114 protein-coding genes and 2 pseudogenes (2 of these 116 running past the window's edge) are annotated in these 111,155 nt (G+C 70.3%); 75 read left to right on the forward strand and 41 right to left on the reverse strand.

The features are described from left to right. The 8 genes from M3Q35_RS12025 to M3Q35_RS12060 all read left to right on the forward strand — a co-directional run. Nucleotides 1–212, forward strand: the 3' end of a protein-coding gene (locus M3Q35_RS12025) for a CpaE/TadZ family protein (RefSeq protein ID WP_273941780.1). 814 nt of this gene lie to the left of the window's left edge; only the last 212 of its 1,026 coding nucleotides appear in the window; its start codon lies off the left edge, out of view; it ends in the stop codon at nt 210–212. Nucleotides 213–240: 28 nt separating this feature from the next. Next, complete coding sequence (locus M3Q35_RS12030; RefSeq protein WP_273941781.1) at nt 241–624, forward strand: competence type IV pilus major pilin ComGC; 384 nt, start codon at nt 241–243, stop codon at nt 622–624. Nucleotides 625–685: 61 nt separating this feature from the next. Continuing rightward, entirely contained in the window at nt 686–1,774 is a 1,089-nt protein-coding gene (locus M3Q35_RS12035; RefSeq protein WP_273941782.1) for a type IV pilus twitching motility protein PilT, read from the forward strand. A gap of 32 nt (nt 1,775–1,806) precedes the next feature. Continuing rightward, nucleotides 1,807–3,309 carry a GspE/PulE family protein gene (locus M3Q35_RS12040; protein WP_273941783.1) on the forward strand — a complete coding sequence of 501 codons (1,503 nt, stop codon included), beginning with the start codon at nt 1,807–1,809 and terminating at the stop codon, nt 3,307–3,309. Further along, nucleotides 3,309–4,514 (forward strand): type II secretion system F family protein, encoded by a 1,206-nt coding sequence (locus M3Q35_RS12045; RefSeq protein ID WP_273941784.1) that lies wholly within the window; start codon nt 3,309–3,311, stop codon nt 4,512–4,514. Before M3Q35_RS12040 ends, M3Q35_RS12045 begins: the two co-directional genes overlap by 1 nt. A gap of 1 nt (nt 4,515) precedes the next feature. Beyond that, nucleotides 4,516–4,950, forward strand: a complete 435-nt coding sequence (locus M3Q35_RS12050) for a prepilin-type N-terminal cleavage/methylation domain-containing protein (protein ID WP_273941785.1) — start codon at nt 4,516–4,518, stop codon at nt 4,948–4,950. Continuing rightward, nucleotides 4,941–5,567: a PulJ/GspJ family protein gene (locus tag M3Q35_RS12055; protein WP_273941786.1), complete on the forward strand. Its 627-nt coding sequence runs from the start codon at nt 4,941–4,943 to the stop codon at nt 5,565–5,567. The genes M3Q35_RS12050 and M3Q35_RS12055 overlap by 10 nt, the downstream gene beginning before the upstream one ends. Further along, nucleotides 5,564–7,588, forward strand: a complete 2,025-nt coding sequence (locus M3Q35_RS12060) for a hypothetical protein (RefSeq protein WP_273941787.1) — start codon at nt 5,564–5,566, stop codon at nt 7,586–7,588. The genes M3Q35_RS12055 and M3Q35_RS12060 overlap by 4 nt, the downstream gene beginning before the upstream one ends. Here M3Q35_RS12060 and M3Q35_RS12065 read toward each other — a convergent pair. Then, nucleotides 7,585–8,364: a prepilin peptidase gene (locus M3Q35_RS12065; protein ID WP_273941788.1), complete on the reverse strand. Its 780-nt coding sequence runs from the start codon at nt 8,362–8,364 to the stop codon at nt 7,585–7,587. The two genes, M3Q35_RS12060 and M3Q35_RS12065, sit on opposite strands and share 4 nt — an antisense overlap. A gap of 104 nt (nt 8,365–8,468) precedes the next feature. On the opposite strand from M3Q35_RS12065, the gene M3Q35_RS12070 reads away from it, so the two are divergent. The 5 genes from M3Q35_RS12070 (at nt 8,469) to M3Q35_RS12090 (ending at nt 12,736) form a co-directional block, all read left to right on the forward strand. Then, nucleotides 8,469–9,107: a response regulator transcription factor gene (locus tag M3Q35_RS12070; RefSeq protein ID WP_273941789.1), complete on the forward strand. Its 639-nt coding sequence runs from the start codon at nt 8,469–8,471 to the stop codon at nt 9,105–9,107. 354 nt (nt 9,108–9,461) lie between these two features. Beyond that, complete coding sequence (locus M3Q35_RS12075) at nt 9,462–9,947, forward strand: hypothetical protein (RefSeq protein ID WP_273941790.1); 486 nt, start codon at nt 9,462–9,464, stop codon at nt 9,945–9,947. Between the two features lie 4 nt (nt 9,948–9,951). Further along, nucleotides 9,952–10,497, forward strand: a complete 546-nt coding sequence (locus M3Q35_RS12080) for a hypothetical protein (RefSeq protein ID WP_273941791.1) — start codon at nt 9,952–9,954, stop codon at nt 10,495–10,497. After that, complete coding sequence (locus tag M3Q35_RS12085; protein WP_273941792.1) at nt 10,494–11,573, forward strand: MAB_1171c family putative transporter; 1,080 nt, start codon at nt 10,494–10,496, stop codon at nt 11,571–11,573. Before M3Q35_RS12080 ends, M3Q35_RS12085 begins: the two co-directional genes overlap by 4 nt. After that, the gene (locus M3Q35_RS12090; RefSeq protein ID WP_273941793.1) at nt 11,570–12,736 is read left to right on the forward strand and encodes an FAD-dependent monooxygenase; all 1,167 of its coding nucleotides are present in this window, start codon (nt 11,570–11,572) and stop codon (nt 12,734–12,736) included. Before M3Q35_RS12085 ends, M3Q35_RS12090 begins: the two co-directional genes overlap by 4 nt. Here M3Q35_RS12090 and M3Q35_RS12095 read toward each other — a convergent pair. After that, complete coding sequence (locus tag M3Q35_RS12095; protein ID WP_273941794.1) at nt 12,726–13,556, reverse strand: oxygenase MpaB family protein; 831 nt, start codon at nt 13,554–13,556, stop codon at nt 12,726–12,728. The two genes, M3Q35_RS12090 and M3Q35_RS12095, sit on opposite strands and share 11 nt — an antisense overlap. A gap of 282 nt (nt 13,557–13,838) precedes the next feature. Here M3Q35_RS12095 and M3Q35_RS12100 point away from each other — a divergent pair, with 282 nt between their 5' ends. Further along, nucleotides 13,839–15,011, forward strand: coding sequence for an LLM class flavin-dependent oxidoreductase (locus tag M3Q35_RS12100; RefSeq protein ID WP_273941795.1), 1,173 nt, complete (start codon nt 13,839–13,841; stop codon nt 15,009–15,011). A 37-nt stretch (nt 15,012–15,048) separates the two neighbouring features. Continuing rightward, on the forward strand, nt 15,049–15,864 hold the full coding sequence (locus M3Q35_RS12105; RefSeq protein ID WP_273941796.1) for an SAM-dependent methyltransferase: 816 nt from the start codon (nt 15,049–15,051) through the stop codon (nt 15,862–15,864). Nucleotides 15,865–15,953: 89 nt separating this feature from the next. On the opposite strand, the gene M3Q35_RS12110 is transcribed toward M3Q35_RS12105, so the two are convergent. Then, nucleotides 15,954–16,787 carry an alpha/beta fold hydrolase gene (locus M3Q35_RS12110; RefSeq protein ID WP_273941797.1) on the reverse strand — a complete coding sequence of 278 codons (834 nt, stop codon included), beginning with the start codon at nt 16,785–16,787 and terminating at the stop codon, nt 15,954–15,956. Nucleotides 16,788–16,910: 123 nt separating this feature from the next. Here M3Q35_RS12110 and M3Q35_RS12115 point away from each other — a divergent pair, with 123 nt between their 5' ends. The 3 genes from M3Q35_RS12115 (at nt 16,911) to M3Q35_RS12125 (ending at nt 20,148) form a co-directional block, all read left to right on the forward strand. Further along, entirely contained in the window at nt 16,911–18,056 is a 1,146-nt protein-coding gene (locus M3Q35_RS12115) for an AfsR/SARP family transcriptional regulator (protein WP_273941798.1), read from the forward strand. Between the two features lie 38 nt (nt 18,057–18,094). Further along, nucleotides 18,095–18,643, forward strand: coding sequence for a hypothetical protein (locus tag M3Q35_RS12120; RefSeq protein ID WP_273941800.1), 549 nt, complete (start codon nt 18,095–18,097; stop codon nt 18,641–18,643). An 83-nt stretch (nt 18,644–18,726) separates the two neighbouring features. Next, a complete protein-coding gene (locus M3Q35_RS12125) occupies nt 18,727–20,148 on the forward strand; it encodes a M28 family metallopeptidase (RefSeq protein ID WP_273941802.1) in 1,422 nt (473 codons plus the stop codon). Here M3Q35_RS12125 and M3Q35_RS12130 read toward each other — a convergent pair. Together M3Q35_RS12130 and M3Q35_RS12135 are read right to left on the reverse strand one after the other, a co-directional pair. After that, complete coding sequence (locus M3Q35_RS12130) at nt 20,140–22,887, reverse strand: helix-turn-helix transcriptional regulator (RefSeq protein WP_273941803.1); 2,748 nt, start codon at nt 22,885–22,887, stop codon at nt 20,140–20,142. The two genes, M3Q35_RS12125 and M3Q35_RS12130, sit on opposite strands and share 9 nt — an antisense overlap. Before the next feature lie 77 nt (nt 22,888–22,964). Next, the gene (locus tag M3Q35_RS12135; RefSeq protein WP_273941804.1) at nt 22,965–24,050 is read right to left on the reverse strand and encodes a quinone-dependent dihydroorotate dehydrogenase; all 1,086 of its coding nucleotides are present in this window, start codon (nt 24,048–24,050) and stop codon (nt 22,965–22,967) included. An 83-nt stretch (nt 24,051–24,133) separates the two neighbouring features. On the opposite strand from M3Q35_RS12135, the gene M3Q35_RS12140 reads away from it, so the two are divergent. The 5 genes from M3Q35_RS12140 (at nt 24,134) to M3Q35_RS12160 (ending at nt 29,814) form a co-directional block, all read left to right on the forward strand. Continuing rightward, on the forward strand, nt 24,134–25,165 hold the full coding sequence (locus M3Q35_RS12140) for an NAD(P)-dependent alcohol dehydrogenase (RefSeq protein WP_273941805.1): 1,032 nt from the start codon (nt 24,134–24,136) through the stop codon (nt 25,163–25,165). A 79-nt stretch (nt 25,166–25,244) separates the two neighbouring features. Continuing rightward, entirely contained in the window at nt 25,245–26,741 is a 1,497-nt protein-coding gene (locus M3Q35_RS12145; protein WP_273941806.1) for a sugar ABC transporter ATP-binding protein, read from the forward strand. Further along, nucleotides 26,738–27,688, forward strand: coding sequence for an ABC transporter permease (locus M3Q35_RS12150; protein WP_273941807.1), 951 nt, complete (start codon nt 26,738–26,740; stop codon nt 27,686–27,688). The genes M3Q35_RS12145 and M3Q35_RS12150 overlap by 4 nt, the downstream gene beginning before the upstream one ends. After that, a complete protein-coding gene (locus tag M3Q35_RS12155) occupies nt 27,685–28,623 on the forward strand; it encodes an ABC transporter permease (protein WP_273941808.1) in 939 nt (312 codons plus the stop codon). Before M3Q35_RS12150 ends, M3Q35_RS12155 begins: the two co-directional genes overlap by 4 nt. A 15-nt stretch (nt 28,624–28,638) precedes the next feature. Then, the gene (locus M3Q35_RS12160) at nt 28,639–29,814 is read left to right on the forward strand and encodes a substrate-binding domain-containing protein (protein WP_273941809.1); all 1,176 of its coding nucleotides are present in this window, start codon (nt 28,639–28,641) and stop codon (nt 29,812–29,814) included. 3 nt (nt 29,815–29,817) lie between these two features. Here the strand turns inward: M3Q35_RS12160 and M3Q35_RS12165 are convergent, their stop codons facing one another. Next, complete coding sequence (locus M3Q35_RS12165; RefSeq protein WP_273941810.1) at nt 29,818–30,165, reverse strand: hypothetical protein; 348 nt, start codon at nt 30,163–30,165, stop codon at nt 29,818–29,820. Between the two features lie 80 nt (nt 30,166–30,245). On the opposite strand from M3Q35_RS12165, the gene M3Q35_RS12170 reads away from it, so the two are divergent. Beyond that, nucleotides 30,246–30,905 carry a TetR/AcrR family transcriptional regulator gene (locus M3Q35_RS12170; protein WP_273941811.1) on the forward strand — a complete coding sequence of 220 codons (660 nt, stop codon included), beginning with the start codon at nt 30,246–30,248 and terminating at the stop codon, nt 30,903–30,905. Here M3Q35_RS12170 and M3Q35_RS12175 read toward each other — a convergent pair. After that, the gene (locus M3Q35_RS12175) at nt 30,865–31,194 is read right to left on the reverse strand and encodes a GNAT family N-acetyltransferase (protein ID WP_379794680.1); all 330 of its coding nucleotides are present in this window, start codon (nt 31,192–31,194) and stop codon (nt 30,865–30,867) included. The two genes, M3Q35_RS12170 and M3Q35_RS12175, sit on opposite strands and share 41 nt — an antisense overlap. Nucleotides 31,195–31,230: 36 nt before the next feature. On the opposite strand from M3Q35_RS12175, the gene M3Q35_RS12180 reads away from it, so the two are divergent. Continuing rightward, complete coding sequence (locus tag M3Q35_RS12180; protein WP_273941814.1) at nt 31,231–31,437, forward strand: hypothetical protein; 207 nt, start codon at nt 31,231–31,233, stop codon at nt 31,435–31,437. A 104-nt stretch (nt 31,438–31,541) separates the two neighbouring features. Here M3Q35_RS12180 and M3Q35_RS12185 read toward each other — a convergent pair whose 3' ends face one another. After that, a complete protein-coding gene (locus tag M3Q35_RS12185; RefSeq protein ID WP_273941816.1) occupies nt 31,542–32,468 on the reverse strand; it encodes an ATP-binding protein in 927 nt (308 codons plus the stop codon). Nucleotides 32,469–32,545: 77 nt separating this feature from the next. On the opposite strand from M3Q35_RS12185, the gene M3Q35_RS12190 reads away from it, so the two are divergent. Further along, nucleotides 32,546–32,929 (forward strand): SCO5389 family protein, encoded by a 384-nt coding sequence (locus M3Q35_RS12190; protein ID WP_273941817.1) that lies wholly within the window; start codon nt 32,546–32,548, stop codon nt 32,927–32,929. Here the strand turns inward: M3Q35_RS12190 and M3Q35_RS12195 are convergent. Next, on the reverse strand, nt 32,915–34,108 hold the full coding sequence (locus M3Q35_RS12195; protein WP_273941818.1) for an alpha/beta hydrolase family protein: 1,194 nt from the start codon (nt 34,106–34,108) through the stop codon (nt 32,915–32,917). The two genes, M3Q35_RS12190 and M3Q35_RS12195, sit on opposite strands and share 15 nt — an antisense overlap. A 101-nt stretch (nt 34,109–34,209) precedes the next feature. Here M3Q35_RS12195 and M3Q35_RS12200 point away from each other — a divergent pair, with 101 nt between their 5' ends. The 3 genes from M3Q35_RS12200 (at nt 34,210) to M3Q35_RS12210 (ending at nt 37,220) form a co-directional block, all read left to right on the forward strand. Further along, nucleotides 34,210–34,782 (forward strand): TetR/AcrR family transcriptional regulator, encoded by a 573-nt coding sequence (locus tag M3Q35_RS12200; protein ID WP_273941819.1) that lies wholly within the window; start codon nt 34,210–34,212, stop codon nt 34,780–34,782. A 17-nt stretch (nt 34,783–34,799) separates the two neighbouring features. Then, on the forward strand, nt 34,800–35,495 hold the full coding sequence (locus M3Q35_RS12205) for a hypothetical protein (protein WP_273941821.1): 696 nt from the start codon (nt 34,800–34,802) through the stop codon (nt 35,493–35,495). A 69-nt stretch (nt 35,496–35,564) separates the two neighbouring features. Beyond that, a complete protein-coding gene (locus M3Q35_RS12210; RefSeq protein ID WP_273941822.1) occupies nt 35,565–37,220 on the forward strand; it encodes a substrate-binding domain-containing protein in 1,656 nt (551 codons plus the stop codon). Here the strand turns inward: M3Q35_RS12210 and ligD are convergent. Genes ligD through M3Q35_RS12225 form a run of 3 tightly spaced genes read right to left on the reverse strand, consistent with a single transcriptional unit; the run spans nt 37,206 to nt 40,210 of the window. Continuing rightward, nucleotides 37,206–38,153, reverse strand: coding sequence for a non-homologous end-joining DNA ligase (ligD, locus tag M3Q35_RS12215; RefSeq protein WP_273941823.1), 948 nt, complete (start codon nt 38,151–38,153; stop codon nt 37,206–37,208). The genes M3Q35_RS12210 and ligD overlap by 15 nt on opposite strands. A 4-nt stretch (nt 38,154–38,157) precedes the next feature. After that, nucleotides 38,158–39,537, reverse strand: a complete 1,380-nt coding sequence (locus tag M3Q35_RS12220; RefSeq protein ID WP_273941824.1) for a sensor histidine kinase — start codon at nt 39,535–39,537, stop codon at nt 38,158–38,160. Continuing rightward, the gene (locus tag M3Q35_RS12225) at nt 39,530–40,210 is read right to left on the reverse strand and encodes a response regulator transcription factor (protein WP_273941825.1); all 681 of its coding nucleotides are present in this window, start codon (nt 40,208–40,210) and stop codon (nt 39,530–39,532) included. The genes M3Q35_RS12220 and M3Q35_RS12225 overlap by 8 nt, the downstream gene beginning before the upstream one ends. 99 nt (nt 40,211–40,309) lie before the next feature. On the opposite strand from M3Q35_RS12225, the gene M3Q35_RS12230 reads away from it, so the two are divergent. Beyond that, nucleotides 40,310–41,065, forward strand: a complete 756-nt coding sequence (locus tag M3Q35_RS12230; protein WP_273941826.1) for an ABC transporter ATP-binding protein — start codon at nt 40,310–40,312, stop codon at nt 41,063–41,065. Further along, nucleotides 41,065–43,530 carry an FtsX-like permease family protein gene (locus M3Q35_RS12235; protein WP_273944318.1) on the forward strand — a complete coding sequence of 822 codons (2,466 nt, stop codon included), beginning with the start codon at nt 41,065–41,067 and terminating at the stop codon, nt 43,528–43,530. The genes M3Q35_RS12230 and M3Q35_RS12235 overlap by 1 nt, the downstream gene beginning before the upstream one ends. Here M3Q35_RS12235 and M3Q35_RS12240 read toward each other — a convergent pair. Continuing rightward, on the reverse strand, nt 43,505–44,500 hold the full coding sequence (locus M3Q35_RS12240; protein ID WP_273941827.1) for an amidohydrolase family protein: 996 nt from the start codon (nt 44,498–44,500) through the stop codon (nt 43,505–43,507). The genes M3Q35_RS12235 and M3Q35_RS12240 overlap by 26 nt on opposite strands. Continuing rightward, on the reverse strand, nt 44,497–45,942 hold the full coding sequence (locus M3Q35_RS12245; protein ID WP_273941828.1) for an MFS transporter: 1,446 nt from the start codon (nt 45,940–45,942) through the stop codon (nt 44,497–44,499). The genes M3Q35_RS12240 and M3Q35_RS12245 overlap by 4 nt, the downstream gene beginning before the upstream one ends. Nucleotides 45,943–46,074: 132 nt before the next feature. Here M3Q35_RS12245 and M3Q35_RS12250 point away from each other — a divergent pair, with 132 nt between their 5' ends. The 4 genes from M3Q35_RS12250 to M3Q35_RS12265 all read left to right on the forward strand — a co-directional run bounded on the left by M3Q35_RS12250 (nt 46,075) and on the right by M3Q35_RS12265 (nt 50,083). After that, on the forward strand, nt 46,075–46,725 hold the full coding sequence (locus M3Q35_RS12250; protein ID WP_273941829.1) for a GntR family transcriptional regulator: 651 nt from the start codon (nt 46,075–46,077) through the stop codon (nt 46,723–46,725). 2 nt (nt 46,726–46,727) lie between these two features. Beyond that, a complete protein-coding gene (locus M3Q35_RS12255) occupies nt 46,728–47,426 on the forward strand; it encodes a 4-carboxy-4-hydroxy-2-oxoadipate aldolase/oxaloacetate decarboxylase (protein WP_273941830.1) in 699 nt (232 codons plus the stop codon). Then, nucleotides 47,426–49,567 carry a PrpF domain-containing protein gene (locus M3Q35_RS12260; protein WP_273941831.1) on the forward strand — a complete coding sequence of 714 codons (2,142 nt, stop codon included), beginning with the start codon at nt 47,426–47,428 and terminating at the stop codon, nt 49,565–49,567. The genes M3Q35_RS12255 and M3Q35_RS12260 overlap by 1 nt, the downstream gene beginning before the upstream one ends. Nucleotides 49,568–49,735: 168 nt before the next feature. Continuing rightward, nucleotides 49,736–50,083: a hypothetical protein gene (locus M3Q35_RS12265; protein WP_273941832.1), complete on the forward strand. Its 348-nt coding sequence runs from the start codon at nt 49,736–49,738 to the stop codon at nt 50,081–50,083. Here the strand turns inward: M3Q35_RS12265 and M3Q35_RS12270 are convergent. The 4 genes from M3Q35_RS12270 to M3Q35_RS12285 all read right to left on the reverse strand — a co-directional run bounded on the left by M3Q35_RS12270 (nt 50,080) and on the right by M3Q35_RS12285 (nt 55,345). After that, on the reverse strand, nt 50,080–51,027 hold the full coding sequence (locus M3Q35_RS12270) for a helix-turn-helix domain-containing protein (RefSeq protein ID WP_273941833.1): 948 nt from the start codon (nt 51,025–51,027) through the stop codon (nt 50,080–50,082). The genes M3Q35_RS12265 and M3Q35_RS12270 overlap by 4 nt on opposite strands. Before the next feature lie 45 nt (nt 51,028–51,072). Next, nucleotides 51,073–53,838 (reverse strand): AAA family ATPase, encoded by a 2,766-nt coding sequence (locus M3Q35_RS12275; protein ID WP_273941835.1) that lies wholly within the window; start codon nt 53,836–53,838, stop codon nt 51,073–51,075. Nucleotides 53,839–54,029: 191 nt separating this feature from the next. Then, a complete protein-coding gene (locus tag M3Q35_RS12280) occupies nt 54,030–54,488 on the reverse strand; it encodes an SRPBCC family protein (RefSeq protein WP_273944319.1) in 459 nt (152 codons plus the stop codon). 41 nt (nt 54,489–54,529) lie between these two features. Continuing rightward, a complete protein-coding gene (locus M3Q35_RS12285) occupies nt 54,530–55,345 on the reverse strand; it encodes an LLM class F420-dependent oxidoreductase (RefSeq protein ID WP_273941836.1) in 816 nt (271 codons plus the stop codon). A 199-nt stretch (nt 55,346–55,544) separates the two neighbouring features. Here M3Q35_RS12285 and M3Q35_RS12290 point away from each other — a divergent pair, with 199 nt between their 5' ends. Both M3Q35_RS12290 and M3Q35_RS12295 read left to right on the forward strand, forming a co-directional pair. Next, on the forward strand, nt 55,545–56,354 hold the full coding sequence (locus M3Q35_RS12290; protein ID WP_273941837.1) for a twin-arginine translocation signal domain-containing protein: 810 nt from the start codon (nt 55,545–55,547) through the stop codon (nt 56,352–56,354). 69 nt (nt 56,355–56,423) lie between these two features. Further along, nucleotides 56,424–57,365 (forward strand): methionyl-tRNA formyltransferase, encoded by a 942-nt coding sequence (locus tag M3Q35_RS12295; protein WP_273941838.1) that lies wholly within the window; start codon nt 56,424–56,426, stop codon nt 57,363–57,365. On the opposite strand, the gene M3Q35_RS12300 is transcribed toward M3Q35_RS12295, so the two are convergent. Then, nucleotides 57,355–58,641 (reverse strand): M14 family zinc carboxypeptidase, encoded by a 1,287-nt coding sequence (locus M3Q35_RS12300; protein WP_273941839.1) that lies wholly within the window; start codon nt 58,639–58,641, stop codon nt 57,355–57,357. The genes M3Q35_RS12295 and M3Q35_RS12300 overlap by 11 nt on opposite strands. 28 nt (nt 58,642–58,669) lie before the next feature. Beyond that, nucleotides 58,670–59,023 (reverse strand): YciI family protein, encoded by a 354-nt coding sequence (locus M3Q35_RS12305; protein ID WP_273941840.1) that lies wholly within the window; start codon nt 59,021–59,023, stop codon nt 58,670–58,672. A gap of 133 nt (nt 59,024–59,156) precedes the next feature. Here M3Q35_RS12305 and M3Q35_RS12310 point away from each other — a divergent pair, with 133 nt between their 5' ends. Next, complete coding sequence (locus M3Q35_RS12310; protein WP_273941841.1) at nt 59,157–59,570, forward strand: DUF6069 family protein; 414 nt, start codon at nt 59,157–59,159, stop codon at nt 59,568–59,570. Between the two features lie 153 nt (nt 59,571–59,723). Here the strand turns inward: M3Q35_RS12310 and M3Q35_RS12315 are convergent, their stop codons facing one another. Then, a complete protein-coding gene (locus tag M3Q35_RS12315; protein WP_273941842.1) occupies nt 59,724–60,605 on the reverse strand; it encodes an aminoglycoside phosphotransferase family protein in 882 nt (293 codons plus the stop codon). A gap of 48 nt (nt 60,606–60,653) precedes the next feature. Here M3Q35_RS12315 and M3Q35_RS12320 point away from each other — a divergent pair, with 48 nt between their 5' ends. After that, nucleotides 60,654–61,109 (forward strand): SRPBCC domain-containing protein, encoded by a 456-nt coding sequence (locus M3Q35_RS12320; protein ID WP_273941843.1) that lies wholly within the window; start codon nt 60,654–60,656, stop codon nt 61,107–61,109. Here M3Q35_RS12320 and M3Q35_RS12325 read toward each other — a convergent pair. Next, nucleotides 61,106–61,984 (reverse strand): LysR family transcriptional regulator, encoded by an 879-nt coding sequence (locus tag M3Q35_RS12325; protein WP_273941844.1) that lies wholly within the window; start codon nt 61,982–61,984, stop codon nt 61,106–61,108. The genes M3Q35_RS12320 and M3Q35_RS12325 overlap by 4 nt on opposite strands. Before the next feature lie 69 nt (nt 61,985–62,053). Between M3Q35_RS12325 and M3Q35_RS12330 the strand changes: the two genes are divergently transcribed. The 5 genes and pseudogenes from M3Q35_RS12330 to M3Q35_RS12345 all read left to right on the forward strand — a co-directional run bounded on the left by M3Q35_RS12330 (nt 62,054) and on the right by M3Q35_RS12345 (nt 66,498). Continuing rightward, nucleotides 62,054–63,328 (forward strand): acyclic terpene utilization AtuA family protein, encoded by a 1,275-nt coding sequence (locus M3Q35_RS12330; protein WP_273941845.1) that lies wholly within the window; start codon nt 62,054–62,056, stop codon nt 63,326–63,328. Nucleotide 63,329: 1 nt separating this feature from the next. Then, nucleotides 63,330–63,563 (forward strand): annotated as a pseudogene (locus M3Q35_RS48830) (AtuA-related protein); the annotation flags it as partial. Between the two features lie 470 nt (nt 63,564–64,033). Beyond that, entirely contained in the window at nt 64,034–65,086 is a 1,053-nt protein-coding gene (locus tag M3Q35_RS12335; protein WP_273941846.1) for a CocE/NonD family hydrolase, read from the forward strand. Between the two features lie 144 nt (nt 65,087–65,230). Continuing rightward, on the forward strand, nt 65,231–65,545 hold the full coding sequence (locus M3Q35_RS12340) for a hypothetical protein (protein ID WP_273941847.1): 315 nt from the start codon (nt 65,231–65,233) through the stop codon (nt 65,543–65,545). Between the two features lie 107 nt (nt 65,546–65,652). Continuing rightward, on the forward strand, nt 65,653–66,498 hold the full coding sequence (locus M3Q35_RS12345) for an NAD-dependent epimerase/dehydratase family protein (RefSeq protein ID WP_273941848.1): 846 nt from the start codon (nt 65,653–65,655) through the stop codon (nt 66,496–66,498). On the opposite strand, the gene M3Q35_RS12350 is transcribed toward M3Q35_RS12345, so the two are convergent. Continuing rightward, nucleotides 66,479–67,654, reverse strand: coding sequence for an FAD-dependent oxidoreductase (locus M3Q35_RS12350; protein WP_273941849.1), 1,176 nt, complete (start codon nt 67,652–67,654; stop codon nt 66,479–66,481). The two genes, M3Q35_RS12345 and M3Q35_RS12350, sit on opposite strands and share 20 nt — an antisense overlap. A gap of 47 nt (nt 67,655–67,701) precedes the next feature. Here M3Q35_RS12350 and M3Q35_RS12355 point away from each other — a divergent pair, with 47 nt between their 5' ends. Next, on the forward strand, nt 67,702–68,643 hold the full coding sequence (locus M3Q35_RS12355; RefSeq protein WP_273941850.1) for a GNAT family N-acetyltransferase: 942 nt from the start codon (nt 67,702–67,704) through the stop codon (nt 68,641–68,643). Here the strand turns inward: M3Q35_RS12355 and M3Q35_RS12360 are convergent. After that, the gene (locus M3Q35_RS12360) at nt 68,621–69,715 is read right to left on the reverse strand and encodes an FAD-dependent monooxygenase (RefSeq protein WP_337960631.1); all 1,095 of its coding nucleotides are present in this window, start codon (nt 69,713–69,715) and stop codon (nt 68,621–68,623) included. The genes M3Q35_RS12355 and M3Q35_RS12360 overlap by 23 nt on opposite strands. After that, complete coding sequence (locus M3Q35_RS12365) at nt 69,706–70,032, reverse strand: FAD-dependent monooxygenase (protein WP_273941851.1); 327 nt, start codon at nt 70,030–70,032, stop codon at nt 69,706–69,708. Before M3Q35_RS12365 ends, M3Q35_RS12360 begins: the two co-directional genes overlap by 10 nt. Before the next feature lie 63 nt (nt 70,033–70,095). Here M3Q35_RS12365 and M3Q35_RS12370 point away from each other — a divergent pair, with 63 nt between their 5' ends. After that, entirely contained in the window at nt 70,096–70,536 is a 441-nt protein-coding gene (locus M3Q35_RS12370) for a MarR family transcriptional regulator (protein ID WP_273941852.1), read from the forward strand. 31 nt (nt 70,537–70,567) lie between these two features. On the opposite strand, the gene argS is transcribed toward M3Q35_RS12370, so the two are convergent. Then, a complete protein-coding gene (gene argS, locus M3Q35_RS12375) occupies nt 70,568–72,307 on the reverse strand; it encodes an arginine--tRNA ligase (RefSeq protein ID WP_273941853.1) in 1,740 nt (579 codons plus the stop codon). 124 nt (nt 72,308–72,431) lie between these two features. Between argS and M3Q35_RS12380 the strand changes: the two genes are divergently transcribed. Beyond that, entirely contained in the window at nt 72,432–73,121 is a 690-nt protein-coding gene (locus M3Q35_RS12380) for an SDR family oxidoreductase (RefSeq protein WP_273941854.1), read from the forward strand. On the opposite strand, the gene M3Q35_RS12385 is transcribed toward M3Q35_RS12380, so the two are convergent. The 3 genes from M3Q35_RS12385 to M3Q35_RS12395 are packed head-to-tail and all read right to left on the reverse strand — an operon-like array spanning nt 73,110 to nt 75,590. Then, nucleotides 73,110–74,225, reverse strand: coding sequence for an FAD-dependent oxidoreductase (locus M3Q35_RS12385; protein WP_273941855.1), 1,116 nt, complete (start codon nt 74,223–74,225; stop codon nt 73,110–73,112). The two genes, M3Q35_RS12380 and M3Q35_RS12385, sit on opposite strands and share 12 nt — an antisense overlap. Before the next feature lie 13 nt (nt 74,226–74,238). Continuing rightward, complete coding sequence (locus tag M3Q35_RS12390) at nt 74,239–74,907, reverse strand: TetR/AcrR family transcriptional regulator (RefSeq protein ID WP_273941857.1); 669 nt, start codon at nt 74,905–74,907, stop codon at nt 74,239–74,241. Between the two features lie 41 nt (nt 74,908–74,948). Next, entirely contained in the window at nt 74,949–75,590 is a 642-nt protein-coding gene (locus tag M3Q35_RS12395; protein WP_273941858.1) for an alpha/beta fold hydrolase, read from the reverse strand. A gap of 193 nt (nt 75,591–75,783) precedes the next feature. Here M3Q35_RS12395 and msrA point away from each other — a divergent pair, with 193 nt between their 5' ends. From msrA to M3Q35_RS12445, 10 genes and pseudogenes are all read left to right on the forward strand, one after another. Next, the gene (gene msrA / locus M3Q35_RS12400; RefSeq protein ID WP_273941859.1) at nt 75,784–76,305 is read left to right on the forward strand and encodes a peptide-methionine (S)-S-oxide reductase MsrA; all 522 of its coding nucleotides are present in this window, start codon (nt 75,784–75,786) and stop codon (nt 76,303–76,305) included. A gap of 373 nt (nt 76,306–76,678) precedes the next feature. Continuing rightward, complete coding sequence (locus tag M3Q35_RS12405; RefSeq protein ID WP_273941860.1) at nt 76,679–77,425, forward strand: tRNA-dependent cyclodipeptide synthase; 747 nt, start codon at nt 76,679–76,681, stop codon at nt 77,423–77,425. Next, nucleotides 77,370–78,575, forward strand: a complete 1,206-nt coding sequence (locus M3Q35_RS12410) for a cytochrome P450 (protein ID WP_273941861.1) — start codon at nt 77,370–77,372, stop codon at nt 78,573–78,575. Before M3Q35_RS12405 ends, M3Q35_RS12410 begins: the two co-directional genes overlap by 56 nt. 8 nt (nt 78,576–78,583) lie before the next feature. Further along, on the forward strand, nt 78,584–79,315 hold the full coding sequence (locus tag M3Q35_RS12415) for a class I SAM-dependent methyltransferase (protein WP_273941862.1): 732 nt from the start codon (nt 78,584–78,586) through the stop codon (nt 79,313–79,315). 64 nt (nt 79,316–79,379) lie between these two features. After that, nucleotides 79,380–80,198 (forward strand): SAM-dependent methyltransferase, encoded by an 819-nt coding sequence (locus M3Q35_RS12420; RefSeq protein ID WP_273941863.1) that lies wholly within the window; start codon nt 79,380–79,382, stop codon nt 80,196–80,198. 20 nt (nt 80,199–80,218) lie between these two features. Next, the gene (locus M3Q35_RS12425; protein ID WP_273941864.1) at nt 80,219–81,037 is read left to right on the forward strand and encodes a helix-turn-helix transcriptional regulator; all 819 of its coding nucleotides are present in this window, start codon (nt 80,219–80,221) and stop codon (nt 81,035–81,037) included. A 115-nt stretch (nt 81,038–81,152) separates the two neighbouring features. Further along, on the forward strand, nt 81,153–83,150 hold the full coding sequence (locus M3Q35_RS12430; RefSeq protein WP_273941865.1) for an acetate--CoA ligase family protein: 1,998 nt from the start codon (nt 81,153–81,155) through the stop codon (nt 83,148–83,150). Beyond that, nucleotides 83,147–84,301, forward strand: coding sequence for an acyl-CoA dehydrogenase family protein (locus tag M3Q35_RS12435; protein WP_273941866.1), 1,155 nt, complete (start codon nt 83,147–83,149; stop codon nt 84,299–84,301). The genes M3Q35_RS12430 and M3Q35_RS12435 overlap by 4 nt, the downstream gene beginning before the upstream one ends. Nucleotides 84,302–84,353: 52 nt before the next feature. Beyond that, nucleotides 84,354–84,473, forward strand: a pseudogene (locus M3Q35_RS48835) (hypothetical protein); the annotation flags it as partial. A 131-nt stretch (nt 84,474–84,604) separates the two neighbouring features. Then, complete coding sequence (locus M3Q35_RS12445; protein ID WP_273944322.1) at nt 84,605–84,946, forward strand: TetR family transcriptional regulator C-terminal domain-containing protein; 342 nt, start codon at nt 84,605–84,607, stop codon at nt 84,944–84,946. On the opposite strand, the gene M3Q35_RS12450 is transcribed toward M3Q35_RS12445, so the two are convergent. After that, the gene (locus M3Q35_RS12450; RefSeq protein WP_273941868.1) at nt 84,936–85,664 is read right to left on the reverse strand and encodes an AraC family transcriptional regulator; all 729 of its coding nucleotides are present in this window, start codon (nt 85,662–85,664) and stop codon (nt 84,936–84,938) included. The two genes, M3Q35_RS12445 and M3Q35_RS12450, sit on opposite strands and share 11 nt — an antisense overlap. A 61-nt stretch (nt 85,665–85,725) precedes the next feature. Here M3Q35_RS12450 and M3Q35_RS12455 point away from each other — a divergent pair, with 61 nt between their 5' ends. Then, on the forward strand, nt 85,726–86,289 hold the full coding sequence (locus tag M3Q35_RS12455) for a TIGR03086 family metal-binding protein (protein ID WP_273941870.1): 564 nt from the start codon (nt 85,726–85,728) through the stop codon (nt 86,287–86,289). On the opposite strand, the gene M3Q35_RS12460 is transcribed toward M3Q35_RS12455, so the two are convergent. After that, a complete protein-coding gene (locus tag M3Q35_RS12460; RefSeq protein ID WP_273941871.1) occupies nt 86,261–86,836 on the reverse strand; it encodes a TetR family transcriptional regulator in 576 nt (191 codons plus the stop codon). The two genes, M3Q35_RS12455 and M3Q35_RS12460, sit on opposite strands and share 29 nt — an antisense overlap. 78 nt (nt 86,837–86,914) lie before the next feature. On the opposite strand from M3Q35_RS12460, the gene M3Q35_RS12465 reads away from it, so the two are divergent. From M3Q35_RS12465 to M3Q35_RS12480, 4 genes are all read left to right on the forward strand, one after another. Next, on the forward strand, nt 86,915–87,823 hold the full coding sequence (locus tag M3Q35_RS12465) for an alpha/beta hydrolase (protein WP_273941872.1): 909 nt from the start codon (nt 86,915–86,917) through the stop codon (nt 87,821–87,823). Nucleotides 87,824–87,910: 87 nt separating this feature from the next. After that, on the forward strand, nt 87,911–88,924 hold the full coding sequence (locus M3Q35_RS12470) for a lysylphosphatidylglycerol synthase transmembrane domain-containing protein (RefSeq protein WP_273941873.1): 1,014 nt from the start codon (nt 87,911–87,913) through the stop codon (nt 88,922–88,924). 68 nt (nt 88,925–88,992) lie between these two features. Continuing rightward, complete coding sequence (locus M3Q35_RS12475) at nt 88,993–89,229, forward strand: hypothetical protein (protein WP_273941874.1); 237 nt, start codon at nt 88,993–88,995, stop codon at nt 89,227–89,229. Between the two features lie 79 nt (nt 89,230–89,308). Further along, nucleotides 89,309–90,088: an alpha/beta fold hydrolase gene (locus M3Q35_RS12480; protein WP_273941875.1), complete on the forward strand. Its 780-nt coding sequence runs from the start codon at nt 89,309–89,311 to the stop codon at nt 90,086–90,088. Here M3Q35_RS12480 and M3Q35_RS12485 read toward each other — a convergent pair. Beyond that, the gene (locus tag M3Q35_RS12485; RefSeq protein WP_273941876.1) at nt 90,085–91,110 is read right to left on the reverse strand and encodes a cation diffusion facilitator family transporter; all 1,026 of its coding nucleotides are present in this window, start codon (nt 91,108–91,110) and stop codon (nt 90,085–90,087) included. The genes M3Q35_RS12480 and M3Q35_RS12485 overlap by 4 nt on opposite strands. A gap of 37 nt (nt 91,111–91,147) precedes the next feature. Here M3Q35_RS12485 and M3Q35_RS12490 point away from each other — a divergent pair, with 37 nt between their 5' ends. Next, a complete protein-coding gene (locus M3Q35_RS12490; RefSeq protein WP_273941877.1) occupies nt 91,148–91,528 on the forward strand; it encodes an ArsR/SmtB family transcription factor in 381 nt (126 codons plus the stop codon). On the opposite strand, the gene M3Q35_RS12495 is transcribed toward M3Q35_RS12490, so the two are convergent. Beyond that, entirely contained in the window at nt 91,503–93,404 is a 1,902-nt protein-coding gene (locus M3Q35_RS12495; RefSeq protein ID WP_273941878.1) for a potassium transporter Kup, read from the reverse strand. The genes M3Q35_RS12490 and M3Q35_RS12495 overlap by 26 nt on opposite strands. Before the next feature lie 135 nt (nt 93,405–93,539). On the opposite strand from M3Q35_RS12495, the gene M3Q35_RS12500 reads away from it, so the two are divergent. Continuing rightward, nucleotides 93,540–93,923, forward strand: coding sequence for a nuclear transport factor 2 family protein (locus M3Q35_RS12500; protein ID WP_273941879.1), 384 nt, complete (start codon nt 93,540–93,542; stop codon nt 93,921–93,923). Nucleotides 93,924–93,961: 38 nt separating this feature from the next. Beyond that, nucleotides 93,962–94,540 carry a class I SAM-dependent methyltransferase gene (locus tag M3Q35_RS12505; protein ID WP_273941880.1) on the forward strand — a complete coding sequence of 193 codons (579 nt, stop codon included), beginning with the start codon at nt 93,962–93,964 and terminating at the stop codon, nt 94,538–94,540. Here the strand turns inward: M3Q35_RS12505 and M3Q35_RS12510 are convergent. Further along, nucleotides 94,530–95,582, reverse strand: a complete 1,053-nt coding sequence (locus tag M3Q35_RS12510; RefSeq protein ID WP_273941881.1) for a quinone oxidoreductase family protein — start codon at nt 95,580–95,582, stop codon at nt 94,530–94,532. The genes M3Q35_RS12505 and M3Q35_RS12510 overlap by 11 nt on opposite strands. Before the next feature lie 93 nt (nt 95,583–95,675). On the opposite strand from M3Q35_RS12510, the gene M3Q35_RS12515 reads away from it, so the two are divergent. Further along, entirely contained in the window at nt 95,676–96,446 is a 771-nt protein-coding gene (locus M3Q35_RS12515; RefSeq protein WP_273941882.1) for a helix-turn-helix transcriptional regulator, read from the forward strand. Here M3Q35_RS12515 and M3Q35_RS12520 read toward each other — a convergent pair. Genes M3Q35_RS12520 through M3Q35_RS12530 form a run of 3 tightly spaced genes read right to left on the reverse strand, consistent with a single transcriptional unit; the run spans nt 96,430 to nt 98,963 of the window. Beyond that, nucleotides 96,430–97,440: a LacI family DNA-binding transcriptional regulator gene (locus M3Q35_RS12520; RefSeq protein ID WP_273941883.1), complete on the reverse strand. Its 1,011-nt coding sequence runs from the start codon at nt 97,438–97,440 to the stop codon at nt 96,430–96,432. The genes M3Q35_RS12515 and M3Q35_RS12520 overlap by 17 nt on opposite strands. A gap of 10 nt (nt 97,441–97,450) precedes the next feature. After that, nucleotides 97,451–98,179 (reverse strand): alpha/beta fold hydrolase, encoded by a 729-nt coding sequence (locus tag M3Q35_RS12525; RefSeq protein WP_273941884.1) that lies wholly within the window; start codon nt 98,177–98,179, stop codon nt 97,451–97,453. A 19-nt stretch (nt 98,180–98,198) separates the two neighbouring features. Beyond that, nucleotides 98,199–98,963: an SDR family oxidoreductase gene (locus tag M3Q35_RS12530; protein WP_273941885.1), complete on the reverse strand. Its 765-nt coding sequence runs from the start codon at nt 98,961–98,963 to the stop codon at nt 98,199–98,201. A gap of 101 nt (nt 98,964–99,064) precedes the next feature. Between M3Q35_RS12530 and M3Q35_RS12535 the strand changes: the two genes are divergently transcribed. After that, nucleotides 99,065–99,910, forward strand: coding sequence for a helix-turn-helix transcriptional regulator (locus M3Q35_RS12535; RefSeq protein WP_273941886.1), 846 nt, complete (start codon nt 99,065–99,067; stop codon nt 99,908–99,910). On the opposite strand, the gene M3Q35_RS12540 is transcribed toward M3Q35_RS12535, so the two are convergent. From M3Q35_RS12540 to M3Q35_RS12550, 3 genes are read right to left on the reverse strand one after another with little or no spacing between them, the layout of a single operon-like run. Continuing rightward, nucleotides 99,900–100,574: an endonuclease/exonuclease/phosphatase family protein gene (locus M3Q35_RS12540; RefSeq protein ID WP_273941887.1), complete on the reverse strand. Its 675-nt coding sequence runs from the start codon at nt 100,572–100,574 to the stop codon at nt 99,900–99,902. The genes M3Q35_RS12535 and M3Q35_RS12540 overlap by 11 nt on opposite strands. Before the next feature lie 9 nt (nt 100,575–100,583). Further along, the gene (locus M3Q35_RS12545) at nt 100,584–101,186 is read right to left on the reverse strand and encodes a hypothetical protein (protein ID WP_273941889.1); all 603 of its coding nucleotides are present in this window, start codon (nt 101,184–101,186) and stop codon (nt 100,584–100,586) included. Continuing rightward, a complete protein-coding gene (locus M3Q35_RS12550; protein ID WP_273941890.1) occupies nt 101,183–101,947 on the reverse strand; it encodes an FAD-binding protein in 765 nt (254 codons plus the stop codon). The genes M3Q35_RS12545 and M3Q35_RS12550 overlap by 4 nt, the downstream gene beginning before the upstream one ends. 111 nt (nt 101,948–102,058) lie before the next feature. Between M3Q35_RS12550 and M3Q35_RS12555 the strand changes: the two genes are divergently transcribed. The 3 genes from M3Q35_RS12555 to M3Q35_RS12565 all read left to right on the forward strand — a co-directional run bounded on the left by M3Q35_RS12555 (nt 102,059) and on the right by M3Q35_RS12565 (nt 105,698). Further along, nucleotides 102,059–102,682 carry a helix-turn-helix domain-containing protein gene (locus M3Q35_RS12555; RefSeq protein WP_273941891.1) on the forward strand — a complete coding sequence of 208 codons (624 nt, stop codon included), beginning with the start codon at nt 102,059–102,061 and terminating at the stop codon, nt 102,680–102,682. 47 nt (nt 102,683–102,729) lie between these two features. Then, nucleotides 102,730–104,289 carry a phytoene desaturase family protein gene (locus M3Q35_RS12560; protein WP_273941892.1) on the forward strand — a complete coding sequence of 520 codons (1,560 nt, stop codon included), beginning with the start codon at nt 102,730–102,732 and terminating at the stop codon, nt 104,287–104,289. 86 nt (nt 104,290–104,375) lie between these two features. Continuing rightward, nucleotides 104,376–105,698 (forward strand): ferredoxin reductase family protein, encoded by a 1,323-nt coding sequence (locus M3Q35_RS12565; protein ID WP_273941893.1) that lies wholly within the window; start codon nt 104,376–104,378, stop codon nt 105,696–105,698. A 58-nt stretch (nt 105,699–105,756) separates the two neighbouring features. Here the strand turns inward: M3Q35_RS12565 and M3Q35_RS12570 are convergent, their stop codons facing one another. Further along, entirely contained in the window at nt 105,757–107,397 is a 1,641-nt protein-coding gene (locus M3Q35_RS12570) for a glutamate--tRNA ligase (RefSeq protein WP_273941894.1), read from the reverse strand. Nucleotides 107,398–107,486: 89 nt separating this feature from the next. Between M3Q35_RS12570 and M3Q35_RS12575 the strand changes: the two genes are divergently transcribed. The 5 genes from M3Q35_RS12575 to M3Q35_RS12595 all read left to right on the forward strand — a co-directional run. Continuing rightward, a complete protein-coding gene (locus tag M3Q35_RS12575) occupies nt 107,487–107,912 on the forward strand; it encodes a protein-tyrosine phosphatase family protein (protein ID WP_273941895.1) in 426 nt (141 codons plus the stop codon). Between the two features lie 85 nt (nt 107,913–107,997). Then, a complete protein-coding gene (locus tag M3Q35_RS12580) occupies nt 107,998–108,483 on the forward strand; it encodes a YybH family protein (protein WP_273944323.1) in 486 nt (161 codons plus the stop codon). Nucleotides 108,484–108,492: 9 nt separating this feature from the next. Then, nucleotides 108,493–109,353, forward strand: a complete 861-nt coding sequence (locus M3Q35_RS12585) for a LysR substrate-binding domain-containing protein (RefSeq protein ID WP_273941896.1) — start codon at nt 108,493–108,495, stop codon at nt 109,351–109,353. Between the two features lie 144 nt (nt 109,354–109,497). Next, nucleotides 109,498–110,991, forward strand: coding sequence for a GMC family oxidoreductase (locus M3Q35_RS12590; RefSeq protein ID WP_273941897.1), 1,494 nt, complete (start codon nt 109,498–109,500; stop codon nt 110,989–110,991). Nucleotides 110,992–111,080: 89 nt separating this feature from the next. Further along, a protein-coding gene (locus M3Q35_RS12595) for a LysR substrate-binding domain-containing protein (protein ID WP_273941898.1) crosses the window boundary here: on the forward strand, nt 111,081–111,155 show its 5' end (the start). It continues 867 nt past the right edge of the window; the window shows 75 of its 942 coding nt (coding positions 1–75); its start codon is at nt 111,081–111,083; its stop codon lies beyond the right edge, outside the window.

Consider the following 111,155-nt stretch of genomic DNA (forward strand, 5'->3'; position numbering starts at 1 on the left):
GGATCGTGCTCAACCGCGTGGACCCGGAGATCCGGCTCGGCCCGCGGGAGATCGACGCCGTCGTGCGCAACCGCGTGGACGGCGAGCTGCCGGCGACCCGCGCCGTGCCGGCGTCCATCAACCAGGGCGTGCCGCTGGCCGCCGCTCTCCCGGACCACCCGTTCAGCCGGTCCGTGCGCCGCTTCGCCGAAACGTGCATCGACCACTGCTGACAAACACCCAACCGGTAAAGGAAACGCCATGATTGAGCAGATCCGCGCCGCCCGCGAGAACGAGAGCGGCTTCACCCTGATCGAACTGCTGATCGTCATCGTCATCCTCGGCGTGCTGGCCGGCATCGTCGTGTTCGCCGTGAGCGCCTTCAACAACGACGGTGTCGCGGCGGCCTGCAAGGCCGACGCCAAGAACGTCGAGGTGGCCAGCGAGGCCTACTACGCCAAGAAGGGCACCTGGGCTGGGGACATCGCGACGCTGGTCAGCAACAACTACCTGAAGCAGTCCCCGCCCGTTCCCGGCACCCCGAACGCGAAGTACACGATCACCTACACCCCCGGCTCCGGCACCACCGAGGGCACCGTGACCGGCGCGATCGTCGGCGGCGCTGCCTGCTACCCGGCTCCGTGACCGTCCACTGAGGAGGGCCGGGTCACCCGGCCCTCCTATCACTTTCGTTGGGAGGAAAGCGATGCACGGACCGGAAGCGGGCGGCCGGGTCGACGGCCTGCTCGCCGAACTCTGGCAGGCCGGCGGCACCGACCTGCTGCTCACCGCCGGCATGCCGCCGCAGCTGCGGGTGCACGGACAGCTCACCGGCGTGCCCGGCTGGCCGCCGCTGACCGGCGAGCACACCGACGAGCTGCTGGCCGAGCTGCTCGACGCCGATCAGCACGACGCCTGGAAAACCGTGCAGGAGTACGACTTCGCGTTCAGCTGGCGGACCGACGCCCGGGTCCGCGGCAACGCCTTCACCCAGCGCGGCAGCACGACCATCGCGCTGCGGATGATCCCGATGGCCGTGCCGACCATGGACCAGCTGGGCCTGCCGCCGGTGCTGAGCGATTTCGCCCGCCGGCACCAGGGTCTGGTGCTGGTCACCGGGCCGACCGGCTCGGGCAAGTCGACCACGCTGGCCGCGGTGGTCGACCAGATCAACACCGAGCGGGCCTGCCACATCCTGACCGTCGAGGACCCGATCGAGTACGTGCACCGGCACAAGCGGGCCGCGGTCAACCAGCGCGAGGTCGGCACGGACACCCCGTCCTTCCCGCACGCGCTGCGGGCCGCCCTGCGCGAGGACCCGGACGTGCTGCTGGTCGGCGAGATGCGCGACCTGGAGTCGATCCGGTTCGCGCTGACCATCGCCGAGACCGGGCACCTCGTGCTGGCCACCTTGCACACCAACGACACCGCCCAGTCCCTGGCCCGGATCATCGACGTGTTCCCGGCCGAGCAGCAGGCCCAGGTGCGGGTGCAGCTGGCCGCCGCACTGACCGGCATCGTCTACCAGCGGCTGCTCCCCCGCATCGGCGGCGGGCTGGTCGCGGCGTACGAGGTGCTGGTGGCCAACTCGGCCGTGCGCAACCTGGTCAAGGAGGGCAAGACCAACCAGCTGCGGAACTCGCTGGTGACCGGGCAGCGCGAGGGCATGGTGACCTTCGAGCAGTCGCTGTCGGCGCTGGTGCAGGGCGGCTGGGTGACGTACGAGGACGCGGTGGCGCGGAGCCTGTACCCGCAGGACGTGCAGCCGCGGCTGCGGGCGGGGGCGACGGCATGAGACCGCGTAATCCCTTGCGTGACTTCGAACGCGTGGACCTGAGCACCGTCGCGCCGGACCCGGCGGCCGTCGCGCTGCTGTCCGAGCAGCAGGCCCGTGAGCTGGCGGCGATCCCGCTGTCGGCCGACGGTGACGGTGTCGTGGTCGCCGTGGCCGAGCCGACCCGGGAGGTGCAGGACAAGCTGCACGCGGTCCTTGGGCGGTCGATCACCGTGTTGGTGGCCGACCGGGCCGATATCGAAGGCGTCATCGGCAACAACTACCGCGCGCTGTCCGGCATCGGCTTGCAGGTCAAGGAGTTCGAGGCCCGCGACGCCGTGCGGCGCAACCAGGTGCGGGCCGAGGGCATCGGCGGCACCGAGGACGCGCCGGTGGTGCACGTGGTGCAGATGATCATCACGCAGGCGCTGCGCGACCGGGCCTCCGACATCCACATCGAGCCCGGCGGCGACCGCATCCGGGTGCGCTACCGGGTCGACGGGGCCCTGCACGACGTGCTGGACCTGCCGGAGTCGATGGGGCCGGCGGTGGTCAGCCGGATCAAGATCCTGGCCAACATGAACATCGTGGAACGGCGCCGCCCGCAGGACGGCCAGATCAGCACCGAGGTGGAGGGCCGGGCCGTGGACATCCGGGTGTCCACCGCGGCGGTGGTCGGCGGCGAGAAGGCGGTGCTGCGGCTGCTGGACAAGAGCCGGCCGCTGTTCCGGCTGGACCAACTGGGCATGCCGGCGGCGATGGTCGAGCGGTACACCACGCTGCTGCGCGCCCCGTACGGCATGCTGATCTGCGCCGGCCCGACCGGCAGCGGCAAGACGACCACGCTCTACGGTTCGCTGGGCGAGATCAACAGCCCCGACCGCAACATCATGACCATCGAGGACCCGGTCGAGTACACCTTCCCGTCGATCAACCAGATCCAGATCAGCGAGGCGGCCGGCATCACGTTCGCCGGCGGGCTGCGCTCCATCCTGCGGCAGGACCCGGACGTCATCCTGGTCGGCGAGGTCCGCGACGTGGAGACCGCGCGGATCGCCGTGCAGTCGGCGCTGACCGGTCACCTGGTGCTGTCCTCGTTGCACGCCACCGACGCCGCCTCGGCCCTGCACCGGTTGCTGGACATGGGAATCGAGAACTTCCTGGTCGCTTCGTCGGTCAGCACCGTGGTGTCGCAACGGCTGGTGCGCCGGATCTGCGGGCACTGCCGCTCGTACTACCAGCCGACAGCCCAGGAGCTGGCGTTCCTGGACGCGATCGGCGGCACCGCCCCGCCCGGCGGCTTCCTGCACGGCGCGGGCTGCAACTTCTGTGCCCACACCGGGTTCCTGGACCGAATCGGAGTGTACGAGATGATGCCGGTCACCGACGGCGTGCGGGAGCTGGTGCTGGAACGCGCGCCGCACGGGGAGATCCGCAAACTGGCCCGCTACGAAGGCATGCGCACGCTCCAGGACGAGGCCGTGCGGCTGGTCGGCGAGGGCATGACCAGCCTGTCCGAGGTGCTGCGGTCGGTCTACCTGCCCGGGGTGGCGTGATGACCAGATACGCTTATGTGGCAACGGGTCCGGACGGGATGCCGGCGCGCGGCGTGCAGAAGGCGGCCACCCGCGAGGCGGCCGAGCTGGCCCTGTACGAACGCGAGCTGCGCGACATCCGGGTCACCGAGCGGCCGAGCCTGCTGCGCACGGAGCTGTCCGCGCCGCGGGTCAAGCGCGAGGAGGTCATGCACCTGTCCCGCCAGCTCGGCGCGTTCGTCCGGGCCGGGCTGCCGCTGATCGACGCCGTGCGGTCACTGGGCGAGGAGGCCCCGAACTCGTCGGTGCGGCGGATGATGGGCCAGGTCGAGGACGGTCTGCGCGGCGGCGACAAGTTGTCGGACTGCCTCGACCGGCACCCGAAGATCTTCCCCGAGTTCTACCGGGGCATCCTGCGCTCGGCCGAGCTGTCCGGCCGGCTGGACACCGTGCTGGACCGGCTGGCCCGGTACCTTGAGCGGGACCTGGAGGCCCGGCGCAAGATCACGGCCGCGCTGATCTACCCGGCCATGATCTTCGTGATGGCCATCGTGACCGTGGTCGTGCTGGCCACCTTCGTGCTGCCGCGGTTCAAGGACTTCTTCGCCAACCTGCACGCCACGCTGCCGCTGCCGACGCGGATGTTGTTGGCGGTGACGGACTTTCTCACCCAGTGGTGGTGGGCGCTGATGTCCGGCGCGGCCGTGATCATCGCGACGCTGATCGTCGTCCTCCAGTTCGAGTGGGGGAAATACGCCCGCGACCGGGTGTATCTCGGGTTGCCGGTGATCGGCGACACGATCAGATTCGCTTTGGTGGAACGGTTCTCGCGGATCCTGGCGTCCATGGTCAGCGCCGGCGTGTCGCTGCCGGAGGCGCTGCGGGTGGCGACCGAGTCGGTACGCAACCGGGTGTTCACGCGGGCGCTGTGGCGGGTGGCCGAGTCGATGATGTCGGGCCAGGGACTGGCCGGTCCGCTGGCCGCCACCGGGCTGTTCCCGCGCACGGCGGCGCAGATGATGCGGGTCGGCGAGGACACCGGCACGCTCGACACCCAGCTGGAGGTCACCGCCGCGTACTACGAGGGCGAGCTGGACTACCGGCTGAAGAAGGCGACCGCGCTGATCGAGCCGATCGTGATCGTGGTGATGGGCCTGATCGTCGGTTTCGTGGCCATCGCCCTGGTGTCGGCCATGTACGGCATCTTCAACCAGGTGCAGGTGTGAGATGGCCGACGACCGGGGCGAGACCCTGCTGGAGCTGCTGATCGCCGTGGTCATCATGGGCGTCGCGGTGGTCGCGGTGGTCGGCGCGCTGGTGAACAGCGTCCAGCTCTCCGACGTGCACCGCAAGCAGGCCACCGCCGCCGCGGCCGTGCGGGACTACGGCGAGGCGATCACCAACGCCGTCGCCGGCGGCGGCTACGTCGCCTGTGCCGGGGCCGGCAGCTACGCCACCGGTTTCACGGTTCCCTCGGGCTACGCGAAGTCGGTCGTGTCGGTGCGGTACTGGAACGGCTCGGCCTGGCAGGTCGGCTGCACTCCGGACACCGGCCTGCAACAGCTGACCATCAAGGTGGCGAGCGCCGACGACCGGGCCAGCGAGCAGCTGGTCGTGGTCGTGCGCAAGCCCTGCGGACTCTCGGACTCGCCATGCGCCTGACTCGTGACGACAGCGGATTCACGCTCATCGAGTTGCTGATCGCCGTGGTGGTGTTGGGTGTCATCGTGCTCGGCTTCGGCAACGTGCTGGTGGTGGCGTTCCGCAACACCGACGCGACCGAGGCCCGGCTGGCGCTGTCGCACGACGCCCAGATCAGCGCCTCCTACTTCGCCCAGGACTTCGCGGCGACCGGCCGGCGCGACTACTCCTCCGCCGGCTCGACCGGCGGCACTGTCGCTTTCCTCCCGTCGGTGCAGCTCAATGCCGCATATAACGCTGATGGCGTTACTTGCGGGACCGCGGCCACGCCGACCGCGCTGCTGCGGCTGCTGTCCGACGACTGGGACTACTCCGGTCCCTCGCCGGCGGTGCGGACCGACGTCGTGGCGTACTACCTGCGCGGCACCGAACTGCACCGGATGAAATGCGTCGCCGGCGGGCAGCCCTCGGACGCGGTGTTGGCCCACGACGTCGACACCGCGACGCCGGCGGTGACCTGCTCCAGCACCTGCACGGCCCTTCCGGTGCCGCAGCAGATGACCCTGGCCTTCACCGTCACGATGCCGAAGGCCGACCCCTACCCGGTCACGCTGACCGGCCAGCGGAGGCAGTCATGAAACGCGGCGACGACAGCGGCGCGGCGCTGATCCTGGTGCTCATCGTGGTCACCGTGCTCGGTCTCGTGCTGGGCACGCTGCTGTCGATCACCGACACCAGCCTGCGCACCACGCTCGCGCTGCGGGACCAGGCCTCTGCGGCGTACGAGGCGGACGGCGCGGTGCAGGCGGCGATCAACAACCTGCGCAACGGCTCTTACAACGCCGCCGCCGGCCAGCACTGCTTCGAGGCCACGGACACGTTGGCGCTCAACACCTTCTCCGGCGCCGACTCGGCCGCCGTGACGTGCACGGCCGACCCGGCCAAGGTGCTGATCCAGTGCCCGTCGCTGTCCTCGTGCAACCGGCCCGGCACTGCCATCCTGACGTTGGGCCGGGTGGCCGGCGAGGACGGCGTCAACATCACGCAGCCGACCGGTTCGGCGTTCAACGTGCACGGCGTGGTGTTCTCCAACTCGAACATCAACATGGTCAAGGGCAGCCTGGTCACCAACGCGGCGGCCTATGCCCGCGGCGCCTGCGCCGGCACCGTGACGAGCACGCCGGCCGCGCAGTGCAACTACGGCAACACGGCCAATCCGCTGGGCAACGACCCCGGGTACGCGGCGACGATCAGCACCGTGCCGGCGCACCAGAACCTGCCGGCCTGCACCACTGCGAACTCCGTGGTGAAGTTCATGCCCGGCTACTACGACGACGCGGTCGGCCTGTCGGCCATGATGGCCGGCAACAGCTCGTGCAAGCACAGCACCTGGTGGTTCACGCCCGGCACCTACTACTTCGACTTCCACAACAGCACGAATCCGCTGCTCGGCAGCGGCAGCGACCTGTGGACGGTCAACGACGGCTACCTGGTCGCCGGCACGCCGGTGAACGCGGCCGGCGGAATCATCGCGCAGCCGCCCGTGCCGGCGGCGATCCCGGGCTCCTGCGACAACCCGATCAACGACGCGCACGCGGTCGGCGTGCAGTTCGTCTTCGGCGGTGACAGCCAGCTGGCCGTGAAGGCCGGGCAGGCCGAGATCTGCGGCACGTACAGCGCGAACAAGCCGCCGATCGCCGTGTACGGCCTCACCTCCGGCACGGAGACCAACACCACCAACACGCTCAAGGCCACCAGCGTCGTGTCGGCGGGCAACTTCACCAACGCAACCGTGGCAAGTCTGTCCAATGTGGATGGCAACCTGGCGACCTGGGTCAACAACAGCAACGGCAACCAGTCCACGACCGTAACGCTCGGCGGCTACGGCCCACCGGCCGCCATTCCCGCCGGATCGGTGCTGAAGTCGGCCCAGCTGCGCGTCGTACACGGCAACACCGCCGGCTCCGCAATGGACAACCTGTCGGTCAAGATCACCCCGACCGGCGGGACCGCCTACACCGCAACGGTTCCGTCCTACGGCGACAACGTCCTGCACACCGACCTGATCGACGTGTCCCAGGGCGGTACCGGAACGTTGGCCCAGCAGGTCTACAACGGCACGTTCACCGGCGCACAGCTGGCCTACACCGCCGCGGTGAAGCACAAAGGCACCGAGCAGCTGGACTCCGTCCAGCTGGACCTGACGTACACACCGCCGGCCCTGCGCGCCCAGAACGGCTGCGTCACCGCCACCCCGTATGGCAGCGGCGGCACCTGCGCCGTCGTGACGACGATCAACAACTCCGGCGGCCTGATCTACGTGCAGGGCACCACCTACACGCCGGCCGCGGTGCTGGACATCACCCTGAACAATGCCACCGAGCAGGTGTTCCGGTTCGGCGTGATCGCCCGTTCGCTGTGGGTCAAGGAAACCGGCAGCTTCGGCTACACCGGGCCGGTGATCGAGGTCCCCGACGACGCCCCCGGCTTCGTGCTCAGCGTCTTCCTCTCGGCCTACCTGTGCCCGAACTCGGCGACCTGCACGCCAAGCGGCGCCCCGGCCCTTACCGCACGAGTGGCCATTGTGGACGCCGACCCGACGACGCCGACCCCGGGCCGCCGGCAGATCTCCGTGCTGAGCTGGTCCAGTAAACGCTAGAACAGGCCCAACGTGCGCAGGTAGGCTCCCGTCAGCGCGTCGGCGGTGAACACCGCCAGCAGCGCCCCGGCGACCATGAACGGCCCGAACGGCAGCGCCGTGCGCCGGTTGCCCTTGCGGGCCGCCATAACCGCGACGCCCACGACCGCGCCGAGCAGGAAGCCGGCGAAGCCGCCGATCACCAGCGCCCGCCACGACAGGAAACCGAGCACCATGCCGATGATGCCGGCCAGCTTCACGTCGCCGAAACCCATCCCGGCCGGGAACGACACCGCCAGCACGCAGAAGAACGCGAACAGGGCCACTCCCCCGATGCCGGCCCGCAGCAGCGCCCAGAAGTCCCACTGGAACGCCGCACCCGCGGTCAGCAGCACCGCGATGACCGGATAGGACGGCAGCACGATGGCGTTGGGCAGCCGCCGCGTCTCCAGGTCGATCGCCGACAGCGCGATGCCCATAGCCGTGAAGTACAGGTACGCCGGCAGTTCCGGCGTCGTCACGCGCAGCGCCACCGCCACGAACAGCACACCGGTCAGCAGCTCGACCAGCGGGTAGCGGACACTGATCGGCGCGCCGCAGTCGGAACACTTGCCGCGCAGCAACAACCAGCCGACGACCGGGATGTTGTGTCGCGGACGGATCCTCACATCACAGTTCGGGCACGCCGACGGCGGTGAGACGACCGAGGCGCCGACCGGGACGCGGTGGATGACGACGTTCAGAAATGAGCCCACGACCAGGCCCAACAGCCCGACGAAGACCAACAACACGACCACCGGCCACCCCCGTCCCGCGCCGAATTCCCCGAATGGTGTAGCACACGCGCCGTTTCTGCGATGAATGGTTGAACGCAGCACGACCGTGAAGGACGGCGAGGGCCATGACGATCAGAACCGCGGTCATCGAGTCGCACACGCTCCTTCGCTACGGCCTGGCCCAGCTGATCGAGCAGCAGCCGGACATGGAGCTGGTCGGTGAGGCGTGCTCGGGGGCCGAGGCCACCCACCTGGTCGCCGCCCAGCGGCCGGACGTGGTCACGCTGGCCGTCACCCTGCCCGACGTCGACGGCATCGCGCTGGCCCGCCAGCTCCGCGACCGCGACCCCGAGCTCGGCATCGTGGTGCTGACCTCACGTGGCGAGGACGACGTGCTGTTCCGGGCGATGGAGACCGGCGCGTCGGCATTCGTGCCGAAGACCGCGCCGACCAGCGAGGTGCTGGGCGCGATGCGGCACGCCTCCGTGGCCGCCTCCTCGTTCACCGCCAGCGGCCTGGCCGACGCGTTCGCCCGGCAGCGGGGCGCCGGGACGCGGACCGGCCTGAGCCCGCGTGAGCGTGAGACGCTGGACCTGCTCAGCCACGGCCTGTCGGTGCCGGCGATCGCCGGCCGGATGTACGTGAGCCAGTCGACGGCGAAGACCTACGTCACCCGCCTGTACGAGAAGCTCGGCGCCAGCAACCGCGCCCAGGCCCTGATGACAGCGGTGCACCAGGGCCTCATCCACAGCATGGCCTCATAGCCCCACGCCCGCCACTTTTCTGCCACATGCGCTTCCCACTTGCGCCCAGATGCCACATGGGAAGCGCATGTGAAAAAGCCGGGGCGGCCCCGCGCGCCTCCCTCCCCACCGAGTCGGCCAGCGGCTACCCCCGGAACAACCGGCCTGGTGCGCGCGGAGCCCCCGGCGGGTCTACCCCAGTGCAACCCGCGCGCCGCCGGTGAACCGGCGAGCCCCAACCGCGTCCAACGCTACAATATAATTAACGAAAGTCACGGGTTCCGGCCCGAATCACCCGCTCGGCGCAACGCTCTGTACCCGGTGGTGCAGTCCCGGTTAACATCGGCGCGTTCCACGCAACAAGGGAGGGCTGCCGTGGACGCCAGCAGCGAGGGGGCCGCCCCGCCGGAGTTCGCGTTGGCCCGCCGGCTCAACCACCTGTTCAACACCACGGTGAAGGCGGTCGACAAGCGCGGCCGGCCGGTGCGCTTCTCCACGCCCGAGGTGGCCGCCGCCATCACCGAGGATCCCTCACATCCGATCTCCATCTCCCGGGTGACGCTGTGGAAGGTCCGCGAGGGCAAGGCCAATCCGACCATGGAGAAGGTCAGGGCCATCGCCAAGTTCTTCGACGACCACCGCCCCGACGGCGCGCCGCGGGTCACCGCCGCCTGGCTGCTGGCCGAGGGTGACGAGCCGCAGATCCCGGTGCAGCAGACGCTGCCGGAGCGGGCCGAGCAGGTTCGGGCGATCGCCATGCGGGCCGGCCGGATGAGCCCGGAGCGGCTGCGGATGCTGGTGGAGATGATCGAAGTGATCGACCCGGGTGGCGGCGAGGCGCTGCCGGGCGCCGGGGGCTGAGCCGATGCGATTCGCCCGCCGCGACTCCGGAGCCAGCGAGCGCGAGCTGCGCCGACGGTGCCGGGGACTGCTGCGCGACCTGGACGTGCAGCCGCCGCTGGACGTGCACGAGTTCTGTGCCCGGCTGGCCGTGGTCCGCGGCCGGCCGATCAAGCTGGTGCCCTACGCGCTGTGGGCCGACGGGCCGTTCGGGCTGTGGTTCAAGGGCCGCACCACCGACTTCATCGTCTACCAGGAGCACACCACCAAACCGCACCAGCGGCACATCATCCTGCACGAGGTCGGTCACATCCTGGCCGACCACCCGTCCGACGAGGGCGCGGACAACCTGTGCGACCTGCTGGCCGGCCCGGCCGGCGAGCTGCCCGAGCCGCCGGAGACGCTGCGCTGCCGCACCGCCTACGAGGAGCGGGAAGAGCGCGAGGCCGAGACCGTGGCGACGATCATCCTGGAGTGGGCGTCCATTTTGGACGCCATGCGGCTGCCGCAGAGCGCCGACGCCGCCGAGGGTGTGGACGCCGCGTTGAGCGACCGGTTGGGGTGGCTATGACGGTTCAGGTGCTCGCCGCCATTGTCATCGGCTTCTGGAAGGCGTCGCAGCTGGCGCGCACGCCGAAGCGGATCTCACTGTGGTGGGTTGTGGCCTGCTTCGCGCTGTCGGCGGCGGCGTTCGCTGTCGCGCCGTACGCCGGTGCCGGCGTCGAGGGCGGCGTGTCCGGGACCGGCCCGATCTGGTTGATGTGGCTGGGCGAGGCGCTGCTGCTGACCATGCTGTACTCGCTGATCTGCGTGTTCGTCTTCTCGGCCGGGCAGGGTCGGGCGGCGTGGTGGCAGGCTGTGCGAGAGGTTGTGCGGCTGGGGATCACGTTGGTGGTGCTGGGTGTGCTGGCCGCGACCGTGCCGCAGCGGCTGGCCCCGGCCGAGTACCCCCGCGCTACGCTGGACGCGTTTCGCTTCGTGGCCAACACCTACACCGTGTACGGCGTGATCACGTGCATCGTGTGGATGCGCCGGCACGCGAAGATCACCCAGCGCTGGTTGGCCCGCGGCCTGGTGGTGGCGTCGGCCGGGCTGGCGCTGATCGGCCTCGGCTCGACGCTGATCGCGGTGTCGATGGTGATCCGGCTGGCCAACCCGGACACCTCGATCGCCCTTGAGCTGCCGAACGCGGTGGTCATGGTGGCGAACCTGTTGGTACTCATCGGTTTCGTGCTGCCCGGCGCCCGCGTGCGCTGGGTCGCCGGCCGGGTGTGGTGGCGGCACCTGCGGGACTACCACCGGCTTCGTCCACTGTGGACCATGTTGCACGAGGCGTTCCCCGAGGATGCGCTCAGCCGCGCCCCGGCCAGCCCGTGGCGGGACACGCTCAGCCTGCGCGCGGTCAACCGGCGTTTCTACCGCCGGGTCATCGAATGCCGTGACGGCCTGGTCCGGGCCAGCGGCCGCCTGCCGGCCGGCACCCCGACCGACCCGGCAGCGATCGCGGCGTGGCTGCGCGACGCACTGCGAACCACCCCCAGCGAGGACGACATCGTTGCGGCGCACCCGATCGCGGTGCCGGCCGACGGCGGGCTCGAGGCCGACGTCCGCGAACTCGTCGCGCTGGCCCGGGAATTGCGGGTATGAGCCGGATCCTGGTCGCGGGCGGCGGTGTCGCCGGCCTGGTGACGGCGATCGCCTTGCGACACGCGGGGTTCCAGGTCGCTGTGTTCGAGGCCCATCCGACCGGGGCCGACGGCAAGGGCGCCTTCCTGACGATCATGGCCAACGGCCTGGATGCGTTGCGCGCCATCGATGCCGAGCATCTGGTGCTGGACCGGTCGTTCCCCTCCACCGCGGTCCGTATGCGCAACGGCCACGACCGGCCGCTGGGTGAGCTCGCCATCCCCAGCCCCGATCCGGAGCACGGCCCGCGCACCATGCGCCGCGCCGACCTGTACCGGGCGCTGGCCGAGGAAGCGAGGCGGCGGGGCGTCGAGATCCAGCACGGCAAGCGGCTGGTCGGCGTTCGCCACCACGGCACCGTGACCGCGTACTTCGATGACGACACCCGCATCGGCGGCGACCTGCTGGTCGGCGCGGACGGTGTCCGCTCGACGACCCGTACGCTGATCGATCCCCAAGCGCCGCAACCAGAATACACCGGCTGGAACCTCGCCATGGGCGCGGTCCGGGACGTGCTGCCGGCCAGCCGACGGGACTGCTACTACATGTACTTCGGCCGCCGGGCCACGTGCGGGCACATCACCGCGCCGGACGGCGAGACGTGGTGGTTCGCCAATGTGCCGTGCGGTGAACGGGAACTCGCCGGCGCCACCCCGGCGCAGCTGCGGCAGCGACTCGGCGATCTGTTCGCCGGCGACCAGATCGGTACCGTACAAGCAATTCGCACTACCGCCGACGACCAGCTGACCGCAACCGCCTGTTACCAACTGCCGACCGTGCCGACGTGGTCGGGCAACGGCATGACGCTCGTCGGCGACGCGCTGCACGTGGCATCGCCGTCGACCACGCAAGGCGCGTCCATGGCGATCGAGGACGGCGTCACGCTGGCCAAGTGCCTGCGGGACGAGCCGGACCTGACCGCGGCGCTGCACCTGTACGAGCGACTGCGCCGCGATCGCGTCGAACGTGTTGTGCGGACAGGCTTCCGCAAGCTCGGGCCACGCGTTCCCGGGCCGCTGCAACGACTGTTGCGGGACCGGGCGGTGGCTCGCCGAGCGCGAAACCCCGAGGTCGACTGGCTGCATCTGCACCACATCGACTGGGACGTGAGCGTTACCGGCTGACGCAGGCCATCGGCAGCATGTCGTCCTCGGTCACAGTGGCCAGGTCGATCCGCGGGAACTCCACCACGGCCGACCGGTCGATGCCGAACACGTCGGCCACCTCGGGATCAAGCAGGCCGGCGGTGGCCGCGACCAGGTCCTCCATCGGCACGTCCTTCACCAGCAGCGCCCGGTTCTCCTGGAACACCGCCAGCGCCTCGGGAGTGACGGTCAGCCCCTTGAGCACGGTCGCGTATTCGGCGGCCAGCTGCTCGTAGGTCACCGGCAGCACCGCGGGGTTGCCGAAGACCTGTCCGACCGTGCGGACCGCGTCGGCGCAGTAGGCGTCCCGATCGGACTCATCCAACCGGCCGATCAGCTTTTCCTGCGCCGCCAGCAGATGCCACATCAGCACGGTGTAGACGCGGGCCGTCAGGTCGGGGTCGTTGGCCGTCCACTCGCGACCGTCGGCATCCACACCGCGCAGCCGGGCGTGGGCGTTCCACGCGCCGACCCGCTGTTCCTCCACCTGCTCGGAGTCGCCGAAGATGGCGATGATCATCCCGCGGGTGAGCTGCCGGAACTCGTTGAAACCCGGGCGGTGGGCCATGACCATCGAAATCGACTGTCTCATGTGGTCGACGAGCACCAGCGTGGTGAACGCGGACCAGCCGCCGAGCACCATGGGCAGCCACGGCGCGGTGTAGCGGCGCAGCACCGAGTCGTCGCCGATCAGCCCCTCGTCGGCACGGACACGCGGCGTGTCGAAGCCGTCACGCAGCGGACGCAGCGACTGCGGCGTCACAACGGCAATGGCAGCAGGCAGATTGACCGTCGACAACGGGGTGCTCCTTCGAGGCGGGCTTCGACCAGCGCAGGGATGTACGTGCCGACACGACGATCTCTGGACACCCCAGTCCGGTCGAATTCCCCCCGTCCCCCGAGCTTTCGTGGGCCGGCGTGCAGACCGTACCTTCGTCACCCGTACGGCGTCGAGGAATTCCCAGACAACTCTGCGGGAGCGTTCCCGGATGTGCCCAGCGGTAAACGCGATGGTGTAACGAACACGCTCGGTCGACGGACATCAGCGTGCAGTGACCGTCGCGACGAAGGGGCGTCCACCGTGAAGATCGATCTGTTCAACGAGATCCAGAATCCCCGTCCGTGGCCGGTTGACCACGAACAGCAACGGTTCCGGCGGGCCATCGAGCAGGCCAAGCTGGCCGACGAGCTCGGTTACGGCTGCTGGTGGCAGGTCGAGCACCACGGGGCCGGCGAGTTCAGTCTTTCCTCGGCGCCGGAGCTGGTGCTGGCGGCGATCGCCCAGCACACCAACCGAATCCGGCTCGGCCACTCGGCCGTGCTGGCGCCCGGGCGGTTCAACCACCCGATCCGGGTGGCCGAGCGGGCGGCCACGCTGGACCACCTCAGCGGCGGCCGGGTCGAGCTCGGGCTGACCCGGTCGACCATCCCCGAGTGGCGGCTGTTCAACATCTCGGCGGAGCAGGCCAGGGCGCAGACCCAGGAGGCGTTCGAGATGGTCCCGGGTATGTGGACCAGCGACGATTTCTCGCACCACAGCGAGAACTACCAGATCTCGAACCTCTCCATCAACCCGAAGCCGTTGCAGCAGCCGCATCCGCCGCTGTGGCAGGCCGCGGCCAGCCCGACCTCGTTCGAGGACGCCGGCCGCCGCGGCGTCGGCGTGCTGGGCACGACCATGTGGGAATCACTCGAACGGGTCGGCCGGATGATCAAGCTCTACCGGGCGGCGGCCGAGGCCTGCACGGAGCCGGTTGGCTCGTTCGTGAACAACCAGGTCGGCTACTTCACCTTCGTGCACTGCGCGGAGACCGACGAGCAGGCCATGCGCAACGGCGCCGCCGCGGCCGCCGCCTGGTACACCGTGACCGCGCTGCGTTTCTTCGAGGCCGCCACCGAGTTCGCCGCCACCATGCAGCGCCACCAGGACCTGCTGGACTCCCCCGACGGCGGCGGGCTGACCGGCGAGTTCCTGCGCGGCGAGATCGACAACGCGCCGACCGAGGCCCAGCTGCTGATCGGCCGCGTGCTACAGGGCGAGGACGTGCCCGAGGAGGAGGTGTTCCGGGTGCTCAGCGCCCAGCAGTCGCTGATCGTCGGCAGTCCCGAGACCTGCCGGGAGAAGCTCCAGGCCTACGCCGACCTCGGCATCGACCGGCTGATGTGCCTGCACCAGATCGGCGGCATGGCGGACGAGGCGGTGACCACCAGCATCCGCCTGATCGGTGAGCTGATCCCCGAGTTCGATCGGTGATGTCGGCGGCGTCCGGCGGTGTTCTAGGGTGACGGTCATGGACCGACCCACCTGGGCGCCGCCGGACGTGGACATCGACCAGCCGAGCGTGAGCCGGATCTGGGACTGGTTCCTGGACGGCTCGCACAACTTCGCGGTGGACCGCGAGGTGGCCAAGCAGATGCTGAAGCTGATGCCGGAGGGGCCGCGGATGGCCCAGGCCAGCCGGGCGTTCCTGCGCCGCGCGGTGCGGATGTGCGCGGCGGCCGGCGTGACCCAGTTCCTCGACATCGGCTCCGGCATCCCGACCGTCGGCAACGTGCACGAGATCGCCCGCGCCGCCGACCCGCAGTCGCGCGTGGTCTACGTGGACACCGACCCGGTGGCCGTCAGCCACACCCGGCAGATGCTGGGTTCGGATCCGACGACAACCGTCCTGCGGGCCGACCTCCGCGATCCGCGGGAGATCCTGGACAGCCCCGAGGTCCGCGGCACGCTCGACCTGGACCAGCCGGTGGCGGTCATGCTGATCATGATCATGCATTTCATCCAGGACGCCGACGACCCGGTCGGCGTGCTGAGCCGGTTCCGGGACGCGCTGCCGGCCGGCAGCATGCTGGCCATCGCGCACGGCAGCCCGAACACCGAGAACATGCCGGACGAGCACCTGCACGAGGCCCGCGAGATGTACGAGCGGTCGGTGGCCCAGGTGCGGCTGCGGACCAGGCCCGAGGTGCAGGCCCTGTTCGCCGGGTGGGAGCTGCTGCCGCCGGGCGTGGTGTGGATTCCCGACTGGCGGCCGGATCCGGCCGATGCCGGCCCGGCTTTCGACATCCCGAACGCCGGCTACGCGGGCGTGGCCGTCAAGCGCTGAGCGGCCTCGCGGCCCTTCGCCTGGTTCTCGGCCACGTACGGGCGCAGTTCCGCTCGTAGGCTTCGAACGCGTGGCCGAGATGCGGTACCTCAAGCCCTGAGCACGTCCGCGATCAGCTTCGGGTCCTCCTCGGCCATGAAGTGTCCGCAGTTCACCGTCCGGTGGTCGAGCTTCGGGGCCCACGCCCGCCAGAGGTCCTCGCCGCCGAAGCCCCAGTCCTGCTGGAGTACGGTGACCGGCATCTGGAGCTGCTTGCCCTTGTCCGCGGTGTCGTGTTCGACGTCGATCGTGGCCGAGGCCCGGTAGTCGGCGACGATGGACGGGATGGCGTCGCGGCAGGCCTCCAGGTAGTGGGCTCGGATGTCCGGCGGGATGGCCGTGTCGTCACGGGTCCAGGCATCGAGGAAGTAGCCGAAGAACAGGTCCGGGGCGGCGGCGATCAGCTGTTCCGGCAGGCCGGGCGGCTGGGCCATCAGGTAGAGGTGGAAGCCGACCGCGGCCGTCGTGCCGTGCATGACGTCCCACATGTCCAGCGTCGGCAGCACGTCGAGGCAGGTCAGGCGGGTGATCTTGTCGGGATGGTCGAGGCCGGCCCGGAAGGCGACGAGAGCCCCTCGATCGTGGCCGGCCAGCTCGAACTCGTGGTGGCCGAGTCCCGCTGTTACGGCCACGACGTCCGCGGCCATCGTTCGCTTGTCGTAGCCGTGGTCCGGCTTGTCGCTGGCTCCGTAGCCGCGCAGGTCGGGGCAGATCACCGTGTGGTCCCGGGCCAGGTCCTGGGCAACGTGCCGCCACATCACATGGGTCTGCGGGAAGCCGTGCAGAAGCACGATCGGACGGCCGTGGCCGCCGACCGCGACGTTGAGCCGCACGCTGTCGGCCACGGGGATGCGGTGCGTGTCGAAGCCGGGAATAGTGGTCATGTGCACGAGCCTGCCGGCCGCGAATCAGCAACCGATCAGCAAGTCCGCTTCTCGGTCCTCGGCCCCGTCGCCGCTTCCGTTGGCGGCTCTCCCCTTGGCTTGAAGGGGCCTCGTCATCGCGCCGTGGTGGCCCGGTTGCTGATCGCCCGGCGGCGGGTCGTGCCGGTGACTCACCTTGTCGATGATCTGTGGGAAGAGCCGCCGGCCGGTGCCGTCGGGGCCGTGCAGACGTTCGTCGCCGATCTGCGCCGGATCCTCGAACCCTCGCGGCCGCCTCGGGCGGCTCCCCGGCTGCTCGTCACCACCGGGCCCGGTTATGCCTTGCTGGCCACGGATGTCGACGCTTGGGAGTTCGAATCCCTTGTCACGTCTGATATCCCGTCGGCGTTGGCGTTGTGGCACGGGCCGGCTTACGCCGACTTCGCCGGGTCGCCGTGGGCCGCCGCCGAGCGGTCTCGGCTGGCTGAGCTGCGGTTGCAGGCCGTTGAACGTCTTGCCGCGCAACATGTTTCCTCCGGCCGGGCGGCGGAGGTCGTGCCCGATCTGGACGCCCATGTCACGGCGCATCCCTGGCGTGAGGAGGGGTGGCGGCTGTTGGCGCTGGCGTTGTACCGGTCCGGCCGACAGGCCGATGCGTTGTCGGTGTTGCGGCAGGCCCGGTCCATGCTGGCTGACCAGTTGGGCCTGGATCCCGGTCCGCAGCTTCGCCAGTTGGAGACCGACATCCTTGCCCAGGACGCCCGTCTCGACTCGTCCGGGCTGTGGACGCGGACGGCCGAGGTCTACGACCGGACCGTGGCCGTCGGTTCTCGGGCCCGGCTGGAGTCGACCGTCGGCCTGCTGCGTACGTTGGCCCTGACCGGCGGTCTGCGGGCGGCGCAGGATCATCGTGTCGCCGCCGCCACCGCCGCCGAGGAGTTCGGGGATCCGGCGTTGACGGCCCGGGTCATCGGCGCCTACGACGTGCCGGCGATCTGGACCCGTAGCGACGATCCCGTGCAGGCACAGCAGATCGTCGCCGCCGCCGAGCACACTTTGGCTGTCCTGCCGGACATTCCCGCCGCGCGCTGTCGTCTGTTGGCCACTGTAGCGTTGGAAATGCGTGGCACCCGCTCCCCTCGCGGCCCTGCGGCCGCCTTCGCAGCCGAGTCGCTCGCCCGTTCGCTCGGCGATCCGGGCCTGCTGGCTTTCGCCCTCAACGCCCGCTTCATGCAGTCCTGCACCAGCGCCGGCCTCTCCCTCGCCGCGACGCCATCGGCACCGAGCTGATCTCCCTCGGCACTCGCCACGACCTGACCGCCTTCACCGTGCTCGGCCATCTCATCCGTCTCCAGGCCCGCAGCGCCGTCGGCGACTTCCTCACCGCTTCCACCCACGCTGACGCCGCCGACACCCTTGCCGCACAGCACGAACTCCCTCTCGTCGGCGTCTTCACCAGGTGGTACCGCGCTATGCTTTCCCGCTCCCCCAACGCTTACCACGAGGCCGCCGCACGGCTGGCCGGCACCGGCATGCCCGGTGTCGAGCACGGCCTCCTCCCACTCGCCCTGTTCTCCCTCTCCCACCAGGCCGATCCCGCCGCCGACTGGGGTCCGTATCGTCCCTGGATCGAGCCTTTCCTTCTGCTGGACAACGGAGATCGCTCCGCCGCCCGCGATGCCCTGCATGCCGCCCCCGAGCCACCCGCCGACCTCTTGTACGAGTTCCTGACCTGCCTCCAGATCATCGCCGCCCAGCAGCTGTCCCCCGATCTGCTTCCCGACCTCCGCGCCCGCATCGCCCCCGCCGCCGGCGAACTGGCCGGTGCCGGCAGCGGACTCGTGTACCTAGGGACGGTGAACGACTACCTGCGTTGACCGGAGCAGCGTGGCTTGGCCCGTTCGGCCCGCGCCGATCGGCCGCGTTGACAGCGGATGCGCCCCGGCGGAGCTTTGGCCCCATGGATCCCTTACGACCCGGTCGCCGAGGTTTCCTCGCCGCAGCAGCGGCGACGGCCGTCGGCGCCGCGACATCCGTACCGACAGCAGCAGCCGACACCGGCGCCACGGCATGGCCGCCGGGGCCCGGGCAACGGCTGCGGCCCCAAGAACCGGACGCTGAACTGCGCGGCATCCTGGCCCGCATCGACCAGCACCGCATCGAGGCGACCATTCGCCGGCTGGTCGCGTTCGGCACCCGCCACACCCTGTCCAGCCAGACCGACCCGCTACGCGGCATCGGCGCGGCGAGGGACTGGATCCTGGCCCAGATGCAGGAGATCGCCGCGACCTCGGGCGGCGCGATGACCGCCCAGGCGCAGTCGTACGTGCAGGGCGTCAGCAGCCGCATCCCGACGCCGACCGTGATCACGAACCTGGTCGCCACGATCACCGGCAGCACCTCTCCGGAACGGGTCTACGTGGTGACCGGCCACTACGACTCCCGGGTCAGCGACGTCATGAACTTCACCAGCGATGCCCCCGGCGCGGACGACGACGGGTCCGGCGTGGCGGTGGTGCTGGAGATGGCCCGGGTGCTGGCGACCCATCGCCCGAAGGCCACCATCGTGCTCGCCGCCGTGGCCGGTGAGGAACAGGGCCTGTTCGGCTCGGGGCACATGGCCCAGCTGTTCAAAGCCGCCGGCACGGACGTGCAGGGCATGTTCACCAACGACATCGTCGGCAGCAGCCGCGGCGACGACGGCACCCGTGATCCGCACACGATCCGGCTGTTCGCCGAGGGCGTGCCGACCGCGGAAACCCCGGCGCAGGCGGCGGTGCGGCTGGCGATCGGCGGCGAAGGGGACTCGCCGAGCCGGCAGCTGGCCCGGTTCGTCACCAACGTCGCGAGCGGCGCCGCCACCGGCATGACCGTACGGGTGATCTACCGGCGCGACCGCTACCTGCGCGGCGGCGACCACATTCCGTTCCTGCAACAGGGTTACCCGGCCGGCCGGTTCACCGAGCCGCGCGAGAACTTCGCCCACCAGCACCAGGACACACGGGTGGAGAACGGGGTGCAGTTCGGCGATCTGGCCGAATTCTGCGAATTCGACTTCATCCAACGGGTCGCCCGGGTCAACGCGGCGGCGATCTGGTCGCTGGCCAATGGCCCCGGCACGCCTCGCGGCGCACTGCTGCTCGACGGCCAACTCACCAACACCACCACACTGACGTGGCAGGCGAGCGCCGAGCCCGGTCTGGCCGGCTACGAGGTCGTGTGGCGGGAGGCGACCGAACCGGACTGGACGCACGGCCTGATGGCCGGCAATGTCACGTCGTTCACCGTGAACCTGGCCAAGGACAACGTGTTCTTCGGGGTACGGGCCGTCGACACCGCCGGCCGCCGCAGCCCGGTCGCGTTCCCGATGCCGTCACCCTGAGCGCTCTACGCTGAGCCGCGCGATCTCGACCCGGGACCGGGCGCCGAGTTTGGCCAGGATGTGCGACACGTGGGTCTGAACCGTCCGACGGGACAGGAAGAGCTGGGCAGCGATGTCCGGATTGGACAGTCCGTCGGCGACCAGGACGGCGACCTTGAGCTCGGCGCCGGTGAGGGCGTCCCAGCCGGTCTCGGGACGGTTGCGCGGCCCGCGCTGGCCACGGCGGACACCGTGCTTGCGAGCACGGGAATCGGCCCGCATGACGTCCCACGTGGCGCCGAGCGAGAGGTAGACGTCGACGGCCTCGGTGAGCGTGGCCAAAGCAGTGGCCCGGTCCAGGCCGGCCATCAGCACGGCAGCGTCCTCAAGGCAGTTGCCGAGTTCCAAGGGCCGCTTGGCTTCCCGGAAGTACTCGGCGGCCTGCACCACCTGGCTGTGGTCGCCGGCCAGCAAACCGCGGCACCACCGCAGGGCCGCGACCTTGTGCGGAGTCGGCTCCAGCTCGACCTCGTACGCCAGCAGCTCGGTCGCGGTCACGGCGGTGTCGAACTCCCCCAGCTCCACGGCCAGCCGCACCAGCAACGGCGACCAGCGATGCCGCCAGTTCTGGTACTTGTCGGTCCGGTCCGGGTCCAGCGTCTCCTTCAGCACGGCCAGCGCGCGCTCGGGCCGACCGGCCCGCTCCTCCGGCGTGGCCCGGGCCCGGACCAGCAGGATCGAGTCCGAGCCGCGCACCTTCGAACGGGCCAGATCCGCCGCCACGGCGGCGACGTCGTCGCGGTGCCCGGCGATGAACGCCTTGATGCCGTACACGCGCTCCCACAGCTCCGGCCACGCGTCGGGATCGGGCAGGTAGTCCACCGCGACCTCCATCGCCGCCATGGCGTCGTCCCACTCCCCCATGGCGCACAGGCAATCGGCGGCCGTCGTGTACACAGTGCACAGTCGCGGCGTGCCGGTACGCTCGGCCAAGGTGATCGCCGCCCGCAACGACCTCCGCGTCTCGTCCCAGTCGTCGTACAGGGCGGTCAGCGCGGTCCGGTTGATCAGCAGCAGCTGGCGCAGGTCGAGGGTGTACGGGTCCTCGCCGATCACCTCGAGCGCACGGCGAACCGCCCGCAGCGCACCGGCCGTGTCCCGCTGGCGCAGGCGCACCACGCTCACCTCGTGCAGCGCGTAGCCGATCCCCACCTTGTCCTCGGCGAGTTCGGCATGGGCCAACGCTTTGTCGGCCGCGCTGTCGTCGAACCGCCGGCCGGTGCGGCGCAGGCGTACGCTCATCGCCAGCAGACGGGCCTGCCACACCTGGGAAAGCTCCGGATACCGGAGCGCACTGTCCACAGTGTCCCGTGCCGCGGCGAACTGCCGCGACCGCTGAAGCGTGCTGGCCAGGGCAAAGGTCATCCGGGCCACCTGATCGGGATCACCGGTGCGGGCCAACACCTTTCGGGCCAACCGCTCGCACAGCTTCCGGTTGCCCGACAGGTACGCCGCCACCGCCAGCTGCGACTCCAGCTTCTCGTGCAGCTCGACGTCCTCCGGGATCCGCTCCAGCGCCCAGCCCATCAGCTGCTCGGCGATCTGCGACGCCTGCTGGGTCAGGAAGATCGCGTGCTCCGACAACCACGCCGGCACCCAGTCCGCCATGTCGCCGCGGGCCGCGAGCAGCTGCGCGGCGATCCGCTCCACCGGCCCGTTGGTGCGCACCAGGGCATAGGCCGCGTCCTGGTGCATCACCGAGCGCAGCGCCGTCGGGATCGCCGCGTAGAGCGCCTGCCGGATCAACGGATGCCGGAACGCGAACCGGTCGCCGCGCTCGGCCAGCACGCCGGCGGTCAGCGCCTCTTCGATGCCCTCGGCCAGCTCCGACAGCGAGCGTCCGCTCACGGCCGACAGGTCCGCCACGGAGAACTCGGTGCCCAGTAGGACCGCCGGGCGCAGGTCCTGGACCGTCGGGTCGGACAGGAACGCCAGCCGGTCGGCGATCGCCCGGCCCAGCGACTCCGGCGCCCGTTCCACGTCCCCCGTCAGCTCGGCGAACCCCGCGTCCTCGTGCTCGACCCGGTTCTCCCGGACCAGGGCGTCGACCAGCTCGCGCACGTAGAGCGGATTGCCGCCGGCCTGCCCGGCCATCGCCCGCAGCCGCGGCCCCGACGGCGCACCCACGAGTGCGTCCACCAGCTCGTCGACCTGCCCGGCCGGCAGTTCCCGCAGCCGCATCAGCGTCGTGCCCTGCGCGGTCAGCGTGCGTCGCAACTCGGCCAGCTGCGTCCGTCTCGGCACCGGCCGGGCCGTGCCCACCAGCAACAACGGCAGTTGATCCACCGCCCGGCTCAGCCGTCCCCACACCAGCAGGCTCGCCTCGTCGGCCCAATGCAGGTCGTCGAGGGCCAACACCACCGGCGATTTCGCGCACAACCGGTCGATCAGGGCCAGAAATGATTCGACACCGGCCAATACCGGATCACCGGCGGCCGGACACGGCGTGAAATTCTCTCTTTCCTCCGGCGTCAACGCATCCAGCAGCGTTCGCAGCGGAAAGCGGCTCACCAGTTCGTCCGCGCCGGCCAGCAGCACTCGGCAGCCCAGGGTCGCGGCCAGCCCGAAACCGGCCGTGACGAGGGACGATTTGCCGATTCCCGGCTCACCCTCGATCAGCAGCGAACGGCCGCGACCGGCGACCAGGTCCCGCAGCAGCGCGCGGAACAGGTCGAGTTCAGCAGCGCGACCGACGAGCACAAGGTGAGCTTAACGCCCATTTCTTGTGCCCCCGGTCGTGGCGGTGTCCGAATGGCGAAGTCGCGCTGCCCTGTCGGTCAGGTCCGCACGTCCGCTCCCACTGCTTCGCGTACGCTGGCGAATCCGTCCCTGGACAGCAATTCCGGCAATCCGCGGTTGATTTCCCGAACCACCGACGGTCCCCGGTACACCAGCGCCGTCAGCAGCTGCACCAGCGACGCGCCCAGCCGGATCTTCCGATACGCGTCGTCAGCGTCGAACACGCCACCAGAACCCACGATCACCTGCCGCTTCCGATCCACCGCCGCATAGAGCTCGCGGATCGTCCGATTGGCCGCCCGTTCCGCCGGCCGCCCCGACACCGCGCCCGGCATTTTCTCCGGCACGGCCAGCCCGGCCGGTTTCCCCGGCGGCAGGTTCACCGAGAAGCCCCGCACGAATTCCGTGCCGCCGACCGCGGTCAGAAACCCGTCGAGCTCGGCCGGCCGCGCGAACGGCGCCACCTTCAACACCACCGGACGCTCGATCCCGACCTCGGCCAATGCGTGCAGCAGCAGCTCCAGCCGTCCTCGCCGCAGAAAGAAGTGTTGACCGTCCTCGGTGTTCGGACAGCTCAGGTTCAGGCAGAGGTAATCCGCGTGGCCCTGCAACCTCCGCACCGCCCGCACATAGTCGTCGATGACCTCATGTTCGGACGCGGCGATCCCCCGGTTCGTGTTCACCACATTGATGCCCAGCCGCACGCCGTTTCGACGGCCGTGCAGCCGGTGCGCGACGGCGTCGGCACCGTCGTTCGGCACGCCGTAATGCACCACGATGGCCTCGTCCGACGGCAGTCGGAACAGCCTCGGCCGCGGGTTCCCGTCCGAGCGATCCACCGACACCGACCCGATTTCCACATGGCCGAAGCCCAGCGCCCCCAACCCCGCGACCGCTCGCCCGTTCTTGTCGAAGCCCGCGCCCAACCCGATCGGCGAGGACATGGTCATGCCGGCCACCTCCACCGCCAGCCGTGGATCCGTTGCACCGTAATGCTTTGCCACCGCGTCACACACCGCCGGCACCTTCCCCACCGCCTCGGCCACCCGCACCGCCCGGTCGTGGACCCACTCGGCGTCGGCCCGGAACAACAGCGGCCTCGCCAGCACGCGGTACACGCCCATACCGACCTCCGTCGCGCCGCTCCCGCCGCGCTGCCGGGAAAGCGCTTACCCTATACCTCGCCACACGACCCCGGGAGTGATCGATGAGAGCGGTCCAGGTTATCGGCTACGGCGAACGAATCCGGGTGACCGAGGTCGACGAGCCCAAGGTGGTGGACCCGCACGACGTGGTCGTCCGCATCGCCGGGGCCGGCATCTGCCGCACCGACGTGCACATCCTCGACGGTCAGCTGGCCGAGGCGTTCAAGCTGACGCTGCCGTACACGCTCGGACACGAGAACGCGGGTTGGGTGCACGAGGTGGGGCCGGCGGTGACAACGGTGTCACCCGGTGATCCGGTGATCGTGCATCCTGCGGTCACATGCGGACTGTGCACGGCGTGCCGATCGGGCAACGACATGCATTGCGGCACATGGCGATTCCCCGGCGTCGACGGTTGGCACGGCGGTTACGCCGAACTGCTGCGGACCAGCGTCCGGTCGCTGGTCAAGCTGGCGCCGAAGACCGATCCGACCAGGCTGGCGCCGCACGCCGACGCAGGTCTGACAGCCATCCACGCCGTCAAGCGGTTGGCGCCCTTCACCTATCCCGGCAGCACGGTCGTGGTGATCGGCTTCGGCGGCCTCGGACACCTGGCCGTGCAACTGCTGCGAGTGTTGACCACGGCCCGGATCCTGGTGGTGGAGGCCGATCCGGCCCGGCTGGAGTGGGCCCGCGGCTACCCGGTGGACGCGGTGCATTCCAGTGGCGATGACGGTGGCCTGTCGGCGGTGCTGGACGAGACCAACGGCCTCGGCGCGGATGCGGTGCTGGACCTGGTGGGCGAGGGCCGCGCCCCTGAACAGGCGATGCGCATGCTCCGCAAGGGCGGCGTCTACTCGATCGTCGGCTACGGCGGCGAGGTCACGCTCAACCACCTGGACATGATCAACCGTGAGCTCGTGGTGATCGGCAACCAGATCGGCTCGCACCGGGACCTGGTCGACCTGATGGAGCTGGACCGTTCCGGCCGGGTCGTGCTGCACACCCGATGCTTCCCCCTTGACCAAGCGGCCGACGTGCTGGCCGAGGTGGCGGCCGGTCGGGTGCCCGGAAGGGCCGTGCTGGTGCCGTGAGCCTTGACAGCCGGGCCGGGGGCGACGACTGTGGGGCGACCAGGGAAAGCGCTTACCCCGATCTCCGCCGGGAGGCTCGATGGCGAGTTCGGCCGAGCTGCTGACGATGCGGGGCGTACGCAAGGCGTTCGCCGGCACGACCGCGCTGGACGACGTGTCGCTGAGCGTGCGGGCGGGCGAGGTGCACGCGGTTGTCGGCGAGAACGGCGCTGGCAAGTCGACCCTGATGAAGGTGCTCGCCGGCCTGTACCAGCCTGATGCCGGCGAGCTCGCCCTGGACGGCCGCGTGGTGCGGTTCCAGCATCCCCGTCAGGCCATGGCCGCCGGGATCAGCCTGGTGCATCAGGAGTTCAGCCTGTTGCCTGACCGCACCGTGGCCGAGAACGTCTTCCTGGGCCGGGAACCGACCAGACGGCTGCGGGTGGACCGGCGGGCCATGGTCTCCCGGACCGCCTCGCTGCTGGCCGAGTCCGGTGTGGACACCGTGTCGCCGCGCGCGCTGGTTCGGCATCTTTCCGTGGCCCAGCAGCAGAACGTGGAGATCGCCAAGGCCCTCGTGCACCGGCCGCGCATCCTCGTGCTCGACGAGCCCACCGCCGCCCTTGCACCACACGAGGTTGACGCCCTGTTCACGCGATTACGCGCGATGGTCCAACGTGGACTGACCGTCGTCTACATCTCGCACCGGCTGTCCGAGGTGTTCCAGTTGGCCGACCGGGTCACCGTGCTCAAGGACGGCCGCCTGGTGGACACAGTGGACACCAGTGCCATCACTCCCGCCGACCTGGTCCGCATGATGGTCGGCCGCGAGCTCTCCAGCCACTACTTCCCTTCCCGGGCAACTAATCCCGGCCACGGCCCGGTCGTGTTGCGCGTAACCGGCGGCAGCAACGACGTCGTACACGACATCGACCTTGTCCTGCGCGGTGGCGACATCGTCGGGCTGGCCGGCCTCGACGGCTCCGGGCGATCCGAGCTGGCCCGGGCGCTGTTCGGCGTGCAGCCCTTCACCCGCGGCACCATCGAGATCGACGGCCGCTCGCGGCGGCTGACCTCGCCCCGTGCAGCCATCCGAGCCGGCATCGCCTTCCTCACCGCCGACCGCAAGGTTGAGGGTCTCGCGCTCCCCCTTTCCGCCCGTGACAACGGCTTGTTGGCCGCCCGTGCCCTCAGCGGCCGTGTCGCCGCCACCGCCTTGCGGACGTTGTCCGAGCTCACCACCAAGGTCGGCCTCCGCCCCGAGGCCTTGTCCCGGGAGAGCCGCCTGCTGTCCGGCGGCAACCAGCAGAAGGTCGTCCTGGTCAAGTGGCTCGCCACCAAGGCCCGGGTCTACCTGTTCGACGAGCCCACCCGCGGCGTCGACATCGGCGCCAAGGCCGGCATCCACGACCTCATGCGCCAGCTGGCCGCCGACGGCGCCGCCATCTTGATGATCTCCTCCGAGCTCCCCGAGATCATCGGCATGAGCGACCACATCCTGGTCATGCGCGACGGCCGCATAGCCGGCCAACTGCCCGCCGGCAGCGGCGAGCCCGAGATCATGGCCTTGGCCAGCGGACAGGCCGTGCCCGTATGACCACCGCAGGCCGACTGAACGGGTCCAGCCGGCCGATCTGGCTGGTGCTGGTGCTGCTGTTCGGCGTCGCGTGGCTGGTGGTTGCCCTGGACGGCGGCAACTTCGTGGCGCTGCCCAACCTACAGAACATCGCCCAGTCGTCGGTCGCGTTGGGGCTGGTTGCGGTGGGCCAGAGTCTGGTGGTGCTGGCGGGGTCGCTGGACCTGTCGGTGGCCTACGTGGTCAGCGTGGCCGCCGTGTCGACGTCGGTGGTGATGGGCGGCACGGGCAACATCCCGCTGGGCATCACGGCCGCGCTGGTGATCGGGGCGGTGATCGGCCTCGGCAACGGCGTGATCATCGTGGGCCTGCGGGTGAACCCGTTCATCGCGACGCTGGGCATGTCGCTGGTGGTGCGCGGCATCCTCAACGCGCTGTTCGACAACTTCGCCGGCAGCGTGCCGGAGGCCTTCCAGTCGCTGGGCTACGACGCGATCGCCGGTGTGCCGGTGAGCGTGTTCCTGCTGGCCGCGGTGGTCGCCGGGGCGTGGTTGCTGTTGCACCGCACCAGGTTCGGCTACCACCTGTACGCCGTCGGCGGCAACGTGGAGGCCGCGCGGGCATCCGGCATCCGCACCGGTCGGGTGGTCGTGATCGCCCACGTCCTCGCCGGCATGTGCGCCGCCGCCAGCGGCATGTTCCTGGCCAGCCGCCTCGGTGCCGGCGCGCCCTGGGTCGGACCGGATGGCGGCTACGACCTGGAGTCGATCGCCGCGGTGGTCCTCGGCGGCACCGCGCTGGCCGGCGGCCGCGGGCGGCTCCTCGGCACCGTCGCGGCCGTGCTGATGCTGGCCGTGCTGGACAGCGTGTTCAACCAGTTCCAGGCCAACGCCTTCGTGCAGACCCTGGTCCGCGGCGTGATCATCATCGCCGCGGTCGCGCTGTACGCCTTCCGGGAGCGGCCATGACCACCGCCGTGGCTCTGCGTCGGATCGCGCCGATCTGGGTGGTGCTGGTCGTCGTGCTGGCCGGCATCGTCTGGCGGGACCCGACCTTCGCCGACCCGCCGACGTTCCTGGCCTTCGTCAAGCGTTCGGCGCCGCTGGCGGTGTTGGCGCTGGGCCAACTCTTCGTGGTCGTGGCCGGCGAACTCGATCTCTCGGTCGGCGCGGTGATCACGGCCTGCGTGGTGGCGGCGGCGCGGCTCGGGGAGGGCGATCCCGGCCGCACCTGGTGGATCATCCTGCTGGTGCTGGCCTTCGGCGCGGCGGTGGGCGTGATCAACGGGCTCATCACGACGGTGCTGCGGGTGCCGTCGTTCATCACCACGCTGGGCATGATGCTGGTGCTGAGCGGCGCGGTGTTCCTGTGGACCGGCGGCTCGCCGACCGGCGCGCTCGCGGAGAACTTCCGGCAGTTCGGCCGGGAAGGCATCGGGCCGATCCCGTACGCCGTCGTGGTCCTCGTGATGATCGCGGTCGCAGCGCACTTCCTGTTGCACCACAGTCGATTCGGCCACCAGGTGTTCGCCACCGGCGGCGGCACGCGCGCGGCGGAGCTGTCCGGAGTGGCGGTGCGCCGCGTCAAGATCGCCAGCTTCACGCTGTCCGGTCTGCTGGCGGCGGCCGCGGCGATCCTGCTCGCCGGCTTCGCCGGGCTGTCGGCCAACGCCGGCCAGGGCTACGACTTCCAGTCCATCTCGGCGGTGGTCCTCGGCGGCGCGGTACTCGGTGGCGGCCGTGGCGGCATCGGGGCCGCGCTGGGTGGAGCCTTTGCCCTGCAAGCGATGTTCACCCTGCTCAACCTGCTCGGCATGGCCGCGCCGCTACGCGACACCGTGCAGGGCCTGCTCATCGTCGCGGCCGTGGCCTACGCCGCCCACCGGCTGCGGCGCAACCGCTGACCGAAAGGAGATGCCATGTCCCGGAAGGTACTCGTGCTCGCGGCGGCGCTGCTGGCGGTCACCGCGTGCACCTCGACCAAGCCGCCCGGTGCGGTTGGCCCGAGCACGACCGGACCAACCGACGCCAGCCAGTCCAAGTTCTTCAACCAGGCCGACTTCGACCGTCAGCTCAAGCAGCGAACCCAGACGCCACAGGGTGATCCGGCCACGCCGTGGACGCAGACCATCGATGCGTCCTTTGTGGACACCTCGAAGTACAGGAAGGACCCCAAGTGGCACCTGTGCTTCTCCAACGCCAGCGTCAGCAATCCCTGGCGGGTCACCGGCCTGACCACGATGAAGGCCGAGGTGGCGCTGCACCCGGAGATCGGCGACTTCACGGTCGACGACGCGCAGGGCAAGGACGACAAGCAGATCTCCGACCTGTCCGACCTGCTGTCCCGCAACTGCGACGCCCTGATCATCTCGCCCAACACGACCGATGCGCTGACCCCGGCCGTGACCAAGGCGTGCCAGAGCGGCATCCCGATCGTGGTGTTCGACCGGGGCGTCAACACGGACTGCCCGGTCTCGGTGGTGCACCCGATCGGCGGTTACGCGTTCGGCGCGGCCGCCGCCGAGTTCGAGGCGCAGCGGATCCCCAAGGGCGGCAAGGTGCTCGCGCTGCGCATCCTGCCCGGCGTCGACACGCTGGAGAACCGCTGGGCCGCGGCGAAGTCCATCTTCGCCAAGGCCGGCGCGAACGTCGTCGGCGTCGAGTTCACCGACGGCGATCCGGCCAAGACCAAGACGATCGTGTCCGACTACATCAGCCGTTTCGGCACGCTCGACGCGGTGTGGATGGACGCAGGCGCGACCACGACCGCGGCGGTGGAGGCGTTCCAGGACGCCGGCAAGCCGGTGCCGCCGATCGACGGCGAGGACCAGCAGGACTTCCTGGAGCTGTGGCAGCAGCAGAACCTGACCGCCATCGCCCCCACCTACCCGGTCTACGAGTGGCGCACGGCCGTGATCGCCGCGGTCGACATCCTGTCCGGCAAGCAGGTGCCCAAGGAATGGATTCTGCCCCAGCCGGTCATCACCAAGGACACGTTGTCGCAGTTCATCACGCCCGGAATGCCGCCGTTGTTCTATTCGACGTGCGGCTGCCAGAAAATGCCGGGATTCCCGCAGACCTGGGGCGGGAAATAATCGTCACACCGTGACGGTGACGTCCACCCTGTTCTTTCGCAGCCGCTGCGCGACGGCGTGCCCGGTGACCGGACCGCCCGGCAGGTCCACGGTCAGCGGGCCGCCGTCGCCGGTGAAGTTGCGCCACCAGCTCTTCGAGTCGGCCATCATCACCTGGATGGTGACCACGGCGCCGGCGCGCTTGTAGGCCACCGGCGTGCTGAAGGTGCGCCCGGACCGCCGGCCGGTGTAGCTGACCTCGGTGAGGTAGCGGCGGACCACCCGACCGAACAGCCGCGACGAGCGCAATCGCAGCATTCGGCCGTTGAATCCGCTGACCACGCGACCGGCCACCGTTCCCTGGAAATTCATCGGTCCTCCATTCTGGGCGATTACCGAAACGGTATCACCAGAAGTGGAGCACCTAGTCCACTTACGCTAAAGTGAGAGACATGAGCACCGCGACGTCTCACCTACGCTCGGACGCCGCCGAGAACCGCGGCCGCATCCTCGCCGTCGCCCGTGACCTGTTCGCCGAGCGCGGCCTCGACGTGCAGATGGCCACCATCGCCCGCCGGGCCGGTGTCGGCGTGGCCACCCTCTACCGCCGCTTCCCGACCAAGGAATCGCTGGTCAACGAGGTCTTCGCGGACCAGTTCGCGGCCTGCGTGGCCACCATGGACGCGGCCGTGGCCGATTCCGACCCGTGGCGCGGCCTGACCGGCGTGATCGAGCAGATCGCCGAGATGCAGGCCGCTGACCGGGGCTTCAGCGCCGTGTTCCTGGCGTCCTTCCCCACCACCGTCGAATTCCAGCGTGAGCACGCCCGCGCCCTGCGCGGCATCGAGCTGCTGATCGAGCGGGCCAAGCAGGCCGGGCAGCTGCGCCCCGACTTCGTGCCGGCCGACCTGACCCTGGTGTTGATGGCCAACAACGGCATCGTCGCCGACACCCCGGAGGCGGCGCTGGCGACGTCCAAGCGCCTGGTCGCCTACCTGCTCGACTCGTTCCGCGCCGAGCACGCCCGGCCGCTGCCGCCACCGGCCACCGTCGCGCTGGCCGACGTGCTGCCTATCGCTTCTTGTCGAACTTCGCCTCGAGCCAATCCATGATCTCGTCGGTCACCGGGTCGGTCACGTCGGCGAACCCGTCGTGCTTGCCCAGATATGCCGCCACCGCCGGGCACACCGCCACGATCCGCAGGCCCGCCTCCTTGGTGTCGGCCAGGGCCTGCTCGATGAGCACAGTGGACAGTCCCTGGCCCCGATAGGCGTTGTTGACCTCCGTGTGATGGAAAACCCGCTGGCCGTCGCGGTCCAGGAAGGCCGCCAGGCCGGCCAGCTTGCCGTCGATCCGCAGCTCGTAGCGGTTGTCCTTGCGCAGCACCTCGGTGTCGGTCACACCCATGATCTTAGGCTTCGCTGCGACAATGGGCCCATGGCGCAGCACGTGAACAAGGGCATCCAGATGTTCGGCGGCACCATCAACGCCGACAACATCGCCGTCGGCGACAACGCGCACGCCGGCGACGAGACCGGCGAGGCCGTGGAGACCAAGAACGTGGTCGACGGCAAGGTGCACAACGTGGTCCAGTCCGGCCGGATCGACTCGGTGGCCATCGGCGACGAGGACCCCACGAGCTGAGGCCGCCGGCCCGACCTCACCCGGACCGACCCCGCCCGGCCGGCCGGATCGGAGCTCGGTCCGGGCCGACCACAATCGTGGGTGCCGCGACCGAGCTCCCGCCGCTAGTGCACGAAGTCCGGGTCCACCTGCGCGGCAAGGTCTTCCCCGGCCCAGGCCCGGGCGTTGCGCAGGTGGAACTCCACCGCCAGCCGCTGGTACGCCACCCAATCGCGTTGGGCGCCGTCCAACGCGACACGGATCGTGTCGAGCGCGGCGAGGTTGTCCGGCTCCAGCTCGTCGACCGGCCGCACCTGACCGCGTTCGGCCGACCGGACGTGGTCCGAGCGCCCCAGCCAGCACAACAGGTCGTCGCCGACCTGATCACGCAGGAAATCCAGGTCGTCCTGGTCGCAGACCTTGTTGCCGATCACCGCGACCCGAATGCCGAAGTCCTTGGCGTAGCCCAGGTACTGCCGGTAGACGCCGACGCTGCGCAGCGTCGGCTCGCACACCAGCGCGGTGAGGTCGAACCGGGTGAACAGCCCGGAAGCGAAGGAGTCGGCGCCGGCGGTCATGTCGACCACGACGTACTCCCCGGCCTCGTCGGCCAGGTGGTTGAGCAGCAGCTCGGCCGCCCCGACCTTGGAGTGGTAGCAGGCGACGCCGAGGTCGTCGTCGGTGAAAGGCCCGGTCAGCGCCAGTCGCGCGCCGTCGACCTCCCGTACGCAGGCGGCGTAGATCGGGTTGTCCTCCACCACTTTCAGCAGCCGTGAGCCGCTGCCGGGCGGGGTCGTCTTGATCATCTGCGACGCCGCGGCGATGCGGGGATTGCTGCCGCGCAGCCAATCCTTGATCAGCGGCAGGTGGGCGCTGAGCGTGGGCAGCGTCAGCGCCTGCTCGTCGCTGGCGCCCAGCGCGGCGGCCAGGTGCTGGTTGATGTCGGCGTCGATGGCGAGCACGGGCGCGCCGGCGGCAACGAGCCGGCGGGTGAACAGCGCGGACAGCGTCGTCTTGCCGCTGCCGCCCTTGCCGACGAAGGCGATCTTCATTCGGGTGACCCCTGTTGATAATGATTTCAATGTTCAGTAGAACGGTAGCAGCCCACGATCACCGGAGGTTCGAGCCCATGTCCCTGGACGTGTCCGACGCGCTGCTCGCCCGCGCCACCAGCGGCGACGTCACCGACGACGAGTTCGTCGCCTGCGTGCGCGACTCGCTGCCCTACGCCTGGCAGGTGATCAGCGGCGTCGCCGCCGACCTGAGCGGCGACTTCGCGGAGCACGCCACGCCCCCGCCGAGCGAGGCCGAACGCGGGCAACTGCTGCGCGCGTTGGCCTCGGATGCCATCCGCGGCGGGCTGGAACGCCACTTCGGCGTGACGCTGGCGTTCCAGAACTGCCACCGGGTCGCGGCCTTCCGACCGTCCGCAGTGGACAGTGACCGGTACCGCACCTTCGTGTCGCCGCGCGGCCAACTGTTGAACCAGAGCCCCGAACTACGCGACTGCTGAGTCCAGCCAGTCGAAGATGACCTGGTGGGCGCGAGACATCGCGCCCATGTGGCAGTGCTCGCCGGCGCCTTCGGCCTCGCTGAGGGTCACGAGCGTGGTCGGCGCCTTGGTCAGCGCCTGCGCCACTTTTTCCGGCTGCCCCTTGAAGAACTGGTCGTTCTCGGCGTCCAGGACGAGCGTCGCCGACGTGATCCGGTCGGCGACGCCGTCCAGCGTGTAGCGGCGGAACTCCCGGGCCAGCGCGGCATCGGAGTCGACGCCCATGGCCCACACGCCGTTGCGCATGGCCCACCGCACCTGGGTGCTGAAGGCCCGCAGCATGGCCAGCACGGGGATCGCGGCGTCGTCGCGGCCCTGCTCGATCCACTCGGTCAGGAACGGCGGCATCGAGTTCCTCATGGCGGCGTAGAAGTCGAAGACGCCGTCGTCGAGGACGATCGCGGCCGGCCGCTGGTCGAAGGCGGCGGCACGGGCCACGAGGTAGCCGCCGAGGCTGTAGCCGAACAGCGCGATCCGGTCAGGATCGACTTCGCGGCGGGTCAGCGCGAAGTCGATCACGGGCGTGATCACCGCCTCCCAATCGGGCCGGAACACCAGCCCCTGCTTGCGCAGCGCCGCACCCTGGCCGGGGCCGTCGGACGCCAACACGTTGTAGCCACGGGCCAGCGCCGCGGCGGCGATGGCGAAGTACGACTCCTCCAGGGTCGAGTCGTAGCCGGAGTTGTAGATGATCGTCGGCCGCGGCGCGTAGCCCAGCGAGTACAGGTAGCCGGGCAGAGTCGTGCCCTCGTAAGGGATTTCGACCTGCTGGAAGTCGAAGTCGAACAGCTCGGCGGCGGTGATGAAGGTGTCGCGCGAGCGGGCTGACAGCTCGACCACCTCGGGGTCGTTCTTCGGGTCGTCACGGCGGTAGAACTCGGCGGTGCGGAAGTAGTTGGACGCCCGCAGCAACGCCTCCCGGGCGCTGACCTTGCGGCCGGTGGCCAGCGACTCGCGGCCGAGCGCCTCCACCCGCTCGGCCGTGGCCTTCCACTCGCGGTGCCACGCGACCTCGTCGCCCTCCGGGATGCGCCGGGCCGTCACCAGGATCTCGCCCAGGTCGGCACCGCCGTAGTTGGCGAAGCCGGCGGCCCGCAGTGTCTCGAAGGAGAACGACTCGTCCTCAAACAGGAACTTCATGACCTGTACCTTTCAACGGAACGGATCGGTATCGTTCCATCAAACCGTAGCTCGCCCGTTGACGAGACGCAACCGTTCCGTTCCGTGTTAGGCTGGCTGTCATGACCGCAGGCAAGGCACTGCGCGACGACGTCACGGACGCGATCGGCACCGCCTTCTTCGAGGAGCTGGCCGAGACCGGATACGGTCGGTTGTCGGTGGACGCCGTGGCCAAGCGGGCCGGCGTCGGCAAGGCGGCGATCTACCGGCGCTGGCCGTCCAAGCAACGCATGGCCGTCGAGCTGACGTCCTCGGTCGCGGTGGCGGCGATCGACGTCCCCGACACCGGCAGCCTGTGGGGCGACGTACGGGCCTACCTGGCCAACGGCCGGGCGGCGTTGGAGCATCCGCTGGCCCAGGCGATCATCCCCGACCTGCTGGCCGAGGCCCGCCGCAACGAGGAGCTGGCCGAGGCGTTGCTCGGCAGCGTGCGCGATCCCCGGCGCGCCAAGGCCGGCGACGTCGTCACGCGGGCCATCGAACGCGGCGAGCTGCCGGCCGACACCGATGTCGAGCTGTGCCTGGACTTCCTCGCCGGCCCGCTCTACTGGCGACTGACCGCGATCAACTCCGAGCCGGCCGCCGACTACCTGGACCGGCTCACCGACAAAATCGTGGCGGCCTTCGGCGCCTGATTGCCACAATGCCCGCCATGGGGGAATCCGAGGCCGAAGTCCTGGCATGGTGCGTTGTCGCCAACGTCGCCGAGCAGACATCGCACGGCGAGGAGGAGGCGGAGCTGCGCCGCGGGCTCAAGCACTTCGCCGCCGGCGCGAAGCTGTGGGTGCTGCCGGCACAGTGGGGCGACGGCGGCGACTCCGTTTTTGTCGTCGGCCGGCATCGCGGACGCGGGCCGGGTCGACTGGCGCGCATCGTGATCGAACGCCGTCACCTGACCAACTTCCGGGTCCGCGGGGTCTACAGCCCGGCGGTGCACCGGGAGCTGGTGAAGCCCTGGAAAGGCTGGTCCAGCGATCACCCGCTCAGGCTGTGGGACACGCGAGACGACGCCGAGCAGGCTGCCCAGTACTGGAACCGCATGTCCGTCGGCGCGGCCGAGGTCCGACGACCCCACAAGCGGATCGAGCTGATCGAGGAGCTCTCGGTCCTGGCCGGCGGCCGGACGTGGACGGTGTTCCGGGTGGCCGGCCTCCGTCCGCCCTACGATCTCGCCGACGTGTGCCGCAACGATCGTGAGGTCGAGGCGTTCACGGCACTGCACGCGGTGCTCCGCCCCATGCTCGCCGAGTCCGGCGAGTCGGGGCCCTATGACCGTTTTGCCGCGGATCCACGATGGACAGTCATCGTTGACGCGGCGGCAAACGCGCTGGCCACACTGACCGCCTGAACCGTCCGGGACTCCCCCGCGTATTAGATCGTGGCGATCCACGTCCACGCACCCGCGAGGAGAGGCACCATGGCGGCCCGTCACCACTCTCGCAGCCCCCAGCACCCGCTGCGGCCGTTCCTGCTTCCCCTCCTGGTCGGTTCCCTAGCCGTGACCGGCGTGGTGGTGGCCACCACCGTCGCCCAGTCGCACTGTCGCGGCGCGGACGTGCCGCTGCGCGTCGCCGTCACGCCGGCGATGCTGGCCCCGGTGCAGGCCATCGCCGACGCGTTCAACCACGACAGCCCGACCGCCGGCGGCCAGTGCGCCACCGTGCAGGTCAGCGCCGAGCCGGCCGCGCAGGTCGTGCAGGACCTGCCGGTCAACCCGATCGACCCGCCGGCGCTGTGGATCCCCGACTCGGCGCTCTGGGTGCCGACCGCCCAGCAGCTGGAAAGCCGGGTCACCGGGCCGACGCCGCGGCTGGCCGAGCATCCCTCGATCGCGTCCTCGCCGCTGGTGATCGCCGCGTCCCCCAAGCAGGCGGCCAAGTTGACGTCCTGGCAGCAGCTGGTCGCCGGCAACGTCATGATCGCCGACCCGCTCAGCAACACCGAGGGCATCGCGACGCTGGCGCTGGCCCAGAGCCTGTCCCCCGCGTCCAACGGTGCGCCGCCGCCGCAGCTGATCGCCGTGCTGCTCAAGCTGCGCAACGCCACCGTGACCACCACCGACGCGGCTTTCCAAGCGCTGCAACAACATCCCGACACGGTGTTCTCGGCAACCGAGCAGTCCGTCGTGGCCAACAACGCCTCGGTCGCCCAGAACAGCACCAAGGTCGTCGCCGTCTACCCGACCGAGGGCAGCGTCCTGTTCGATTATCCCGTCGTCCGCGTCACCACCTCCACCGAGCCGACCGGCACCAGCACCGCCGCGACCGCGTTCGAGGCCGAGCTGCACTCGGCCCGTTCCATGGGCATCCTCAGCGCCGCCGGCTTCCGCGACCCGCGGGCCGTGGCGTCGTCGTCCTGGGGCGGCAAGGACGGCGTCCGCTCCCAGACGCCGAAACTCATCCCGGCCCCGACCGCCGACCAGGTCACCACCGTGCTGCGGGCCTGGAGCGTCGTACACCTCGACGGCCGCACGCTGGCCATCATCGACACCTCCGGCTCCATGAAGGAACCGATGCCCGGCGGCCAGACCCGGATCGAGGTCGCCCGCGACGGGGCGCTGGCCGGGCTGTCCCTGATGCCGGACAGCACGTCCGTCGGCCTGTGGACGTTCTCGCTCACCACCTCCGAACTCGTGCCACTGGAGCCGCTCGGCAGCCTGGACAACGGCGTGCCGCAGCGGCTTGCGCTGCAACGGGCCGGCGCCACGCTGCCCTCCCGGGTCGGCGGCAGCACCGCGCTCTACGACACCGCCCTGGCCGGCTTCGAAGCTCTGCAGAACAACTTCGACGCCACCAAGGTCAACGCCGAGGTGCTGATCACCGACGGCCGCAACGAGCGCGCCGGCGGACTCGACCTCAACGGCCTGCTGGCCAAGCTCCGGACCGAATACGACCCCAGCCGGCCGGTCGAGATCATCGGCATCGGACTCGGGCCCGACGCCGACATGGGCGTGCTCAACCAGATCGCGGCCGTCACCGGCGGCAAGGCCTATCAGGCCCTGGACGGCGCGGCGTTCCGGGCCGTGCTGTTCGACGCGCTGGGCCATCGCCCGTGCCGGTCAAGCACCTGCTGACTCGTCCGGCTCCTCCACGCCGTCGCGCTCGGCCCATTCCAGCAGCGTCTCCAGCGAGTGCGCCACGTCGTCGATGCCCTCGTGGAGGTCCCCGAGCTCGGCGAACCGGGCCGGCACGGTGGCGATGGTGAAGTCCCGCGGATCGACGTCGGCCAGTTCGTCCCAGCGGATCGGCGTCGACACCGTGGCCTCGGCGTTGCCCCGCACCGAGTACGCGCTGGCGATGGTGTGGTCGCGGGCGTTCTGGTTGTAGTCGACGAACAAGGTCCGCGGATCCCGGTCCTTGCGCCACCACGTCGTGGTCACCACGTCCGGCGCCCGCCGCTCGACCTCCCGGGCGAAGGCCAGCGCGGCCCGGCGCACCAGGCCGAACTCCCAGTCCGGCCGGATCCGCACGTAGACATGCAGGCCGCGGCCGCCGGAGGTCTTCGGGTAGCCGGTGATGCCCAGCTCGGCCAGCAGCTCCTGCACCACGCCGGCCACCAGCCGCACCGTGTCGAACCCGCACTCCGGCATCGGGTCCAGGTCGATACGCCACTCGTCGGGCCGCTCGGTGTCGGCCCGCCGCGAGTTCCACGGGTGGAACTCCACCGTCGACATCTGCACCGACCAGATGACGTCGGCCAGCTTGGTCACGCACAGCTCGTCGGCATAGCGCTTGTATCGCGGGAAGTGCACCCGCACGGTCTCCAGCCATGGCGGCGCACCGGCCGGCACCCGCTTCTGGTGCACCTTCTCGCCGCTGGTCCCGGTCGGGAACCGGTGCATCATGCATGGCCGCTCCCGCAGCGCGCGCACGATGCCCGGGCCGACGGCCAGGTAGTAGTTGGCCAGGTCCAGCTTGGTCTCGCCGCGGGCGGCGAAGTAGACCCGGTCCGGGCTGGACAGCCGCACCGGGAGACCGTCGACGTCCAGCTCGACCGGGCTCGCCATGCGCTCACGGTAACCCGCCTTCGTCGGGCACACCCGGCAAGCGCAGCACGAATCGGGCGCCGGCACCGCTGTCCTCAACGGTGAGCGTGCCGCCGTGTCGGACCGCGATGTCCCGGGCCAGCGTCAGGCCAAGTCCGGAACCGCCGGCGTCCCGGGCCCGGGCGTCGTCCAGCCGCACGAACCGCTCGAACACCCGCTCGCGGTCGGCGACCGGGATGCCGGGACCGTCGTCGAGCACTTCCACCACTACGGGCCTGTCCTTGCCGGCGCGTACCGTCACCCTGACGTGCCGGACGCAATGGCGCATGGCGTTCTCGATCAGGTTGCGCAGCAGCCGCTCCAGCTGGAGGCGGTCGCCGCGGACCAGCGCCGGGAGGCCGTCCAGCACGGCATGCACGTGGCGCAGACCGAGCATGTTCTCCTCCTCGACCTGCTCGATCGCCAGCTCGGCGAGATCGATCACCTCGGTGGACAACGGCCGGTCCTGGACGGCCAGGTGCAGCAGGTCGGTGGTGATCCGCTGTAGCCGGTCCACATCCTGCAGCGACCGCTCCGCGACCGCCGGCCAGTCGGCCCGACCGGGATGGACCAGGGCGACCTCCAGCCCGGTGCGCAGGCTGGCCAGCGGGCTGCGCAGTTCGTGGCTGGCGTCGCCGACCAGGCGCTCCTGCTGCTCGTACGACCGTTGGAGCCGGTCGAGCGTCTCGTTGGTGGTCCTGGCCAGTCTGGAGATCTCGTCGCGTGACGGCGGCACCGGAACCCGTCGGTCCAGCCGGCTGCCGCTGACCTCGGACAGCTCCTGCCGGATGGCCTCCACCGACCGCAGCGCCCGTCGCAGCGCGAACCACGACACCGCGACGGCGATCACCGTGGCCAGCGGTACGAAGAAAGCCATCGTGTCGTCGAACAGGCGCAGGGTGTTCTGCGTGTCCCACGGCAGCACGAACACGTACGCGGTGAACGGCCCCGCGATCGCCCCCACCGCGGTGTACGTGCGGAACTCTCGCCACTGCGGATGCGCGGCCGACCGCAGCGTCACATCGACCTCGGTGCTCCAGGTCGACGGCACGTTCGCCGGCGCAGGCGATGGAACCGTCCACTGTGGATTCAAGCGGGTGATGGCGTCGCTGACCGTCACGGCCCGGCCGGAACCGTCCACCACCACGTACATCGGGTCGCCGTCCAACGCCGGCGGCCGGTCGTGGGTGAGGGCGTCCACCAGCCGGGTCAGCTGGCCGCCGGCCTGGCTCGTGGCCTGAATGGACAGCCGGGCGTCGACGAACGCCCGGATGCCGATCCAGCCAAGCGTGAACAGCACGCCGCACACCAGGAAGGTGGCCAGCGCCATGCTGGTCCGGATCGAAGCCGGCCACCACCTACTCATCGTCCACCAACCGGTAGCCGATGCCCCGCACGGTCGCGATGGTGCGCCGCCCGAACGGGGTGTCGAGTTTGCGGCGCAACATGCTCACGTACACCTCCACGATGTTCGGGTCGCCGTCGTAGGCCACGTCCCACGCCTGGTCGAGGATGTCCTGTTTGGTCACCACCTGCCCGTTGTGCCGCAGCAGGCATTCCAGCACCGCGAACTGCTTGGACGACAACGCCACCGGCTGCCCGGCCCGGCGCACCTCGTGCTTGGCCGGATCCAGCACGATGTCCCCGAACTCCAGCAGCGTTCCCGCGCCGCCGCCGGCCCGTCCGCGCCGGGTCAGTGCGCGCAGCCGAGCCGTGAGCACGACGTAGGAGAACGGCTTGCTGAGGAAGTCGTCGGCCCCGGTGTCCAGCGCCTCGGCCTCGTCGTACTCGCCGTTCTTGGCCGTGAGCATGAGGATCGGCGTGGCGACGCCGCGGGCCCGCAGCGCCTCGCACACCTTGTATCCGTTCAGCTTGGGCAACATGATGTCCAGCACGATCACCTGATAGGGGTGCTCCTGCGCGAGGTGCAGTCCCTCCAGCCCGTCGTAGGCGAGGTCGACGGCGTAGCCCTCCGCCTCCAGTCCCCACTGGAGCGACTCGGCCAGCCGCCTCTCATCCTCCACGACGAGCACTCGCATGCCTCGATCCTCCCAGATCGCGCCGACCGATCCTGAAGAGAACTTCAGGTTCGTTCAGGATCCGTTCAGGCGCGGCGCGGCATCATCGCCGGGTCAGCAATGCGAGCGCCTCGGGAGAGCACAGTGGACAGTCCGACAGCGGCCGAAGTGGTCGACGTGGTGAAGGTGTACGGCCGCGGGGACAATGCGGTGCGGGCGCTCGACCACGTGTCCGTGAACTTCTTGGCCCGCCGGTTCACCGCCGTCATGGGGCCGTCCGGCTCCGGCAAGTCCACCCTGATGCACTGCCTGGCCGGACTGGACACCGTCGACTCGGGGCGGGTGCGGATCGGCCGGCACGAGGTGACCGGCCTGTCCGACGCGGCGCTCACCCGGCTGCGGCGCGACCACATCGGCTTCGTGTTCCAGTCGTTCAACCTGCTGCCGACGCTGACCGCCGAGGACAACATCCGGCTCGGCCTGCGGCTTTCCGGCCGGGCGGTGGACCGGCGGTGGTTCGACACCGTGGTGAACGCGCTGGGTCTACGACCACGGCTGGGGCACAAGCCCGGCGAGCTGTCCGGTGGCCAGCAGCAGCGCGTGGCCTGCGCGCGGGCGCTGGTCGGGCGGCCGGACGTGGTGTTCGCCGACGAGCCGACCGGCAACCTCGACTCGCGATCCGGCGCGGAGGTCCTGGGTTTCCTGCGGGCGTCCGTGCACGAGCTGGGGCAGACCGTGGTGATGGTGACGCACGATCCGGTTGCCGCCTCCTATGCCGACCATGGCGTGCTGCTGGCCGACGGGCGCATCGCCGCGCATCTCCAGCAGCCGACCGCCGACACCGTGCTGTCCGCGCTCGCGAGTCTGGGGGCGTGATGCTGCATACGGTCATCGCCGGTCTCAAGGCCCGGCCCAAGCGGTTGTTGTTGTCAGCGGTGGCGATCGCGCTCGGCGTGGCGTTCGTGTCCGGCTCACTGATCCTGGCCGACGCCGTGCACGTGGGCGTGCGCGCGGCCGTCGCGTACGAGCTGCGCGGTGTCGACGTGAAGGTCACCGTGAAGCACGGGGATCTGGACGACGGCGCCCTGAGCAAGGTGCGTCAGGTGCCGGGGGTCGCGGCGGCCGAGGGACGGATGACCGTCACGGCGCCACTGCTCGTCGATGGCCACGCCCAGGATGCCGCGGCGATGGCGTTGCCGGCCGACGAGCAGCTGCGGCCGTTCGACCTCGCCGACGGACGCCTGCCCAGCAACGCCGACCAGATCGCCACCGCCACGTCGACCGGGTACACGCCGGGACAGCACGTGACGGTGTTCGACCAGGGCGGCCGGCAGCACCAGTACACCGTGGTCGGCACGTTCTCGCGACCGACCGATGCCGGCATCGGCTCGACCGAACTCGCGCTCACGCCGGAGGCCGTGCGACAGCTCGCGCCGACCGGCGGTTACATCGAGATCGTCGTGCGAGCCGCGGCCGGTGTCAGCCCGGCCGAGCTCGCGAGTCGCGTGGCGCGGGCCGTGCCCGGTGTCGATGCCGTGACCGGTGAGCAGGCCGCGACGGCGTTGCTCACCACCGCCGCGCCGGACTCGGCCAACCTGACCAAGTTCTTCACGGCCTTCGCGGTGCTGGCGATGGTGGTGGCCGGCCTGGTGATCGTCAACTCGTTCACCATCCTCGTCACGCAGCGGGCCCGCGAGCTGGCCCTGCTGCGCTGTGTCGGCGCGGGCCGCACGCAGGTGTTCACCAGCGTGCTGGCCGAGGCCCTCGTGGTCGGCGCGGTGGCGTCGGTGGTCGGGCTGTTCGGCGGGCTGGGCATCGCCGCACTGTTGCAGCTCGGCAATCCGGCCGGCGTGCATGTGCCGCTCAGTGTTCGCACGGCCGTCGAGTCCGTGGCGATCGGCGTGCTGGTAACGGCTCTCGCCGCTGCACTGCCGGCACGGGCGGCAACTCGTGTCGCGCCCGTGGAGGCGCTGCGCACGCCGCTCGAAGGCAAGGCCGCGCGTGCCGGCAAGGCACGAACCATCGGTGCTGTGTTGGCCTTCGTCGTGGGCATCGGGGCCGCTGCGGTGTCGTTGAGCAGTAGCGATATCGACACTGCGGTGGCGTTGGCCATCGTTGCCATGGTGGCGCTGCTGGTGGCCACGCTGGTCGTCGGGCCGTTGCTGGTCGGTCCGGTGGTGCGGGCACTGAGCGCGGTGTTCGCGCCGGTCCTTGGCCAGCCCGCGAAACTCGCTGCGCTCAACGCCGACCGGAATCCCCGCCGCACCGCGGCCACTGCCGCCGCACTCACCATCGGCCTGGCCGTCGTGTCCCTGGTGACCACGATGACCGCCGGTATCGAGGCCGGTCGCAGCCGTGGCGTGGACCAGCAGCTCGCCGCCGACTTCGTGGTGACCAGCGCCGTGTACAGCCATCCCTTGCCCGATACTTTGTCGACCACACTCGGCCAGGTGCCCGGGGTCGCCGCCACCGCGCGGCGTGTGTCCTTCTCCGGAGACCTCGGCTCGTACGGGGCGTTCGGAATGGCCGCGATCCAGGGCGACGCCCTCGGCTCGGTGCTGCGTCCCGTCGTCCTGTCCGGCCGGCTGGACCACCTGGGTCCCGGCGAACTCGCCATCAGCAAACAGCTGGCCACCGAGACCGGTCTCAAGGTCGGCGACACCGTCAAGGCCAAGGTTGCGCTGCACGTCGTCGCGGTCTACGACAGCGTCGAAGCACCCGGCGCCGACCTTGAGCTCGCCCTGGTCGATCTGGCCCAGGAGCCTGCCATCTCGCTCCCCGGCGGTGTCCCCTACGACCAGAGCCTCCTGGTGAAGTTGTCGTCCACTGTGGACGCCGGACAGGCCCGCCTGCTCGTGGACCGCGCCCTGTCCACCGATCCCTTGCTGCGACTGAACAGCATCGCCGACATCAAGGCCCAGCTCGCCAAGCCCCTTCAGGGCACGCTCAACCTGTTGTGGGCCCTGACCGCCCTGGCCGTGCTCATCGCCTTCGCCGGCATTGCCAACACCTTGTCGCTGTCGGTGCTGGAGCGTACGCGGGAATCGGCCTTGCTGCGGGCACTCGGTCTCACACGCGCCGGTCTCCGGGCCAGCGTGATGACTGAATCGGTGTTCGTGGCCCTGCTCGGGGCGCTGTGTGGGCTCTCCATCGGCATCCTGTCCGCCTGGTTGCTGTCCCGCGTGGCCTCCACCGACGCCGAGCCGGTGCTGTTCACGTTGCCGTGGAGCCGGCTCGGAGTCCTGCTGGGCGCGGCCGTACTGGCCGCGCCGCTGGCCGCCCTGCTGCCCGCGCGCCGTGCCTCGCGGCAGTCGCTCACGGCCGGGATGGCCGAGCAGTGAGGCGGGGATACATCCGGCGGGCGTTGTGCTCGTACACCTTGGCCCGGTCCGATTCGGACAGTGCGGCGGCGTCGATGTATCTCCGGGTGTCGTCGAAATGGTGGCCGGTGCGGTCGTCGATGCCGCGGACCGCGCCGAGCGTCTCGGAGCCGAACAGGATGGCGTCCGGGGAGATGACGTCGAAGAGGAGGTCTATGCCGGGTTGGTGGTAGACGCAGGTGTCGAAGGAGACGTTGGCCAGCGCGTGCCGGGCCGGATCCGGACGGCCCAGCATGTCGGCGAGCCCTCGGTAGCGACCCCAGTGGTACGGGACGGCCCCGCCGCCGTGCGGGATCACCAGGCGCAGGTCGGGTAGGTCGGCGAACAGGTCGCCCTGCACGAGTTGCATGAACGCAGTGGTGTCGGCGTTGAGGTAGTGCGCGCCGGTGGCGTGGAACGCTCGGTTGGCCGAGGCCGACACGTGGACCATGGCCGGCACGTCCAGCTCGATCATCGCCTCGTAGAAGGGATACCAGGTTTGGTCGGTAAGTGGCGGCGCGGACCAGTGGCCGCCGCTGGGGTCGGGGTTGAGGTTGACGCCGACGAAGCCGAGTTCCTCGACGCAGCGGCGTAGCTCCGGGATCGAGCGCTCGACGGGCACGCCCGGGGACTGTGGGAGCTGGCCGACGCCGGCGAACCGGTCCGGGTGGAGGGTGACGACCCGGTGCACCAGGTCGTTGCAGGCTCGGGCCCAGTCGGCGCTGGTGCGTTCGTCGCCGAGGTGGTGGGCCATCGCGGAGGCGCGCGGCGAGAAGATCGTGAGGTCGATGCCGCGTTCGTCCATGAGGCGCAGCTGGCCCTGCACGGACTCCCGGATCTCGTCGTCGGAGATCCTCGGGTACGTCGGGGCGTCGCCGGCGAGCTGGCGTTCGCGCCAGGCGGTGTGAGCGGCCGGCGCGGTCGTGTAGTGGCCGTGGCAGTCGATGATCACGGTGAGAGCTCCTCCAGGGCACGGTTGCGGGCACGCGGCGTGAACTGGGCCAATACCGCGGCGACGACGAGGAAGCTCGACACCAGCAGCAGTGCCGGCAGTGGCGCGAGCAGCGGCACCAGCGGGGCGATGACCAGCACGCCGGTCGCGCCGCCGAGCACGCCGATGCCGTCCACGAGGCCGAAGCCGGCGGAGCGGACGCGGGTCGGGAAGCTCTCCGCGGACAGTGCGAACGTCGGCGGCACCCACACGTTGAAACCGAAGAAGACCAGGAAGGAGCCGGCCAGTGCCCAGCCGATGTCGGTGCCGAACAACGCGATGACCACCGCCCCGAGCACGGTCAGCGCGGCGCCGACGGGCAGCCAGTACCGGCGCTCCAGCACCTCGGAGTACCGGGCCGAGAACAGGCCCTGCACGAAGAAGCCGACGCCGCCGGCAGCGGAGATCATGCCGGCGACCGGCGGCGTGAAGTGCAGGCTGGTGAGCACGACCGTAGAGCCGGTGGAGTAGGAGAAGACCGTGGCGTAGCCGGTGAACCACATCGCGACCAGCAGGAGCGCGCGGCGTCGGTAGCGGGGGTTGGCGAACAGCTCCCGGTAGGCGTGGCCGGCGTGCTCGGCCGGTGGCGCGATCGTGGCCGGATCGGGCTCGGGCAGCGGTTGGCCGACCCTGGCTTCGAGCCTGGTCACCACCGCGTCGGCCTCGTCGAGTCGACCGTGCTCGACCAGCCAGCGCGGGGACTCGGGCAGCCGCACCGCCGCCAACACCGCGAGCGCGCCCAGAATCACCGCCACCCAATGGATCCAGCGCCAGCCGTCGGCCAGTCCGAACGCGACCGGCATGCCCTGGGGGAAGGGGGCGGGCTCGGTCGTGAGCATGAGGCCGAGTCCGATGCCGACCATCGCGCCGAGCGTGCACAGCACGAACGTCGTTGCGGTGTAACGGGCTCGTGCTCCGTGTGGGGCGAGTTCGCCGATGTAGGTGTTGCCGACGGCCAGCACCGCGCCCATGGCGATGCCGGTGATCGCGCGTCCGACGGTGAAGGTCGCGTAGTCGCCGGCGATCGCCGCGATCAGCGAGCCGACGGCGGCGAAGCCGATCGACCCGGCCAGCACGGTCCGCCGGCCGAGGCGGTCCGACAGCGGCGCGATCAGCAGGCAGCCGACCACGTAGCCAGCCAGGTAGGAGCACACCGGCAGCGGCAGCCAGGACTGCGCGTCGGCCGGCGTGCAGCCGGCCACGATCTGCCCGCAGGTCTGGAGGAAGGAGACGTTGATGTCGAAGTTGCAGTAGAAGATCACGAACATGGCCAGGCCGATGATGCCGGTGGCCGCGTAGCCGACGGCCCGTCTCGGCAACCGGTCCAGCCGGGCCAGCACCATGGCCCGGGAATGCGTGGTCGGAGCTGCGCTGCGTGCCGTCGTCGGCTCGTTGCCGGCCATGGACCCTCCTCGGTGGGGGCGGTGGCCACGAACCGTAGCTTCGTCGACCGGATCGTCACAAGGCTTGTCGACAGGATTGTTGACAATCTTGTGTGAGATGCTTAGCGTCCGTTGTCGAGGAAGGGAGCAGCCATGTCGAGCGCGCCGCAGGAGGGCGAGGCCGGCCGGCAGGCGGCGGTGGCGGCACTGCGGGCTGCCCTGATGGCCGGGGACGTCGTGCCCGGTCAGCGCCTGGTCGAGGCCGAGCTGGCCGAGGCGTTCGGGGTGACCCGGGCCAGCATACGCGCGGCACTGATCGACCTGACCGCCGACGGCCTGGTCGAGCGCATCCCCAACCGGGGCGCGCGGGTTCGGGTCGTCACGGTCGACGAGGCGGTGGCGATCACCGAGTGCCGCATGGTGCTGGAAGGGCTGTGCGCGGCCAAGGCGGCCGAGAAGGCGACCGACGACCAGATCGAGGCGTTGATCGAACTCGGCGAGCAGATGCGGGCCGCGGTGTCGGACGCGGAGCCGATGAAGTACTCGGCGCTCAACCGGGAACTGCACCGGATGGTGCGCGAGATCGCCGACCAGCCGGTGGCCGGTGACCTGCTGGAACGGCTGAACGGCCAGCTCGTGCGGCACCAGTTCCGGCTGGCCATGCGGGACGGGCGCACCCACGTGTCGCTGCCGGAGCACCTCGAGATCATCGACGCCATCGCCCGGCACGACCCCGATGCGGCCGAGCAGGCCGCCCGTGTGCATCTGCGCAGCGTGATCACCGCACTCAGGGAGACGGAGTAGGCATGGACACAGTCGTGGTGACCGACGTTCCGCGGGCGCCGCTGGTGGCGATCGACCGGCTGGCCCTGTTCGGCGTGGCCACCGTGCACGAAGCGTTGGGGCGCACCGGTTTCCTCGGCACCGCGCACCGGCCGACCCACCTCGGCAGCCGGATCGGTGGCTCCGCGGTGACCGCGCTGTGCTGGCCGGGCGACAACCTGATGATCCACGCCGCGGTCGAGCAGTGCCGGCCCGGGGACGTCCTTGTCGTCACCACGACGTCGCCCTGTACCGACGGCATGTTCGGGGAGCTGCTCGCGACCTCCTTACAGGAGCGGGGAGTTCGCGGGCTGGTCATCGACGCCGGGGTGCGCGACATCGCCGAACTGCACGCGATCGGGTTTCCGGTGTGGTCGCGGGCCGTCAGCGCTCAGGGCACCGTCAAGTCGACCGCTGGCGCGGTGAACGTGCCGGTTGTCGTTGGGGCGCAACGCATCAACCCCGGTGACGTGATCCTGGCCGACGACGACGGCGTGCTGTGCGTGCCTCGGGACGACGTGCCGTCGGCTCTCGAACGGGCCCATGCCCGGGTCGACAAGGAAGAGGCAACCCGCCAGGCTTTCCGCGACGGACAGCTCGGTCTGGACCGGTACGGGCTGCGGGAGAAGCTGGCGGCGTTGGGCGTGCGGTATGTGACGGCCGCGGAGTACGGGGTTCGGTGATGGCCGGCATTCCGTGCATGCTCATGCGGGGCGGCACCTCCAAGGGCGCTTACTTCCTCGCGACCGACCTGCCGGCTGATCATGCCGAGCGGGACGAGCTGCTGGTCCGGATCATGGGCAGCGGGGATCCGCGCCAGATCGACGGCATCGGCGGTGCGCACCCGTTGACCAGCAAGGTCGCCGTGGTGTCGGCGAGTACCGCGCCGGGCACCGATGTCGACTATCTGTTCCTCCAGCTGGGCGTGGCGGAGGCGACGGTCTCCGACCGTCAGAACTGCGGCAATCTGCTGGCCGGCGTCGGGCCGTTCGCCGTGGCGCGTGGGCTGACGTCGCCCGGGCAGCCGGTGCGGATTCGGATGGTCAACTCGGACAGCGTTGCCACGGCTCGGTTTCCCGGCGATGACGTGGCCATCTCCGGCGTCCCCGGCACAGCGCCCGCCATCGTGCTGGACTTCGAGGACACCGAAGGTCCCAACGGCTTGCTGCCGACGGGGAAGGTGGTGGATGTCATCGACGGCGTCGCCGTGACGTGTGTCGACAACGGCATGCCGGTCGTCGTCGCTCGGGCCGGCGATCTCGGCATCACCGGCTACGAGCCGGTCGCGACGCTCGCCGAGGATCATGCGCTGCGCGACCGCGTGCAGAGCCTTCGGTTACAGGCGGCCCGCCTGATGGGCCTGCCCGACACCACCTCGGTCCCCAAGACCACGCTGATCTCGCCGCCGGTCGACGGCGGGTCGATCTGCACCCGCACTTTCATTCCCTTGACACCGCACACTGCCATCGGCGTTCTCGGCGCCGTCAGCGTGGCCACCGCCCTGATGCTCGACGGTGCGGTCGGCAGCGACCTGTTCGCCGGATCGTCCCGCGTGGACGTCGAGCACCCCACCGGCCATCTGCACGTCGAGGTCGAGCTGGACCGCGCCGGCCGGGTCCGCCGCAGCGGTGTCGTGCGCACCGCGCGCACGCTGTTCGACGGCGTCGTTTTCCCCGCTAGCAAGGAGATCGCCTTGGCCTTACGGCACGATGTCGCGCACCTCGGGCATGTCGAGCTGCTCACGCCCACGTTCGACCGCAGCCTGTGGTTCTTCACCGAGCTCATGGGGCTCACCGAGATCGACCGCCGCGGCGACTCGGCGTTCCTGCGCACGTGGGACGACTACGAGCAGTACAGTCTCGTGCTCACCGCCAGCAACACGTCCGGCATCCGCCGCACCGCGCTGCGCACGTCCAGCCAGGAGGCGCTGGACCGCTTGGCCGCGCGGATCCCGGACGGCCGTTGGCTTCCCGCTGGCGACGGCATCGGTCCGAGCTACCTCTGCACCGACCCGGACGGCCATCTGATCCAGCTCTACTGGGAGACCACCTGGTTCGAGGCCCCGCCGGAGCTGGCCCCGTCGTTGAAGAACCAGCCCCAGGCCTATCCCGGCCGCGGCGTGGGTGTCCGGCGGCTCGACCACGTCAACTTCCTCGCCGCCGAGGTCGCCGCCAACGGCGCGTTCGTCACCGACTCCCTCGGCGGGTCGGTCACCGAGCAGATCGTGCTGGACGACGATTCCGTTGCCGCCCAGTGGCTCCACTTCGGCAACAAGTCCTACGACCTCGTCTACACCACCGACTGGACCGGCAACCGCGGCCGCCTGCACCACATCGCCTTCGCCACCGACACCCGGGAGGACATCCTCCGCGGCGCCGACATCTTCCTGGACAACGACGTCTTCATCGAGACCGGTCCGCACAAGCACGCCATCCAGCAGACCTTCTTCCTCTACGTCTACGAGCCCGGCGGCAACCGCATCGAACTGTGCAACCCGTTGACCCGCCTGGTGCTCGCCCCCGACTGGCGGCCCATCACGTGGACCCAGGCCGAGCGGGCCAAGGGCCAGGCCTGGGGCCTCAAGACCATCGAGTCCTTCCACACCCACGGCACTCCCCCGTCTGAGAAAACCGCTTCCGGCGGCCGATCGGGACGGCCTACGCTGACCGGATCATGTACAGCTTCCGGCCCAACAGGAACGATGCGGACGCGATGGTGGCCGTGCGCATGGGCTGCCTTCAGCACGACGGCCTCGACGGCGACTCCGTGGTGGAGAAGATCCCAACACCGGGGCAGATCGCCGACGGCCACCAGATCCTGGTGACCCACAACGAGAACGTCGTCGGCTACGCGACGGTGACCTGGTGGCACGAGCGAGACGGCACCTGGCTGCATCGCGGCCGAGAACCGCATCCGCGAACTCGTCCAGCAGAACGGAACCCGGGCGACGGCGGTGTTCGGCGCGAGCGCGGCGGCTACCGAACAGGCCGCGATGGACAGGCCTGACCTCGCGCAGCTGGCGGTCCCCGCCGCACCGGACGGGCTCCGCCTGGGACCGATCGAGGAGAGCGGCTACCTCGCGGCCTGGCGGACGGTCGTCGACTCCTCTACGGGTGCCGACGCCATCCCGCACTGGACGTACGACAGCTTCCAGGCCACGGCCGACCCGACCTGCTGGCGAGCCGCCTACGACGGCAACGACATGGTCGGCGTCGCTCTCGGCACGCAGCGCCCCAACGGGGTCGGCACGGCCAACCCCCACCGCTCCTACGACCTCTACGAAAGCGTCGGGTTCCAACGGCTGAACGAGTACGTCAGGTACCGGAAGGCACTGACCTAACCCACGACTCGGCGGTACTGTCCCGGCGCGCAGCCGTACTCGCGGCGGAAGGCGGCGGAGAACTGGGCGGCGCTCTGGTAGCCGCAGGCGAGCATGACCTGCTGCACGGTCTGTGAACTGCTGCGCAGCAGGCTGGCGGCGCGGCGCATGCGGAGGCGTACCAGGTAGCGGTGCGGGGTGGTGCCGGTGGCACGCTTGAAGCTGCGCAACAGGTGATACTTGCTCATATCGGCCTGCGCGGCGAGGTCGTCGAGGGTGACGTCCGTGTGCAGGTTCTCCCGTAGGTAGCCGAGCAGCGCGCGCAGCTCGGTGCGGCCGAGCATGGTGCGGGGCTCGTCGAGCCGCCGGGACTGCACGGCGCACAGCAGGTGCGTGGTGAGCGCGTGCGCCAGGGAATCGGCGTAAAGGCTGGCGGCCCGGCGCTCCACGGCCTGTGCGATGGCGTAGCCGGCGGCGGTGACGAACGGGTCGTCGACCGTCAGCGAGTCGGGTAGCTCGTGCGGACGCAGCATGCCCATGCCGCCCATCTCGTGGCTGATCTCGTCCACGAGGTCCGGGTAGAGGTACATGTGCACGGAGTGCAGCGGATCGGCCGACTTGGCCCGCCACCGCAGCGCGCTGGACCGCAGCGGCGACGTCACGCCGGCCGCGCCTGGCTGGTAGGCGGCGCTGCGCCACTGCCCGCCGGACCGCGCCTCGATGGTGTACATGCCTTTGGTGACAACGACCACGAGCAGCGCGGCGGTCGGCGCGGTCTCGAACTCGTCGGCCACCGAAGGGTCGTGGTAGGTGCGGGCAAGCATGGACCGCCAGCCGAGGTCGTCGCTGCCGGCCAGCCGCTGCGACGGCAGCGCTCGGTCGGCGTCCAGCACGCCGGCGAGCGCCTCGCTGTGCGACATGGAGCCACCGCCAACGGGCACGCGCGCAGCTCCGATGTCGGGCATGCCGTTCTTCCTTCGGGTCCGTACGACGCGAGCAGCGGCATTGTGTCATGAGCCCTCGCGGGCGGGCAGTTCGGCGAGCGCGTCACGCAGCGCAGCCCGTGAGGTGATGCCGAGCTTGGGAAAGATCTGGTACAGGTGCGCGCCGATGGTCCGGTGCGACAGGAACAGCCGCTCCCCGATCTGCTTGTTGGTCAGACCGCCGGCCGCGAGCTCGGCGATCTCGCGTTCCTGCGGGGTGAGCAGCGCCGCCGCCCCGGGCTGGGCCACGGACTCACCGGCGGCCCGCAGCTCGCCGGCCGCGCGCGCCGACCACGGCTCGGCGCCGAGCCGGTCGAAGGTGTCCAGAGCCATCCGCAGTGACGCCCGGGCCCGGCCGAGCAGCCGCATCCGGCGCAGCCGCTCGCCGAGCAGCAGCCGCGCCCGCGCGAGGTCGAAGGCCCACTGACGCGCCTCCGGCAGAGTGACAGCCGCCTCCAGCAAGGACACGGCAACGTTGTCGTCGTCTGAGACCACAAAGGAAGCGCACGCGACCAGCAGCGCCATCCGTGACGACAACTCGGAAAGCCGCGCCGAACACATGGCCTCCACGTGCGCAGCGGCCTCGACGTGCCGGTTGGTGCGCACGGCCGCTTCGACCAGATCCAGCGCCGCCCACAACGCATGCGGCACGTGCGAGGCGAGCGTGCCGGCGGGGTTCATGACGGTGACGTGCCGGTAGGCGGCCTCGAAGTCGCCCTGCCCGATCGCCGCGAGCGCCCGTGCCTGCTGCGCGAACATCTCCGCGCCGCGTGCGCCGCGCAACGCCGCCCAGTTCACGACCTCGTCGCACAGCGCGCGGCTGGTCTCGAACTTGCCGCGCGCGGCGGCCAAAGCGGCGTGCACGTAGGCGAAGTACCAACGGTAGAAGTGGTAGCCGTGCTCCTCGCACAGCCGGAGGCCTTCCTCGGCCAACGCCCACGACTCGTCCCACCGCCCGCTGACGAAGCCGTCGAGGCACAGGTGCATCAGCGCCCCGAGGTGCCGTCGCACGGGACCGGCGCCCTCGCGCCCCTGCCGCACCACGCGCCAGCTCGGCTCACGGCAGTCGGCCAGCCGGTCGAGGTACACCGACGCGGTGCCCACGCGAATAATGGTCGTCGGATCGGACTCCGTGGCCAGCCGCCGCAGCAGCGCGTCGAGGTCCGCCGCCGCCGCGACGCCGGTACGCGCCGGGTCGGGGAACGTGCGGCAGCACACGGCCAGCACCGGCGGCGGCGCGGGCCGCAGCTGGTCCACGGCCTCGAACACGGTCGGCCAGTGCTCGGGCGTGCCCATGAACCAGCAGAACAGCACCAGCGTGTGCAGCGCCTCCACCAGCGCGGGGTTGGCGGCGTCGTAGCCGTGGTCGCCGGTCTGCACCGCGCCCATGAGCAGCCGGAATGCCGTGATGACCTCACCGCCGCCGTTGAGCACCAGCAGCGCCGCCGCTGCGGCGGCGTGCAGCGACTGCGCCCGGTCGGCGGCCCCGCGAGCGCGGTCGAGCAGCTGCGAGGCGCTGCCGAGCTCGCCGGTCATCTCCGCAGCCAGGTACGCCGCCTCGGCCAACCGCCGGCTGCGGTCCTCACGCGCGGGGCTGAGGTCGGCGGCGCGAGTCAGTGCGCTCACGGCCCCGACGGCGTCGCCACGCCGCAGGATGGAATGCGCCGCTTCCTCCAGCTGCGCGGCCACGTCCTCATCGGCGCCGACCGCCGCTTCCGCGAGGTGCCACGCGCGGCGCTCCGGGTGCTCATACAGCACGTCGGCCAGCCGCCGGTGCGCCTGCCGCAGCTCCACGCTGGCCGCAGCCGCCACGACTGCCGCCCCAATCAGGGGGTGCCGGAACGACATGCTGTTGGTGTCCACGGTGATGAGGCGAGCGCGTTCCGCGGCGTCCAGCTCGTCCATGGCCCCGATGGCACGCAGCGGCGCCAGGCTGCCCGTCCCGTCGAGTACGGCCAGCAGCAGCGCCGCCCGTGTCGCCTCGGGCACCGCCTGCACCCGTGACAAGAACACCGCGTGCAGGCGCTGTCCCAAAGGCAACACGGGCGGCAACGTCGCCGTCGCGGCAAGCTGCGGGCCACTCAGCGCCGAGGGCAACTCCAACAGCGCCAACGGGTTGCCGGCCGCCTCGTCGAGCAGCCGGCGGCGCACCCGTGGCGCCAGCTCGGGATAGTGCGCGTCGAGCAGCACACCGGACGCGTCGGAATCCAGCGGCGCCAGCTGGTACACGGGCATGCTGCCGCGCTCCGGGAACACGCCCTCGCCCGGCCGCGCGGCGGCCAGCAGGCCCACATCACTGCCGATCAGACGCCGTGACACGAAGCCGAGGACCGCGCCACTGGCCCGGTCCAGCCAGTGCGCGTCGTCCACGATCAAACGTACAGAGGCTGTGTGCCGCAACAGAAGTAGTACGGAGTTGGACAGCAGCAGCCGGTCCGGCGCGGAGCCGTCGCCGAAGCCGAGGGCGGCCTTCAACGCGTCGCGGTGCAGCGGCGGCAGCGCGTCGAACTCGGCGTGCACTGGGAACAGCAGCTGGTTGAGCCCCGAGTAGCTGATGTCGGCCTCGAACTCCACGCCGGCCGCGCGCAGCACCCGGGCGCCGCCCTCGGCGAACGCCGTCGCGGCCGCGTCGAGCAGCGCCGTCTTGCCGACGCCCGGCTCGCCGAGCACGAGCAGGGCTCCGCCCTGGACCGACGCCTCGGAGAAGTAGACCCGGAGCGCCTCCAGGTCGTCCGCGCGGCCGACCAGGCCCCGCCGCTGTCCGTCCACCAGGGCAAGGATCACGTACGTCACCCGGTCGGCGCCATACCCACAATTGCTATTCCGCTACCGAAACTTGCGATCTGTCCGAAAATCCCTGGACGCCTGCCCCGATCGCCGGCCCGGGGTCCACTGTGGACGCCGGACTCATGCCGCGACATCGGTCACATGACTGTCGCCGGTGCGAAGGGCGGTGCACCCCCCGACAGGTGCACCGCCCAAGCTCAGACCGCGAGCGAACGCAGCGAACGCAGCCAGCGCCGGGTGATGCCGTCGGCCCAGCTCGGCCGGCTCTCCCGGTAGGCAGCCGCGGCCGGGCCGACCGCGACCACCTCGGTCGTCACGCGCGTGCCGGCCAGGTCCGGCGCGAACAGCCACGCCTGGTAGATCTGCACCTCGTCGGCGATGGCCGTCCAGCCGATCCGGTGCGGCGCTTGGTGTTCGGCCACCAACACCTCGAACCGTTCACCCCGGAGATGCACCTCGAACGTGCACTGCTGGCCCACCATGCCTTGCACTGCCGTCACGTCCGGTACCCAGTCAGGCCAGCGCTCGACGTCAGCCAGCAGGCCGAACACGTGGTCGACCGGCGCGGCCACCACGGCCTCGGCATGACAGAAGCAGTCCGCCCGCTCCGGGGTGAACCCGGCGGGCCAGTGCATCGTCGGCCGGACGTCCTCCATCGTCACGGCGACAACACTGCCCAGCCGTGGGCGGAACGGCTTCAGTCGAATGACTGCCCGGCCGACTGGGCCGCCCACTGGTCGAGCTGGTCGACGTCGCCGGGCCCGCTGTGCAGCGTGAACAGGCAGCGGTCCACGCCGGCTTCGGCGAATTCGGCCAGCATCGACGGGATCGCGCCGAACAGCGTGACCGGGACATGCCGGCCGGCGCGGTGACGGAGGCTCGCGATCCGGTCGGCGAGTTCCCGCACGGACGCGAGCGGTCCGCACTGCGGCAGCCAGCCGTCGCCGAACGCGAGCACGCGGTCCTCGACGCCGGACCCGTTGCCGCCGACAAGCACCGGCGGCTGCCGTACCGGCTTGGGGTACGACCACAGCGGGTCGAAGTCGACGTGCGGGCCGTGGTATTCAGCCTCGTCCGAAGTCCAGATTGCCCGCATCGCCCGCACGCGATCGGCCAGCACGGCCATGCGCTGCCGTGGATCGGTGCCGTGGTTCGCGAGTTCCGCACGGTTCCAGCCGGCGCCGACGCCGAACTCGAAGCGGCCGCCGGACATCCGGTCGATGCTGGCGACCTCCTTGGCCGTGATGATCGGATCCCGCTGCGGCACCAGGCAGACCGCCGTACCGAGGCGCAGCCGGGCCGTTACGGCGGCCGCGGCGGCGAGCGCGATGAACGGATCGTAGGTGGACGCGTAGTCCTGGACGGGACGGTTGTCGTCACGCCGACTGGAGAGGGGGATGTGCGTGTGCTCGGCCCAGAACAGCGACTCGAAGCCGCGTTCCTCGACGGCACGGGCCAGTTCGGCCGGCGTCAGGCCGTCGGTCCCGGCGAACACCGCTACCCCCAGCTGCATGCGCGGCACCGTATCCCGTGACCTTTCCGCTGCCCACAGCATTGTCAGCCCTCGGATGAAAAGCTTTCCATTGACAGGTCGTCAGCCTCAGTTCTAGGGTCGATGCCGTTAGACATCGGATGTTCTGGCCCACCGGCCGTTCTCCCGCCGCCCGATGTGCACTCCTGTCGTTCGCCGCCAGGAAGGACACACGGAACCCATGTCGTCATCCCTGCCGCAGTTCTCCCGCCGGACAGCGTTGAAGACGCTCGCCGTCACGGCGCTCGCCGCGCCGATCGCCCTGCACCCCCTGACCGCCAGCGCCGCGACCACGCTCTGGCATCCCAATCCGGCCACCGACGGGCTCAAGGCGTTCGAGGGCATCGAGGCCGACCGCGGCAACAAGCACCCCGACCGCAAGTACGTCGTCGTCGAAGGAGGCGATCACTACCGGTTCAACATCTGGGCCGACGACCGCGACACCACCGGCGGCGGCGACCGCCAGCGCACCGAGTCGAAGGGCATGGTGCAGAACGGCACCGCCCTCAAGATGCACAACGGCGAGACCTGGACGATCAACTACGACATGTACATGCCGTCATCCCTGCACGGCACCAGCAAGTTCACGCACATCTTCCAGACCAAGACGCCGTCGACCAACGGCGGCCCGTGGGTGACGATCGACCTCACCCGTGACGGCGGCACCGAAGTCATCCAGGCCCGCGCCTACGCCAACTCGGGCTCGCCGGCCATCGCCAAGACCAACCTGGCCCCGCTCCGCGACAAGTGGATCAACATCACGCTCACGTTGACGCCCGGTTCGAAGGGCGCAGCCACGGCGATCATCCGCAGCGGCGCCGGCACCGGCGCGCCGATCGCCGCCCAGGGCCATCTGTCCAATGTGAACATCCCCGACCAGGGCGACTACGTGCGGCCCAAGTGGGGCATCTACCGCTCGGTGCAGAGCGCCAAATCCGACATCCTCGACACGTACATCCTGTTCCGGAACTACACCGCGACCAAGGCCTAGTGATCAAGGTCAGCCTAGCCTAAGTTAGGCTAGGCTGACCTACTCACCGATCACGGAGGGCTCCTGCGCATGCGCGTCGCGATGTTCGGCTACCAGACCTGGGGGCACCGCACCCTGCGGGCCCTGATCGACGCCGGTCACGAGGTCGCGCTGGTGGTCACGCACCCGGTCAGCGACCACGCGTACGAGCGGATCTGGGCCGACTCGGTGGCCGACCTGGCCGCCGAGCACGGCATCAAGGTGCTGCTGCGGGACCGCCCCGACGACGCCGAGCTGCTGGCCGAGCTGCGCGCCGCCGACCTCGACCTGATCGTGGCCAACAACTGGCGGACCTGGCTGCCGCCGTCGGTGTTCGAGCTGCCCCGGCACGGCACGCTCAACATCCACGACTCGCTGCTGCCGGCCTACGCCGGCTTCTCCCCGATCATCTGGGCGCTGCTCAACGACGAGCCCGCGGTCGGCGTGACCGCGCACATGATGGACGGCGAGCTCGACGCCGGCGGCATCGTGCTCCAGCGGTCGGTCGAGGTCGGCCCCAAGGACACCGCCACCGATCTGTTCCACCGCACCGTCGATCTGATCGCGCCGCTCACCGCCGAGGCGATCAAGCTGATCGAGCAGGGTTTCGCGCCGCAGCCGCAGGACCGGTCCAAGGCCAGCTTCTTCCACAAGCGGGCCAAGCGGGACAGCCTGATCGACTGGAACTGGACGCCGGAGTACATCGAGCGCATGGTGCGGGCCCAGTCCGACCCGTACCCGAACGCGTTCACCTACCACCGCGGCCAGGAGCTGCGGATCGTCAAGGCGTCGGTGTCGACCGGCCACTACGGCGGCACGCCCGGCCGCATCTTCTACCGCGAGGGCGACGGCGTGGTCATCGTGGCCGGGCCGGACGCGCGCCGCGGCACCTTGCCCGGTCTCGTCGTGGAGCGTGTGCGCACCGCCGACGGGACCGAGCTCGCCGCCACCGACTACTTCACGACCATGGGCGGCTACCTCACTAGCAGCTGACCTTCGTCGTCTCACCTCGTCCGACGGTCACCGGCACGGTTCGGCCGGGGCACTTGAGGGTCCAGTTCTCCTCGATGCCCCGGCCGTCCGTGCCGGGGCGGATCGACGGGTTGACGTCCCAGGTGAACGCGCCGTCGGCGGTCATCGTGCTGCGCAGCCCGGGCTTGGACAGCTGGAGCTGGCCGTGGGCGGTACCGGTGATTCTGGCGTGGTACCGGGGATTCGCCGCCGCTTCGGCGTCGCGGAGCAGCGCCTCGCGCTCGCCGGCGTACTGGTCGAGCATGCTGCTCTTGAACGGCCCGTGGTTGCTGTCGCCATTGAGCTCGGTCTCGAACCCGAGGCCGCCGGTCGTGTAGTACGACCATTCCTCGGCCGTGCCGCTCGTCTCGTACAGGTCGCGGCTCAGCTTGTTCGGGTAGCCGTTGGCGTCGGCCATCTGCTGGCCCAGCTCGGCGTACAGCGTCTCGTCCGGGGTGAGGGCGCTCGCGTTCTGGCCGGGCGGGCGCAGGTTCATGTCGCCGTAGGTGTGCAGGCCGACCGCGACCGTCACCTGGCGGCTCGCGACGAGATCGCGGATGTTCTGCGACTCCGGCTCGGAGAACGCCTTGGGGCCGCGGTAGTCGCCGTCGGACTGCTTGGCGCCGGAGCCGACGCCGCCCCAGTTGACGCCGAAGTTGCGGTTCAGGTCCACGCCCGCGCCGTCGGCCCCGGTCTCCGGGTCGACCTTGGTGCCGCAGGTGGGATCGCAGTTCTTGCGCTTGTCCGGGACCTTGCCGCTGCGTGAGGCGTCGAAGCCGTCGGGATTGACCACCGGCACGATGATCACCCGCACCTGGTCGAGCAGCCGGGTGACGCGTGAGTCGCGGCCGTCCTGCTCGGCCAGGTCCATGGCGAAGTCCGTCGCCACGTCCACGCCGGGCCACTCGTTGCCGTGGATGCCGCCCATCAGCAGGAACACCGGCCGGCCGTCCTCGGCGGTCACCCGGTGGGAGATCTCCAGGGCCGGGCCGTCCTTGCCCTGGACCGTCTTGTGCGCCAACGGCAGCGTGCGGACGATGTCCGGCCGGGCCTTCGCCGTCTGCTCGATGTCCGCACGGACGTCGGCCAGCTGGCGATAGTCGTTGCGACCACCGGGAAGCGGCGACGCGCCGGCCGGGTGCCGGGCGTCGGAGAGCGCTTTCCCGTCGTACGTCCTGGACGGGGTCGTCGTCGGCGACGGCGGGTCCGCCGGCGTCGGGGTGCAGGCGACGAGCGCGGCGGTGACGACAACCGTCACCGCCGCCGCTCTGGTCGTACGGGCCAACTCAGAACGCCACGTGCGGCACGGGCCACATCTCGATCGGCTCCTCGTCGGCCATCGGCATGTCGGCCGCGATCTCCCGGGCCCTGGCCTCGTCGGCCACCTCGAGCAGGTAGAAGCTGGCCATGTACTCCTTGGTCTCCAGGTACGGGCCGTCGGTGACGGCCGGCTGGCCGTTGACCCGGCGGACCAGCTTGGCCTCGGTGGCGTCGCCGAGGCCGTAGGCGCCGAGCAGCTCGCCGGTGGCGTGGTAGCGCTGGTTGAACGCGTCCACCTTGGCGATCACCTCCTGGATCTGCTCGGGCGGGAACGAGTTCCACTTCTCCTGGTTGCCGTAGATCATCAGCAGGTACTTCATCGCGCTGCTCCCTCGTGCTTCCGGTGCGTTGACACCCACTGGTCGGAGCCCCTCGACCCGGCCTCTACATCCCGTGTCGAGAAATTTCCGACGTCTCCGACCCCTGGTCGACAACCCGAGGGAAGGAACCGAAATGGACACTACCGTCACCGCCCGCCGCACACTCCCGGTGTGGGCCGTCAGCGTGTTGGCCCTGCTCGTCGCGGCCGTCGTCACCGAGCTCTACGGCCTGCTGCTGCCGCTCGTCGGCATCCCCATGCTCGTCGGCAACATCCTGGAGGGGGTGCCCAGCCCGATCACCGTCGGCATGTTCGCCATGGGCTGCGCCTTCGCCGGCTTCTGGGGCACCATCCTGGCCGTGCTGATCGCCCGCTTCGCCCGCAGGCCCGCGCGTACTTATGTCGTCACGACATCAATACTGGTCGCCGTGTCCCTGCTCAGCCCCCTGACCGGCGTCGGGCCGCTGTCCACCCGCATCGCCCTGTGCGTCGCCCACCTCATCGCCGCCGCCATCGTCATCCCGGTGGTGGCCCGCCGCCTGGCGTAACCCCCGGTTTTGCCACATGCGCTTCCTATGTGGCACCAGGGCGCACGTAGGAAGCGCATGTGGCACTCCCCCACCGCTCGTTCGGGTTCGCCGCGGCCGCGGTGGTCATACGGATCGAGCAGCCGCTTGACGCCCGCTGTCAAGGAGCGCTGATCAGCGGTCATCCGCCAAGATGCCGTCGAGCACACGACGCGCGGCTGCTGCCTCCTCGCCACCTTGAGCGCACGTGACGAGCGTCTTCCAGAGGGCCCAGCCGCGGCCGCGGGCCCAGGTCGCGTCGTCGATCGCGAGGCGCGAGCGGAACGCCTGCCGGCCGTCCGCGGTCAGCAGGGTCCAGGCGATCGCCAGGTCACAGGACGGATCGCCGACGCCGCAGGTGCCGAAGTCGATGATCGCGGCGAGTTCCCCGTTGGACAGCAAGAGGTTTCCCGCGGCCACGTCGCCGTGGAACCAGACGTCGACGCCGCTCCAGGGGGCGTCCAAGGCGGCCTGCCACACCGCGGCGGCCTCGGCGATGTCCAAGGTGGCGATCGCGCGCCGTGTCAGGGCGTCGAAGGTGCGCAAAGTGCCGCCACGGAACCAGTTGTGCTTGCCCGGCTGGGGACCGTCGGCGGCGTCGATGCCCTGCAACGCGGCCAGGAACTCGGCCAGGTCGAGGGCGAAGCGGACAGGGTCGGCAATGAGGTCGGCACGGGCCGGTGCGCCCGGCAGCCACCGGTAGATCGACCAGGAGAAGGGATAGTCCTCGTCTGGTTGGCCCTTGGCCAACGGGACCGGGATCGGCTGCGGCAGGCGGGGAGCCAGCGCCGGCAGCCACCGGTGTTCCTTGTCCACGGCCAACGCGTATTCGGCGGCGCTGGGCAGGCGCACCAGCATCTCGTCGCCGAGGTGGAACGTGACGTTGTCCCAACCACTCTTGGCCACCGGCCGCACCGGAAGGCCGGCCCACCGCGGAAACTGCTCGTCGATCAGCCGGCGTACCTGCGCCGTGTGGACGGAGATCCGTCGGGGCGGCGGGCCGAGATCATGCGACATGCCGCGAGTCAACCAGCGAGCGCCGACCAGCCGCCTAGCATTTACGCCATGCCACGCACCGACAAGGCGTCCCGCCTGATCGCCGCCCCGCCGGCGCGGGTGTACGCGGCCTTCGTCGATCCGGATGAGCTGTTGGCCTGGCTGCCGCCGGGCGACATGACCGGCCGGTTCGACCACTTCGACGCGCGGACCGGCGGCTCGTACCGGCTGACGCTGACCTATCCGGACGCCGGCACGGGCAAGACCACGACCGACTCCGACGTGGTCGAGGCGCGTTTCGTCGAGGTCGTGCCGGGGGTGCGGGTGGTGCAGGCGGTCGACTTCGTCTCCGACGACCCGGCCTACGCCGGCACGATGATCATGACCTGGGCGGTCGCCGCGGCGGAATCCGGGACCCGCGTGGAGATCCGGGCCGACAACGTGCCGGACGGGATCTCGGCCGAGGACCACGCCGTCGGCCTGGCCTCCTCGCTGGCCAACCTCGCCGCCCACGTGGAGAACTAGGCGAGCAGCCGCTCCACGAGGCGGCGGACGGCCAGCGGGCAGGGCTCGTCGGCCCGGCGGTGCACGGCGATCCGCCGCGTGATCACGGGTTCGGCCAGCGGCCGAGTGATCACGGGCGTCGCGGCCAGCAGGGGCAGCACGAGCTCGGGCATGGCGCTGACGCCGAGGCCGGCGGCGATCATCCCGCCGGCCGTGGCGACGGTGCGGGTTTCCAGATGCCGCAACGGAAGCACGCCGGCCTGGGCCAGACCGAGATCGGCCAGCCGGCGGATGCTGCTGTCCGGGCTGAACTCGATGAACGGCTCGGCGGCGAGATCGGCCCACGTCAGCGTGGACGGGCCGGCGAGGGGATGCCCGGGCGGCAGCACGGCGACGAAAGGATCGTCCAGGAAGGGATCCACAGCGAAGTCGGCCGACGCGGGACCGACCTCGGTGATGGCGAGATCGGCGGTGCCGTCCCGCAACAGGTCCAGGATCTCGGCGTTGGTGCCGTCGGCCAGCCGCACCTGCACGCCGGGATACGCCTCCAGGTACCCGCTGAGCACGGTCGGCAGCACGACGGCGGCGATCGACGGCAGCACACCGACGGTGATCTGCCGCCGCTCCCCGGCCTGGTAGCCGGCGAACCGGTCGAGCCCCCGCCGGTAGCTGGTCAACACGTGCGTGGCGACGCCGAGGAACTCCACGCCCGCCTCGGTGAGGTCGACCGATCGGGTGGTTCGCACGAACAGCGGTGTCCGCAGTTTCCGCTCCATCTCGCCGATGGTCCGGCTGACCACGGGCTGGCTGAGCACGAGCTCGTCGGCGGCCCGGGTGAACGACCGGGTACGGGCGACGGCGGCGAAGATCTCCATCTGGTGCAGCGTGAGATCCATAGCTTCAGAGCATAACCGCATGTGAAACCGGAAGTGGCGGGCCGCGTGCCGACTGTCCACGATGGAGGCATGCGAACGATCAGGATCGGCGCGGGCGCCGGATTCGCCGACGACCGGGTGGAGCCGGCCGTCGAGCTGGCCGAGCGCGGCGACCTCGACTACCTGGTGTTCGAGTGCTTGGCTGAGCGCACGATCGCCCTGGCCCAGCTCGACCGGTTGCGCGACCCGGCCGCCGGCTTCACCGAGTGGCTGCCGGAGCGGATGGCCGCCGTGCTGCCGGCCTGTGCCCGCCGCGGCACGAAGATCATCACGAACATGGGCGCGGCCAACCCGCTGCGGGCGGCCGACGTGGTCGCCGAGGTGGCCCGCGAGGCCGGGCTGACCGGGCTGACGATCGCGGCGGTGACCGGGGACGACGTGCTCGACCTGGTCGCCAGGGACGAGAACACCGTGTCGGCCAACGCCTATCTCGGCTGCGAGCCGGTGGTGCGGGCGCTGGCGCAGGGCGCGGACGTGGTCGTGACGGGACGAATCGCCGACCCGTCGCTGTTCCTGGCGCCGCTGGTGCACGAGTTCGGCTGGGCCATGGACGACTGGCCGCGGCTCGGCCGGGGCCTGTGCCTCGGGCACCTGCTGGAGTGCGCCGGCCAGGTGACCGGCGGCTACTTCGCCGATCCCGGCCACAAGGACGTCCCTGACCTCGCCCACCTCGGGTTTCCGCTGGCCGAGGCGGCCGAGGACGGCACGTTCGCGGTGACGAAGGTGGCCGGCACCGGCGGCATGGTCACCGTGGCGACCTGCACCGAACAGCTGCTGTACGAGGTGCACGACCCGGCCGCCTACGTCTCGGCCGACGTCACCGCCGACTTCTCCGCCGTCGAGCTGACGCCGATCGGCCCCGACCGGGTGCTGGTCACCGGCGCGACCGGGCGGCCGCGGCCCGACGGCCTCAAGGTGTCCGTCGGCTACCTCGACGGGTTCCTCGGCGAGGGCGAGATCTCCTATGCCGGGCCGAATGCCGTCGCCCGCGGCCGGCTCGCGCTCGACATCCTCCGCGCACGGCTGGACGCCGACGAGCTGCGTTTCGACCTGATCGGCGTCGACGCCGTGCGCAGGGGTCCGAAGGTCGTGGCCGAGCCGCCGGAAGTGCGGGTACGGGTGGCCGGCCGCACGTCCACTGTGGACGCCGCTCGCCGCATCGGCCGTGAGGTCAGCGCCTTGTGGCTCAACGGCCCCGCCGGCGGGGCCGGTGCGACCCGGCGGGCCGAGCCGATCGTGGCCATCGACTCGACCTTCGTGGACCGCTCGGACGTCCACGCCGAACTGTCCTTTGTGGAGGTGTGAGATGCGGCTGCACGACATCGCCCACGCCCGGGCCGGCGACAAGGGCACCACCTCGGACATCACGGTCATCGCCTACCGGGCCGAGGATTTCGAGCTGCTGCGCCGGGAAGTCACCGCCGACCGGGTCCGCGCGCATTTCGCCGACATCGTGCGCGGCGAGGTGCAGCGCTTCGAGTTACCGCGGCTGCGGGCGCTGAAGTTCGTGCTGCACAACACGCTCGGCGGCGTGACCCGCACGCTCGACCTCGACATCCACGGCAAAAGCCTTTCCTCCTCACTGTTGGAGCTGGACGTGACCGACACCGCGCAGCAGATGGCCGAGATGATGCGGCAGTTCGCCGCAGCCGGCGGCATGCGCCCCGGAGCGCCGACCGCCACGGTCGACGACCCGTTCTTCACCTACGACCGCCCGACCGAGTTCGATGCGCACAGCGAGACCGTCAACGTCCCGATGCGGGACGGCAGTTACCTCGTGTGCGACCTGCTGCGCCCGGCCGGGCCTGGCGGCCAGCCGGCGGAAGGCGCTTTCCCCGGCATCGTCTACGACTTCAACGCCTACGGCGCGCGGGTCGTGTTCGCCAGCGGGGCTGCGCCGTTCGTCGAACGTGGTTACGTGGCGCTGGTTCCGTCGGTCCGCGGCAGCGGCGACTCCCCGGCCACGTCGAGCCGTTCGGCGTCCAGGAGCAGGAGGACGGCTACGACCTGGTGGAATGGCTTGCCGCGCAACCGTTCTGCACCGGCCGGATCGGCATGCAGGGCATCAGCTACGGTGGCCACACCACCATGCTCACCGCCGTGCAGCAACCCCCGCACCTCACCGCGATCATTCCCGTGCAGGCGCTGAGCGACTGGTACGAGAACACCATCTACCACGGCGGTATCTACAACGCCCGCATCCGCGACTGGCAGCAGACCACCGCGCCCGACACGCTCGAAACCTATCCGCAGCACCCGTTGTACGACGACTTCTGGCGCGAGCGCAGCATCAGGCACCGCTACGACCGGCTCACCGTGCCGGTCCTGGACGTCGGCGGCTGGCTCGACCAGTACCGGCAGGCCATGGTGGAGAACTTCCGGGGCGACACGTGGATGGTCGCCGGGCCGTGGCCGCACGGCATGGTGCCCGGGCAGCCCGAGGACATCGCCTTCGCCGGCTATCTCGCCTGGTGGGACCACTGGCTGGCCGACCGGCCGGCCCCGCTGCCCCGGTCCAGGGTCACCTCGTACGAGATGCCGGACCACGGCTGGCGGCACTTCGACAGCTGGCCGCCGGCCGATGCCGTGAGCAGGCAGTGGTTTCCCGGCACCGACGGCTCCCTGACCGGTGGAGAGCCCGGCATCGCCGAATTCGACCAGGACGGCGGTCAGCTGGTTTTCGAGGCCCGGTTGGCCGAGGACCTGGTGATCACCGGCGGCCTGGTGGCCACGTTGCGTGCCGGCACCACCGGCCCCGACGGCAACATCGCCGTCGTGCTCGACGACGTCGACGCCACCGGCGAGGCGGTCCGGATCAGCCAGGGCTGGCTCAAACTCAGCCATCGCGACGGCCACGACCACCTGGCCGCGATCCAGCCCGGAACACTGTACGACGTCACCGTCCCGATCTGGGCCACGCACCATCGCATCGTCGCCGGCCACACGCTGCGGGTCACGCTGTCCAGCGAAGATCACCCGCAGATCGACACCGAGCGGCTGCCCGGCCGCATCCGAGTGGAACTCGGCGGGGCCAGCGTGATCACCGCGAGCGTGCTCACCTGACAATTTCGGTTGTGGCTGGCCGGATTCGTCCGGTCGAGGCGGAGTCAACGGTCACTTGAGCGCCGGCGGTCACAAAGCTTTGACCAACGGACCCGGTGATCACGATCATCGAACCACCGCCGTCCGGACCGTGAGGAGAACACCGTGCGCCTTGCCGCCACCGTCGTCGCCGCACTCGGCATCGTCGCCGCCGTCGCCGGCACCGCGTCGGCCGCCGAGCCGACCGGGATCACGTTCTGGCAGGCCGACTTCAGCGGCCAGAGCGTCACCTACACCCCGGCCACCACCGCCTGCGTCACGCTGCCGTACGCGGTGCACTCGGAGCTCAACGCCAGCCAGGACAGCTTCCGGCTCTACACCACGCCGGACTGCACCGGCTTCGCGCTCACCATCCCGGCCACCGACCTGCACAGCTTCGTCAACCGCGACGTGCACAGCTTCGCGCTGACCCGGGACTGACCGCCATGGCGTCGAGGGGCCGGTGGCCCGCCCCTCGGCGCCTGGTACCCGAAACCGGCTGAGCACTGGTCCACCCCGACAGCCGCCGGCCCGGTTAGCGTGTGCCCATGGCACGTGTTTTCCTCGCCGGCGCGACCGGGGTTCTCGGCCGCCGCCTCGTCCCGCTCCTGCTCTCGCACGGACATCACGTCACCGGCCTGGCCCGGTCGGCGGCCAGCGCGGACCGGATCCGCGAGCTCGGCGCCTCGCCCGTCAGCGGCGACGCGCTCGACGCCGACAGCCTGCGCGTAGCGGTGACATCCGCGCGGCCGGACGTCGTCATGCACCAGCTCACCGACCTGGCCGCGGGCGACCGTGCCGCCAACTCGGCGATGCGCGCGATCGGCACCCGCAACCTTGTCGACGCGGCGCTGGCTGCTGACGTGCGGCGTTTTGTCGTGCAGAGCATCGCTTTCGCCTACGAGCCGGGCGAGACGCCGGCTCGGGAGGACACCCCGCTCGACGTCGACGCCGACGAGCCGCGGCGGACGACTGTGCGCGGAGTGGCCTCGTTGGAAGCGGAGGCCGCCCGCGTCGCCTCCCATGTCGTGCTTCGTTACGGCACGTTCTACGGCCCCGACACGTGGTACGCACCCGGCGGTCTCATGGCGAAGGCCCCGCTCGCGGCCGACCGTGACGTCACCAGCTTCGTGCACATCGACGACGCCGCCACCGCCGCTTTGCAGTCGCTGGACTGGGGAAACGGCGCGGTGAACGTCTGCGACGACGAACCCGCCGCCGGCATCGACTGGGTGCCGGAGTTCTGCGCCGCCGTCGGCGTCGAGCCGCCGGCCCCGTCTTCCCACCGCACCGGCTTCGCCCGCGGCGCCGACAACGGCTACGCCCGGCACAGCCTCGGCTGGCAGCCGGCCTGGCCGTCCTGGCGCGACGGGTTCAAGGCAATGACAGCGTAGGAGCCATGGGGCCGTAGGCATTCGAGCGTGCGGCTCGCTTCCGGACGCCGGGCATCGCCGTGATCAGCTGGAGCAGGCGGGCCGGCACGAGCGGTCGGCCCAGCTCGCGGGCGCGGGCGGCGCGGAGCTCGATCCGCACCTGATCGTCCTGCACCAGCTTGACCGCCGGCTCCCGCTCGGCCTGCACGGCGGCCAGCACTTCGTCCGGCACCGGTCCTTGTTTCAGCGCCGGCACGAGATGGTTGGCCGCGGCGACGGCGTCCTGGATCGCCATCAGGATGCCGTTGCCGCCGACCGGCGAGATCACGTGCGCGGCGTCCCCGATCAGCAGCAACCCCGGTCGCCACCAGCGGCTCACGCGCGAGATGTCCACCGACAGCAGCGTCGTCTGCCCGAAGTCGGCCAGCAGGTGTGTGCGGTCGGCCAGCCAGGGCACGTGCCGGTCGACGAACCGCCGGATCGGCTCCACGCCGTCGGCCCGGGCCTGCGCGTAGCCGCCCTTCGGCACGCTGTATCCGAGCTGCCAGCCTTGGGTTCCGGTGAGCAGGCCGATGTAGTGGTCGCGGCCGAAGAACAGGTCGACGTCGGCGTCCGGCGGGTCGCTGTCCCGTTGCGGCAGCCGGAACCACACGAGGTCCGTTTTCGCCCCGAGCGATTCCGCTGGCAGATCCGCCAGCCGCCGCAGCCGCGAGTTCCGGCCGTCCGCGCCGATCACCACGTCCGCTTTCATCCCCTGGACGCCGGTCACGCGGCCGTCTTCCGTGTCGAGCTCGGTCACCTTGCTGCCCGTTTGCAGCTCACAGCCCGGCAGCTCGCGGAACTGCTCCGCCATGAAGTCCAGGAACCGCGCCTGCGGCATCAGCGCCACGTAGTTGAACCGCGTCGGCAGCCGCGTGTAGTCGGCCGTGGTCACCGGGCCGGCGGTTGTGTGCAGCCGGAATTTGCGGGCCTTGTGATGCGGCAACTCCAGCAACTTCTCGGCCAGTCCCAGACCGTCCAGCAGCTCCAGCGTGTACGGGTGCAGCGAGTCGCCGCGGAAGTCCCGGTCGAAGTCGCGATGCGTCTCGAACAACGTCACCTTGATTCCCGCGCGGCCCAGCAGATAGGCCACCATCATGCCGCCCGGACCGCCGCCGATAATCGCTGCACCCGCCATGCCGCCAACCGTACGATGATCCGCTCAAGACCACCGATCGGAGGCACGTGCGGTTTCTGGGCATCGCGGACGAGTCCGGGGTCGAGCGGCTGGTGTCGCTCGGCATCAAGCGGGAACCCTTGGCGTACTGGGTGACCAGCGCTCTGAAGAACGGTGAGTCGCGGCCGGCGTGGTGTCGGATGGCCTTGTCGGACGCCGGTGAGTTGCTGGCCGCGCACGTGTTCGACTCGTGGTCGGGCGCGGGCGATCCCGGTGATGTGCCGACGTTCGTGCAGCTCCTCGGGCACGTCGACGAGGCCGCCGCCAGTGCACTGCTGGCCCACGATCTGTCGGCGTTCGACGCCTCGGTGGTCGAGGCGCGGGTGGTCATCGAGTCCGATGCATCGCCCTCGCTGCGGGCACAACGGAACCGCTGGCCGGCGATCTTGGAGGCCGCCGGCTTCGTGCGGGAAGTCGACCGCGTCCGCCTGACCTGGCCCGCCGACGCCCCCGTGCCGCGTCCCTCCTCCCGGCTCACCTTCGTTCCCGTCAGCGAGTTCCCCGAGTCGTCGCTACTGCGGATCTTCGCCGAGGTAGCGGATGGCTCCGTCGACAACTCGCAACGCACGTTTCGGGCCTCAGCCGGCCGCGACGCCGAGGCTGCCGGTCGCCTACGCCAGGCCCTTGGCCGCGACTTCCCCGCCTCGTGGTTCGTCATCGGTGTCGACGCCGCCGGCGATCCCGTCGGCTACGTCCAGTCCGCCCGCGTCCACGGCGACCGCGCCATCCTCGCCGAGCTCGGCGTCATCGAGTCCCAGCGCGGCCGCCGCTACGCCCACGACCTGCTGGCCTACGGCACCGCTGCCGTGCTCGACGCCGGCGTCACGATGATCACCAGCGACACCGATGAGGCCAACCGCTTCATGCGCGCCGCCTTCGCTCGCGCCGGCTACCTGGAGTTCGCCACCCGCCACGACTTCCGTTGGGTCAGGCCCCGAACCATCGGCTGAGCGCCGCTCGTAGCCCGTCCGGGTCGGTGCCGGTCCAGGCCAGGTAGCCGTCGGGGCGGATCAGGCGGCCCGGGCCGTCAGCCGGTTCGACGCTGACCCGATCTGCCCACGGCACAACGACATCCGTCAATGGGCCGATGTACCGGGCACGGCCGTCGAGGAGTTGCACGTCGGGGTCGAAGGTGCCGATGTCGCCGTAGCGGATGCGGAGGCCATGGCTCAGTTCCAGCAGGGTACGGGCGGCTTGCGGTTCGCGAAGAACGTCGCCGAGGACGCCCCGCAATGCCTCGGTCTGGGGATCGGTGCGGAGCAGGGCACTTTCCGCACGGCTGTCCCGAAGTACTTGCGCACCAACGGGATACCGCTCGGTGGTGTAGGTGTCGAGCAGTTCGTCCGTAGCGACGCCGCGGGCAACCAGGGCCAGCTTCCAGCCGAGGTTGGCGGCGTCCTGGAGGCCGAGGTTGAGGCCCTGGCCACCGATCGGCGAGTGCACGTGCGCCGCGTCGCCGGCCAGCAGCACCCGGCCGCGCCGGTAGGTCGACGATTGGCGGGCGTTGTCGGTGATCCGCATCGGCTGTTCGATGGCCGTGACCGCGATGTCGTGACCGCTGACGCGGCGCAGGCTGGCCTCGAACTCCGCGGCCGTCAACACCTCGTTGCGGTCGAAGCGTTCCGGGTCGAACTCGATCGTCATGCTCGGTGTCGGCGCCGGCGCGATGGCGAGGATGCCACCCGGCAGGCGGTGCATTCCCGGCTCCAGCGGCAGTTCGTCGGCGTACGTCACCACACCGACCCTGGCCAGCATCGAGGGCTCCGTGCCCGGGAAGTCGAAGCCCGCCTCCCGCCGCACCACGCTCCGGCCACCGTCGCAGCCCACCAGCCACTCGGCCGTAGCCCTTGTCCCGTCGGCAAATACCGCCGTGACCTCGTCTTCTCCCGCCTCGACGCCGACCACTTCGACACCGCGCCGGACCGCTACCCGACTTTCCAGCAGCCGCTCGAACTCCCCCTGCATCACCATCAGCGGTGGAGCGAGGTCTTGGAGCCGGCCGTCATGATCGATCAGCGGCAGCGTGGCGAAATCCCCTTGAAGTCGGCCATGCCGAGGCTGGCCATCAGCTCCGCCAGGTCTTTCGGTTCTTCCCCCGTGGACGCCGCCAGCCTCCTCAGCGCCGCTTCCGTCATCGCACGCACCGGTCCGCCCAGTCCCCGCAGGTCCAGCGTCTGCATCGTGCGGGCCGTCAGCCCTCGATCATCGTCACTCTTCGACTGATCCGGCTTCTCCAGCCGCTCCACCACCCATGGCCGCACTCCCCCGAGCCGCAGCTCCGCCGCCAGGAACAGCCCCACCGGTCCGCCCCCGACCACCAGCACCGTCACGTCCGCCATGCCGCCCTCCCCCGTAATACTTCACATCATGTGAACAGTATGCATGATGTAAACTATCCCGCAATGGACAACCGGGACCGCCTCATCGAGCGCATCGAACAGGCCGACGACCGCTTCTTGCGCCTCACCGCCGGCACCGGCGCGGCGCCGCTCCAGGACACTGACCTCACCATGCGGCAGTTGAAGGTCCTGCTCATCCTCTCGTTCCAGGACGGCCTCTCCGGCCAGGACCTCGCCCGTTCCCTCGACGTCGGCCTGGCCGCCGTCACCGGCATCACCCACCGCCTGTCCGCCCGCGGCCTCATCCGCCGCGCCGTCGACGACCACGACCGCCGCATCCGCCGGATCTACCTGACCCCCAAGGGCTCCGCCACCATCGCCGTGTTGCGGGACGCCGGCCGCACCAACAAACGCCGCCTGCTCCGCAAGTTGGACGCCGAAGCCCTCCGCAAGATGGCCGAGGCCATGGACGCCCTCAACGAAGCCGCCGAAGAGGAAAACTGACCAGGGCCTGCCCTCCCGCTGACGCCAGTGATCACATCCGGGCCGGTGCCTCGATCCCCAGAAGCGCCAAGGACTGCGTGAGCACGCGGGAGGTCAGCTGGGCCAACGCCAGGCGCGAACGGCGAACCTCGTCGGTGGGCGCCTTGAGGATCGGGCAGCTCTCGTAGAAGTTCGAGAACGTCGCGGCCGTCTCGTAGAGGTACGTGCAGAGCTTGTGCGGCGCGAACTCCGTGGTGGCCACGCTCAGGACGGCGGGGAACTGGAGCAGCTTGAGAGCGAGGGCACGTTCAGCGGCGACGGAGAGGTGAACGGGGGTGTCCGGGCCGACGGCCCAGCCGGCACGGGCGATGACGGAGAGCACCCGGGCGTTGGCGTACTGGAGGTAGACAGAAGTGTTGCCCTCCAAGGCAAGCATGCGATCCCAGTCGAAGGAATAGTCCTTCTCCCGATCGGCGCACAGGTCGGCGTACTTCACGGCGCCGATGCCGACGGCCCGTGCGATCCGAGCCCGATCGGCCCCGGAGAGATCGGACCGTGCGGCGACGACGAGCGCGGCCCGGTCGATGGCCTCCCGCAACAGGTCCACGAGTTTCACGGTCACGCCGGCTCGGGTCCGCAGCGGCTTGCCGTCCTCGCCGAGGATCGAGCCGAAGCCGATGTGCGTGGCCCGGTGTTCGGCGTCCAGCCAGCCGGCGGACTCGCAGGCGCGGAACACCATCGCGAAGTGCTGCGCCTGCGGCGAGCCGACGACGTACAACAGCTCGGTGACGCCCCGATCCCGCGTCCAATACCGGACGGTGGCCAGATCGGTGCTGGCGTAACCGTAACCGCCGTCGGTCTTGCGAACGATCAGCGGCAGCCGGTCGCCCTCCCGGTTGACGAAGCCGGGCGGGAACACGCAGACCGCGCCCTCGCTGATCTCGGTCAGCCCCTTGGCCTCCAGCTCGGCGACCGTGTCGGCCAGGTACGGGTTGTAGAAGCTCTCGCCGTAATAGTCCTGCGGGCCGAGTTTCACGCCGAGCAGCTCGTACACCTTGGCGAAGTGCCGTTCCGACTCGGCGACCAACTCCCGCCACAGCACCAGGGTCGCCTCGTCGCCGCCCTGCAGCGCGACGACCCGACTCCGCGCGCGATCGGCGAACTCCTGGTCGGCGTCGAACTTCTTGCGGGCAGCCTGGTAGAAGCCGTTGAGGTCGCTGATCGAATGCCCGTCGGTCGCGGCGTGTCCCTCGTCGACCAGGTGCTCGATCAGCATGCCGAACGGGGTGCCCCAGTCGCCGAGGTGGTTGTGCCGCACCACCTCGTGGCCGGCGAAGTCCAGCAGCCGCACAACCGCGTCGCCGATGATGGACGACCGCAGGTGTCCGACGTGCATCTCCTTGGCGACGTTCGGGCTGCCGTAGTCGATGGCGTAGCGGATCGGGATGTCCGCGGCCGGCGCGCCGAGCCGGTCGTCGCCGAGCAGCCGCGCCGTCTGCGCCGCCAGCCAGTCGTCGTTCAGCGTGATGTTGACGAATCCCGGACCGGCCGCCTCGGCGTACTCGATCATGTCGGTGTCGAGGGTGGCGACGATCGCGTCGACGATCTCGCGCGGCGGGCGGCCGAGCCGCTTGCCGAGGCTCATCGCGACGTTGCACTGGAAGTCCGCGTCACGTCCGGTTCCGGCCGGTCGGATCAGCGTCTCCGCGGGCGCGATGTCCACGTCCAGCGCCGCCTTGAGGGACTCGGCGACCCGCAGGCCGAGTTCCAGCCCGACATCTCCACCCAACACCGGCCGACCTCCGCCTTCGTTCGTGTCCGCCCAGTATCCCGACGGTGCAAAACGATTACCCCGATGGCCTGCCCTTTCGGTCATTCGTCGCCGCGCTGCTCGAACGCCGTGCCAGGATGTTCAAATGGGAACTACTGTGGTGGTCGGGGGCAGTCACGGCATCGGGCGGCTGATCGCGGAGCGGGCGGCGGGGCGCGGGGATGCGGTGGTGGTGACCAGCCGGGACAAGGGGCGGGCGCAGGGGGTCGCGGCGGAGATCGGGGGCGACTGCACGGGAATCGCGCTGGATCTGGCGGCGCCGGCGACGATCGAGGGGGCGCTGGCGGAGATCACGGTGGTGGACAGCCTGGTGATCACGGCGATCGAGCAGACGGTGCAGAGCATCGGCACGTTCGACGTGGCGGACGCGATCAACTCGGTGACGATCAAGCTGGTGGGCTACGCGGAGACGGTGCGGGTGCTGACGGATCGGTTCGGGCCGAAGGCGGCGGTGGTGCTGTTCGGGGGCCTGGCGAAAGAGCGGCCGTACCCGGGCTCGACGATGGTGACGACGATCAACGCGGGCGTCACGGGACTGATGCGCACGCTGGCCAGAGAGATCGCGCCGGTGCGGGTGAACGCGCTGCACTCGGGCGTGGTGGGCGACAGTCCGAAGTGGAGCCACGTGAAGGACAGCCACCCGGCGGTGGCCCGCACACCGCTGGGCCGGCTGGTGACGATGGAAGAGGTGGCCGACGCGACTGAGTTCCTGCTGCGCAACGGCGGCATGACCGGCCACGACCTCAACATCGACGGCGGCTGGCTACTGACCTGACATCTCGGCCATGAGCTGGCCGATCCGCTCGGCGCTGCCGGGTTCGAAGAACGCGACGAGGTTGGACGCCGACTCGGCGGCGGCGGCCTCGGCGCGGGGGAACATGGCGGCCTCGAAGGAGGTCAGCGCGGATTCGACGTCGTCGTGGGCGGCCAAGGCCAGGCCCAGCTCGGCGGCGTCGAGCATGGCCAGATTGGCGCCCTCGCCGGCGAACGGGGACATCAGGTGGGCGGCGTCGCCCAGCAGGGTGACGCCGGGAACGCGAGACCAGCAATGGCCGACGGGCAGGGCGTGGATGGGCCGCGGCACGAAGACGCCGTCGCCGTCGGCGATGAGGCCCCGCAGCGGCTGGGCGAAGTCGTCGAAGAGGTCGAGCAGCCGCGAGCGGGTCCGCGCCGGGTCGGAGTCGACAAGGGTCGACACCCAGTTGTCGTCCTCGGTCCGAATGGCGACGTAGACCCGAATCCGGCCGTCGCCGTTGCGCTGAGCGATCACACCCTTGCCGTCCCCGAGTCCCCACATCGAGCCGACGCCGACGAACGCGGCATGCCCGGGATGACAAGCGTCCACATCGGACAGATGAGTCTCCACGAAGGACAGTCCGGAGTAGACGGGACGAGCGTCGGACAGCAGCGGCCGGACCTTCGACCACGCGCCGTCCGCGCCGACGATCAGGTCGGCCGAGACGGTTTCGCCGTCCCCCAAGGTGATCGAAGACGGCTTCACGGCCGTGACCTTGGCGCCCCACCGAACGGTCCCGGCCGGCAGCGACTCGACGAGGATGCGCTTGAGTGCGCTGCGGTCGATCTCGGGACGGCCGCCGGGCTCGTCCGGCGTCTGGTCGACGTAGACGATCCCGTTGGCGTCGACCACGCGCAGCGCCTCGCCCTCGTCGCGGGCCAGCGCGCGGAACTGGTCGAACAGGCCGGCCTCGCGCAGCGCCCGCTGCCCGGTGTCCTCATGCAGGTCAAGGGTGCCGCCCTGATCACGGGCGGTCGGCGAGTCGTCGAGTTCGTACACAATGGACTGAATGCCGTTGACATGCAGCACCCGGGCGAGCGTCAGCCCGCCAAGGCCACCGCCGACGATGACGATCTTCTTCATGGTGGAACTCCTTTTACGGTATGGGAATTTCGAACGCGCCGGCCAGCAGGACGTCGAACATCCAACGAGCCCGGGTCCCCGGGGCACCGGAGATCAGCTCGGTGGTGTGCGCGGCGATGGTCGGGTACGTGTCGGCGGAGACTTCCTCGATGGTGCGCGCCAACAGGTCGTGGTCGGCGGCCGACGCCTCGGGATGCTCGGTGCGGGTGCCGTGTTCCACCGCACTGGCCGTCGCCACGAGCAGTAGCAGATCGATCGCCCAGCCGGCCTGCGGCGCCGCCATGCCACCGTCCAGCAGCAGCCTGAAGACGGCCTCGACCATGGCCAGGTAGTTCTGGCCGCTGAGCCGGCTGACCAGCGCGACCCGGGCCAGGCTCGGGTTGTCGTGCAGGACCTGGCGATACGAGTCGAGCACCTGCCACAGCCGGGCCCGCCAGTCGCCGTCGGCCGGGTCGAGGTCGACCTCGCCGAGCAGCTCGTCGAGCATCGCGGCGTGCAGTTCCTGAGTGTCCGTCACGTACACGTAGAGCGAGGCCGGGCCGGTGTCGAGCTCCTTGGCCAGCCGCCGCATGGTCACCTTGTCCATGCCCTCGGCCCGCATCACGGCCAGCGCCGTCGCCACGATGCCGGCACGGGTCAGGGCCGGCTTGGACGGGCGTTCCCGCCGATTGTAGTCCACCATGCCGGCGAGCTTAACGGACACGTTCGTGACGAACACGTTCGTCAGGCCCGCAGGAAATCGGCGACCAGGTCCAGCGTGCGCTCCGGCGCCTCGAGCAGCGGGGCGTGGCCGACCCCCGGCAGCAGCACAAACTCGGCCTTGGGAAAACGGGCCGCGTAAGCGTGCCCGTAGCCCGGGCCGGCGACCTGGTCCTCCGCGCCCCAGATGAACAACGTCGGCACCGCCACCCGCTCCACGCGGTGCGGCAGCCTCGGGTCGCCCTGCGGGTGCCGCGCCGTGTAGTGGAACAGCGTCGCGAAGTTGGCGAGCAGCTCGTCGGGCAGCCGCGCATCGTCCACGTTCGGCATGGCAACCGGATGTCCCGGGATCTGCGGCCCGATCACGTCGATCAGCACCAACCGCGAAATCCGCCGGCCCCGGTCGCGCACCGCCATCTCGGCCGCGATCCAGCCGCCGAACGAGCCGGCCACCAGGGCCACATCCGTGCGGTCCTCGTCCTCCAGCCGGTCGAGATACTCGATGGCCAGGTCGTCCACCCCCTCGTACCAGTCGGGCCGGACAGTGCCGTCCCAGCCCGCATGGGTCGGGGCCAGTACGTCGTACGTGTCGGCGAAGCGGTCCACGACCGGCTGAACCGGGCGCCGTCCCGGTCCGCCGTGCAGTGCCAGCAGCGAAGTGGTCATGACACGAGATTAACGAACATGTTCGTTACGAACAAGTTCGCGGTGACCGGGGTCACGCGGGCCGGCTTCCTCGCGACGGGGTCCCGGGAACCCTTACGTGGTGCTTACGCTGGACCGGACGTGCGTCACAGGCGGAACCAAAACCGGCCTGACCGGTGTTGGACACACCGGGGGGACGGACAGAGAGGGAGCGATGAGCAACACGACCGAGACCGCGGTGCTGGCCGGCGGCTGCTTCTGGGGCATGCAGGACCTGATCCGGCGGCAGCCCGGCGTGCTGTCCACCCGGGTCGGCTACACCGGCGGCGAGACGCCCAACGCCACCTACCGCAACCACGGGACCCACGCCGAGGCCGTCGAGATCGTCTTCGACCCGACCGCCACCAGCTATCGGGACCTGCTGGAGTTCTTCTTCCAGGTGCACGACCCGAGCACGAAGAACCGGCAGGGCAACGACATCGGCCTCAGCTACCGGTCCGCGATCTACTACACGACCGACGAGCAGCGCAGCGTCGCGGAGGACACCATCGCCGACGTGGACGCGTCGGGCCTGTGGCCGGGCAAGGTCGTCACCGAGGTCGAGCCGGCCGGCGACTTCTGGGAGGCCGAGCCGGAGCACCAGGACTACCTGCTGCGCTACCCGAACGGCTACACCTGTCACTTCGTGCGCCCGGGCTGGAAGCTGCCCAAGCGCGCCGAGTCCACCCAGAGTTGATCAAGCGGTCGCCGCCCCGGTGCGGGGCGGCGACGCCGTCGCGGCGCGGACCTTCGGGCCCGCGCCTTTTCTCGGCCCGTGTTCGGGCCGAAAGTCACCCGACAGTGGCGAGAATCCGGTGTAAGGCCAGGTGGTGGGCCCGCTCCCGCGGGCCGCAGGCACACCGGGCGTCTCACTGGGCCCAATGTCGAAGGTCGCCCGGCCGAGGGGTAACTCGCTCGTACGGGTGAGGGGCTCTGACGCGCGGTGATTGCCCATTCACACGAACTAGCTCTGTCCGCCACCGGTGAACACGACTTAGACTTGTGCCGAAATTTGCAGATGTGCCCATGCAGAATTACCGGCCGTCCGTCTCGAACAGTCCGTCGACGCCATGTCGCACGGGCGAGGGAGGGGCTTTATCGTGTTCACGTTGGAGTGGTTAGCAGGCACGACAGTCCATCACGACCATGTTCTCGTCGGACTGAGCCCACAGAACGGGCGATACAAGCCGGAATACATCAGGAACCTCATTTTCTGGCTACGCCCTCGATTCAGCTCCATCGACGTGGTCATTCCTGGATTCGAGGCGGCGTACACCCTGGTGGCCGCCGGCCACCCGCCGGCGCAGGCCGTGCACCGGGCCCGCCGAGCCTACCGCCAGCTCCACAACCCCGCCGTCCGTGCCCTGGCCGACCTGGGCGTTCCCGATCCGGCTCGACACGTGACCAGTTGGACCCGGCTGCACGCCAACGCGGCCTACCGGGCATCGCTGATCCGCTCCCGCCGGGCCTATCTGATCGACCGGCGCATTCGCGCCGCCTGCCGCGCGATGACGGCCGAGGTGGTCGGCAACGCGGCGAACAGCGGTTCGGTCACGTCCGGCGATATCGACATCGCGGTTCGGTACGTCATTGCCGAAATTCCGCTGCTCACCGACGGTCCACGCCTCTTCGAGGCCGATCGGAGCGTTTTCGTGTACCACCGTCCCACTCCACTGGTGGCGGCGATCGCGGACGGCGGTTCCATTCTCCGGGCGGCGCCCGGGCAGTCATGGGCGGTCGTCGGCCAGGAGGAGGAAAATCATGGCGAACACGATCGAACCGCACCTCCCGCTGCAATACCCGTTCCCGCTCGGTGACGACGGCGCGCTGCCACCGCTGACCGCATGGGCGCAACGGGCCAGACCGGTGTGCCCGGTGCGGCTGCCCAGCGGCATCACCGCGTGGATGCTGACCCGCAAGGACGACGTGGCCCGGATGCTGGCCGACAACCGGTTCAGCCGGGACCTGGCCGAGCCGGGTTCGCCGCGCATGGTCGGCGAGGACCTCACCTCGGTCGACGACGCGATCTTCAACCTGGACCCGCCCCGGCACGGCCGCGTCCGACAGGTGCTCAGCAGCTGGTTCACCCGCGGTGCCGTGCAGCGCCACCGCCCGCTGATCGCCCGGCATGCCCGGCGGCTGCTGGACGCCATGGCCGACGGCCCTAACCCGGTGGACCTGATCGAGGCATACACGGCCGCCCTGCCGCTGGACGCGATGGGTGAGCTGATGGGCGTGCCGCCGGAGCTGGCCGACGAGTGCCGGCGGGTGTACCCGATGAGCCTGGACCTGTCGTCGACCCCGGACGCGGTGCGGGAGGAGACCGACGCCGCCAAGCGGTTCATCGCCAAGCTGGTGGCCGCGCGCCGGGCCGACCCGCTGCCCGACACGCCCGTGCACGCGCTGCTGGAGGCCAGCCGGCTGGGCGTGATCACCGAGGCGGAGATGTTCGGCACGGTGTTCCTGATCTTCGTCACCTCCTTCGACCCGCTGGTCGCGCCGCTGACCACCGGCCCGATGATCCTCATGCTGCACCGCAAGCAACTCGACGAGTGCCTGGCCGACTCCTCGTTGTGGCCCAAGGCGGTCGAGGAGGTGCTGCGCTACTTCCACAACGGCGGCCTGGGTTTTCCGCGTATCGCCCGCGAGGACGTGGACTTCGGCGGCACGGTCATCCGCCGCGGCGACGCGGTGGTGGTGCCGATGCAGGCGGTCACCTGGGACCCCCGGCACTACCGCAACCCGCAGAAGTTCACCATCCACCGGGCCACCGACGGCTCGGCCACCTTCGGCGCCGGCCCGCACTACTGCCTCGGCTCGCAGCTGGCCCGGATCGTGTTGCAGGAGGCCATCTCCGCGCTGTTCCAGCGGTTCCCGACGCTGGATCTGGCGGTCAGCCGGCGCGAGCTGCCGTGGGACCCCAACCGCATGTTCACCCGTCCCATGCAGCTACCCGTGACCTGGTGAGGAGCGCGATGACCGCCAGCCAGTTCGAGGAGTTGGCCTACCTCTACGAGCAGAGCTTCGAGGTGTGGCCGTACCGGCGGGACGTGGAGCAGTACTCGGTGATCCAGGCGCTCGGCGACGTGACCGGCCTGGCGGCGCTGGACCTGGGCTGCGGTTCCGGCGGCTATACCCGCCTGCTGGCCGCACGGGGCGCGAAACCGGTGGTCGGCATGGACGGCGCCGCCGGCATGATCGACTACGCCTGGCGGCGCGAGGCGGAGGACCCCTGCGGCGCGAGCTTCGTGCGGCACGACGCGGCCGAGCCGATGGGCGGCGCGTTCGACGTGGTGCTGGCCGTGCACCTGCTGCCGTACGCGGAGACCTTCGACGCCCTGGTCGCCATGTGCGCCTCGGCGAGGTCGGCGCTGGCCGGCCCGGGAAAGCGATTCGTGACGGTGACCATCAATCCCGGTTTCGCCCGCGACCCCGGTTACTACCGCCGGTACGGATTCGACTTGATAGCCCCTTCGGCTGAACTTCACGACGGTGATCCGATTCGACTGCACAGCGAGTTCCGCGGCGGCACGATCGACGTCACCCCGCACTACTGGTCCCGGACCACCCAGGAACGTGCCCTGCTCCAGGCCGGATTCCGGACGGTGACCTGGTGGGATCCGGTCTGCTCCCCCACCGCCGATGTAGTCCACTTCAGCGATTATCTGCGCACACCGCCGACCCTCGTTGTCACGGCGACCGCATGAGGCTGTACTACTATTCCCGCGGCGAAAAGGGGGCGTCCGCCGAAAGTGCGTTGAACGGGAGGTCATGCTCGTGCACGAATCCGCGTGGATGCCGACGGGGCTCGATCCCGAGGTGCCCAGCGCCGCCCGGGTGTACGACTACTTCCTCGGCGGCTACCACAACCTGGCCGTCGACCGGGAGTTCGCGCACCGCGCCCAGGAGACGATGCCCGACCTGCCACAGATCCTGCGCACCTCGCGCCGCTTCCTGCGGCGGGCCGTGCACTACCTGCTGGAGCAGGGCGTCACCCAGTTCCTCGACCTCGGGTCGGGCATCCCCACCGCCGGCAACGTGCACGAGATCGCCCAGGAGGCCGCGCCGCACACCCGCGTCGTGTACGTGGACCGCGACTCCGTGGCCATGGCGCACTCGGCGCTGATGCTGGAGCACAACGACAACGCCGCCGCGCTGCGGGCCGACCTGCGCCATCCCCGGGACGTCCTGCGCAGCGACACCGTGCTGACCATGCTCGACCTGAACGAGCCGGTGGCCGTGCTGATGTCGGCGGTGCTGCACTTCGTCGAGGACGACACCGAGGCGCAGTCCATCGTCGCCGGCTACCGCAACGCGCTGGCCCCCGGCAGCTACATCGTGATCTCGCAGGGCACCCAGGACTCCGCCGGTGAGCAGGGCGAACAGGTGATCCGGCTGTACGACCAGACCGACAGCCCGTTCACCGCCCGCAGCCGCGACCGGTTCGAACGGCTGTTCAAGGGACTGGACCTGGTCGAGCCGGGCGTGGTGTACGTGCCGGAGTGGCGGCCGGAGTCGCCCGAGGACGTGGACGAGCATCCCGAGCGCAGCTGCGCGTACGGGGCCATCGGGCGCAAGCCGCTCTACTGATCAAGCCGTAGCATCTGTCCATGGTGACCCGCGAGAACCAACTGGGTGAGTTCCTGCGTGCCAGCCGGGCGCGGCTGGAGCCGGGCCAGGCCGGTCTGCCCGACGACCTCACCACGCGTCGGGTGGCCGGGCTGCGGCGCGAGGAGGTCGCGGTGCTGTCCGGGGTCAGCGCGGACTACTACACCCGGCTGGAGCAAGGGCGGGAACGCAATCCGTCGTCGCAGGTCGTCGGCGCGCTGGCCCGGGCGCTGCGGCTGGGCCCCGACGCCCGTGATCACCTGCTCCGGCTGGCCGGGCTGCATCCCGGGGTGCTGGAGGTGCCGCCGCTCCAGGTCGATCCGTCGCTGCTTCAGCTGCTGGACGCCTTCCCGCGGGCCGCCGCGTACGTGCTCGGACCGGCCTTCGATGTGTTGGCGGCCAACCGGATCGCCACCGCGCTGCTGTCGCCCTTCGGCAAGGAGCGCAACATGCCGCGGATCCTGTTCACGCATCCGGCCGCCCGTGTCGTGTTCGTCGAGTGGTCTCTGGTGGCCGGCGCCACCGTGCGCGCCCTTCGTCTGAACGCCGGGCTTTTCCCTTCTGATCCGGGGATTTCCGCCGTGGTCGCCGAGTTGACGGCCGCGTCGGCCGAGTTCCGTGCGCTGTGGGAGGACCAGACGGTCGGCGGGCTCATGCGGGCGTACAAGGTGTTCGTGCATCCGCGGGTGGGGCGAGTGGAGCTCACGTACCAGACCTTCGACGTCAAGGACACGCCCGGGCAGCAGCTGCTCGTCGGCACCGCCGAGAGCCTGGCCAGCCAGGACGCCATCGACCAACTGGCCTCGTTGGCCACGGCGTAAGGGCAGTCACCCCCGACGAAAGTGACGGAACGCGCCGGCCGCGGTTGACAACCCCCGACGCCCCACCCACGATAACTGACTGATCAGCCAGTTATCTCACCTTTCTGGGGCGACGATGCAGCTGGGCGTGTTCCGCGACCCCGCGTCGGTGGCGGTGGTCGGCGCGTCGGAGAACCGGTCCAAGTGGGGCTACTGGCTGGCCTCGGGGGCGTTGGCCGGGGCTCATCGACGCCGGGTCGAGCTGGTCAACCGGCGCGGTGGCGTCGTCTGCGGACGACGATGCGCCCCCGGTCTGTCCGATGTGGACGAAGCGCCGGAGCTGGTGGCGTTGCGCGTGCCGGCGGCACAGGTGCCGGCCGTCGTGTCCGAGGGTCTTTCGCTTGGTGTCAAAGGATTCCTCGGCATCACGGCCGGCGTGCCGGAGGAACCGGCGTTGGCCGCGAAGATCCGTGCCGGCGGCGCGCGGTTGGTCGGGGCCAACAGCCTTGGCATCGTCGACACGGCCACGGACCTGCGGCTGGCCTGGGGCAGTTTCACGCCGGGCCCGCTGGCGATCGTGTCGCAGAGCGGCCAGGTCGGCTCGGAACTCGCGCTGCTCGGCGCCCGGCACGGCCTGGGCATCTCCCGCTTCGTCTCGCTGGGTAACGCCAGTGACGTTACGGCGACCGAGCTGCTGGCCGATCTGGCCGACCACCCGTCGACCAAGGTCATCGCGGTCTACCTGGAGAACTTCGCCAACGGCCCGGCACTGCTGGATGCGTTGCGAGGATTGGGAAAGCCGACGCTGCTGCTGACCGTCGGCGGCAGTGCGGCCAGCACCCGGCTGGCCCGCACCCACACCGGCTCGCTGACCTCGCCGCTGGAAGTCGTGGACGCCGCGTGCCGGGCTGCCGGGGTCGCCCGGGTCAGCACGCCGGCCGAGCTCATCGACGTGGCCAGGGCGGTCCTGGCGACGAGCCCGCCACGCGGCGGCCGGGTGGCGATCATCGGCGACAGCGGCGGGCAGTGCGGCATCGCGGCCGACGTCGCGCACACGCATGGGCTGCTGGTACCGCACTTCACCCAGGACATCGGCGTGACGCTGGAGGCCCGGCACAATCCGGTCGACCTGGCCGGCGCGGGCGAGCAGGACCTGGCCAACTACGCCGAGATCACCGAGGCCGTGCTCCGGTCAGACGACGTGGACGCGGCCGTGCTCACCGGCTACTTCGGCCGCTACGGCCTCGACATCCCGGCCATCGCCGAGCGTGAAGTCGCTGTGGCGCAACGTATCGGACAGCTCGCCGGCCGGGGCAAGCCGGTGCTGGTGCACTCGATGGGCCCGGACAGCCCCGCCGCCGACGCGCTGTGGGCTGCCGGCGTGCCCACGTACGACCGCATCGAGCCGGCGCTCCAGGCGCTGCGGGGCATCGCCGCCCTCGGCCGGCCGGCCGAACCGCCGCTGCCCCACCAGACCCGACCGATCGGCGTACTGCCCGACGGCTACTGGGAGACCCGGCAGGTGCTCTTCGACGTGGCCTTCCCACGTGGCCTGGTGGTCCGCCGGCGCGAGGACCTCGACCAGGCCCGGAAGCTGACCGCCCCGTACGTGCTCAAGGCCGGTTGGCTGGCCCACAAGAGCGACGCCGGCGGCGTCCGAACCGGACTGTCCACGGCGGACGAGCTGCTGGACGCCTTCGACAAGATGTCGGCCCGGCTCGGGCCGGGCGAGTACGTCGTCGAGGAGCAGGACACCCGGCCCAACACGGTGGAGATCCTGGTCGGCGCCCGCCGCGACCCCGATTTCGGGCCGCTGATCGTGGTCGGGGCCGGCGGCACCGAGACCGAGCTGCACCACGACGTCGCCATCGAGCTGGCCCCCGTTTCCCACGCGACGGCACGGGAAATGCTCGACCGGCTGCGCTGTGCCATGCTGCTGCACGGCTGGCGCGGCCGGCCGCCGGTCGACATCGACGGGCTCGCCGCGCTGGTGCACCGGGTGTCGCTGCTGGTCGCGGCCTCACCGCTGGTCGGCGAGCTGGAGCTGAACCCCGTCCGCGTCGGGCCGGACGGGCCGCTGGCGGTCGACGCCCTGATCATCCCTGTTTCGCGTCAGGAGGCACGGAGAGCATGACGATCCACTTCCCGGCCTGGCCGCTCACCGACGAGCAGCGCCAGATCGTCCAGCTGTGCCGGGACTTCGCCGTCAAGGAGATCCGGCCGCGGGCCCGGGAGGTGGACGAGGCCGACGTGGTCACCCCGGTCGACCTGTTCCAGCGGGCCGGCGAGGTCGGCATCACCACCTTCATGCTGCCCGAGGAGTACGGCGGCGGCGGCTTCACCGACGTGTTCACCCAGTGCCTCGTGCAGGAGGAGCTGTGCTGGGGTGATCCCGGCATCGGCAACCTGTTGTGCTCCAACGGCTTCTACGCCGACCCGATCCTGGAGCTGGGCACCGTGGAGCAACGCAAGCAGTGGCTCACGCCGCTGACCGGCCCCGATGCCCCGATGACGGCGCTGGCCACCACCGAGCCGAACGCCGGCTCGGACGCGGCGTCGATGATCACCACCGCGCGGCGGGTCGAGGGCGGCTACGAGCTGACCGGCCAGAAGACGTGGATCTCCAATGCCGGCGCGGCCACGTACTACGTGGTGTTCGCCAAGACCGACCGCAGCAAGCGGTCGGCCGGCGTGACCGCGTTCCTGCTGACCCGGGACGCGCCCGGGCTGCGCTTCGGCGAGCCGATGCGGAAGATGGGCCAGCGGGCCATCGTGTGCCGGGAAGTGTTCTTCGACAACGTCTTCGTGCCGGCGCACGACCGGCTCGGCGACGAGGGCCGCGGCTTCCACGGCCTGATGGGCACCTTCGACATCTCCCGCGTCGTGCTCGGCGCCGCCGCCGTCGGGGCGGCGCGGGCGGCGTACGAGTTCGCTTTGGACTATGCCCGCAACCGCAGGCAGTTCGGCGTGCCGATCATCGAGCACCAGGCCGTCGCCTTCCGGCTGGCCGACATGGCCACCCGCATCGAGTCCGCCCGGCTGTTGGTGCACCACGCCGCCCGGCAGATCGACGCCGGCCAGCCCGTCACCGGCTTGGCCGCGATGGCCAAGCTGACCGCGTCCGAGGCCGCCATGTTCGTCACGTGGGCCGCCGTGCAGACCTTGGGCGGGTGGGGCTATTCGCGGGAGTTCCCGGTCGAGCAGTGGCTGCGGGACGTGAAGCTGGAGGAGATCGAGGAGGGCACCTCGGACATCATGCGGCTGGTGATCTCCCGTCATCTCTGACTGACGGGCCAGTTATCTATACTCGCGGTCACACCCATCGGGAGGAGTGACCGTGCCGCGTCCGAGCGTCTCGGCCGAGCGCCGGGCTCAGATCCTGGCCGCCACCTGCGCCGAGATCGCTTCCTCCGGCGTCCAGGACCTGCGGCTCACCGACGTCGCGACGCGAGCCGGCGTCAGTTCCGGCACCGTCCACTACTACTTCGACAGCAAGCAGGCCCTGCTCCACGCCGCCTTCGAGCACAACCACCAGCAGTCCCTGGACCGTCGCGCCGCCATCCTCGCCGCCGGCGGCACCCACTGGAGCTGCTCACCCGGCTCGTCGACTCGTACGCGCCCCTCGATCCCGACAGCGTTTCGGCTTGGCGGGTGTGGATCGAGCTGTGGGTCCATGGGCTGCGTGAGCCCGAACTCCAGGAGCTCAACGAGACCATCTACGGCGAGTGGCGGCGCACCGTCGTCGGGCTGCTGCGCGACGCCCAGGACCAGGGGCTGATCGTTGACGGGGATCCCGTGCAGATGGCCAACACCGTGGTCGGCATGATCGACGGGCTGGCCATCCAGGTGCTTCTCGGTTCGCACAACATGACCGTGGACCGGATGCGCCTGACATGCCGGGCGTATCTCGAGGGCCTGGCTAGTACCTAGCGGCATAGTGCGTGGGCGTCTCGCCGAACATCTTGGTGAAGTCCCGCACGAAATGGGCCTGGTCGGCGTAGCCGAGCTCGGCGGCCAAGCGGGCCCAGTCGATGGCAGCGCCGGCGGCGAGGCGTTCGGTGACCTCGTGCAGGCGGTAGCGGCGGATGACCCACTTGGGGTTGATGCCGACGTACTCGGCGAACAGGCGCTGCACCTGCCGGACGGGACGGCCGAGCTGGTCGACGCGGCTGATCTCGGGGGAAGTGGCGATGGTGGTGACGAGGTCGGCGGCCTCCGCGGCCTTGGGATCGGGGAACGGCTGCTGGCGGCGGAGCATCGACTCGACGGCGTCGATGGTCGGCACAGTCGGGATTCCGGAGAAAATCTCCGAAGCGGGCAGCTGGCGGTCGGTGATGGAGGCGACGGAACGGCCCAGGAAAGGCCGGAAGCCGCCGGGGCGGAAAGCCACGCCGAAAACGGTGCGGTCGCCGTCCAGAACACGGACGCCGGCCTTGCTGCCGACGCCGGTGACGACGGCCGTGCCGTCGTCGGCGATGGTCAGGTTGACCCGCGGATAGGGGACGATCTTCTGACGGTACGGCTCGGCATAGGACCAGCTGACGATCCAGTAGTGGTCGACGAAAGCAGCGAGATCCGGGGAAGGCGGCGGAAAGTCGTGCTGCTGGAACCGACGCCACGCCCCGCGCAGCTCCCGCTCGTCCCGCACCGGCCCGATGCTAGTCGCGTTTGTTCAATACAGCCGGACCGCCACCGGATTGACTGCACGCATGCTGATCGAACGTGCCGCCGCACCACTGCTCGACCTGATCCCCGCCCTGGAACCACACCTTGACGCCCGGACGCCGTGCACCGAGTACACGGTCCGAGGGCTGGTCAACCACCTGCTGTTCTGGGCCCCGTCGCTGACCGGCGGCGCCACCAAAGTGATTGTGGTACCGCCGGACGCAACGGAAGCGGAGCTTGATCTCACCACCGGCGACTGCCTGGCCAGCCTGACCGACGCGGTCACGACGACCGTGAAGGCCTGGAGCGACCCGGCGGCCTGGACCGGCATGACACACATGGGCAGCCCGATGGAGCTCCCGGCCTCGCAGGTGGGCGGGATGATCGCCGGCGAGTTCCTGGTGCACGGCTGGGATCTCGCCCGCGCGGCCGGACGGGACCTGACCGTCGAGGAAGAAGTCGCCGAAGCCCTGCTGGAAGAGCTGGCCAAGACGGCCGAGCTGGGCCGTCAGATGAACATCTTCGCGCCGGAGGTGGCTGTCCCGGCCGACGCGCCGGCCCTGCACCGGGTCCTCGGCCTCACCGGCCGCGATCCACAGTGGAGCTGACGAACTCCCCAATCGCGGCGAAGCCCTCGCGCATCGCCTCGGCCAGCGGCACCGGCCGGTCGGCCTCGATCCACCGGTGGAACACGACCCGGCCGGTGGCAATGGCGACCTCGGCCACCAAAGCCGGCTCGGCGACGCCGCGTTCACGCAGTGCCTCGGCCAAGGTGCCGGTCCACGCGGCGAACTTGGCCAGTTCCCGTTCCCGCAGCTCGGAGCTCTGCTCGATGATCCGCTCACGCCGGAGCAGCCGGTCGCGGCGGGCGTGCGCGGACTCGGACAGCGCGGCGAAGCCGGCCAGCACGGCGTCCATGGGCGAGGTCTCGGCCGGCGCGGCGCGGACGGCGTCGGCGATGGTCTCGGCCAGCCGGGTCTCGTCGCCGAACAGGACCTCCTTCTTGTCGGCGAAGTGCCGGAAGAAGGTCCGCTCGGTCAGACCGGCGTGCGCGGCCACCTCGGCGGCGGTGACCTCGGCGAAGCCCCGCTCGCCGTAGAGCTCCAACGCCGCGTCCTGAAGCCGACGCCGCCCGTCCGGCTGCCACCGCGCCATGGATCACACCCTACCGGTGATGACAGGAGCTGACATCACGACCTACTCTGATGACAGTCACTGACATCAGGAGGCGACATGATCAGGCCCGACGTGCAGGCGCTGCTCGACCAGATCCCGCCGGAGAGCGGCCCGCCCGAGGCCACGGCCATCCGCGAGTCCATGCGCATGCTGGCCGCGGTGGTCGACCTGCCGGAACCGCCGCTGGCCACGGCCCGCATGCTCGAGACGGCCCCGCTGCCGACGCTGCTGCTCGACCGCCGCGAGCACCGCGACCCCGGCCCCGTGCTGGTATGGTTCCACGGCGGCGGCTTCGTCTTCGGCGGCATCGACACCCACCGGTCCATGGCGGCCGACATGGCCCAACGGCTGGACCTGCCGGTGCTGCTCGTCGACTACCGGCTCGCGCCGGAAGCGCCGTATCCGGCCGCGGTCGACGACGCCGAAGAGATCGCCCGGTGGGTGGCCGGCGGGCCGGCCGAGCTGGGCCGCGGGGTGACCGGTCTCGTGCTCGGCGGCGACAGTGCCGGCGGCACGATGACCATCGTCACCGCGATGGCGCTGCGGGACCGGCCGGCGGACGTGCCGGTGGTGGCGCAGCTGCTGCTGTGGCCGGCGACCGATCTGATCGGCAAGTACGCGTCGCAACGCGAGTTCGCCGAGGGCTACCTGCTCACCGAGGCCAGCCGCGTGTTCTATCAGGACTCGTACCAGCCGGTGATCACGGACGTCCGGGCGTCGCCGATGCAGGGTGACCTTGCCGGCCTGCCGCCGGCCGTGGTGCTGACCGCCGGCCTCGATCCGCTACGGGACGAGGGCCGGGCCTACGCCGCCGGGCTGATCACCGCAGGCGTGCCGACGACGTTCTTCGAAGCAGTCGGCAACATTCACGCCTTCGGCCTGCTGCGCAAGGCGATCCCGTCGTCGGTGCCGGACCTGGCCCAGGCATTGAGCGCGCTCAGGGCCATGGTCGGCGGGCTGGCCTGAGACGGCGAGACGCCGGCCACATCGGCTCCAATCCGGAAATTCGTTCACGGACCGGGCGGTTGACCCGGGTGGACGAGGGAGGCGGCGATGGCGGCTATCGGGTGGGCACACAAGCCGGCCGTCTTCCCGTGGCGCGCGATCCTGCACTGGGCGGTCGTCGGGGCCGCCCTCGGCTGGGTCGCCTGGCGCATTCCGGACATGGTTTCCCAGTTCACCGCAACGGGTGTGCACCTGGACCGCGTCGAGTGGGGCTGGCTGCTGGTGGCCGTGCTGAGCGGCGCCGGTGCGCTCGCGGTGTACGGCGAACTGCACCGGCAGCTGCTGGTCGTGGGCGGTGCCGAGCTGCCGGCCGGCACCGTCCAGGGCATCAACTTCGCGCAGAACGCCGTGTCGACGACCGTGCCGGTGGTCGGCGGGGCCGGCTCGCTGGGCTATGGCATCACGCAGCTGCGCAAGCGGGGCGTGACGGGGCCGGTGGCGGCGTGGTCGGTGCTGATGGCCGGCCTGATCACGACCGTCACGTTGATCGTGATTGGCGCGCTGGCGCTGGCGATCGCCGGTTCGGTGCCGGCGGCTGTGGCCGTACCGATCGCCGTTGTCGTGGGCTTCGGCACATTCGGGGCGTGGCAGCTGCTGACGCGGCCGGCGGTGCTCCGAGCCGTGGTTCGGCTGGTGCCCCGTCGGTGGGCTTCGCAGGCCGAATCGGCGGCGGTGGCGTTGTCGGACAACGTTGCTTCGATGCGGCCCAGCGGCCGGCGGTGGCTGGTGCTGGTCGGCACAGCACTGCTCAGCTGGGTACTCGACTTCGTGACGTTGGTGGCCAGCGTGCTCAGTGTGGACGTCGAGGTGCCGTGGGCGGCGCTCGTCGTCGGATTCCTGATCGTGCAAGGCAGTATCGCGTTGCAGATCCTCCCCGGCGGCGCCGGGCTCGCCGAGACCGGGCTGCTGGGCGTCCTGCTCAGCGCCGGCATCGCGGCCGCGCCGGCCGGCGTGATCGTGCTGTTCTACCGGGCGATCACGTGGCTTGGCCTGGCCGTGGTCGGCTGGGCCGTCTACGCCGTGATGCCGCGTCTGCGTCGCCGGCCCGAATTGGCCTTCTGAGACGGCTGTTGTTGCCCATCGGCGTAGCATTCGAGGTGCGTGTCTCAACGGTGAAGAGGTGGGGCAGCATGTTCTCGGAGCGGGTTGTCGAGCGGTATCGGTTCACCTGCGCCCGGTGCGGCGAGCACTCGGACGACGTCTACCAGGCCACGCATGTCACCGACGCGTTCGGGGACACCTTTTCCTATTACAGCCACGGCGGTTACCCGTGCGAGGCGCCGGCGGCCGAGGAGACGATGTGCCCCGGCTGCCACTGCGGGCCGGTCCACGTAGGACTGTTGTCGCGGGTCGCCCTCGCGACGTAGCAGCATCAAGCCATCCTCAAGCCCTGGAACCGTGTTCCGGCCGACCTCGTTGCACCGCCACAGGCAACAAGGGGGCGCCATGCGGGGCGAGAGACTGAGTAACGGCCTGACCGTTATCACCGTCGGCGAAGGACCGCCACTGGTCACTCTGCCGGGCCTGGGGGCCGGTGCGGACCTGGCCACCAAGGTTCCGGTGCTGGCCGCGGTCGCCGCAAGGACGCTGGCCGGCGGCCTCGGCCGGCAGGTCCACCACATTCAGCGGCCGACGAATCCGCCGGCGGGCATGACGCTGCCGGATCTCGCGAGCTGGCATGCGGATGCTCTTCGCAGCCGGTTCGGCGGGCCGGTGGATCTCATGGGCTCCTCGGGTGGCGGCGCGACGGCGTTGCAGATCGCCCTCGATCACCCGGACGTGGTTCGGCGGCTCATCCTCTGCGTGATCGCCGGCCGGCCGGGCGCGGAAGGGCGGCGCGAGCTGGTGCGGCTCATGGACGACGAGCGGCGAGGCCGCAACAATCCTTGGGCGGCAAGCGGTCTGGTGACAAGAGGACCGCGAAGGCTGATCATCGCCGGCACATTGGCGGCCGCGACCATCACCGGCAAGAAGCGTGCGCCGGGAGAGTTCGCGCTCGTGGAGGCGATCAAGGACTGGGACGTCATGGGGCGGCTGCCCGAGCTTCACACGCCGACACTGCTCATCGCGGGCGGCCGGGACACGCTGATCCCGGCGGACATCGCGAAGGCGACGGCGGAAGCAATTCCGAACTGCCATCTGCTGATGATCGAGAGCGGCGATCACCTGACGACGATGTTCGACCGCCGGGTCAGCCCGACGATCAAGGGATTCCTGGCCGCCTAACGGTGATGGGCCAACACTTCGTGGGCGTCTACGGCGCGCGAAGCGGGCTCGGTGTGCACAACGGCGGCGGCCAGACGGGGAACGGCGTGCACCAAGCGGTGCTCGACGTCGTGGGCGATGCGGTGGGCCTGCTCGACGGTCAATGCGGCGTCGACGGTGACGGCGAGCTCGGCGCGGAGGCTGTGCCCGATCCACCGCATGCGAACCTGGCCGGCGGCAAGGACATCGGGCACGGACAAGGCGGTCTGCTCGGCCAGATCGATGGTCGCGGGGTCGACGGCGTCCATGAGACGGCGGAAGACCTCGCGGGCGGCGTCACGGAGCACGAACAGGATCGCGACGGTGATCGCCAGGCCGATGATCGGGTCAGCCAACGGGAAACCGAGCGCGACACCGCCGGCCCCGAGCACCACGGCCAGCGACGTGAACCCGTCGGTCCGGGCGTGCAGGCCATCGGCGACCAGGGCGGCGGAGCCGATGCGGCGGCCGACGACGATGCGGTACCGGGCGACGATCTCGTTGCCCAGGAAGCCGATGACACCAGCGGCGGCGACGACCCACAGGTGGCTGACCGGCTGCGGGTGGATCAAGCGGTCGACGGCCTGCCAGCCGGCGACCACGGCCGAGCCGGCGATGATCAGCACGACGATCACGCCGGCCAGGTCCTCGGCGCGGCCAAGGCCGTAGGTGTAGCGACGGGTGGCGGCGCGGCGGCCGAGCAGGAACGCGACGCCGAGCGGCAGAGCGGTCAAGGCGTCGGCGAAGTTGTGGATGGTGTCGCCGAGCAGCGCGACGGAGCCGCTGAGGAACACCACCACCAACTGCGCGACGGCGGTGACGAACAGGGCGGCGAAGGACCAGCCCAGGGTCCGCATGCCCAGCCGGCTCGTCTCCAGCGCGGTGTCCACGCGGTCGGCGCTGTCATGGCTGTGCGGCTTGATCACGTGCCGGAGCCGCGCCAACCGCGAACGCCGGTGGCCGTGCCCGTGCCCATGTCCGTGGCCATGCCCGTGCTCTGTCACGTTGCCAGAATGCGCTGATCAGGGGCAATATGCAACCATGTGCGCGCACAAGAACATGGCAGGTGCCAGTGGTTCGCACCAGCAAGTCGACGGCGAACGCCTCGGCATCGCCGCCGACGTGCTGCGCCACCTCGCCGATCCCACGCGCCTACACCTGCTGTACCTGCTCGGTGACGGCGAGCAGGACGTGACGACCCTCACCGAGCAGGTCGCCGCGTCACGCTCCTCCGTGTCGCAACACCTGGGCCGCCTGCGACTGGCCGGCCTCGTGCAGGCGCGGCGAGACGGCCGCCGCATGCTCTACCGCATCACCAGCGATCACCTGTCGGCGCTGGTCGACGAAGCGCTGGGCTTCGCCGACCACGCCGTGCGGGGAATCCCCATCACTCCGTTTAGAGGTCCACCCGCGTTCCCATGATGACGGTCCGCTCCACCGGCAGCCGGAAATACACCGCCGGGCTGGCGGCATTGTGGGCCAGGCCGACGAACAGCATCTTCTGCCACCGCGGCAGGCCCTTCTCCCGCGGCCCGGCCTCGATGCTCACGCGCGACAGGTAATAGAAGGCCGAGTCCGGGTCGACCTCCAGCTCGGAGGTGAGCATGAAGGCGTCCCGCAGCGCCGACGGGATGTCCTGGTCGTCCTGGAAACCGAAACGGACCGTGAGATGCACGATTCCGTCGTCGTTGCGGTGCAGGGAATCGACGTTCAGACGCTCATTGCGCGGCACATGCGGCACGTTCTCCGGAATCACGGTCACGATGACCACGTGCTCGTGGACGACGCCGTTGAATTCGAAGTTGGCGCGCAGCGCCAGCGGCACGGTCTCCTTGGACGGATGCGGGAAGACGGCGGTGCCGGGCACGCGGACGGTGCCGGTGGCGCGGATCTCGTCGACGAATTCGGCCATGGAGCCCTCGATCTCGACCCGCCGGGCGGTGACGACACGGCGACCGCGCTGCCAGGTCAGCATCACCGTGACGACGAGCGCGCCGAGCAGCAGCGGCAGCCAGCCGCCGTGCACGATCTTGGTCAGGTTGCCGGCGAGGAACACCAGCTCCAGGCCGCCGAACACGACCGCGACCAGGGTGAGCTGCCACCACTTCCACCGCCACGCGGCGCCGGCCAGCACCAGGAACAGCGAGGTCGTGAGCAGCAGCGTGCCGGTGACGGCCAGCCCGTACGCGGTGGCCAGCGACTGCGACGAGCCGAAGGTGACGGTGATGATGAGGACGCCGGCCAACAGGATCCAGTTGATGCCGGGCACGTAGATCTGGCCGCTTTCCTCCTTGGAGGTGTGCCGGATGGTGAGAATGGGCAGGAATCCGAGCTGCACGGCCTGCCGGGCCATGGAGAACGCGCCGGAGATCACCGACTGGGAGGCGATGACCGTGGCGATGGTGGCCAGCACGATCAGCGGGATCTGGGCCCAGCCCGGAGCCAGCAGGAAGAACGGATTCGACACCGCGTCCGGCTGGCTGAGAATCAATGCGCCCTGGCCGAGATAGTTCAGCGTCAATGCGGGAAAGACCACGAAGAACCAGGCTCGGCTGATCGCCGGCCGGCCGAAATGGCCCATGTCGGCGTACAAAGCCTCGGCGCCGGTGATGGCGAGCACGACCGCTCCCATGGCGACGAAGGCCAACACCGGCCGGTCCACGAAGAACGCGATCGCGGAGGTCGGCGACAAAGCCAGCAGAATGCCGGGCTTGGCGATGACCCACGGCAGCCCGAGCAGGCCGATCACCGCGAACCACAGCACCATGATCGGCCCGAAGAACCGGCCGACCCGGTGCGTGCCCAGCCGCTGCGCCAGGAACAGCAGCACCAGGATGGTCACGCCGATCGGCAGCACGATCTCCTTGATCTCCGGCGACACCACCTCGATGCCCTCGACCGCGGACAGCACCGAGATCGCCGGCGTGATCACGCTGTCCCCGAAGAACAGCGACGCGCCGATCACACCGAACAGCACCGCCGTGGCGACCATCTTCGTGCGGCCGGCCACGCTGCGCCGGATCAGCGCGGCCAGGGCCATGATGCCGCCCTCGCCGTCGTTGTCGGCGCGCATCACGAAGGCCACGTACTTGATCGACACGATCAGCAGCACGGCCCAGAACACCAGCGAGATCACGCCGTACACGTCCTGGGCGACCGGCCGGATCGCGCCGCCGTCGATGGCGAACACGGTTTGCAGTGAATACAGCGGGCTGGTGCCGATGTCGCCGAACACGACGCCGAGTGCACCGACCGCGAGCGCCGCCATACCGGTGCGCTGGTGTCCCTCGTTGCTCACGGCGCACAGTCTGCCCGGCCCGAGTGGATCACGCCCACAACGACACCCGTCAGGGCAGCAACCAGCGGATTCCCGGGCATCGCCCGCCTTCACGCCCTAGCGTCGGAGAACAACCACCAGGAGGGGACGAACACCGTGCGGGAGATCTTCGGGCGCTATGTGCACGCCGGCGCGCTCAGCCGCGACGCCGACGCGCTGGCCGAGCTGTTCACCGAGGACGGCGTGCTGGAGGCGCCGCTGGTGCCGGAGGGGCATCCGTTCCCGAATCGGATGGCCGGCCGCGAGGCGATCCGCAAGGGCATGGCCGAGTACTACCAGCGGCCGGTCGGCGGCCCGGGTGTGGTCGACACGGCGCGGTCCAGCTTCGTGGTGCACGACACCGCCGATCCGGACGTGTTCATCGCCGAGATCGACACCGTGGTGGACGGCGCGGCGATGTCGTTGGTGCAGATCGTGCGCCTGCGCGACGGGAAGATCGCTCGCCTGCGTGACTATTTCGCGCCCGACACGCTGGCGTAGGAGGTGCGCCGAGGCGGCGTTCGTGGTGCCCTTGAGCGATGACGTTGCTCACGCGCGCCCTCGACGCCGCGTTCGGCCACCCGCGCGGCGTCGCCGGCCGGCTGGGCGGGTCGATCATGGCGCGCGGCAACCGTGAGCAGGAACGCGACGCCGTCGCCGCAGCGTCGCTGAGCTCCGGCGAATGCGCGCTGGTCATCGGGCACGGGCCGGGGCTCGGTGTCGTGCTGGCCGCCGAGGCGGTCTCCCCCGGCGGCCACGTGATCGGCGTCGACCCGTCGGACGTCATGCGGACGATGGCCGCCGAGCGCTCCGCCGGCGCGGTCCAGACGGGCGACATCGAGCTGCGCACCGGCACCGCCGAGCACACGGGTTGCGCCACCGGGTCGGTCGACGCGGCGATCTCCGTGAACAACGTGATGCACTGGAAGCGGGCCACCGGGTTCGCCGAGCTGCGCCGGGTGCTGCGGCCGGGCGGCCGGCTGGTGGTCAGCGTCCACCGGCACGTGTTGGACGTCGAGCCCGGCCGGCTGCGGGCCGAGGCCGAGGCGGCCGGGTTCGTGGACGTCACGGTGGCGTACCGGGATCGCGCGGTGGAGCTGGTCGGCTTCAGGGCCTGATCACCGTCGCCGTGAACCGGCCGCTCGTGGCGGCGTGGTCGACGGCGTCGGCGATGTCGTCGAGCGCGAACTCCGTGACGTCGAACTGGTTCAGGTCGAGCAGGCCCGCCTTGATCAACTCGATGAATGACCGGTTGGCCGTGCGCGGGTGCAGCCACTGACCGCGCAGGGTGATGCTGTTGCGCATCAACCACCGGTACGGCAACGAGATGTCGTCCTGCACGCCGCCCATCAGCACCACCCGGCCGCGTTCCCGTACCGTCATCGCCGCCTGACGAACGGGTTCGTTGCCGGCCGACGGCGGCAGCAGGTCCAGCACGACGTCGATCGGCCCCGGGGCGGCGTCCAGCATCTCCTGCGTGCCGCCGAGCCTGACCGTCCTGACGCGACGGCCGAAGCGATTCTCCAGTTCCGCCAACATCTTCTCGTCACGGCCGGGCGCGATCACGGTGGCCGCGCCCATGGCCAACGCCATCGCGACGCCGGCGCTGCCGAAGTTGCCGGTGGCGCCGCTGATCAACACGGTCTCGCCGGCCTGCAACTCGGCCGCGAGCAATCCCCCGTACGGCACCAGGCACACCGTCGCGGCCGCCGCCAACCGGCCGGCGTCGGCCCGGTCGAAAGCACCCAACGGCACCGCGTTCTCCGTGGGGACAAGGAGTTGCTCCGCGAAGGAGCCGTTGCCGACATAGTCCTGAAGGTGCAGGCCACCGTCCCCGCGAGCGCTCCAGCCCTGCAACATGATGTCGGGCGTGAGGGCATCGTCGCGGGACCGGATCGTCGGATCGCACAGCACCCAGTCCCCCACTCGCAGCCGCGTCGCGTCGGGGCCGACGGCACGGACCCGGCCGACCGCGCCGGCGCCGAGCGTGATCGGCAGGTTCAGCTGGAAGCCGCGCGAGCCGGCGATCACCTCGTCGGTGTACGGGATGACCGACGCGGCAACGACTTCCACCAGGACCTCACCCGTGCCCGGCACGGGATCGGGCACGGTCGTCACGGTCAGCGGGGCGCCGAATCTCGTGAGCACTGCGGCCTTCATCGGGTCTTCCTTCCGTTCGGTACGACCCAGCCTGCGGCGTCGGCGGCCGCGCATCCAGCCCTGGTATTATCCTAGGATTGAGGAGGTCCACCGATGCCTGCCGGACTGGGCGAGTTCCTGCGCTCCCGCCGCGAACGCCTGACCCCCGAAGCCGTCGGCCTCCCCCTCGGCCGCCGTCGCCGCACGCCCGGACTGCGCCGTGAAGAGGTCGCCGAGCTCGCCGGCATCGGCGTCGACTGGTACATCCGCCTGGAGCAGGGCCGCACCGTGCGCCCGTCCGTCGCCACCGTCGACGCCCTGGCCGCCGCCCTGCGCCTCGACGACACCGAGCGGGCGCATCTCGGCCTGCTGGCCCAGCAGACCGTGCGGCCGCTGTTCGTGCGCGAAACCGTGCCGGCGGCGGTGAAAGCCGTGATCGCCGGTCTTGATCAGCCCGCGTACGCCACCGGTCGGCGCTGGGATGTGCTGGCCTGGAACGACGCCGCCCGGGAGCTGTTCACCGACTTCGACGCCTGCGCCCCCGACGACCGCAACATCCTCGTCTATCTGCTGCTCGATCCCGCCACCCGCAAGCTCTTCGGTCGCGGCTGGGCCGTGATGGCCCGACACACCGTCGCCCAGTTCCGTGCCGCGCACGACGTCTGGGCCGGCGATCCCCTGTTCACCAGCCTCGCCGCCCGGCTCTCCGCCGGCTCGCCCCAGTTCCGCGCCTGGTGGGAGGACCACGACATCTCCGTCGGCCGCGGCTCCGGCCGCAAGGTGCTGCACCACCCGATCCGCGGCACCGTGGCCTACGACTTCGCCAACTTCCAGGCCAACGACGAGCCGGCGGTGCGGCTCACCGTCTTCACACCGGCGGGTTGAGGGCGGCGGTGCTGTGGCGGATGACCAGCGAAGTCGCCAGATCGACGCGGGTGGTGGCGGGAGTTTCGCCGCGGCCCAGCGACAACGCCAGGCGGGCGGCGGTCTCGGCCATGGCCACGAGGGGTTGGCGGATGGTGGTCAGCGGCGGGCCGACCCACCGGGCCAGCGGCAGGTCGTCGAAGCCGACGACGCTGAGGTCGGCCGGCACGCGAAGCCCCAGTTCGCGGGCGGCTTCGTAGAGGCCGAGGGCCTGGAGGTCGTTGCCGGCGAAGACGGCGGTGGGCGGCGTCGCCAGGGACAGCAGGTCGCGGCCGGCGGAGTAGCCGGCCTCGAAGTGGAAGTCGCCTTCACGGACGAGCCGGGGATCGAAACGCAGACCGGCTGTTTCGAGGGCGGCGCGATAGCCGTCGAGGCGGGCACGGCTGCACAGCATGCGCGACGGGCCGCCGATGAGACCGATGCGAACGTGCCCGAGGTCGATCAGGTGCCGGGTGGCGGTGACGCCACCGAGCCAGTTGTTGGTGCCGACGGCCGGCACACCGTCGGCCGGATCGCCGGCGGGATCGAGCACCACAAAAGGGATCTCGCGACTGGCGAGCTGGGTCCGCTGGACGGTGTCGAGGTCGCTGAGCACGAGCACGACGCCGCAGGGACGGCGGGCCAGCACACCGTCCACCCACGACTGGCCGGGCGACAGCGCCCCGGCCGACTCGGACAGCACGACGTGCAGCTTCTCTTCGCGGGCAACGTTTTCCACGCCGCGAATGACCTCCATCGCCCACGCGCTCTCGAGCTCGTGGAAGACGAGATCGAACAGCCGGGACGGCGGACCGGCGGCGCGACGGCGATAGCCGTGCCGCTGCAACAGCTCCTCGACCCGCGCCCGCGTGGCCGGGGCGACGTCGGCGCGCCCGTTGAGGACCTTGGAGACGGTCGGCGTGGACACGCCGGCTTCCCGGGCAATCTCCGCCAGCGTCGGCGTGCCACCACGCATGGCGAGGATGCTACCGGGCGTCGAAAGGTTTCGAAGACCAGTCGAGGACGGCCGTGCTGAGTTCGGGGCTGGTGAAGGCGGTCCAGTGATCGCCGGGCACCAGCAGATACTGCGACGACGGCAGGGCGGCAGCGAGGTCGGCGGCGGAGGCGCGACGCTCGTCACGATCGCCGACGACCACCAGCGTCGGCACCTCGATCCGCCGCGCCTCGTCGACCGAGGTCGGCACCTGGGCGTCGAGAACATGCAGCATGGCCTGGGGATCGGCATCGAGCTGGGACAACCAGCCCGCGAACTGCCGGGCCTCCTCGTCGAGCTCTCCGCCCCGCGCGATCGCGGCCAGCGCCCGGCGATTGCCAGCGCCGCCACCGGTAATGCCCTGACCAGCGATGATCGCCCGACGAGGCCGAGCGCCGCGAACGAGCGCCCGCAGCGTCACCCGGCCGCCCAGCGAGTACCCGCCGAGGTCGTAGTCGTCTAGCCCGAGCTCGGCGACCAGGGCCAACAGGTCGTCGGCCAGCACGTCCGGCGGATAGTCGCAGTGCCGCTCGCTGCCGCCGTGTCCGCGCAGGTCGGGCATGATCACGCGGAAGCCCGCGGCGGCGAGTGCCGCCGCATGGCCGCCGGTGATCCACTGCGAGCCGTTGCCCATGAAACCGTGCACGAGCACGACGGGCCGGCCCACCCCCAGTTCCTGATACGCGATCCGTACGCCGTCGAAACTCCGAATGCCAGACACGCAACCGATCCTGGCACGTCTACCTGCCGTGCGGGTCGGTCCCGTTCAGCACGCTCACGACGTGGTCGTAGTCGCCGCGCGCCTCGCCGTAGCGGAGGAACTTGACCCGCTCGACCTGGATCTCCTTGGCGTCGGGCTGCGTCTCGATCAACGTCATGACCTCGTCGATGAACTCGTCGAGCGGCATGGCGTGCTCGTTGTCCTCCTGCCCCGGCATCAGCGGCGTGCGCACCGACGGCGGCTCCAGCTCCAGGACCTTGACGGAGGTGTCGGACAGCTGCAGCCGCAGCGACTCGCTGAGCATGTGGATGGCCGCCTTGGAGGCGTTGTAACTGGGCGTGACCCTGAGCGGGGTGAACGCCAGCCCCGAGGAGACGGTGACGATGGTGGCGTCTGGCCGGGACTGAAGGTGCTCGACGAATGCGGCGACCAGGCGGATCGGGCCGAGCACGTTGGTCGTGACGACGCGTTCGGCCGAGGCCAGGAAGCCCTCGGGCCTGTGCCAGTCCTCGACCTGCATGATGCCGGCCATCGCGATGAGCACGTTCAGTGACGGGTGCCCGGCCAGCACCTCCTTGGCCGCCGCGGTGATGCTGCCCGGGTCGGCGGTGTCGATCACCACGGTGTCGATCTCCGGGTGCTCGGCGGCCAGCTGCTCCAGGATGGCGGTCCGGCGGCCGCCGATGATGACCTTGTTGCCCCGCTCGGTGAGGGCCAGCGCCAGGGCGAGGCCGATGCCGCTGGTCGCGCCGGGGATGAAGATGGTGTTTCCGCTGATGTCCATGACCGAAAGCCTGCTCGGATCGGCGAGGCGTGTGCAGAGAGCGCATATCGGGGGATCGGCGATCCCTGGCTGGCAATCCGGCGACGTCCGATACTGGGCGTATGGATCGAGCTGCACTGGCCGCGTTCCTGCGGACCCGGCGGGAGGCGCTGCAACCGGCGGACATCGGCCTGCCCACGGGTGCGCGCCGGCGTACGCAGGGGCTGCGCCGGGAGGAGGTGGCGTCGCTGGCGGCGATGTCCACCGACTACTACACGCGGCTGGAGCAGGAGCGGGGTCCGCAGCCGAGCGAGCAGATGCTGGCCGCGCTGGCCCGCGCGTTGCGGCTGACGACCCCGGAGCGGGATTACCTGTTCCAGGTGGCCGGCCGCAACGCGCCGTCCTCGGTATCCGTCACCGCGCACGTCGCCCCGGCGTTGATGCGGGTGTTGGACCGGTTGGACGACACGCCGGCGTTGATCTTGTCCAGCCTGGGCGAGATTCTCGTGCAGAACCGGATGTCCCGGGCGCTGATGGGCGATCTGACCGTCTACACCGGACACGCGCGCAGCGAGGTCTACCGCTGGTTCACCGATCCTGAACAGCGCAAGCTCTATCCGCCGGACGACCATGCCCGGCAGAGCCGGGCCATGGTGGCCAATCTCCGTGCGGCGTACGGGCAGATGGGTCCGAAGTCCCGAGCCGGCGAGCTGGCGGCCTTGCTGTCCAAGGAAAGCGCCGAGTTCGCCGAGCTGTGGGAACGGCAGGAGGTGGCGAAGCGGTTCGTCGACCACAAGGTGCTCATGCACCCGGAGCTGGGTGCGATCGAGGTCGACTGCCAGGCCTTGTTCACGGAGGACCAGTCGCAGGCGCTGCTGGTGCTGACCGCCGCGCCGCGGACCGAGGGCTACGAGAAGCTCCAGCTGCTCGGGGTGCTCGGCAACGAGCGTTTCGAGGTCAGTAACTGATCGCCGCCCGCACGGGGCTGTGGTCGGACAGGCCGTCGGCGTTGAGCACCTCGGCGTTGGTGGCCGTCGCGCCGTGCACGATCACGTGGTCGATGACCTGCTCGCCTCGGGTCTTCACGCCGGCCGGCAGCCGCGCTGCCCGAAAGTTTTCGCCCAGGCTCGCCAGCACGGTGTCGGCGTCGGCGTTGAAGTCGCCGAGCAGCACCGCCGGCGCCGGGGCCAGCTCGGCCAGCCGGGCCAGCTGGCTTTTGCGCTTGTTTCCCCAGCTCACGTGGGTCGCGACCACGGTGAGGCCCTGCACGTCGACGGCCAGCGCGCCCTTGCCGCCATCGGTCGGGAACGCTTCCGCGCCGAGCTCGCGGCTGGGACCGTTGACCAGGAGCACGAGGTATTCCGTGTTGTCCGTCAGCGGCGACGCCGTCACTCGAGGCCGCGGCAGCCGCGGGTACCGCATCGCGTGTACCGTCCGGCCGGTCTCGCGCAGCGCCGCGAGCAGATCACCGCTGACCTCCTGCAACGCCACGACGTCCTCGGTCAGCTCCCCCACCCGCTGCGCGACCGCGGCGACCCGTTTCGACTCGTCCGGCCAGCTGCCGGCCACCTCCTCGCCCCAGTTGTCGGCATGGATGCGGTGCAGCACGTTCCAGGTAGCGACGGTGATCACCGCCCGATTTTAGTGGCGGGCCGAGTCGTCGATCTGCACCGGATAGCCCGCCCGCAGCACGGCGACCGTGGATGGCGGCGTGATCACGGTGGCGGTGCCGGTGGTGGGCCGGCGCAGATGACCGGTGTAGCCGGCGCGGGTCCACTGGGCGAGGCTGCCGTCGACGATCAAGGCAGGCCCGTGGTCGAGCAGCACGAAGGTGCCGTCGGGCAGGTCGGGCCACGGCAGCTGGTGGAAACGCCGGGTGTGCGTGCCGCGGAAGATCCGCTCCTGGTGCAGCTGGCGGTTCATGTCGGCGGCCGACGGCTGACCGCCCCACGCGTCGCGGTAGGCCAGGTAGGCAGGCCGTCGACAGGCGGCGCACGGGCGGTGACCAGCGGCGAAGGACACGGCTTCGTCGTGGAAGAACAGGTGGGTCCACCGGTTGGGCAGCCACTGCTCCCGCCACCAATCCTTGAACTCCAGCGCGCACGTGATCCACAGGTTGCTGGCGTGGAACCGGACGATCTCCCGGTCGCGGTGGATCACCCCGCGGTTGCCGGTCCAGGCCCCGCGCAAGGGAAAGGCCTCGATGTCGCCGAGCGGCGTGACGCGATTGCGTTGCGGGCTCACGGGAAGATCCCCTGGCCACGGTTGTCCGGCACCCGTAGCAACGGTGTGGTCAACACCGTGTTTCCGGAAACGGTGAAGTCCTTGTCGCCGAAGGCCTCCAGAATTTGCGACCAGCCGTCGTCCTGGAGGATGAGCCCTTCCACGTAGTCACACTGTCCACTGAGGACAAGTTCTTGCTGGGCGGCGTTCAACGCCACGGTATCGGGATAGCGGACATTGAGGCGGCGAACCACCTCCGGCGCCGGCACGAGTGCGATCGTCGCACGGGTGATGATGCCGCACTGGCCGAGGCCGCCGAGCACGGCCCGGAACAGGTCCGATCCCGGCGCGCACGTCACGACCGAGCCGGTTCCGGTGACGACTTCCAACTCCAGCAGGTTGTCGACGTGGCTGGTGCCGCCGAGCGACAGGGTTCCGCCGACCGACAGGTCCAGGAAGTCCGGCACCACGGGCGGCGTCAGTCCATGCGGCAGGGTCGCTTCCACCACCGTCCGCCAGGACGCGCCGCCGTCAACCACGGCGTAACCGGGCACGACCCGGTGCACCGCGCCCAACCCGGCCATGTCGACCACGACACCACTGTCCACAAGCGACTTCCCGTGCGTGGAATGCCCTCGCCCGCGGGCGGTCACGGGCGTGCCGTCGCGGAGCACCGCGGCAATGTCGGCGGCTGCGCTCGGCACCAGCACGGCTTCGGGTCGCCGCCGGATCATCCCGCCGAAGTCCGTCGACACCCGATCCAGAGCCGCTTCGTCACCCACAGCTCAACCCTAGCAACGGCTCGTGACGCCTTTCGGGTGTTCGGACATCGATGGCGGGAATCCGCGACACCGCCGGCCCTCACCACCGATCCGGCCGGCATGCTTGGCCGTATGGAGGCGGGTCGAGGGGTCGTCGAGGCGGCTTTCGCGGTGTTGGACCAGGTTCGGGTGCAGGAGCCCGCGCGGCTGTTGGACCTCGCCGCCGCGACCGGCATTCCGCGGCCGACCGTGCACCGGTTGCTCGGCCAGCTGCTCGCCGTCGGCGCCGTCCGCCGCGACGGCCGCAAGTATTGGCTCGGCGCCAGCCTCTTGACCGGCGGCGGCCAGCTCGAGCGCCAGGTCCGCGCCGCCGCCACCCGGCCTTTGGCCGAGCTCGCCGCCCGCACCGGCGCCGGCGTGACCTTGGGCCTCAACATCGGCGGCCGCAGCGTCTACCTCCAGATGATCGACGCCCACGAACCGCTCGGCGTCACCGCCCAGCCCGGCGAGCCCGTCGAGTCCGGCACCGCCCAGCTCGAGGCCCTCACCGCCGGCGACTTCCGCCCGTACATCGACGCCGGCCGGGTCGTCCGCGGCCTCACCTGCGTCGCCATGCCCATCCCCCTGCCCGGTACCGGCACCGCCGCCATCACCGCCATGGCCCGCTCCCCGCACCCCTCGCCCACGCTGCTCAACGCCACCAGGCAGACCGCCGCACGGGTCGCCGACCGACTGGGTGCCCTTGAAGTCCGGTGAGCGGACTTCGCCTGGCCGGGCCGGGTGAGCAGTCCTACCGTGCGGACATGCCGTCTTTTGATGTGATCTTCGTCGGTGCCGGGCACAACGCGCTCGTGGCGGCGGCGTATCTGGCCGAAGCGGGTCGGAGTGTCTGCCTGCTGGATCAAGGGGACCGGGCCGGGGGCGCGGTCCGGAGCGAAGAGCTGACGCTGCCGGGGTTCGTCCACGACACGTACTCGGCGCTGCACCCGATCTTCGTGGGTGGACCGGCGTTCGCGGAGCTGAGCGAAGACCTGGGCCGGCACGGACTGCGGTACACGCAAGGCCCCGTGAGCAGCGGGGCGTCCCTCCCGGACGGGCGCAGCGCGGTGATCCCGACGGACCCGGAGGCGCTGGGGGCGGAGATGGCCCGGCTGGGTGAGCAAGAGGGCTGGTCGGGGCTGATGAACGACCTGGCGCCGCACCTCGAGTCGCTGATGCCGCTGCTGGGCATGGATCTGACGACGCCGCAGGCGACGGACCTGATTCAACGACTCACCGGGGACCGCACGGCGGCGCTGCCGTTCCAGACGCTGCTGACCGGCAATGGTGTCGACCTGGTGACCGAACGTTTTCGAAGCGAAGAGCTGCGGACGGCGCTGCTGCCGTGGCTGCTGCACGTCGGCATCGGCACGCACGACGCGGTCGGCGCGCTGTGGCTGGCGCTGTTCGGCCTGATCCTGCCGGGCGGCAACCCGCAGCCGGTCGGCGGCAGCGGCCGCCTGGCCGAAGCGTTGACCGGCCTGGTCACGGAGCGCGGCGCGGAGATCAGGCTCAACACCAGGGTGGACTCGATCCTGACCGAGAACGGCCGGGCGGTCGGCGTGCGGACGGCCGACGGGGACGTGCTGACCGCGACGACAGTTGTTGCCAGCACCACGCCCGACCTGCTCTACGGCCATCTGCTGCGGGATGAGTCGATCAGCGGCTCGGTGCGGGCCCAGGCGTCCCGGTACAGCTATCGGCGCGGCTGCTTCCAGCTCAACCTGGCACTGTCGGCCCGGCCGAACTTCGCCGATTCGCGGCTGGACCAGGGCGGCTGCCTCAATCTGGGCCGGGGAGTCGACGAGCTGGTCCGGTCCAGCCGGCAGGCCGAGGCCGGTTTCCTGCCCGAGCATCCGACGCTGTCCTGGCACGAGGCGACCGCCGTTGACCCGAGCCGCGCGCCGCGGGGCCGGGCGGTGGTCCGGGTCCAGGTGCTGGACGTGCCGATCCGTCCGCTGGGCGACGCCGCCGGGGAGATCAACACCGACGGCCGTTGGACAACATCTGTTGTCAACGCCTTCGCCGACCGGGTGGTGGCCGAGGCGTCCGAACACCTCAAGGGTCTCGACGAACTGGTACTGGCCCGGCACGTGCTGTCCCCGGCCGACCTGGCCCGGCACAACCCGAGCCTGGGCCCCGGCGACCACGGCGCCGGCCACAATGCACTGTCGCAAGGGTTCACGCAGCGGCCGATTCCGGCGCACGGCGGCGGCTACGCCACGGTCGTGCCGGGGCTGTACCTGATCGGCGGCTCCACCTGGCCCGGTCCGGGGGTCAGCGGCACCTCCGGACGGACGGTCGCGCAGACGCTGCTGGCCTAATCGGAAAGATCTTGGTCACGGGGTGAACCAGGGGCGGGCATCGGCCGTGTGGTCTGGCATACCGATCCCCATTTGGGAGGAACCCCGTGACCACCACCCAGAACCTCACGGTCGCGGCGCAGGCCAGGCCCGACCGCCGCCGGACGGCGCGCGTGGCGCTGCTCGCGGCGCTGGTCGTCAACGTCCTGATCGTCGCCGCGCTGGTGGTGGCCACGGGAGCGTCACCCAACCTCCTGATCACGCTGGGTCGGATCCTCGGCCTGGTCGCCGGACTGCTGATGGCCGGCCAGTTCCTGCTGATCGCCCGCATCCCATGGCTGGACGAGCGGTTGGGCATGGACCGACTGACGTCCTACCACCGGTGGAACGGCATCAGTCTGATGTGGACACTGCTGGGCCACGTGGTGCTGATCGTGACCGGCTACGCGCAGCTCCAGGCGCACAGCTTCTTCGCGGAGATCGTCGTCCTCTCCGACACGTTCACCGGCGTCCTGCTGGCCGTCATCGCCTTCCTGCTGGTGATCGTGGTCGGCGCGACCTCGGCGAGGATCGCCCGCCGACGGATGCCGTACGAGACCTGGCACGCCATCCACCTGCTGACGTACGCGGTGGTGGCGCTGGCCTTCACGCACCAGTTCATCTCCGGCACGACCATCGCCTCCACCGGCGGCCGGATCTACTGGATCCTGTTGTGGGCCACGGCGATCGGCGCGCTGGTGTCCGGCCGCCTGATCCGCCCGCTGCTGCGCAACCGCCGCTACCAGCTCCGTGTCGCCGGCATCGTCGCCGAGTCGCCCGACGTCGTGTCGGTGTACATCGAAGGCCGCAACCTGCACGAGCTTCCCGCGCGGGCCGGGCAGTTCTTCGTGTGGCGCTTCCTGGCCAAGGGCATGTGGCACCGGGCCAACCCGTTCTCGCTGTCGGCCGCACCCGACGGCCGCTACCTGCGGCTCACCGCCAAGTCCGTCGGCACCGCAAGCGCCGCCCTGCGGGAACTCAAGGTCGGCACGCGCGTCTACGCCGAAGGCCCGTACGGGGCTTTCACCACCGCCAACCAGGTCCACCCGCACGCCCTGCTGATCGCCGGCGGCGTCGGCGTCACGCCGATCCGGGCGCTGCTGGAGGAGATCCAGGGTCACGTGGTCGTGCTGTACCGCGTCCGTGACGAGCGGGATGCCGTGCTGCTGGACGAACTCCGTGCGCTGGCCCCGGTCGTCCGTGTCCTCAGTGGACCGGCGGCCGGCCAGTTCAACCCGGAGAGCCTGCGCTACATGGTGCCGGACATCTGGTCCCGTGACGTGTTCGTGTGCGGGCCGGCGGCCATGACCAACGCCGTGCTGGCCAGCACCCGGGCATTGCAGGTGCCGGACCGCCAGGTGCACGCCGAGAAGTTCAGCCTGGCCGGCTGATCGGCGCACGACAACGCCGCCGCGTCCTCTCCTGGTGCGGCGGCGTTGTCGTGTCTGCTCAGGCGGCGACGGCGCGAATCCGGCGCAGCACCTCGTCCTCGCCCAGCGTGGTGGCCACGGCATGCAGGTCGGGGCTGCGGGTGGAGCCGGTCAGCGCCACCCGGATGATCTGCGACGCCTCACGGATGGAACCCGGGTAGGCGTCCGGGTTCTTCTTGTACTCCTTGGCGTTCTTGGCGTAGCCGTGCTTGGCCGCCAGGTCGCGGATCTGACCGAACCACTCCTGGCCGTCGGCCAGGTGCTGGTAGCCGTCGGCGAAGTCGGCCGCGAAGGCCCGCGCCAGCTCCGGCGTCACGCCCTCGATGCGCTCGTCGCCGGCCGTGACCGGCGTGAACAGCTCCGGGAAGAAGAAGCCGTAGGCCGGGCGGAAGTCGGACCACTTGCGCAGGTCCTTGCGCGGGTTCTCCACGCCCTCGCGCTCCACCGCCAGCGCGGCCAGCGCCAGCTCCTGGTTGCCGTCCAGCACCGGCACCAGGTCGGCGTCGTGGGTCAGCGCCCACTCCCGGACCGCGGCCAGGATCTCCGCGCCGGGCAGGGTGGCGATGTGGTCGGCGCTGATGTCGTCCAGCTTGGCCATGTCGATCAGCGGCCCGGCCAGGCCCATCTCGTCCAGCTTGATCGGCGCGTCCAGCGCCTCGGCCAGCGGCAGCTCGGCGATGCGGCCGTTGGTCAGGCCCTTGAGGTAGTACAGCACCGCCTTGGCCGGGTAGCCCTCGGCGATGTAGAAGTCGACCGAGGCCTCCGGGTCCTTGCGCTTGGACAGCTTGCGCTTGCCGCCGGAGATCTGCTTCATCAGCGGCGCGATGTGGGCGTAGGTCGGCTGCTCGAAGCCGAGCGCGGCGAACAGCTGGAGGTGGGTGGGCACCGAGGAGATCCACTCGTCGGCCCTGATCACCAGGTTCACCCGCATCAGGTGGTCGTCGACCGCGTGCGCGAAGTGGTACGTGGGCAGCCGCACGGCGTTGGCCGAGGACTTGAGGATCACCACGTCGTTGCGGTTGTCCTCGTGCTCGAGCCGGCCACGGATGGCGTCGGTGAACACGGCCCGGCCGTCGACCTGGCCCGGCGAGCGGAACCGCACCACGTACGGCGCGCCCTCGGCCAGCTTGGCCTGCACGTCCTCGTCGGGCCGGTCGCGCCAGATGGCCCAGCCGCCGTAGTAGCCGGGCGGGATCTTGCTGGCCTCCTGGCGGCGGCGGATGTCGGCCAGCTCGTCCTCGGTGGCGAAGCACAGGTACGCCTTGCCCTCGCGCAGCAGCTCGCGCGCGTAGGTCAGGTACTGCTGCTCGCGCTCGGACTGGAAGTACGGTCCGTAGTCGCCGTGCCCCTCGGCCTCGTCGGCCGGCAGGCCGAAGTAGTCGAACGCGCGGGTGAACTGCTCGACCGCGCCCTGCACCTCGCGGGCCTGGTCGGTGTCCTCGATGCGCAGCAGATAGCGGCCGCCGGTGCGGTGCGCGATGTCCCGGTTGATCGCGCCCACGTACAGCGCGCCGATGTGCAGCCAGCCGGTGGGCGACGGGCCGACGCGGGTGACCATGGCGCCGTCGGGGAGGTCCCGCTGCGGGTAGCGCTGCTCCCAGTACGCCGGCTCCGGCAGGTCCGCGGGGAACAACGCGTCGATCACGGCACGGTCAGGCATCGGGTCTCGGTCTCCAGCACGCAGGTCAACAGGTCTGTCCAGGTTACCGGCCGAGCCCGGCGGCGCGTGGCTGGCCTAGGCTCGGACGGGTGACCTGGGACCCGGACGCGGCCGGTGTGCTGCGACTGCCGTCGGGACGGCTGGTCCGTGGGCGTGGCCTGCGGCATCCGCTGCCGCCGGGGCCGACGCCGTCGTTCGGGCTCTACCTGCTCGGCTCGGACCCGGGTGCGATGGCCTGGGACCGCCGCTGGATTCGGTGGCCGGACTTCTGGCTGCCTTCGGACCGCGCCGCCTTCGGCACGGCTTTGGCGGAGTTGCACGCCCGGGCCCGTGACGAACGGGTGGAGATCGCCTGCGGCGGCGGATTCGGCCGTACGGGAACGGCCTTGGCCTGCCTGGCCGTGCTGGACGGCATGCCGAACGGCGAAGCCGTGGCCTACGTCCGCGAGCACTACTCGAAACGGGCCGTCGAGACGCCGTGGCAGCGGCGGTTCGTCGCTCGCTGGTCGGCCTGAGGATTCTCCCGGGGAGAATTCTGCGATCGAGAATCGGCATTGGTCCACCGCAGCGAGCGATGGCTAGCCTGACGTGGTGACCACAATGGAGGTTGTCGACTACCGTTTCGGCCCGCAGTCCCGGAATCGGCTGGCCGAGACCGAGAATCCAGGCCGGGACGGCGCGATCGCGGCGCTGGAATCCTTCTACTACGCGCTGAACAACCGGGACCTCGACACGTTGTCCGCGGTGTGGTCCCAGCACGAGCTGGCTCAGTTGAACAATCCGGTCGGCGGCATTCTGCGGTCGGGCACGGCCGTGACCGATCTCTACCGGCGGATCTTCGACGGCGGCCTGGGGCTGACGGTGACCTTCACCGACGCGGCCACCTACTGGTGGGCCGATTCCGTGGTGTTCGCCGGCCGGGAGCTCGGCGAGTACGGCGCGCGGGTGCCGCTGGCCATCCGCACCACCCGGGTCTTCGGCTATGACGGCCGGTGGCGGCTGGTCCACCACCACGGCAGCATCGACCGGCCGGCGGAGCTGGCCGCCTATCAGCAGGCGGCGACCGGCGGCGCCGCTCCCCGCTAGGCTGTCCACGTGGAGCTGACCGACCTGCGGATCTTTCTCGCGGTGGCCCGCACCGGGGCGATCACCAAGGCAGCGCAGGAGTTGCACACCGTGCAGTCCAACGTCAGCCTGCGCATCCACGCCCTGGAGAAGGAACTCGGCGTCGCGGTGTTCCGCCGGCACGCCCGCGGTGTGACGCTGACCCAGGCCGGCGAGCAGCTCCGCTCCTACGCCGCACGGATCGTGGCGCTGGCCGACGAGGCCCGGAATCTGGCCGGCGACAACGCCGAGCCGGCCGGCCCGCTGAGCCTCGGCGCGCTGGAGATCACGGCCGGCCTCCGACTGCCCGACCTGCTGCACGCGTTCGTCGAGCTGTACCCGAAGGTCGATCTGTCGCTGGCCACCAACACCTCCGACGAGCTCACGCGGGCGGTCCTCGACGGCACGCTGGACGGGGCGTTCGTCGCCGGTCCGGTCACGCAGCCAGGTCTGGTGGCAATCCCGGCCTTCACGGAACATCTGGTGCTGGTCACGTCCACGCGAGAGTCCACTGTGGAGGACGCGTTGCATCGGCAGCCGGCGCCGAGGGCCTTGGTGTTCCGGGCCGGCTGCGCCTTCCGCGCCCGACTGGAACGGCTATTGGCCGAGCATGGCGCGGTTGCCGTCCGTCTGATGGAGTTCGGCACGCTGGAAGGCATTCTGGGCTGCGTCGCCGCCGGCATGGGATTCACACTGCTGCCGGCCGACGTCGTTGCCGCGTCCAACCGGCACGTGCGCACCCACGACGTGCCGGACGCCCGGCTGGAGACGGTCTTCGTGCACCGCGACGAGCCCGCCGCTCCCCCGGCGCTGCGCCGTTTCCTGACCCATCTCCCCACAAAAACGGCCTGATTTCCCCGAATTGCGGTTTCACGGCCGGAAGGGCACGCGTCCTTACCGGCCCGGACGATCGCCTTTCACCGCTCGGCGGCCGCCTGCTAATTTCGCCGTACGACCGGCCGGTCGTCACCAATCGGCAGCTCATCGAGGGCGGGAATGCACCCCATCGACAGCGGTTACGACTACATCGTGCTCGGCGGCGGCACGGCCGGCTGTGTGCTCGCGGCGCGATTGAGCGAAAGCGAGCAGGCCCGCGTGCTGCTCATCGAACGCGGCCGGACGATGCCGATCGAGAGCAGGGAGCCGGCGCGCTGGCTGTCCTTGTCGGAGGGCCCGCTGACCTGGCCCGGCGGCACCGTTGTGCAGGCGAGCACCGGCACCTCCGTGCCGTGGGCGCGCGGGCTGGGCCTCGGCGGGTCGTCCGGCATCAACGGCATGGTGCACATCCGGGGCCACCGGTCCAGCTACGACGAATGGCCCGGTGCCGGCGCGAAGGGCTGGGGCTTCGACGATCTGCTGCCGTTCTTCCGCGCGTCGGAGACGGCACCGCATCGGGATCCGGCGCTGCGCGGCCAGCACGGCCCGATGACCGTCGCGCCGGTCGCCGACCCGCATCCCGTTGCGCTGGCTACGCTTGCCGCCGCGACGGAGGTCGGGCATCCGTTGGCCGACGACATCAGCGGCGGCCTCGAGGTCGGTTTCGGATTGCCCGATCTGGCCATTGTGGACGGTCATCGGCTCGGCGCCGCGGACGCCTATCTCACGCCCGTGCTCGGCCGACCTACACTGAACGTGGCCACGAATGCCTTGGTGCATCGCGTGATCGTGCGGAACGGACGGGCCGTCGGGGTCGAGTTCTCCATCGGCGACGAGCTGCTCACGGTGTCGTGCTCGCAGGAGGTCGTGCTGGCCGCCGGCGCGGTGGGCTCGCCGGAGATCCTGCTCCGTTCCGGCATCGGGCCGTCCGACCACCTTCGTGAGCTGGGCATCGACACCGTGGTGGACCTGCCCGGCGTCGGCGAGGACCTGCACGACCATCCGATCAGCGCCATGGTGCACCGGGCCGCGGATCCGCTGCCGGACAGCACCGGCAACCACACCGAGGTGCTCGGGCTGCTGGCCAGCGACGGCGGCGCGGTCCCCGACCTGCACCTGCTGGTCCTGTCCCGGCCGGACGCCCCGCAAGGTCCGACGCAGGGTTTCGTGATCGCCGTCGGGCTGATGACGCCGCACAGCCGTGGCACGCTGCGACTGTCCAGTTCGGACCCGACGACCCATCCCCTGCTCGATCCCCGATACCTGGCCGACGACCGCGACCGCGCGGCGATGCTCGCCGGCCTGCGCCTGGCCCGCGAAGTCGCGGCGTCACCGGCATTCCAGCCGCTCGACACGGCCGAGATCGCGCCCGGCGAGATCCCGCTCGACCAGTACCTCAAGGCAAGTCTGGGCACCTACTACCACTACGTCGGCACGTGTCGGATCGGCACGGACGACCTTGCCGTGGTGGACACGGATCTGACCGTGCACGGCGTCGCCGGCCTCCGGGTCGCCGACGCGTCGGTGATGCCGTCCATTCCGTCGGCCAACACGAACGCGACCGTGCTGGCCATCGCCGAACGCGCCGCGGCACTCATCGCCGGCCGCCCGTAACCAAAATCGGCCCCGCTTCGAGCTGAGCCGCTCATGGCCGTGGCGCGCCGAACGCCGGCCGGGCTCGAATTCTGAGCAAGATGGTGGCCATGGACATCAACCGGCTGCTGGACGGGCGCCTCAAGGTTCGGCACCTGGTGCTCGTGGTCACGATCGCGGAGCAG

Source organism: Kutzneria chonburiensis, assembly GCF_028622115.1.
Classification (GTDB): domain Bacteria; phylum Actinomycetota; class Actinomycetes; order Mycobacteriales; family Pseudonocardiaceae; genus Kutzneria; species Kutzneria chonburiensis.

Coding starts and splice junctions, on each gene's coding strand:
- M3Q35_RS12030 (WP_273941781.1), top strand. CDS start 241: ATGATTGAGCAGATCCGCGCCGCCCGCGAGAACGAGAGCGGCTTCACC.
- M3Q35_RS12035 (WP_273941782.1), top strand. CDS start 686: ATGCACGGACCGGAAGCGGGCGGCCGGGTCGACGGCCTGCTCGCCGAA.
- M3Q35_RS12045 (WP_273941784.1), top strand. CDS start 3,309: ATGACCAGATACGCTTATGTGGCAACGGGTCCGGACGGGATGCCGGCG.
- M3Q35_RS12050 (WP_273941785.1), top strand. CDS start 4,516: ATGGCCGACGACCGGGGCGAGACCCTGCTGGAGCTGCTGATCGCCGTG.
- M3Q35_RS12055 (WP_273941786.1), top strand. CDS start 4,941: ATGCGCCTGACTCGTGACGACAGCGGATTCACGCTCATCGAGTTGCTG.
- M3Q35_RS12060 (WP_273941787.1), top strand. CDS start 5,564: ATGAAACGCGGCGACGACAGCGGCGCGGCGCTGATCCTGGTGCTCATC.
- M3Q35_RS12070 (WP_273941789.1), top strand. CDS start 8,469: ATGACGATCAGAACCGCGGTCATCGAGTCGCACACGCTCCTTCGCTAC.
- M3Q35_RS12080 (WP_273941791.1), top strand. CDS start 9,952: ATGCGATTCGCCCGCCGCGACTCCGGAGCCAGCGAGCGCGAGCTGCGC.
- M3Q35_RS12085 (WP_273941792.1), top strand. CDS start 10,494: ATGACGGTTCAGGTGCTCGCCGCCATTGTCATCGGCTTCTGGAAGGCG.
- M3Q35_RS12090 (WP_273941793.1), top strand. CDS start 11,570: ATGAGCCGGATCCTGGTCGCGGGCGGCGGTGTCGCCGGCCTGGTGACG.
- M3Q35_RS12105 (WP_273941796.1), top strand. CDS start 15,049: ATGGACCGACCCACCTGGGCGCCGCCGGACGTGGACATCGACCAGCCG.
- M3Q35_RS12110 (WP_273941797.1), bottom strand. CDS start 16,787: ATGACCACTATTCCCGGCTTCGACACGCACCGCATCCCCGTGGCCGAC.
- M3Q35_RS12125 (WP_273941802.1), top strand. CDS start 18,727: ATGGATCCCTTACGACCCGGTCGCCGAGGTTTCCTCGCCGCAGCAGCG.
- M3Q35_RS12135 (WP_273941804.1), bottom strand. CDS start 24,050: ATGGGCGTGTACCGCGTGCTGGCGAGGCCGCTGTTGTTCCGGGCCGAC.
- M3Q35_RS12140 (WP_273941805.1), top strand. CDS start 24,134: ATGAGAGCGGTCCAGGTTATCGGCTACGGCGAACGAATCCGGGTGACC.
- M3Q35_RS12145 (WP_273941806.1), top strand. CDS start 25,245: ATGGCGAGTTCGGCCGAGCTGCTGACGATGCGGGGCGTACGCAAGGCG.
- M3Q35_RS12150 (WP_273941807.1), top strand. CDS start 26,738: ATGACCACCGCAGGCCGACTGAACGGGTCCAGCCGGCCGATCTGGCTG.
- M3Q35_RS12155 (WP_273941808.1), top strand. CDS start 27,685: ATGACCACCGCCGTGGCTCTGCGTCGGATCGCGCCGATCTGGGTGGTG.
- M3Q35_RS12160 (WP_273941809.1), top strand. CDS start 28,639: ATGTCCCGGAAGGTACTCGTGCTCGCGGCGGCGCTGCTGGCGGTCACC.
- M3Q35_RS12165 (WP_273941810.1), bottom strand. CDS start 30,165: ATGAATTTCCAGGGAACGGTGGCCGGTCGCGTGGTCAGCGGATTCAAC.
- M3Q35_RS12170 (WP_273941811.1), top strand. CDS start 30,246: ATGAGCACCGCGACGTCTCACCTACGCTCGGACGCCGCCGAGAACCGC.
- M3Q35_RS12180 (WP_273941814.1), top strand. CDS start 31,231: ATGGCGCAGCACGTGAACAAGGGCATCCAGATGTTCGGCGGCACCATC.
- M3Q35_RS12185 (WP_273941816.1), bottom strand. CDS start 32,468: ATGAAGATCGCCTTCGTCGGCAAGGGCGGCAGCGGCAAGACGACGCTG.
- M3Q35_RS12190 (WP_273941817.1), top strand. CDS start 32,546: ATGTCCCTGGACGTGTCCGACGCGCTGCTCGCCCGCGCCACCAGCGGC.
- M3Q35_RS12195 (WP_273941818.1), bottom strand. CDS start 34,108: ATGAAGTTCCTGTTTGAGGACGAGTCGTTCTCCTTCGAGACACTGCGG.
- M3Q35_RS12200 (WP_273941819.1), top strand. CDS start 34,210: ATGACCGCAGGCAAGGCACTGCGCGACGACGTCACGGACGCGATCGGC.
- M3Q35_RS12205 (WP_273941821.1), top strand. CDS start 34,800: ATGGGGGAATCCGAGGCCGAAGTCCTGGCATGGTGCGTTGTCGCCAAC.
- M3Q35_RS12210 (WP_273941822.1), top strand. CDS start 35,565: ATGGCGGCCCGTCACCACTCTCGCAGCCCCCAGCACCCGCTGCGGCCG.
- ligD (WP_273941823.1), bottom strand. CDS start 38,153: ATGGCGAGCCCGGTCGAGCTGGACGTCGACGGTCTCCCGGTGCGGCTG.
- M3Q35_RS12220 (WP_273941824.1), bottom strand. CDS start 39,537: ATGAGTAGGTGGTGGCCGGCTTCGATCCGGACCAGCATGGCGCTGGCC.
- M3Q35_RS12225 (WP_273941825.1), bottom strand. CDS start 40,210: ATGCGAGTGCTCGTCGTGGAGGATGAGAGGCGGCTGGCCGAGTCGCTC.
- M3Q35_RS12230 (WP_273941826.1), top strand. CDS start 40,310: ATGCGAGCGCCTCGGGAGAGCACAGTGGACAGTCCGACAGCGGCCGAA.
- M3Q35_RS12235 (WP_273944318.1), top strand. CDS start 41,065: ATGCTGCATACGGTCATCGCCGGTCTCAAGGCCCGGCCCAAGCGGTTG.
- M3Q35_RS12245 (WP_273941828.1), bottom strand. CDS start 45,942: ATGGCCGGCAACGAGCCGACGACGGCACGCAGCGCAGCTCCGACCACG.
- M3Q35_RS12250 (WP_273941829.1), top strand. CDS start 46,075: ATGTCGAGCGCGCCGCAGGAGGGCGAGGCCGGCCGGCAGGCGGCGGTG.
- M3Q35_RS12255 (WP_273941830.1), top strand. CDS start 46,728: ATGGACACAGTCGTGGTGACCGACGTTCCGCGGGCGCCGCTGGTGGCG.
- M3Q35_RS12260 (WP_273941831.1), top strand. CDS start 47,426: ATGGCCGGCATTCCGTGCATGCTCATGCGGGGCGGCACCTCCAAGGGC.
- M3Q35_RS12265 (WP_273941832.1), top strand. CDS start 49,736: ATGGACAGGCCTGACCTCGCGCAGCTGGCGGTCCCCGCCGCACCGGAC.
- M3Q35_RS12270 (WP_273941833.1), bottom strand. CDS start 51,027: ATGCCCGACATCGGAGCTGCGCGCGTGCCCGTTGGCGGTGGCTCCATG.
- M3Q35_RS12280 (WP_273944319.1), bottom strand. CDS start 54,488: ATGGAGGACGTCCGGCCGACGATGCACTGGCCCGCCGGGTTCACCCCG.
- M3Q35_RS12285 (WP_273941836.1), bottom strand. CDS start 55,345: ATGCAGCTGGGGGTAGCGGTGTTCGCCGGGACCGACGGCCTGACGCCG.
- M3Q35_RS12290 (WP_273941837.1), top strand. CDS start 55,545: ATGTCGTCATCCCTGCCGCAGTTCTCCCGCCGGACAGCGTTGAAGACG.
- M3Q35_RS12295 (WP_273941838.1), top strand. CDS start 56,424: ATGCGCGTCGCGATGTTCGGCTACCAGACCTGGGGGCACCGCACCCTG.
- M3Q35_RS12305 (WP_273941840.1), bottom strand. CDS start 59,023: ATGAAGTACCTGCTGATGATCTACGGCAACCAGGAGAAGTGGAACTCG.
- M3Q35_RS12310 (WP_273941841.1), top strand. CDS start 59,157: ATGGACACTACCGTCACCGCCCGCCGCACACTCCCGGTGTGGGCCGTC.
- M3Q35_RS12315 (WP_273941842.1), bottom strand. CDS start 60,605: ATGTCGCATGATCTCGGCCCGCCGCCCCGACGGATCTCCGTCCACACG.
- M3Q35_RS12320 (WP_273941843.1), top strand. CDS start 60,654: ATGCCACGCACCGACAAGGCGTCCCGCCTGATCGCCGCCCCGCCGGCG.
- M3Q35_RS12325 (WP_273941844.1), bottom strand. CDS start 61,984: ATGGATCTCACGCTGCACCAGATGGAGATCTTCGCCGCCGTCGCCCGT.
- M3Q35_RS12330 (WP_273941845.1), top strand. CDS start 62,054: ATGCGAACGATCAGGATCGGCGCGGGCGCCGGATTCGCCGACGACCGG.
- M3Q35_RS12345 (WP_273941848.1), top strand. CDS start 65,653: ATGGCACGTGTTTTCCTCGCCGGCGCGACCGGGGTTCTCGGCCGCCGC.
- M3Q35_RS12350 (WP_273941849.1), bottom strand. CDS start 67,654: ATGGCGGGTGCAGCGATTATCGGCGGCGGTCCGGGCGGCATGATGGTG.
- M3Q35_RS12365 (WP_273941851.1), bottom strand. CDS start 70,032: ATGGCGGACGTGACGGTGCTGGTGGTCGGGGGCGGACCGGTGGGGCTG.
- M3Q35_RS12370 (WP_273941852.1), top strand. CDS start 70,096: ATGGACAACCGGGACCGCCTCATCGAGCGCATCGAACAGGCCGACGAC.
- M3Q35_RS12380 (WP_273941854.1), top strand. CDS start 72,432: ATGGGAACTACTGTGGTGGTCGGGGGCAGTCACGGCATCGGGCGGCTG.
- M3Q35_RS12385 (WP_273941855.1), bottom strand. CDS start 74,225: ATGAAGAAGATCGTCATCGTCGGCGGTGGCCTTGGCGGGCTGACGCTC.
- M3Q35_RS12390 (WP_273941857.1), bottom strand. CDS start 74,907: ATGGTGGACTACAATCGGCGGGAACGCCCGTCCAAGCCGGCCCTGACC.
- M3Q35_RS12395 (WP_273941858.1), bottom strand. CDS start 75,590: ATGACCACTTCGCTGCTGGCACTGCACGGCGGACCGGGACGGCGCCCG.
- msrA (WP_273941859.1), top strand. CDS start 75,784: ATGAGCAACACGACCGAGACCGCGGTGCTGGCCGGCGGCTGCTTCTGG.
- M3Q35_RS12405 (WP_273941860.1), top strand. CDS start 76,679: ATGTCGCACGGGCGAGGGAGGGGCTTTATCGTGTTCACGTTGGAGTGG.
- M3Q35_RS12410 (WP_273941861.1), top strand. CDS start 77,370: ATGGCGAACACGATCGAACCGCACCTCCCGCTGCAATACCCGTTCCCG.
- M3Q35_RS12415 (WP_273941862.1), top strand. CDS start 78,584: ATGACCGCCAGCCAGTTCGAGGAGTTGGCCTACCTCTACGAGCAGAGC.
- M3Q35_RS12420 (WP_273941863.1), top strand. CDS start 79,380: ATGCTCGTGCACGAATCCGCGTGGATGCCGACGGGGCTCGATCCCGAG.
- M3Q35_RS12425 (WP_273941864.1), top strand. CDS start 80,219: ATGGTGACCCGCGAGAACCAACTGGGTGAGTTCCTGCGTGCCAGCCGG.
- M3Q35_RS12430 (WP_273941865.1), top strand. CDS start 81,153: ATGCAGCTGGGCGTGTTCCGCGACCCCGCGTCGGTGGCGGTGGTCGGC.
- M3Q35_RS12435 (WP_273941866.1), top strand. CDS start 83,147: ATGACGATCCACTTCCCGGCCTGGCCGCTCACCGACGAGCAGCGCCAG.
- M3Q35_RS12455 (WP_273941870.1), top strand. CDS start 85,726: ATGCTGATCGAACGTGCCGCCGCACCACTGCTCGACCTGATCCCCGCC.
- M3Q35_RS12460 (WP_273941871.1), bottom strand. CDS start 86,836: ATGGCGCGGTGGCAGCCGGACGGGCGGCGTCGGCTTCAGGACGCGGCG.
- M3Q35_RS12465 (WP_273941872.1), top strand. CDS start 86,915: ATGATCAGGCCCGACGTGCAGGCGCTGCTCGACCAGATCCCGCCGGAG.
- M3Q35_RS12470 (WP_273941873.1), top strand. CDS start 87,911: ATGGCGGCTATCGGGTGGGCACACAAGCCGGCCGTCTTCCCGTGGCGC.
- M3Q35_RS12475 (WP_273941874.1), top strand. CDS start 88,993: ATGTTCTCGGAGCGGGTTGTCGAGCGGTATCGGTTCACCTGCGCCCGG.
- M3Q35_RS12480 (WP_273941875.1), top strand. CDS start 89,309: ATGCGGGGCGAGAGACTGAGTAACGGCCTGACCGTTATCACCGTCGGC.
- M3Q35_RS12490 (WP_273941877.1), top strand. CDS start 91,148: ATGTGCGCGCACAAGAACATGGCAGGTGCCAGTGGTTCGCACCAGCAA.
- M3Q35_RS12505 (WP_273941880.1), top strand. CDS start 93,962: ATGACGTTGCTCACGCGCGCCCTCGACGCCGCGTTCGGCCACCCGCGC.
- M3Q35_RS12510 (WP_273941881.1), bottom strand. CDS start 95,582: ATGAAGGCCGCAGTGCTCACGAGATTCGGCGCCCCGCTGACCGTGACG.
- M3Q35_RS12515 (WP_273941882.1), top strand. CDS start 95,676: ATGCCTGCCGGACTGGGCGAGTTCCTGCGCTCCCGCCGCGAACGCCTG.
- M3Q35_RS12520 (WP_273941883.1), bottom strand. CDS start 97,440: ATGCGTGGTGGCACGCCGACGCTGGCGGAGATTGCCCGGGAAGCCGGC.
- M3Q35_RS12530 (WP_273941885.1), bottom strand. CDS start 98,963: ATGGACATCAGCGGAAACACCATCTTCATCCCCGGCGCGACCAGCGGC.
- M3Q35_RS12535 (WP_273941886.1), top strand. CDS start 99,065: ATGGATCGAGCTGCACTGGCCGCGTTCCTGCGGACCCGGCGGGAGGCG.
- M3Q35_RS12555 (WP_273941891.1), top strand. CDS start 102,059: ATGGAGGCGGGTCGAGGGGTCGTCGAGGCGGCTTTCGCGGTGTTGGAC.
- M3Q35_RS12560 (WP_273941892.1), top strand. CDS start 102,730: ATGCCGTCTTTTGATGTGATCTTCGTCGGTGCCGGGCACAACGCGCTC.
- M3Q35_RS12570 (WP_273941894.1), bottom strand. CDS start 107,397: ATGCCTGACCGTGCCGTGATCGACGCGTTGTTCCCCGCGGACCTGCCG.
- M3Q35_RS12580 (WP_273944323.1), top strand. CDS start 107,998: ATGGAGGTTGTCGACTACCGTTTCGGCCCGCAGTCCCGGAATCGGCTG.
- M3Q35_RS12590 (WP_273941897.1), top strand. CDS start 109,498: ATGCACCCCATCGACAGCGGTTACGACTACATCGTGCTCGGCGGCGGC.